110 protein-coding genes, 2 tRNA genes, 1 other RNA gene and 1 pseudogene (2 of these 114 only partly in view) are annotated in these 115343 nt (G+C 44.7%); 54 read left to right on the top strand and 60 right to left on the bottom strand.

All coding sequences use genetic code 11. The features are described 5' to 3' along the window. The 10 genes from VC82_RS15510 to VC82_RS03080 form a co-directional block, all read left to right on the top strand. Positions 1-90 carry the 3' portion of a hypothetical protein gene (locus tag VC82_RS15510; RefSeq protein ID WP_157517961.1) on the top strand. It extends 87 nt beyond the left edge of the window, so the window shows 90 of its 177 coding nt (coding positions 88-177); the start codon falls outside the window, past its left edge; its stop codon occupies positions 88-90. A 4-nt stretch (positions 91-94) separates the two neighbouring features. After that, positions 95-346 (top strand): hypothetical protein, encoded by a 252-nt coding sequence (locus VC82_RS03040; protein ID WP_045801065.1) that lies wholly within the window; start codon positions 95-97, stop codon positions 344-346. 136 nt (positions 347-482) lie between these two features. Then, positions 483-905 (top strand): hypothetical protein, encoded by a 423-nt coding sequence (locus VC82_RS15190; RefSeq protein WP_052698876.1) that lies wholly within the window; start codon positions 483-485, stop codon positions 903-905. A gap of 2 nt (positions 906-907) precedes the next feature. Then, entirely contained in the window at positions 908-1792 is an 885-nt protein-coding gene (locus tag VC82_RS03050) for a hypothetical protein (protein ID WP_045801066.1), read from the top strand. A gap of 1 nt (position 1793) precedes the next feature. Then, positions 1794-3347, top strand: a complete 1554-nt coding sequence (locus VC82_RS03055; protein WP_052698878.1) for a serine hydrolase domain-containing protein — start codon at positions 1794-1796, stop codon at positions 3345-3347. Between the two features lie 8 nt (positions 3348-3355). Continuing rightward, the gene (locus tag VC82_RS03060; RefSeq protein WP_084598148.1) at positions 3356-4480 is read left to right on the top strand and encodes a BamA/TamA family outer membrane protein; all 1125 of its coding nucleotides are present in this window, start codon (positions 3356-3358) and stop codon (positions 4478-4480) included. A gap of 18 nt (positions 4481-4498) precedes the next feature. Continuing rightward, positions 4499-5593, top strand: coding sequence for a DUF6544 family protein (locus VC82_RS03065; RefSeq protein ID WP_052698880.1), 1095 nt, complete (start codon positions 4499-4501; stop codon positions 5591-5593). A 125-nt stretch (positions 5594-5718) separates the two neighbouring features. Beyond that, positions 5719-6105 carry a tellurite resistance TerB family protein gene (locus VC82_RS03070; RefSeq protein ID WP_045801068.1) on the top strand — a complete coding sequence of 129 codons (387 nt, stop codon included), beginning with the start codon at positions 5719-5721 and terminating at the stop codon, positions 6103-6105. A gap of 182 nt (positions 6106-6287) precedes the next feature. Further along, positions 6288-7292: an AI-2E family transporter gene (locus VC82_RS03075; RefSeq protein WP_262491908.1), complete on the top strand. Its 1005-nt coding sequence runs from the start codon at positions 6288-6290 to the stop codon at positions 7290-7292. 83 nt (positions 7293-7375) lie between these two features. Further along, positions 7376-8419 (top strand): serine hydrolase domain-containing protein, encoded by a 1044-nt coding sequence (locus tag VC82_RS03080; protein ID WP_045801070.1) that lies wholly within the window; start codon positions 7376-7378, stop codon positions 8417-8419. Between the two features lie 44 nt (positions 8420-8463). Here the strand turns inward: VC82_RS03080 and VC82_RS03085 are convergent, their stop codons facing one another. The 4 genes from VC82_RS03085 to VC82_RS03100 are packed head-to-tail and all read right to left on the bottom strand — an operon-like array spanning position 8464 to position 11476. Then, positions 8464-8826, bottom strand: coding sequence for a SpoIIAA family protein (locus VC82_RS03085; RefSeq protein WP_045801071.1), 363 nt, complete (start codon positions 8824-8826; stop codon positions 8464-8466). A gap of 50 nt (positions 8827-8876) precedes the next feature. Next, the gene (locus VC82_RS03090) at positions 8877-9857 is read right to left on the bottom strand and encodes an MlaD family protein (protein ID WP_045801072.1); all 981 of its coding nucleotides are present in this window, start codon (positions 9855-9857) and stop codon (positions 8877-8879) included. Between the two features lie 4 nt (positions 9858-9861). Further along, positions 9862-10680: an ABC transporter ATP-binding protein gene (locus VC82_RS03095; protein WP_245615964.1), complete on the bottom strand. Its 819-nt coding sequence runs from the start codon at positions 10678-10680 to the stop codon at positions 9862-9864. Then, positions 10670-11476 (bottom strand): MlaE family ABC transporter permease, encoded by an 807-nt coding sequence (locus VC82_RS03100; RefSeq protein WP_045801073.1) that lies wholly within the window; start codon positions 11474-11476, stop codon positions 10670-10672. The genes VC82_RS03095 and VC82_RS03100 overlap by 11 nt, the downstream gene beginning before the upstream one ends. 118 nt (positions 11477-11594) lie before the next feature. Between VC82_RS03100 and VC82_RS03105 the strand changes: the two genes are divergently transcribed. Both VC82_RS03105 and VC82_RS03110 read left to right on the top strand, forming a co-directional pair. After that, positions 11595-12542, top strand: coding sequence for a L,D-transpeptidase (locus VC82_RS03105; protein ID WP_245615966.1), 948 nt, complete (start codon positions 11595-11597; stop codon positions 12540-12542). A 176-nt stretch (positions 12543-12718) separates the two neighbouring features. After that, a complete protein-coding gene (locus VC82_RS03110) occupies positions 12719-13333 on the top strand; it encodes a superoxide dismutase (protein WP_045803219.1) in 615 nt (204 codons plus the stop codon). A 113-nt stretch (positions 13334-13446) separates the two neighbouring features. On the opposite strand, the gene istB is transcribed toward VC82_RS03110, so the two are convergent. The 4 genes from istB to VC82_RS03130 form a co-directional block, all read right to left on the bottom strand. Beyond that, complete coding sequence (gene istB, locus VC82_RS03115; RefSeq protein ID WP_045803220.1) at positions 13447-14178, bottom strand: IS21-like element helper ATPase IstB; 732 nt, start codon at positions 14176-14178, stop codon at positions 13447-13449. A gap of 20 nt (positions 14179-14198) precedes the next feature. Continuing rightward, positions 14199-15743 (bottom strand): IS21 family transposase, encoded by a 1545-nt coding sequence (gene istA, locus VC82_RS03120; RefSeq protein WP_045801074.1) that lies wholly within the window; start codon positions 15741-15743, stop codon positions 14199-14201. Between the two features lie 278 nt (positions 15744-16021). Further along, positions 16022-16438 (bottom strand): nuclear transport factor 2 family protein, encoded by a 417-nt coding sequence (locus VC82_RS03125; protein ID WP_045801075.1) that lies wholly within the window; start codon positions 16436-16438, stop codon positions 16022-16024. Positions 16439-16602: 164 nt separating this feature from the next. Beyond that, entirely contained in the window at positions 16603-17163 is a 561-nt protein-coding gene (locus VC82_RS03130; RefSeq protein ID WP_045801076.1) for a TetR/AcrR family transcriptional regulator, read from the bottom strand. Positions 17164-17519: 356 nt separating this feature from the next. Between VC82_RS03130 and VC82_RS15195 the strand changes: the two genes are divergently transcribed. Together VC82_RS15195 and VC82_RS15945 are read left to right on the top strand one after the other, a co-directional pair. Next, positions 17520-17822 carry a hypothetical protein gene (locus VC82_RS15195; protein ID WP_052698882.1) on the top strand — a complete coding sequence of 101 codons (303 nt, stop codon included), beginning with the start codon at positions 17520-17522 and terminating at the stop codon, positions 17820-17822. A gap of 27 nt (positions 17823-17849) precedes the next feature. Then, positions 17850-18008: pseudogene (locus tag VC82_RS15945) on the top strand (ATP-binding protein); the annotation flags it as partial. A gap of 18 nt (positions 18009-18026) precedes the next feature. Here VC82_RS15945 and VC82_RS03140 read toward each other — a convergent pair. Next, positions 18027-18317 carry a hypothetical protein gene (locus tag VC82_RS03140; protein ID WP_157517963.1) on the bottom strand — a complete coding sequence of 97 codons (291 nt, stop codon included), beginning with the start codon at positions 18315-18317 and terminating at the stop codon, positions 18027-18029. Here VC82_RS03140 and VC82_RS03145 point away from each other — a divergent pair. Then, on the top strand, positions 18309-18782 hold the full coding sequence (locus VC82_RS03145; protein ID WP_045801078.1) for a hypothetical protein: 474 nt from the start codon (positions 18309-18311) through the stop codon (positions 18780-18782). The two genes, VC82_RS03140 and VC82_RS03145, sit on opposite strands and share 9 nt — an antisense overlap. 5 nt (positions 18783-18787) lie before the next feature. Here VC82_RS03145 and VC82_RS03150 read toward each other — a convergent pair whose 3' ends face one another. The 7 genes from VC82_RS03150 to VC82_RS03180 all read right to left on the bottom strand — a co-directional run bounded on the left by VC82_RS03150 (position 18788) and on the right by VC82_RS03180 (position 24489). Next, entirely contained in the window at positions 18788-19411 is a 624-nt protein-coding gene (locus tag VC82_RS03150; RefSeq protein WP_045801079.1) for a hypothetical protein, read from the bottom strand. 93 nt (positions 19412-19504) lie between these two features. After that, complete coding sequence (locus VC82_RS03155) at positions 19505-20281, bottom strand: glycoside hydrolase family 16 protein (protein WP_245615968.1); 777 nt, start codon at positions 20279-20281, stop codon at positions 19505-19507. A 1-nt stretch (position 20282) separates the two neighbouring features. Beyond that, positions 20283-20558 (bottom strand): ATP-dependent Clp protease adaptor ClpS, encoded by a 276-nt coding sequence (locus VC82_RS03160; protein WP_045801080.1) that lies wholly within the window; start codon positions 20556-20558, stop codon positions 20283-20285. 18 nt (positions 20559-20576) lie between these two features. Beyond that, positions 20577-21413, bottom strand: a complete 837-nt coding sequence (gene prmA / locus VC82_RS03165) for a 50S ribosomal protein L11 methyltransferase (protein WP_045801081.1) — start codon at positions 21411-21413, stop codon at positions 20577-20579. A gap of 108 nt (positions 21414-21521) precedes the next feature. Beyond that, positions 21522-22271 carry a triose-phosphate isomerase gene (gene tpiA, locus VC82_RS03170; protein WP_045801082.1) on the bottom strand — a complete coding sequence of 250 codons (750 nt, stop codon included), beginning with the start codon at positions 22269-22271 and terminating at the stop codon, positions 21522-21524. A gap of 17 nt (positions 22272-22288) precedes the next feature. After that, complete coding sequence (locus VC82_RS03175) at positions 22289-23947, bottom strand: BT_3928 family protein (protein ID WP_045801083.1); 1659 nt, start codon at positions 23945-23947, stop codon at positions 22289-22291. Further along, complete coding sequence (locus tag VC82_RS03180) at positions 23944-24489, bottom strand: DUF1599 domain-containing protein (RefSeq protein WP_045801084.1); 546 nt, start codon at positions 24487-24489, stop codon at positions 23944-23946. The genes VC82_RS03175 and VC82_RS03180 overlap by 4 nt, the downstream gene beginning before the upstream one ends. 91 nt (positions 24490-24580) lie before the next feature. On the opposite strand from VC82_RS03180, the gene folP reads away from it, so the two are divergent. The 3 genes from folP to VC82_RS03195 are packed head-to-tail and all read left to right on the top strand — an operon-like array spanning position 24581 to position 27026. After that, on the top strand, positions 24581-25417 hold the full coding sequence (gene folP, locus VC82_RS03185) for a dihydropteroate synthase (RefSeq protein ID WP_045801085.1): 837 nt from the start codon (positions 24581-24583) through the stop codon (positions 25415-25417). A gap of 41 nt (positions 25418-25458) precedes the next feature. Further along, positions 25459-26244 carry a diadenylate cyclase CdaA gene (gene cdaA / locus VC82_RS03190; RefSeq protein ID WP_045801086.1) on the top strand — a complete coding sequence of 262 codons (786 nt, stop codon included), beginning with the start codon at positions 25459-25461 and terminating at the stop codon, positions 26242-26244. Continuing rightward, positions 26244-27026 carry a DUF3667 domain-containing protein gene (locus VC82_RS03195; protein ID WP_045801087.1) on the top strand — a complete coding sequence of 261 codons (783 nt, stop codon included), beginning with the start codon at positions 26244-26246 and terminating at the stop codon, positions 27024-27026. Before cdaA ends, VC82_RS03195 begins: the two co-directional genes overlap by 1 nt. On the opposite strand, the gene VC82_RS03200 is transcribed toward VC82_RS03195, so the two are convergent. Both VC82_RS03200 and truA read right to left on the bottom strand, forming a co-directional pair. After that, entirely contained in the window at positions 27023-28795 is a 1773-nt protein-coding gene (locus VC82_RS03200; protein WP_045801088.1) for an ABC transporter ATP-binding protein, read from the bottom strand. The two genes, VC82_RS03195 and VC82_RS03200, sit on opposite strands and share 4 nt — an antisense overlap. After that, the gene (gene truA, locus VC82_RS03205; protein ID WP_045801089.1) at positions 28792-29535 is read right to left on the bottom strand and encodes a tRNA pseudouridine(38-40) synthase TruA; all 744 of its coding nucleotides are present in this window, start codon (positions 29533-29535) and stop codon (positions 28792-28794) included. Before truA ends, VC82_RS03200 begins: the two co-directional genes overlap by 4 nt. An 88-nt stretch (positions 29536-29623) precedes the next feature. Between truA and VC82_RS03210 the strand changes: the two genes are divergently transcribed. The 3 genes from VC82_RS03210 to VC82_RS03220 all read left to right on the top strand — a co-directional run bounded on the left by VC82_RS03210 (position 29624) and on the right by VC82_RS03220 (position 32026). Then, a complete protein-coding gene (locus VC82_RS03210; RefSeq protein ID WP_045801090.1) occupies positions 29624-30118 on the top strand; it encodes a metallophosphoesterase family protein in 495 nt (164 codons plus the stop codon). A 1-nt stretch (position 30119) separates the two neighbouring features. Next, positions 30120-31091 carry an MBL fold metallo-hydrolase gene (locus VC82_RS03215; RefSeq protein WP_045801091.1) on the top strand — a complete coding sequence of 324 codons (972 nt, stop codon included), beginning with the start codon at positions 30120-30122 and terminating at the stop codon, positions 31089-31091. Positions 31092-31165: 74 nt separating this feature from the next. Further along, a complete protein-coding gene (locus VC82_RS03220; RefSeq protein ID WP_157517965.1) occupies positions 31166-32026 on the top strand; it encodes a DUF6503 family protein in 861 nt (286 codons plus the stop codon). An 83-nt stretch (positions 32027-32109) separates the two neighbouring features. Here VC82_RS03220 and VC82_RS03225 read toward each other — a convergent pair whose 3' ends face one another. Next, positions 32110-32520 carry a DUF4293 domain-containing protein gene (locus VC82_RS03225; RefSeq protein ID WP_045801092.1) on the bottom strand — a complete coding sequence of 137 codons (411 nt, stop codon included), beginning with the start codon at positions 32518-32520 and terminating at the stop codon, positions 32110-32112. A 197-nt stretch (positions 32521-32717) separates the two neighbouring features. On the opposite strand from VC82_RS03225, the gene rho reads away from it, so the two are divergent. The 3 genes from rho (at position 32718) to VC82_RS03245 (ending at position 36472) form a co-directional block, all read left to right on the top strand. Then, positions 32718-34280 (top strand): transcription termination factor Rho, encoded by a 1563-nt coding sequence (rho, locus tag VC82_RS03230; RefSeq protein WP_045801093.1) that lies wholly within the window; start codon positions 32718-32720, stop codon positions 34278-34280. 126 nt (positions 34281-34406) lie between these two features. Continuing rightward, positions 34407-35096 carry a hypothetical protein gene (locus VC82_RS03235; RefSeq protein ID WP_157517967.1) on the top strand — a complete coding sequence of 230 codons (690 nt, stop codon included), beginning with the start codon at positions 34407-34409 and terminating at the stop codon, positions 35094-35096. Between the two features lie 698 nt (positions 35097-35794). Further along, the gene (locus tag VC82_RS03245) at positions 35795-36472 is read left to right on the top strand and encodes a hypothetical protein (RefSeq protein ID WP_045801096.1); all 678 of its coding nucleotides are present in this window, start codon (positions 35795-35797) and stop codon (positions 36470-36472) included. 53 nt (positions 36473-36525) lie between these two features. Here VC82_RS03245 and rpsT read toward each other — a convergent pair whose 3' ends face one another. The 4 genes from rpsT to proS all read right to left on the bottom strand — a co-directional run bounded on the left by rpsT (position 36526) and on the right by proS (position 38681). Then, positions 36526-36777 (bottom strand): 30S ribosomal protein S20, encoded by a 252-nt coding sequence (gene rpsT / locus VC82_RS03250; protein ID WP_045801097.1) that lies wholly within the window; start codon positions 36775-36777, stop codon positions 36526-36528. Positions 36778-36859: 82 nt separating this feature from the next. Continuing rightward, positions 36860-36931 (bottom strand) — tRNA-Glu (locus tag VC82_RS03255). Positions 36932-37025: 94 nt separating this feature from the next. Beyond that, positions 37026-37097: transfer RNA gene (locus VC82_RS03260), tRNA-Glu, on the bottom strand. A 108-nt stretch (positions 37098-37205) separates the two neighbouring features. After that, positions 37206-38681 carry a proline--tRNA ligase gene (gene proS, locus VC82_RS03265; RefSeq protein WP_045801098.1) on the bottom strand — a complete coding sequence of 492 codons (1476 nt, stop codon included), beginning with the start codon at positions 38679-38681 and terminating at the stop codon, positions 37206-37208. Between the two features lie 96 nt (positions 38682-38777). On the opposite strand from proS, the gene VC82_RS03270 reads away from it, so the two are divergent. Both VC82_RS03270 and VC82_RS03275 read left to right on the top strand, forming a co-directional pair. After that, complete coding sequence (locus VC82_RS03270) at positions 38778-40106, top strand: hypothetical protein (protein ID WP_052698888.1); 1329 nt, start codon at positions 38778-38780, stop codon at positions 40104-40106. A 38-nt stretch (positions 40107-40144) separates the two neighbouring features. Then, on the top strand, positions 40145-41650 hold the full coding sequence (locus VC82_RS03275; RefSeq protein WP_045801099.1) for an OmpP1/FadL family transporter: 1506 nt from the start codon (positions 40145-40147) through the stop codon (positions 41648-41650). 53 nt (positions 41651-41703) lie between these two features. On the opposite strand, the gene VC82_RS03280 is transcribed toward VC82_RS03275, so the two are convergent. Then, on the bottom strand, positions 41704-43131 hold the full coding sequence (locus VC82_RS03280; protein ID WP_045801100.1) for a T9SS type B sorting domain-containing protein: 1428 nt from the start codon (positions 43129-43131) through the stop codon (positions 41704-41706). Positions 43132-43238: 107 nt separating this feature from the next. Next, positions 43239-45041, bottom strand: a complete 1803-nt coding sequence (locus VC82_RS03285; RefSeq protein ID WP_045801101.1) for a T9SS type B sorting domain-containing protein — start codon at positions 45039-45041, stop codon at positions 43239-43241. A gap of 132 nt (positions 45042-45173) precedes the next feature. On the opposite strand from VC82_RS03285, the gene folE reads away from it, so the two are divergent. From folE to VC82_RS03315, 7 genes are all read left to right on the top strand, one after another. Further along, positions 45174-45854 (top strand): GTP cyclohydrolase I FolE, encoded by a 681-nt coding sequence (folE, locus tag VC82_RS03290; RefSeq protein WP_045801102.1) that lies wholly within the window; start codon positions 45174-45176, stop codon positions 45852-45854. Then, positions 45854-47341: a cysteine--tRNA ligase gene (gene cysS / locus VC82_RS03295; RefSeq protein ID WP_045801103.1), complete on the top strand. Its 1488-nt coding sequence runs from the start codon at positions 45854-45856 to the stop codon at positions 47339-47341. The genes folE and cysS overlap by 1 nt, the downstream gene beginning before the upstream one ends. 6 nt (positions 47342-47347) lie before the next feature. Beyond that, entirely contained in the window at positions 47348-47569 is a 222-nt protein-coding gene (yidD, locus tag VC82_RS15370; RefSeq protein ID WP_084598152.1) for a membrane protein insertion efficiency factor YidD, read from the top strand. Positions 47570-47766: 197 nt separating this feature from the next. After that, a complete protein-coding gene (gene lgt / locus VC82_RS03300; protein ID WP_045801104.1) occupies positions 47767-48738 on the top strand; it encodes a prolipoprotein diacylglyceryl transferase in 972 nt (323 codons plus the stop codon). Between the two features lie 11 nt (positions 48739-48749). Next, positions 48750-49229: a DUF192 domain-containing protein gene (locus tag VC82_RS03305; RefSeq protein ID WP_045801105.1), complete on the top strand. Its 480-nt coding sequence runs from the start codon at positions 48750-48752 to the stop codon at positions 49227-49229. Beyond that, on the top strand, positions 49229-49759 hold the full coding sequence (locus VC82_RS03310; protein WP_045801106.1) for a GNAT family N-acetyltransferase: 531 nt from the start codon (positions 49229-49231) through the stop codon (positions 49757-49759). Before VC82_RS03305 ends, VC82_RS03310 begins: the two co-directional genes overlap by 1 nt. A gap of 2 nt (positions 49760-49761) precedes the next feature. After that, the gene (locus tag VC82_RS03315; protein WP_245615970.1) at positions 49762-51036 is read left to right on the top strand and encodes an ATP-binding cassette domain-containing protein; all 1275 of its coding nucleotides are present in this window, start codon (positions 49762-49764) and stop codon (positions 51034-51036) included. A 153-nt stretch (positions 51037-51189) separates the two neighbouring features. Here VC82_RS03315 and secDF read toward each other — a convergent pair whose 3' ends face one another. Together secDF and mdh are read right to left on the bottom strand one after the other, a co-directional pair. Next, the gene (gene secDF, locus VC82_RS03320; RefSeq protein WP_045801107.1) at positions 51190-54153 is read right to left on the bottom strand and encodes a protein translocase subunit SecDF; all 2964 of its coding nucleotides are present in this window, start codon (positions 54151-54153) and stop codon (positions 51190-51192) included. Between the two features lie 223 nt (positions 54154-54376). Next, positions 54377-55303, bottom strand: a complete 927-nt coding sequence (gene mdh, locus VC82_RS03325; protein WP_045801108.1) for a malate dehydrogenase — start codon at positions 55301-55303, stop codon at positions 54377-54379. 249 nt (positions 55304-55552) lie between these two features. Here mdh and VC82_RS03330 point away from each other — a divergent pair, with 249 nt between their 5' ends. Beyond that, positions 55553-55927 (top strand): hypothetical protein, encoded by a 375-nt coding sequence (locus VC82_RS03330; RefSeq protein WP_045801109.1) that lies wholly within the window; start codon positions 55553-55555, stop codon positions 55925-55927. Positions 55928-56011: 84 nt separating this feature from the next. Here VC82_RS03330 and VC82_RS03335 read toward each other — a convergent pair whose 3' ends face one another. The 3 genes from VC82_RS03335 to asnB all read right to left on the bottom strand — a co-directional run bounded on the left by VC82_RS03335 (position 56012) and on the right by asnB (position 61036). Continuing rightward, a complete protein-coding gene (locus VC82_RS03335) occupies positions 56012-57025 on the bottom strand; it encodes a DUF6588 family protein (RefSeq protein ID WP_045801110.1) in 1014 nt (337 codons plus the stop codon). Positions 57026-57098: 73 nt separating this feature from the next. Next, positions 57099-59039 carry a DNA topoisomerase (ATP-hydrolyzing) subunit B gene (gyrB, locus tag VC82_RS03340; protein ID WP_045801111.1) on the bottom strand — a complete coding sequence of 647 codons (1941 nt, stop codon included), beginning with the start codon at positions 59037-59039 and terminating at the stop codon, positions 57099-57101. Between the two features lie 326 nt (positions 59040-59365). Next, positions 59366-61036: an asparagine synthase B gene (gene asnB, locus VC82_RS03345; RefSeq protein WP_045801112.1), complete on the bottom strand. Its 1671-nt coding sequence runs from the start codon at positions 61034-61036 to the stop codon at positions 59366-59368. A gap of 238 nt (positions 61037-61274) precedes the next feature. Here asnB and VC82_RS03350 point away from each other — a divergent pair, with 238 nt between their 5' ends. Further along, positions 61275-61805, top strand: coding sequence for a DUF2911 domain-containing protein (locus VC82_RS03350; protein ID WP_045801113.1), 531 nt, complete (start codon positions 61275-61277; stop codon positions 61803-61805). Between the two features lie 132 nt (positions 61806-61937). Here the strand turns inward: VC82_RS03350 and VC82_RS03355 are convergent, their stop codons facing one another. The 6 genes from VC82_RS03355 to VC82_RS03380 form a co-directional block, all read right to left on the bottom strand. Continuing rightward, a complete protein-coding gene (locus tag VC82_RS03355) occupies positions 61938-63563 on the bottom strand; it encodes an amidohydrolase (RefSeq protein ID WP_045801114.1) in 1626 nt (541 codons plus the stop codon). A gap of 56 nt (positions 63564-63619) precedes the next feature. Beyond that, positions 63620-64045, bottom strand: a complete 426-nt coding sequence (locus VC82_RS03360) for a response regulator (RefSeq protein WP_045803225.1) — start codon at positions 64043-64045, stop codon at positions 63620-63622. A gap of 71 nt (positions 64046-64116) precedes the next feature. Then, positions 64117-65211 carry an OmpA family protein gene (locus VC82_RS03365; protein ID WP_052698892.1) on the bottom strand — a complete coding sequence of 365 codons (1095 nt, stop codon included), beginning with the start codon at positions 65209-65211 and terminating at the stop codon, positions 64117-64119. 157 nt (positions 65212-65368) lie between these two features. Then, positions 65369-66454, bottom strand: a complete 1086-nt coding sequence (locus tag VC82_RS03370) for an OmpA family protein (protein ID WP_245615971.1) — start codon at positions 66452-66454, stop codon at positions 65369-65371. Between the two features lie 81 nt (positions 66455-66535). Beyond that, the gene (locus VC82_RS03375; RefSeq protein ID WP_313777711.1) at positions 66536-68371 is read right to left on the bottom strand and encodes a TonB-dependent receptor domain-containing protein; all 1836 of its coding nucleotides are present in this window, start codon (positions 68369-68371) and stop codon (positions 66536-66538) included. Between the two features lie 5 nt (positions 68372-68376). Beyond that, positions 68377-71400 carry a tetratricopeptide repeat protein gene (locus VC82_RS03380; RefSeq protein ID WP_045801117.1) on the bottom strand — a complete coding sequence of 1008 codons (3024 nt, stop codon included), beginning with the start codon at positions 71398-71400 and terminating at the stop codon, positions 68377-68379. 220 nt (positions 71401-71620) lie between these two features. Here VC82_RS03380 and VC82_RS03385 point away from each other — a divergent pair, with 220 nt between their 5' ends. Further along, positions 71621-72304: a cell division ATP-binding protein FtsE gene (locus tag VC82_RS03385; protein ID WP_045801118.1), complete on the top strand. Its 684-nt coding sequence runs from the start codon at positions 71621-71623 to the stop codon at positions 72302-72304. 507 nt (positions 72305-72811) lie between these two features. Here VC82_RS03385 and VC82_RS03390 read toward each other — a convergent pair. Further along, positions 72812-73189 carry a hypothetical protein gene (locus VC82_RS03390; protein ID WP_157517969.1) on the bottom strand — a complete coding sequence of 126 codons (378 nt, stop codon included), beginning with the start codon at positions 73187-73189 and terminating at the stop codon, positions 72812-72814. 186 nt (positions 73190-73375) lie between these two features. On the opposite strand from VC82_RS03390, the gene ppgK reads away from it, so the two are divergent. Beyond that, positions 73376-74131: a polyphosphate--glucose phosphotransferase gene (gene ppgK, locus VC82_RS03395; protein ID WP_045801120.1), complete on the top strand. Its 756-nt coding sequence runs from the start codon at positions 73376-73378 to the stop codon at positions 74129-74131. Here ppgK and typA read toward each other — a convergent pair. The 3 genes from typA to VC82_RS03410 are packed head-to-tail and all read right to left on the bottom strand — an operon-like array spanning position 74128 to position 77160. Then, entirely contained in the window at positions 74128-75927 is a 1800-nt protein-coding gene (typA, locus tag VC82_RS03400; RefSeq protein WP_045801121.1) for a translational GTPase TypA, read from the bottom strand. The genes ppgK and typA overlap by 4 nt on opposite strands. Positions 75928-75976: 49 nt before the next feature. Next, a complete protein-coding gene (locus VC82_RS03405; protein WP_045801122.1) occupies positions 75977-76519 on the bottom strand; it encodes a hypothetical protein in 543 nt (180 codons plus the stop codon). A gap of 53 nt (positions 76520-76572) precedes the next feature. Beyond that, complete coding sequence (locus tag VC82_RS03410) at positions 76573-77160, bottom strand: hypothetical protein (protein ID WP_045801123.1); 588 nt, start codon at positions 77158-77160, stop codon at positions 76573-76575. Positions 77161-77233: 73 nt separating this feature from the next. Between VC82_RS03410 and kdsA the strand changes: the two genes are divergently transcribed. Beyond that, on the top strand, positions 77234-78055 hold the full coding sequence (gene kdsA / locus VC82_RS03415) for a 3-deoxy-8-phosphooctulonate synthase (protein ID WP_045801124.1): 822 nt from the start codon (positions 77234-77236) through the stop codon (positions 78053-78055). Here the strand turns inward: kdsA and VC82_RS03420 are convergent. Next, complete coding sequence (locus VC82_RS03420; RefSeq protein ID WP_045801125.1) at positions 78052-78420, bottom strand: DUF1801 domain-containing protein; 369 nt, start codon at positions 78418-78420, stop codon at positions 78052-78054. The two genes, kdsA and VC82_RS03420, sit on opposite strands and share 4 nt — an antisense overlap. Positions 78421-78513: 93 nt before the next feature. Here VC82_RS03420 and VC82_RS03425 point away from each other — a divergent pair, with 93 nt between their 5' ends. The 4 genes from VC82_RS03425 (at position 78514) to VC82_RS03440 (ending at position 82049) form a co-directional block, all read left to right on the top strand. Continuing rightward, positions 78514-79149 carry a hypothetical protein gene (locus tag VC82_RS03425; protein WP_045801126.1) on the top strand — a complete coding sequence of 212 codons (636 nt, stop codon included), beginning with the start codon at positions 78514-78516 and terminating at the stop codon, positions 79147-79149. Position 79150: 1 nt separating this feature from the next. Further along, a complete protein-coding gene (locus VC82_RS03430) occupies positions 79151-79447 on the top strand; it encodes a winged helix-turn-helix domain-containing protein (protein ID WP_045801127.1) in 297 nt (98 codons plus the stop codon). Between the two features lie 50 nt (positions 79448-79497). Further along, a complete protein-coding gene (gene creD / locus VC82_RS03435) occupies positions 79498-80838 on the top strand; it encodes a cell envelope integrity protein CreD (protein WP_045801128.1) in 1341 nt (446 codons plus the stop codon). Positions 80839-80930: 92 nt separating this feature from the next. Further along, positions 80931-82049, top strand: coding sequence for an Sb-PDE family phosphodiesterase (locus VC82_RS03440; protein WP_045801129.1), 1119 nt, complete (start codon positions 80931-80933; stop codon positions 82047-82049). 178 nt (positions 82050-82227) lie between these two features. On the opposite strand, the gene VC82_RS03445 is transcribed toward VC82_RS03440, so the two are convergent. Then, complete coding sequence (locus tag VC82_RS03445) at positions 82228-83430, bottom strand: NAD(P)-dependent oxidoreductase (protein WP_045801130.1); 1203 nt, start codon at positions 83428-83430, stop codon at positions 82228-82230. Positions 83431-83782: 352 nt separating this feature from the next. Between VC82_RS03445 and ssrA the strand changes: the two genes are divergently transcribed. After that, positions 83783-84182, top strand: a transfer-messenger RNA (tmRNA) gene (gene ssrA / locus VC82_RS15375). A 135-nt stretch (positions 84183-84317) separates the two neighbouring features. Here ssrA and VC82_RS03450 read toward each other — a convergent pair. Both VC82_RS03450 and VC82_RS03455 read right to left on the bottom strand, forming a co-directional pair. Further along, positions 84318-85967 (bottom strand): RagB/SusD family nutrient uptake outer membrane protein, encoded by a 1650-nt coding sequence (locus VC82_RS03450; RefSeq protein WP_045801131.1) that lies wholly within the window; start codon positions 85965-85967, stop codon positions 84318-84320. A gap of 12 nt (positions 85968-85979) precedes the next feature. Next, positions 85980-89072: a SusC/RagA family TonB-linked outer membrane protein gene (locus VC82_RS03455; RefSeq protein ID WP_045803227.1), complete on the bottom strand. Its 3093-nt coding sequence runs from the start codon at positions 89070-89072 to the stop codon at positions 85980-85982. Between the two features lie 480 nt (positions 89073-89552). Between VC82_RS03455 and VC82_RS03465 the strand changes: the two genes are divergently transcribed. Beyond that, positions 89553-90932 (top strand): exonuclease domain-containing protein, encoded by a 1380-nt coding sequence (locus VC82_RS03465; RefSeq protein ID WP_045801133.1) that lies wholly within the window; start codon positions 89553-89555, stop codon positions 90930-90932. Between the two features lie 123 nt (positions 90933-91055). Here the strand turns inward: VC82_RS03465 and VC82_RS03470 are convergent, their stop codons facing one another. The 6 genes from VC82_RS03470 to VC82_RS03495 all read right to left on the bottom strand — a co-directional run bounded on the left by VC82_RS03470 (position 91056) and on the right by VC82_RS03495 (position 97306). Next, positions 91056-91238 carry a hypothetical protein gene (locus VC82_RS03470; protein ID WP_045801134.1) on the bottom strand — a complete coding sequence of 61 codons (183 nt, stop codon included), beginning with the start codon at positions 91236-91238 and terminating at the stop codon, positions 91056-91058. 96 nt (positions 91239-91334) lie between these two features. Further along, positions 91335-92117: an aldose 1-epimerase gene (locus VC82_RS03475; protein ID WP_045801135.1), complete on the bottom strand. Its 783-nt coding sequence runs from the start codon at positions 92115-92117 to the stop codon at positions 91335-91337. After that, positions 92110-93402: a M20/M25/M40 family metallo-hydrolase gene (locus VC82_RS03480; RefSeq protein ID WP_045801136.1), complete on the bottom strand. Its 1293-nt coding sequence runs from the start codon at positions 93400-93402 to the stop codon at positions 92110-92112. Before VC82_RS03480 ends, VC82_RS03475 begins: the two co-directional genes overlap by 8 nt. 15 nt (positions 93403-93417) lie before the next feature. Further along, the gene (locus VC82_RS03485) at positions 93418-94827 is read right to left on the bottom strand and encodes a CotH kinase family protein (protein ID WP_045801137.1); all 1410 of its coding nucleotides are present in this window, start codon (positions 94825-94827) and stop codon (positions 93418-93420) included. Between the two features lie 31 nt (positions 94828-94858). After that, entirely contained in the window at positions 94859-95839 is a 981-nt protein-coding gene (locus VC82_RS03490) for a PLP-dependent cysteine synthase family protein (protein WP_045801138.1), read from the bottom strand. 225 nt (positions 95840-96064) lie between these two features. Then, positions 96065-97306, bottom strand: a complete 1242-nt coding sequence (locus VC82_RS03495) for an ABC transporter permease (protein ID WP_045801139.1) — start codon at positions 97304-97306, stop codon at positions 96065-96067. Between the two features lie 3 nt (positions 97307-97309). Here VC82_RS03495 and VC82_RS03500 point away from each other — a divergent pair, with 3 nt between their 5' ends. Continuing rightward, positions 97310-98560 (top strand): exo-beta-N-acetylmuramidase NamZ family protein, encoded by a 1251-nt coding sequence (locus tag VC82_RS03500; RefSeq protein WP_045801140.1) that lies wholly within the window; start codon positions 97310-97312, stop codon positions 98558-98560. On the opposite strand, the gene VC82_RS03505 is transcribed toward VC82_RS03500, so the two are convergent. After that, on the bottom strand, positions 98551-99384 hold the full coding sequence (locus tag VC82_RS03505) for a sterol desaturase family protein (protein ID WP_045801141.1): 834 nt from the start codon (positions 99382-99384) through the stop codon (positions 98551-98553). The two genes, VC82_RS03500 and VC82_RS03505, sit on opposite strands and share 10 nt — an antisense overlap. A 76-nt stretch (positions 99385-99460) precedes the next feature. Continuing rightward, positions 99461-99955 carry a YkgJ family cysteine cluster protein gene (locus VC82_RS03510; protein ID WP_045801142.1) on the bottom strand — a complete coding sequence of 165 codons (495 nt, stop codon included), beginning with the start codon at positions 99953-99955 and terminating at the stop codon, positions 99461-99463. A gap of 80 nt (positions 99956-100035) precedes the next feature. Between VC82_RS03510 and VC82_RS03515 the strand changes: the two genes are divergently transcribed. Together VC82_RS03515 and VC82_RS03520 are read left to right on the top strand one after the other, a co-directional pair. Then, a complete protein-coding gene (locus VC82_RS03515) occupies positions 100036-100746 on the top strand; it encodes a class I SAM-dependent methyltransferase (RefSeq protein WP_045801143.1) in 711 nt (236 codons plus the stop codon). 46 nt (positions 100747-100792) lie between these two features. Next, positions 100793-101674, top strand: coding sequence for a hypothetical protein (locus tag VC82_RS03520; RefSeq protein WP_045801144.1), 882 nt, complete (start codon positions 100793-100795; stop codon positions 101672-101674). An 86-nt stretch (positions 101675-101760) separates the two neighbouring features. Here the strand turns inward: VC82_RS03520 and VC82_RS03525 are convergent, their stop codons facing one another. Together VC82_RS03525 and VC82_RS03530 are read right to left on the bottom strand one after the other, a co-directional pair. After that, positions 101761-102393, bottom strand: coding sequence for a 7-carboxy-7-deazaguanine synthase QueE (locus VC82_RS03525; RefSeq protein WP_045801145.1), 633 nt, complete (start codon positions 102391-102393; stop codon positions 101761-101763). An 89-nt stretch (positions 102394-102482) separates the two neighbouring features. Continuing rightward, positions 102483-102935, bottom strand: coding sequence for a RidA family protein (locus tag VC82_RS03530; RefSeq protein WP_045801146.1), 453 nt, complete (start codon positions 102933-102935; stop codon positions 102483-102485). A gap of 144 nt (positions 102936-103079) precedes the next feature. On the opposite strand from VC82_RS03530, the gene VC82_RS03535 reads away from it, so the two are divergent. Together VC82_RS03535 and VC82_RS03540 are read left to right on the top strand one after the other, a co-directional pair. After that, positions 103080-104594 (top strand): helicase HerA-like domain-containing protein, encoded by a 1515-nt coding sequence (locus tag VC82_RS03535; RefSeq protein WP_045801147.1) that lies wholly within the window; start codon positions 103080-103082, stop codon positions 104592-104594. Positions 104595-104626: 32 nt separating this feature from the next. Continuing rightward, positions 104627-105175, top strand: a complete 549-nt coding sequence (locus VC82_RS03540) for a hypothetical protein (RefSeq protein WP_045801148.1) — start codon at positions 104627-104629, stop codon at positions 105173-105175. Positions 105176-105242: 67 nt separating this feature from the next. Here the strand turns inward: VC82_RS03540 and VC82_RS03545 are convergent, their stop codons facing one another. Then, on the bottom strand, positions 105243-105665 hold the full coding sequence (locus VC82_RS03545; RefSeq protein ID WP_045801149.1) for a winged helix-turn-helix transcriptional regulator: 423 nt from the start codon (positions 105663-105665) through the stop codon (positions 105243-105245). Positions 105666-105763: 98 nt separating this feature from the next. On the opposite strand from VC82_RS03545, the gene VC82_RS03550 reads away from it, so the two are divergent. Together VC82_RS03550 and VC82_RS15695 are read left to right on the top strand one after the other, a co-directional pair. Next, positions 105764-106603, top strand: coding sequence for an alpha/beta fold hydrolase (locus VC82_RS03550; RefSeq protein ID WP_045801150.1), 840 nt, complete (start codon positions 105764-105766; stop codon positions 106601-106603). A gap of 60 nt (positions 106604-106663) precedes the next feature. After that, positions 106664-107089, top strand: a complete 426-nt coding sequence (locus VC82_RS15695) for a VOC family protein (RefSeq protein ID WP_045801151.1) — start codon at positions 106664-106666, stop codon at positions 107087-107089. Here the strand turns inward: VC82_RS15695 and ahr are convergent, their stop codons facing one another. From ahr to VC82_RS03580, 5 genes are all read right to left on the bottom strand, one after another. Then, entirely contained in the window at positions 107090-108097 is a 1008-nt protein-coding gene (gene ahr, locus VC82_RS03560) for an NADPH-dependent aldehyde reductase Ahr (RefSeq protein ID WP_045801152.1), read from the bottom strand. It abuts the gene before it with no gap. A 71-nt stretch (positions 108098-108168) separates the two neighbouring features. Next, a complete protein-coding gene (locus VC82_RS03565; protein ID WP_045801153.1) occupies positions 108169-108792 on the bottom strand; it encodes a DUF2306 domain-containing protein in 624 nt (207 codons plus the stop codon). Between the two features lie 247 nt (positions 108793-109039). Further along, the gene (gene folD / locus VC82_RS03570) at positions 109040-109927 is read right to left on the bottom strand and encodes a bifunctional methylenetetrahydrofolate dehydrogenase/methenyltetrahydrofolate cyclohydrolase FolD (RefSeq protein WP_045801154.1); all 888 of its coding nucleotides are present in this window, start codon (positions 109925-109927) and stop codon (positions 109040-109042) included. A gap of 91 nt (positions 109928-110018) precedes the next feature. After that, a complete protein-coding gene (gene ffh, locus VC82_RS03575) occupies positions 110019-111347 on the bottom strand; it encodes a signal recognition particle protein (RefSeq protein ID WP_045801155.1) in 1329 nt (442 codons plus the stop codon). A gap of 249 nt (positions 111348-111596) precedes the next feature. Beyond that, positions 111597-113357 (bottom strand): hypothetical protein, encoded by a 1761-nt coding sequence (locus VC82_RS03580; RefSeq protein ID WP_045801156.1) that lies wholly within the window; start codon positions 113355-113357, stop codon positions 111597-111599. Between the two features lie 121 nt (positions 113358-113478). Here VC82_RS03580 and VC82_RS03585 point away from each other — a divergent pair, with 121 nt between their 5' ends. From VC82_RS03585 to VC82_RS03595, 3 genes are all read left to right on the top strand, one after another. Continuing rightward, on the top strand, positions 113479-113979 hold the full coding sequence (locus VC82_RS03585) for an RNA polymerase sigma factor (protein ID WP_045801157.1): 501 nt from the start codon (positions 113479-113481) through the stop codon (positions 113977-113979). A 144-nt stretch (positions 113980-114123) separates the two neighbouring features. Next, positions 114124-115035 (top strand): FecR family protein, encoded by a 912-nt coding sequence (locus VC82_RS03590; protein ID WP_045801158.1) that lies wholly within the window; start codon positions 114124-114126, stop codon positions 115033-115035. Next, a protein-coding gene (locus VC82_RS03595) for a TonB-dependent receptor (protein WP_045801159.1) crosses the window boundary here: on the top strand, positions 115016-115343 show its 5' portion. The gene runs 2231 nt beyond the window's last position; 328 of the gene's 2559 nt are visible here — the first part of the coding sequence; the start codon lies at positions 115016-115018; the stop codon falls past the right edge of the window. Before VC82_RS03590 ends, VC82_RS03595 begins: the two co-directional genes overlap by 20 nt.

Genomic DNA, 115343 nt, shown 5'->3' on the forward strand with positions numbered 1-115343 from the left:
GGACAGTTTACCAAAGAAATCTCAAAACCTATGGGATTGCTTTGGTTGTTGACTGGCTTGCTTGCTTTTTATTTTATCCGCCCTTCTTAATTTGATGAAAGAGGATACTTGGTCGATACTTGCCTTTATTGCGGTAGTGGTATCGCAAATCTTGATTTTTATGAGTTGTAAGGATACCATTGGCACCATTGCCAATGTCATAATACCGGTAGGCATTATCGGTTTAGCATCCGACGGATTTGAAAACACCTATAAAAAGGATGTCTTATCGCTAATGGAGAAGTCTTATACCGATACAGAACTTTTATCCAAGAAAAACTTGAAACACTTAACGCAGCCTGTGTAAAGGTATTTGGGCTAAGTTGGGGTGGTAAGGGTGCATTGGGTAGCTTATCCCATAGTGATTTGGTTGATCGGTTTCGGCTGATACTTAATGGCAGGCATACAAAAATGACAACAATGCGAATATAAATTTTAAGTCCATGGATAAAATTCTACGAACGGTAGCATTGGTATTGTTATTCTTTTTAGGAATAACTGGACTTTGGGGAGGCTATGAACTCATGAACGACCCTAGTGGAGAATCCCTTAAAATGCCTATGGAACTCTTGGAGAATACACCCTTCGATGACTATTTAATACCTGGCATACTTTTGTTTTTTGGTAATGGGGCACTTAGTCTTTTAATAGCAGTACTAACGATTAAAAAAGTCAGGTACCATCCTTATTTAATTGTATTTCAAGGTACAATTCTATTGGTCTGGTTGACCACGGAACTAATCATCAATATAGATTTCTTTTTCCCACAGACCCATATTACATATTACTTGGTTTCCATCTTGTTGATCGTTGTTGGTCTCCGATTGCATAGGTCAGAAAACAAACCGGAACGGACAGATAATTAGATATGAACCCGAAAAAAACAATTATTTGGCTGGGAATACTGATTGTGGTACTCTCGTTGATTGCTACAATCGGTCCGCTTTTAATTATGGATAAAGGGGAGTTTTACGGCTTTATGACACTTCGGGGCGAGGAAGTACTGATTTTTGGCGAAGGCCTTTATAAATTTGATTCTGTTTTCGCCGCAAGCGGCTTTAAGGGACAGGATTTTGTAACCCTATTTTTGGGGATTCCTCTTTTATCGATTGCATTATTCTATTACAAGAAAGGATCTTTAAAAGCTGGTCTGTTGTTGTTGGGAGTCATTTCATTTTTTCTTTATGTATATGCTTCTATGAGCTTAGGAGCCGCGTATAACGGACTTTTTATGGTCTATGTGCTCCTTTTTTCGGCCAGTTTATTTTTTTTAATTGTGCTGTTTGTCAATACAGGTTTGGAAATCTTACCAGCCGAAATCCTAAAAGCCCTTCCCCGAACTTTTCCGGCCTATTATTTATTTCTATGTGGTGTGGTTACCCTTGTCGTTTGGTCGGTACCGCTTGTTTCATCGGCAATGCAGGGTGCTCCGCCAGACTTGTTGGACCACTATACGACCATGGTTACGGATGCTTTGGATTTGGCCATCATTACCCCTTCTACCTTTTTGGCGGGTTGGCTTATTCTGAAGCGTAATCCACTGGGGTATCAAATGGCATTTTCGTTGATCGGCATCATTGTTTTTCTGTTGCCCATAATCGCTTTGAGCACCTACATCCAATTTGTTAATGGTATTTCATATTCAACGGGCGAAGTGATAGGCCCTATTTCTGGATTTTTAGTATTGGGTCTTCTTGGAATCGGCGTTTTATGGTCCATTTTAAGGAAACTACCGAAAGAAATTTTTAGTTGATATGTGTAGCGAAAATGAAAAATCGTTCAATTTTCTGGTCAGACCAAGGCTCGGTATCTTGACCATACCGATACTATTTTTTGTATTTATCACAATTATTTCTTGCAGCTCTTCGTCCAAAGGGGTAAAGAAAAAAGGACCGCTAAAAGAGTTTATTAACTATTTGGATAAACGTATTCCCAATTTGATGGATATATACGATATCCCGGGGGCAAAAATTGCCCTTGTTCAAAAGGGAGAAACGGTCTGGACAAAAGCATACGGGTATGCGGACCTTAAAAATGGTCGAAAAATGACCACGGATACCTATTGCCGTGTGGAGTCCATCTCAAAATCGGTTACCGCTTGGGGTGTGATGAAGTTGGTTGAACAGGGAAAAATTGAACTGGATAGACCTGTAGGCCACTATTTCAAAAGCTGGGATTTCCCAGAATCCAGTTTTCCAACCGAAAACATAACTGTAAAGCAACTGCTGAGCCAAACTTCGGGTATGCCTTTGGGTACGATTGGTGTGCGATACAATCCTTTTGAGGCTAAGCCCACTTTAAAAGAGATTTTGTCCAAAGATGCCATTCTGCAAAAGGAACCGGGCAAGATGTTTTCGTATTCCAATACGGGTTTTAATTTGTTGGAATTGCTGATTGAAGAGGTTACAGGGCGCAATTTTGCCGACTATATGCAAGAAGAGGTCTTGACCCCGCTTGGTATGCACCGTTCCAGTTTTAATTGGAGCGAAACATTGGAACCCCCGGTCCCTTTTGGATATGATGTAAAGGGTGACCCGATTCCCGTGTACGTGTATCCCGATAAAGCGGCGGGCGGACTTTTTTCTACCGTAGGCGACATTGCCACTTTCGTTTGCGCTAGTATGACCGATTTTTCGATTACGGGACTTGAGGTACTCAACACACAAAATATTCAGAAACTCTATACTCCTGAAGTGGAGCTTTCCGGTTATTATGGACTTGTTTTCGATGCCTACGGATTGGGACATTTTATAGAACTGTTGCCCAACAGAAAAAAGGCGGTTGCTCATGGGGGTCAGGGCTCGGGTTGGATGACGCATTTTCATTCCGTTCCCGAAACGGGCGATGGTATCGTTATTTTGACCAATAGCCAGCGTAGTTGGCCCTTTTTTGCCCATATCTTAAACGATTGGGCGGAATGGAACAACTTTCCATCGGTTGGTATGGGAGTCATTGTTTTGGGTACAAAATTGTTATGGGTTTTCATCGGATTTCTTTTCCTCATAGCGCTTTGGAAAGGATATCGATTAGGAAGGGAAATCACTTATGGTCAGCGCAATTTTGAGTCCTTTTCCTCAAATAGCCGTGGTGTTCGATTGGTGCAAATGGGGTTGTCCCTTGTTTTGCTTTTGACATTGATCTGGAGCCTGAACCAAGACTATTTCTTTCTGAACTCGGTGTTTCCGATAGCTTCCCCATGGTTGGGAATTTCTATTTTCTTGATGGCATTGGTTTTGGTATTCTCGGCTTTGTTTCCTAAAACTAGAACGAAACCTGAACTTAAGAAAAGTAAAAGTATTTCGATGTGAAAATAAAAATGGACATCCTTATAAAAAGCTTCCCGATAGTTTGGGGGCTGTTCCTTTGTTTTTATATGAAGGCCCAAGATTCGATTCCCAAACCAAAAGCGGATACTACATCGTCATCTTATAAAACAAAATACACTCCGTTGCCATTCGTGGCCTATTCGCCAGATACCCGTTTGATGTTCGGCGGTTTTGTGCTCAAACAGTTTAAACCAATGGGTGCGGGAGAGGAAACCCGCCCCTCTAATATTCAATTGAACGCAACCTATACTTGGAACCAACAAATGGTTGTTTCCAGCTTGTATACTATTCTATTTCCGGAAGAACGTTGGATCTATAAAGGAGAACTGGTCTACAAAAAATTCCCAAAAAACTATTGGGGCATTGGGCCGAACACTTTGGAGACGGATGAACTGAAGGTCAACTTTCAGAATATAAAAGTAAAACAAAGCCTTCTTCGCAACTTCGGCGAAGATACCTACATAGGCCCTCAATTGCATTTCGGTTATATGTACGATGTAAATTTTGAAAATCAGGATGATGAACCGATTCCACCTCCAGAGGCAATCGGTTCAGAAGGAAGCACCAATGTGGGGTTGGGCCTTCTATTTAATTGGGACAAACGGGACAATGTTTTGACCCCCACCAAAAACCATTACGTGGAACTTTCGGCCCTTTTCTACCCGACTTTTTTAGGAAGTGAATTCGGTTTTCAAAGCTATAAGGTCGATGCCCGAAAATATGTTGGCCTCAGACCTTCTGGTAAGGAGGTTTTGGCCTTTCAATCGCTAATCGTGCTGACTACTGGTGATGTGCCTATCGAGGAGTTGGGATTCATCGGTGGGGAAATCATCAATCGTGGGTATTTCGAAGGTCGTTTTCGTGATAAGCACAGCGTTCAGGCACAGATGGAATATCGGCGGATCATAGCGGGCCGTTTCGGTGCTGCGGCCTTCGGTGCCTTGGGCAACGTGATGCCCAAATTGGGCGGTTTGACCCTCGACAACACCAAATGGACAGTAGGTGCGGGGCTGCGTTACAACGTAAACAAAAAAGACCCGACCTACATAAGAATAGATTACGGATTTGGAAAAGACACCTCTGGGCTTTATGTGACCTTTGGGGAGGCTTTTTAAAGAAAAAAAATCAAAACCATGAGAATTGTATTGCTGCTAATTTTATTGTTCCACGGCCTTATCCATTTTATGGGCTTTGCCAAAGCCTTCCATTTTGGGAATTTGGCACAATTTACTAAGGATATTCCAAAGCCCATGGGCTTACTTTGGCTGCTTACCGGTCTGCTTTTTATCGTATCGGGTATCCTGTATATGATGAAAAAAGACGCTTGGCCGATACTTGCCATTATTGCGGTGGTTTTATCACAGATTTTGATTTTTATGGTCTGGACTGATGCCAAATTCGGTACCATTGCCAATGTTATTGTCCTGATAATGGCAATCATGGGTTATGGAACGCAAACTTTTGAAAATAGCTATAAAAAGGATGTGGCCGCTGCGATGCAAAAGATGGTCGCTACCGATGAAGTCATTACCGAGAGTGACCTTGCAACAATTCCCGAACCAGTCCGAAATTACTTGAACTATGTAGGGGTGGTAGGCAAGCCAAAACTGCAAAATGTCAAAATAGTTTTTGAGGGCGAAATGCGCGATAGGGGCAAGGCCTGGTTCAAATTCACTTCCGAACAATACAATTTTTTTGACGACCCCACCCGTCTTTTCTTTATGAAGGCCAAAGTGTTGGGGCTACCCACAACGGGATACCATCGCTACACAAAAGATGGTGCCGGTATGATGATAAAGTTGCTGTCGTTGTTCCCTGTTGCCAAAGTCGATGGCCCGGCAATGTTCCCCACCGAAACGGTCACCTTTTTCAATGACCTGTGCCTATTCGCCCCTGTAGCGCTCATTGACGACCGCATACAATGGGAAACTATGGATAAACAAACTGTCAAGACCATGTTTACCGTAAACGGGACGACCATTTCGGCCATGCTATATTTTAATGAAAAGGGACAGTTGGTCAATTTTGTTTCCGATGACCGCATATCAGTAGATGAAATGAAAACCTATCCGTTTTCGACCCCCACCGGCAACTATCAAAATATAAACGGCTACAATCTTCCGACATACGGGGAGGCCGTTTGGCATTATCCGGATGGGGAGTTTGTATATGGGAAATTCAATTTGAAATCCATTGAGTATAACGTATCACAATTGCAGGAAAAATGACTCCCTGACCGGTGCCGTATTGCTTTCTTTGAAGTAAAGCCTTTTAGTGCGCTACTGATCGTGGTCATTGCTCGAACCGCTGAATTGGGGTATCTTGCCAATATTCAAAAACCAAAAACCCTATTATGTCCATTGCGGAACGATATGAATCTACCGAACACCAAAGCAATATCGCACACTTTGCCGCTATCGTAAAGTTGGCGAACGTGGACGGTTACATGAACGAAGAAGAAAAAACTGTTTTAAGGCGATTGGCCTTTAGGCTCGATGTTACTGAAGATGAGGTCAAGACAATACTTAAGGATCCTGACAAATATCCGTTGATTCCTCCCTACAGCTTGGAAGAGCGGATCGAAAGGTTCCGTGATTTTTGTGGCATGATCAACGCCGACCATGAAGTGGACGCTGAAGAGCGAAAATTGATCTACAAGTATGCCATAGGTCTCGGTTTTACCGATGAAAGGGCAAACAGGGAAGTTGAAAAATGTATCGGCGAATTTGGAAGAGCGTAAGCAGTTGATTCTATGGATCGAAGAAATGGCTTTGAAAGATAACCAGGTATTAAAAAAATGCAAAAATACACCCTTAATCTGGCCAACATTTTTTATCTCATTATCACTTTGACGGTATTGGTTTGGATTCTTATTGTCGGAAAGGTCATCATCGCCCCGTTGGTGTTCGCTTTTTTTTTGCCTTGATGTTAAAACCTATCGTTGCCTTTTTTGAAAAAAAGGTACGTAGTCGGATTTTGTCCATTTTTATTGCCTATGTAGTGGCCGTGATTCCCCTGTTCGGGGTGCTTTTTTTCTTTTTCAATCAATCGCGAATTCTTTTTAAAGACCTTCCTTCGGTACGTGGGCGGCTGAACGAGATCTTGGTCTCAATATTCGATTGGGCCGATAAAAAGTTCGATCTTGAGGCCGAATCGACCTCCCAATGGATTTCCGAAAACATCATTGCCGCCTCTGATGTGCCAATAAAGGTCATTCAGGAAAGCCTGCAATCCACAGGTTATGTTTTGGCGAATATCGGCTTGGTCATCGTCATCACCTATTTTATGTTGTTGTACCGCACGGCATTCAAGAATTTCTTTCTTGTTCAGTTAAAACCGAAGAATCGAAAAAGGGTCATACAGACGTTGGATGAAATTCAAAAGTTGGCCAAACGCTATTTGATCGGACAGGGCCTTGTAATCATTATTTTGGGACTTCTGATCGGCACGGGGTTGTGGTTGATCGGTGTTCCGTACCCTTACTTTTGGGGTTTTCTGGCCGGTTTTTTGGAAATTATTCCCTATGTGGGCACCTCCATCGGGGCAATTCTGCCCTTTTTCTATATGCTGATGGTGGCCGATAATCTATGGCAGCCCCTAGGGGTAGTGGTGCTCTACATTGCCGTTCAGCAGATCGAGGGAAACATCATTTCGCCCAACGTTATGGGCCCAAGCATCAAGATCAATCCGATGTTCATTATTCTTGGGCTGTTTGTCGGGGGAATAACATGGGGCATTGCAGGAATGATCTTGGCCCTGCCCGTTTTGGCCATTTCAAAGGAGATTTTCAGGAGCTTTGAACTCACTGAACCGCTGAGCTATCTATTGGAAGATGGCCTAACTCGAAAAAAGGACATTTTTCTTGACCGATTCGACGATGACAGGCACCGACTTTTCAGCATATTTTTTGAAGAGCGCAAAGACTGAACCTTTTTGATTCTGACCCATCTGAATATAGGGCGGATCAAATCAACAATGTACCGTTTATCAATAGAAAAAAATGATGGAGAGTGAAAGATAAGTTAACCCAGACCGAACTTAATCGAATAGTGCACAGAGCTGCCAGAAAAAGGAACATTTACGGAGCGGTATTCTATGTTTCGACCGAGAATAAAGGGATTGATATTATAAGTGCTTCGAGGAATTTTGAGACAACTGGCAATTACTATATCGCAAGCATCAACAAACTTTTTGTCAGCGCAATCATTTTGAGCTTGTATTTCAATAAAAAATTGGATTTAAAGGATAAGATTTTAAGGTATTTACCCGATAAGTTCATTCATCGACTTCACTATTTAAACGGCCATGATCATTCGAAAGAACTTACGGTATTACATCTGATATCGCATACTTCAGGACTGCCCTGTTATTTGGCGGATAAACAGCCGGATGGAATAAGGGCGATAAAAAATCTCGAAGCCGGAATAGATCAACGATGGGATACCAAAAAGGTTATTGAAGTGGTGAAAACCATGAAACCTCATTTCCCTCCCGGGAAAAAAGGAAAAGCAAAATATGCTGACACCAACCATCAAATTCTGGGTCAAATAATTGAAAATATTACCGGTGAACCAATAAGAAGTGTATTGACCCAACATTTTAAAAAACTTGATTTGACCAATACTTACGTTTGCGATAAATCGGTTGAGAGTGAATATGTGCCCATCAGATATGAATCAAGAATTTTGGATATTCCAGCTTTTCTAAGCTCAACAGGAACTGATATTATTTCGAATGCCGAAGATCAAATGATATTTTTAAAGGCTTTTTTTAATGGACATTTTTTTCCGAAGAACAGAATTGGGGAATTAAAAAAATGGAACAACATATTTTTTCCTTTTAAATATGGAATTGGGCTACAGAAGTTCTACATGCCAAGGATATTCAATCCTTTTCATCCATTGCCTGAAATAATAGGACATTGCGGTTCAACCGGATCAATAGCGTTTCATATACCTGAATTGAAAGCATACGTAACAGGAACCGTTAACCAACAGGCAGCGCCACAAGTGGCTTTTCGAACACTGATCAAAATCGTCAACAAATTGCGATAAGCACCGACTTTTCAGCTTGTTTTTGAAAAACGAAACGAACGTTCCTAAAATTTTTTCAGCCAATCGATCGCCTCTGAACGTTCATCGGTCTCAAAACCCTTGACTTTGAGCTTCGGTATTATGGCCCCGACACTTTCCGAAACATTTTCGATCCAATCCTTATCGCTGATAACGGCCATGGCCTTGATGGTGCCCAGATAGCGAAACCCCATTTTAAGGTCTTCCCACATGGCCTTTGCCGTGGGCCATTTGAATTCCTCGATATCGACGAGCAACTTTATTTTTCCATATTTTTCCTTGTGTTGCTCCATTAACGGATTTAGGCGGTCATAATCTGCTCCGGTCACTTTTCCTGATACTGCCACTCCCAAAATATCCTCAGGGAGTTCTCTCTTTATTGTAAACATGATTTGTGCTTTTTAAGGTTACTTTAAATATTTTCTCTAATCTCTAATCTCTAATCTCTATTCTCTTTTTCCTTTTCCTTTTCCAACTTCTTGAAATACCTCCGGGTCAAAAAATTGTGTTTTAGGGCTTCCATGTTCTGGTTGAAACGTTCAACGCCTTGATCGATATTTTTCATGGTATTTTCCAATTGATCGACCAGCACGGTGTCTTGGGTCAGGTAGCGCAGGGCTCCCTTTCCCTCATCAATATCGGCCACAAGGGCGTCGAGATTCTTTACTATCTTTTTGAGGTCTGTACTTGAAGTTTCCAGGTTGGTGATGATGTTCTGCACTTGTTGGGCCGAAAGGCTATCGGTCAGCAATACCCCTGCAACGCTTTCCTCAAAATCGATGCTTTTCATGATCTTGTTCAATTCAGAAAGAGCCGAATTGGCCTGACCGCTGGTATGCTTTAGGTTGTTGTTGGTATGTTGTAGGTCGTTGGCCATTGCAGTATCGTTCAACAGACGGCCCAAGGTGCCCTTGCCCTGTGTCAATGATTGTGAGACTTTCAACAGTTCGGCGGTCAAAAGGGCCGCATTTTCATTGGTGGTGTTCAGGGTGCTGAGCATGTCTTGTGTAGCAATTTTGCTGTATGATTGCAATTGGTCGCCCGGTTCCACCAAAAGGGTATCCCCGGTGTTGGGCACGATGTTCACCAGCATGCTGCCCACCAAGCCATCAGAACCTATCATGGCCACGGCATCTTTTTTAATGTGATCGCGCATTTTATCATCAATGACCATATGTACCTTGATGGTGGTATCGTTCAGCATTTCTATTCGGTTCACCGTACCCACGTTGATGCCGGAAAAACGCACGTTATTGCCGTTTTGCAGTCCGTTCGCGTTTTTAAAGACCGCGCTCAGTTGAAAGGTATCGCCAAACATATTCTGTCGATTGCCAATCAAATAGGCGGCAATCACCAACAATATGGTGCCGAGAATTACGAAAATGCCGAGTCTTATGTTTTGTGCCGTTGTTTTTCCCATAGTCTTACTTTTTAAAAAATGCTTCCACTTTCGGATCTGTGGATGCTGATAGTTCGGCAAAAGTGCCTTCGGCATAATTGATGCCATCGACCAGCAGTACCATCCGTTCCGATATCACCCGTGCACAATCCACATCGTGCGTAATGATAAGCGATGAGGTGTTGTATTTCTTTTGGATGCTTCGCATGAGTTCAATGATTTCCTTGGCAGTAATGGGATCTAACCCGCTGGTGGGCTCGTCGTATAGAATCACTTTGGGCTTTAGTATGAGCGTACGGGCCAGTGCCACCCGCCGTTTCATGCCGCCCGAAAGTTCTTCGGGCATAAGATTCATCGTATGGGCCAGACCCACATTTTCGAGAGCTTCCAAGACCAAAGGTTCGGTATCGGTGACATCGCCCAGTTTTTCTTTGTGCCGGCGCATGGGGAATTCCAAATTTTCGCGTACGGTCATGGAGTCGTACAGGGCACTGCCCTGAAATAGAAACCCGATGTCGGCCCTGAGGGCATCCAACTGTGTTTGGTCCAAAGTGTTCACCTCCTTTCCCATTACTTCTATGTAGCCGCTATCCGGTTGCATCAATCCCACCAGACATTTTATCATGACCGATTTACCGGAACCCGATTTTCCCATGACCACTAGATTCTCACCCTCTTGTAGTTTAAGGTTGAAACCGTTGAGTACGTGGTTATCGCCGAAACTTTTCTGAAGATTCTTGATGTGGATGACCACTTTTCTTGCCTCAAATGTTTCATTGGTTTCACTGAAAGGAACATTTTGGGTTTCCGCTATGTCACCGTTTTCGTTCATGCTATAGTTCATAAAAAATATCAGACACGAATACGGCGATGAAATCGACCACGAACAACAACAATGAGGCCGTCACCACCGCTGTGTTGGCGGCGATGCCCACCCCCGCGGTGCCCTTTTTGCTGTAATATCCTTTGTAGCAACCCACTAGGCCAATGACAAAACCAAAAAAGAACGATTTTACGGTAGCAGGTACCAGATCGCCGAAGCCCAAGGCATCGAAAACCGTGTTGAAATACAGCTGAAACGATACATCACCTTTCAGGTTTTCGACCAAGGCTGAACCGTAAAGTGCAATCACATCACCAAAGACCACCAAAAGGGGCAACATCAGTGTGGTGGCCATAATGCGTGTCACGACCAAATATTTAAAGGGGTTGGTGCCGGAAACCTCCATGGCATCGATTTGTTCCGTTACCCGCATAGAGCCCAGTTCCGCCCCAATGCCCGAAGCGATTCGCCCCGCACATATCAATGCGGTGATCACCGGGCCTATCTCTCGCACGATTGAGATGCCGACCATGTTGGGCATCCATGAAACAGCTCCAAACTCGATGAGCGTGGGCCGCGATTGCAGGGTGAGCACCAGCCCGATGATGAAACCCGTGACCCCTACCAATACCAATGAGCGGTTGCCCACATGATAGCATTGCCGAAGCAGTTCTTTGAACTCGAACGGGGGCTTAAAGGCCTCCTTAAAGAAACGGGCGGCAAAATAAGAGAGCTCCCCCGTCTCTACAAAAAAGTTTTTTATGCCTGTGAGTAGGGAACTGGCCCTGCTGTTGACCGTTTTTTGCCATGTAGCCATAACTTCAAAGATACTTGTTGCAATAGGGTTTGGAAATGACCGAAATCATGCTGACCGACTGATCCATCTCATTTCAAGACATTTTATGGGGGTCTAGTTTTGATTGAAAAAAATAGAGATGATGCGATTACAGAGGATGGTGCTTACAATGGCACTCTTTTCCATACTGGGATCTTGTAAAGTGAAGAATCAGGCGGTGATCGGGGAGACCATTTTTGCCCGCATTGAACCTGAACAAGGCCTTGATGTCGAGGCATCGGCAGATACTGTGAAAATTGGTCCAACATATATTGTTTTGGATAAGGATGTCACGATAGGCCATTATTTTGACCATCTAGATTCGTTGGTGACAAGATATGATTCATTGGTGCCCTATCCCTTGTCCGAACACTTACTGGTACATGCCAATCCATGGGTGATGGACACTCTGGCAAACACAGACTACTATCGTTTGATGGCCAAAGATAGCTTTGTGTACGACCAGCGAACATTACGTGTATTGCAAGAAGGTGATTCACTTTTGCTTCCCGACCCACTTGCGGGAGAACAGATTCATAGTGCCCTAAATCAATTGGTGATAGACATCAACATTCCTGAATATAAGCTGCGGCTTTTTCAGGATAGTGTGTTGTTATATACCTTTCCCATAAGGGTTGGGCAAAACAGAAAACGGTATCTGAAAATGGGTGATCGCATCACCGATTTGAGAACGATCACAGGTGAGGGCCATATCGTCAGACATGCAAAGAACCCTGATTTTTACAATCCCGTTACCTGCAAAAGATTCTACCTGACCAAGAGGGATGACGGCAAAACTACACTGATGCCACAGATACCTTGGATTGAGACCGAAATCAACGGGGTGCGCAACGGGCAGATGATACACCCAACGACAAACCCTGAAACCTTGGGCAAGGCCTATTCCAACGGCTGTATAGGTACTCGCGAAGCAGATGCTTGGATTATTTATTACCATGCCCCCATTGGAACATCTGTACGAATACGGTATGATTTGAAAGTAAAAGACTCACTAGGAAACGAAAAGATATTGAAAGATATCTATTGAAAGACATAAGAACTAAGATTGTAATGTAAACCCTGAAGAATGAACCTCATAAAAAATGTTGAATGATGAACAAACGTAATTTTTTAAAGCAAACAGTAGTAGTGTCGGCTGGGGCTTCAATAATACCTTCGATGCTATTATCGGCCTGTAAATCAGAACCAAAAAAAGAAAGAGACATGGATACAACAGAAATTTCAGCAACGACTTTTGAATTGCCTAAAATACCTTACGGGTATGATGCGTTTCCAGATACCATTGATGCCAGAACCATGGAAATACACCATACCAAACACCACCAAGGCTACACGGACAAATTGAATGCGGCTCTTAAAGAGGAAAATATTTCGGGAAAGATCATCGGGGAAATATTGGGGATGGACGAGCTACCGACATCCATAAGAAACAATGGCGGGGGATATTACAACCACTCCCTATTTTGGGATATTTTGACACCTGGGGGCTCGATGAGCAATGCTTTTAAAGCAAAGATTAATGAAGATTTTGGTTCAGAGGAAGCTTTTATGAACGAATTGTCCGATGCTGCCTTAAATCGTTTTGGCTCGGGCTGGGCATGGGTCATTCAAGACGAAAATAGAAAACTACATATTTTTTCAACACCCAATCAGGATAATCCATTGATGAAAGTCTCGGAAATGCAGGGTACCCCAATTTTGGGTATCGATGTTTGGGAGCATGCCTATTATCTTAAATATCAAAACAAAAGAGGGGAGTACATTAAGAATATTTTGAAAATTATCAATTGGGAAAAAGTGGAGGGGAAGATGATTTAGCTTTTTGTTTCCATTAATAACCTGGACAGGGCGGCCAAAGTATACCACCCACAGCGGATGAAAGTGAGCAGTGTAAACGAAGTGCTTAAAATCGATTCATTCGTGTGTTAAAATTAATGATTATTCCTTAGTTTTTTTCTCATCGATTCCCCTTTTATGTCGATCCTATGTGCAGTATGCACCAAGCGGTCGAGGATTGCATCGGCGATGGTCTTTTCCCCGATGATCTCGTGCCATGCCTCTACGGGTAGCTGGGACGCTATTATCGTCGAACGTTTTCCGTGCCTGTCCTCTATTATTTCCATAAAGGAGTGCCTGTTGATATTGTCCAAGGGCTTTAGGCCGAAGTCGTCGAGTATCAGCAGGTCCTGTTTTTCAAGTTTGTTGACCTGCTTTAGATACGAACCGTCGGCTTTCGAGGCCTTGAGCATGGTAAAGAGTTTTGCGGTGTTGAAGTACATGACCTTGCGCCCCGTCGAGCAGGCCTGGTGGCCTATGGCGGAGGCCATATAGCTTTTGCCCACTCCCGTGCTTCCCGTAATAAGGATGTTCTCCTTCTTATCGATAAATCCGCAGGACGCAAAACGTTGCACCTGGTTCTTGTCGATGTTCCTTTCGGGGGCGTAGTCGATGGCCTCCATAACGGCACTGTACCTGAACCTTGCGGCCCTGGTCAGGCGTTCTATCCTGCGGTTCTGCCTATCGTCCCATTCCGACTGCATAAGGTATGCCACCAGTTCATCGTTGGTGTAATCGATGCTCTGCGACGAGAGACTGGTGTTGAAGGCCCTTATCATTCCGTGGAGCCTTAATTGTTTCATCTGTTCCAATGTCTGTTCGTTCATATGATCTGTTTTTATGGTTATCATTTGTAATAGTTTCCTCCCCTGATGTTCTTGTGGTCCGGTACTTCGATGTTTTCCTGCGGATCCTCCTCCAGTGCGTCCCATCCCTTTTTCAGGATACGCTCCACCATGTTGTAGCTGTACGCCCCGTAGTCCGATGCACGCCTACAGGCGTTGTCCAGTCGCCGGTCCCCCACTTTCTTGGCCAGATGGAGTATGCCAAGGCACGATTTATAGGACTGTTCGGGATGTTGTTTCTTGTCGAGTATCCCTATGATGTACCCCTTGCAGGAATCCCCGATATGGCCCGCCCAGGCGATGAACTTCTCGCTGCTCCATTCGCTGACGAACCTGTGGTGCGAGGGCATATGCTCCGCCACGGTGGTGTACCCGTACTTCTGTCTTTTCCTTGTATGGGCGGCCAGCCGCTCGTGTTTATGGTATATCTCGACGAAGCTATCGGTATATATGATCTTGACCTGCTTGCCGATGTGCCGGTAGGGTACGCTGTAATAATGCTTGTCCTTGCCAAGGTAGGTGTGACTGTTCTTGTGGACGGTGCCCTTGGCATATGACCTTATCTCGTACCGCTTCAGCGGTAGGGGTCCCAGTTCCTGTCGTTCCACCTCTTCGAACATCGAACGTCGGGAGTATTCCCTTCCCCTGAACGACCTGTCGTTGTGCGTTTTCAGGAGCCCCGATATGGCCTTGTTGATATCTGCCTTGCTGTGGAAGGTGCTGTTGCGCAACGGTGCGAACACCCGGGTATAGATTATCCTGACGGCATTCTCGACGATGGCCTTGTCCCTCGGTCTGTACGCCCTTGTGGGCAGTACGGCCGTTTCATAATGTTCGGCAAAGTCGGCGAAGGTGTCGTTTACCTTGGGTTCGTAGCGGCTGCTCTTGGTAACGGCCGATTTTAGGTTGTCCGTTACAAGGGCACGGGGCACGCCCCCGTAGAACCAGAGGGCGTTCTCGGTACAGCGCATAAAATCTTCAAGTTTTTGGCTGGCACAGGCCTCGACATAGGTATACTGGCTGCTGCCCAGAACACATACGAAGACCTCCAGTTCTTGTAGCTCCCCGGTATGTTTATCCACAACGCTGAGTTTTTTGCCCGTAAAATCGATGAAGAGCTTATCGCCCGCTTTGTGGGTGAAGTGCATCACGGGCGAGACCTCCTTGGCCCATTCCCGGTACCAGTACCTGAACTGTGAGAGCTTGAACCCGTCAGGATGCCTTGCGTAGTATTCCTCCCATAACAGTTGCTTGGTAACGCCCGTCTTGCGTAGTTCTTTGTCAAAATAGGGGAAGTACTTCTCCAAGGTCTTGAGCTGATCGCTCTTGGGCTTTTGGTCCGATCTGAAGAGCCTGTGGATCTCCTCCAGGGTCATTGCCGATACCTCGTAAGGGGTCAGTCGGTAACGCTTGAAGAAGTCGATGTACTTGCTGACCGTGTTCCGGGAGAGGCCCAGTTGCTTGCTGATCTGACGTTTGCTTACGCCCTCGCCGTACAGTTTGAAAATCCTTTTTGCCTTGCGCATATCTATCTGTTTGTTTGCCATTGTCCTTTTTTACAAAAGAACCCATGGGAACTCACAAATAGAATCGATTTTTTAGTGGTTCACTTTCGTCCGCCCGAGGTGGCTCACTTTGCCCCGCCGCGCTATGCTCATTTTAGTCCGCCCAAGGTGGTATACTATGCCCGTTTTTTGCAGTAATGTTTTCATGTTATTCATTTTTTGTGATGTTTAAACTTTGATAAGACCCTCTTATCTGTAACGTCGTTTTGCGTTCCAATAGGAACTGTTTGATTCTTTTTGTGTTTTCATGTTTCTAGATATTATTGATTAATAAATTTGCGTTCTGATTCTTTGATTTTAATATCATTGGCGCTCATATCCCGAACCTTCATCAGGCCTTCCGAGTCAAATTCCCAGTGCTCATTGCCGTGGGTTCTGTACCATTGTCCGGTCTCAGCATGTTGCCATTCGTATTCGAACCGAACCGATATTCTGTTATCTGTAAAAGACCAAAGGTGCTTTCTAAGTTCGTAATGGAGTTCTTTGTTCCATTTATTCGATAGGAAGTCAACTATGGCTTTCCTACCAGTAAAGAATTTATCTCTATTCCTCCATTGAGAGCCAATTGAATAAGCCAAAGCCACTTGTTCAGGATTCTTACTATTCCAGGCATTCTCTGCCAATTGCACTTTTTCCGCGGCGGTTTCCTTTGTAAAAGGAGGGATTATTTTTTTCATTGCCTTTATTTAAATACTTGCCTGTATGACGTATGATTAATACTGTTGGATTTTGATTGATGTATCATACAGACAAGTCTGTTTATATTTTTCAAAATTATTGTCCTAGCAATTATTTCAACCTAATAACAAACTGACAACTCCGTTCTTGTCATTTAAAATATTTAAGCCAGTATCTTCTTGCAGGCTTTTCTCGCCGTTACAATTGGCCACGTATCCTTTTGAATTTGTGAAAGGATTATTGCTCCTTCAACTAAAACCATGACCTGATCCCCTAAATCTTTAGCTTGTTTGGCTGTGAGGTCGCCATCTTCCTTGAGTCGTTCTTTTATCCAACTTCTCAATTCATTTTTATGAAAAACTGCCTGACTCCTGATTTTATCGCAATCGGCAGGAAGGTCGGTGATAATATTTTGCCATCCACAGCCTCGGAAACTTACCTCTGTCAACCAGTCCGATAAGTAATCAAAAACTCCTATGACCTTGGCCTTGGGGCTCTTCGACTTAGAAACGTGTTCCTCCAATTTCCCCATCCACATCGCATGCCGTGCGACTAAATACGCTTCGGCGATATCTTCCTTAGACCTAAAATGCTGATACATGCTTGCTTTGGCAACGCCCGCCTCGTCTATAATCTGGTTAATACCCGTTTGGTTATACCCTTGATTATAGAACAAATCAGAGGCTGTTTCGATAATGCGTTCTTTTACGCCTAACTTTTTCATGGGACAAATATATTTATAAATTTGAACAAACAGACAAGTCTGTATATTTTTAACATAAATTTAACGATTAGTGCTATTTAGTTGTCTCGCTTCTACTCACTAAGTCAGACCAAGTTTTTTACCAAATAGGGTCATAAAAGGGATTATTTGGAAACGCCGGACATAGTATACCACCCTCGCCGAGTTAAAGTGACCCACCTTTATATTACAACTATCTGTAAAAAATCTAAGTGCTTTTTTGTTAATGAGCAACATGGCGAATAAGCAGATAGACATGCGAAAAACCAAACTGATTTACAAACTGTACACCTCTGGTACGAGCAAGCGTGGGATAAGTTAACAATTGGGCATATCCCATGTCACGGTCAGGCAGTACATCGAATTCTTCAAGCGGTACTGTTTCACGGCCTACGAAGTGGAGAAGAGGGCTCTTAGAGGAACTCCACAACCTTTTTAAGGACGGGCAAAAGCGCAAGAGCCAACGTCTGCTGACCTTAAGGCAGTACTTTCCCTATTTTGACAAAGAGCTTCGCAAGACATCAAAGGCCCGCGGTTCCTATCCAAAACAGATAAACAAACTTGAAAAACAGGACTTACCCATCTTGGATGACTTCGGCCTTAAACCATTGGACAACCTCAATAGGCATGCACTTATATAGATCGTCGAGGACTGGCACCGCAAAAAATCCACTATAATGGTATCACAATTGCCCGTATCAAAGTGGCACGACATTATCGGGTAGAAAACACTGGCCAATGCCATCCTCAACCGTTTGGTGCATACAGCTCACAGAATAGATATAAAAGGAGAATCAATGAGAAGAAAATTGAAAAATAAAAACTAATTTTAACCCAAGGATAGATTAAATCTGGGCAGTCCATTTGCCTTTTTCTCTAGTGGTTCCGAGATTGACCTTTTGTGGAACCAAGAAAGTATATTCAAGCCGTCCTTTTAGGCTTACTGCCAATACTTTTTCTATTTTTATAGAAATACCGATTGCACAATCCAAATTATTTGTAACAAGAAAAGTAAAAACTTGTTGCAAAAAATTTGACTTGGCAGAAAAGTAAAAAAAGGCCATTCTGATAACTGATGGGCTTTTTTGTTTTTGAAACTTTAAGCGTAAATTGGAAAAAAATTGGTTATGAAGCATATCTTATCAGTACTTGGAACCATGACTTTTGTTTTGCTTTTTTTGTCATGTTCTTCCGATGATCCGTCAGACGAAAAACAGGGTGTTGATGCCCGTTTTGTAGGTACCTGGGAACTGACCGAGGTAAATGTCAGCGAGCCCATTGACACTAACGATGACGGTACCACCACCTCAAATCTTATGACCGAAGTGGATTGTCTGCGCGATACCTTGGTGCTCACCGAAAATTCAGCCTGGAGCTCAACAGGTGTGTTTCCGCAACTGATAAGCCCTATAACTGGCAATCTGTACAATGTTGATTGTTCGGGGGTCATCGATCGGAGCGGCAATTGGGTATCTTCTGGCAATACGTTGAACTTGATCGGCAGCATTCAGGCCGTACTGGTGTTGAGTGGCGACCGCCTAACCCTGATTATTGGCGATGATCTGCCAGGCCTCCAGAGTCTCGTGTATGCGAAGCAATGAGAGCCTTACTCGGTGTTGCCAACCGCTATATTGTCAACCGATATTGAATCATCACCATTTTCTGCCTTCACTTCTTCTATCAAGATTTCCTTTTCATCATTGGATTGCAACGCTTGCAGACGCTCTTCGAGTTCTTGCCTTGTAATGTATTCTTCTTTAGAGAACGAGTCTTTAAGGATACTGAAAAGGGCAAACAAAAAACTAAAGGCAACGGCGAATATCAACAAGAAAAGTAGTCGCTTTTCTTTCTTGAGGGTAGCTTTTTTTGAATCGTCCAAAATGGCGATTTCTTCCTGGGTAAGCTTCCGATTGTTCGATAAATGCTCGAAAAAAGTGTCCCATTTTTCTTCTTCCCTGATATATAGGTCGGTAAAGCCTCCTTCTTCCAAAAAATCAACTGTTTCAGGTGTTGAGGCCACCATGAAAACCTTGGCTCCGTTCCCACTCATTACCTCCAATAACCTATGATCGTACTCCAAAATCTCGTCAATCAGCTTTTGGGCGTAGGCTAGGCTATAATGTGGACGTAAAAACTCATCGTACAACAACTGCACCTCAAAATAATCGTCGCGGTCAGCTGCATACTCCAAAAAGCGGTCTTTCAGCTCTGATTTAAAAAATTCACTCATTCAGGGGTGGCAATCATTTAAATAACAGGTCTATAAATTTAATGAAATTGCCCTTTCTTTTACAGAGCCGAGCCTAAATAAAGAGTCGAGAAACTAATGTTTATCGCCGACTTGGTACACTTTTATGTAATCTATTAAAAATTCTTGCGGAAAAATGGCATCATCGATTTCTGGGCCACCAAAATTACCGCCAATGGCCAAGTTTACAATCATATAGAAGGGTTGGTCAAATGGCCAGGTTTTCTGGGTCTTCACTTCGGGAGCATAGGTATAGAGTAAATTTCCATCCACCGAAAACTCGATTTTTTCGGGGGTCCAATTTGCCTCGTAGACATGAGAGCCCTCTTCTATGTCGTCAATTCTTGTCTTCTTGGTGTTGATGGTATTACCATGACTTGATTGGGTGTGCAGCGAGTTGAACACCATGTCGGGCTCTCGCCCCACATATTCTACCACATCGATTTCACCGCACAATGGCCAGCCTACTTCATCGATATTGGAGCCCAATAGCCAAAATGCAGGCCATACGCCCGCGCCCACCGGAAGTTTTGCACGCACCTCTACCCTACCGTACTGAAATTTAAATTTATCTTTTGTGGTTATTCGTGTTGATGTATAAAGGGAGTCCTCTTTCTTGGCGGTAATCGTAAGAAACCCATCTTTGATGGTATGGTTGTGGTCTGTGTATATCTGTAACTCGTTATTGCCCCATCCACAGAGGTTTGGGCATCCATTGCCCAGCTCAAAATTCCAGCGGTCTGCCCTGGGTTGTGCATCCTCAAAATCCTCGACCCATACCAATTGTTCTTGTTGGCCTGTACAGCCCAAAAAACATAAAAGGGCTACCCATATGCCGATCGGTTTTCCCAAGTTAGATGATTTCTGCACTAAGGCCTGCCTGCAAAAGCTTTGTGCAGCGTGGTTTCAAATCTTTGTATTCGCCCGTCTTCACGGTACACTTGCCGTTATAATGCACGATCAACGAGCATTGTTCGGCCTGCTGCGGGGTGTGGTCGCACACCTCTACTAGTGTATTGATGACATGGTCAAAGGTATTGACATCATCATTAAAAAGTACAATCTCGTTTTGCTTTACCGTTTCTTCATCCAATAATATATCTTCGGATGTTTTCTCTCTAGTGCCCATCAGATACGTATTGCTTTTCTAAAATACATATTTTACGGCAACCCAATTATTCGTTTGCAACTTTTTTTCAAGTCGAAGGCCCTGTTGCCCACATTTTTGTGCAACTAGGGGTATATCTTCCTCATAAAAACCACTCATTACCAATACTGCACCGCCATTAAGGCAAGCGGCATACACGGGAATATCCCTTAGCAGCACATTTCTGTTGATATTCGCCAAAATAACGTCATAGCTGCGCCCTTCCAGTAATGATGCATCCCCTTGAAATACCTGGATTCGCCCACAGCGGTTACGCTCAACGTTCTCAAGGGTATTCTTATAACTCCAGGCATCAATATCAATGGTATCTATCGAGTTGGCCCCCAGTTTTTCGGCCAATATGGCCAAGACCCCGGTACCGCAGCCCATGTCAAGCACCGATTTGCCTTTAAGGTCAGATTGCAGTAAAAACTCCAACATCATGTGGGTGGTTTCATGGTGGCCTGTGCCAAAACTCATTTTCGGCTCTATGATAAGCTCATAGTGCACATTTTTCGGTTCATGAAAAGGGGCGCGCACATAACACTGATTTCCTATGGCTATTGGGCGAAAGTTCTTTTCCCATTCAGCATTCCAATTTTGGTCGGCAATCTTCTTTTGGGAGTATGAAATCTCAAAACCATCGTTCGAAAAGAGGCCAATGGCCTCAAAGGAATCTTGGTCGAAATCACCGACCTTAATGTAAGCCGTCAACCCCCCTTCTGTTTCCACAAAACTCTCAAAACCAATTTCAGAAAGTTCGGCAATCAAGATTTCGGTTGCCGGTTGTGGCGGACTCACATTAAAAATGAACTCTAAATAGGTATGATTGGCCATCACAATAAAATATCAAAATCGAACAACATCTTACAGATTCCCGCATGGCGGAAACAGTGTTTAATCAACCCCCAATGCATGGTATCGGGGGAATTAATTCTTTTAGGATTAAATGGCTTTTATAATCTCGACAAAATCATCTGCCTTCAAGGATGCCCCTCCGATAAGTCCGCCATCCACATCAGGCTTCGAAAAGATTTCTTTTGCGTTGTTCGGTTTTACGCTGCCACCGTAAAGAATGGTAACATTTTGCGCCACGGAAGCCCCGTATTTTTCATTGATGGTCTTTCTTATGAACGCGTGCATTTCTTGTGCCTGTTCAGGGCTGGCCGTTTCGCCCGTACCGATGGCCCAGACCGGTTCGTAGGCAAGAACGATTCGTTGCCAAGCATCGGCGCCGAGATGAAAAAGGGCGTTCTTCAATTGGGCCTCTACCACCTTGAAATGATTGCCGGCTCGTCGGTCTTGCAATTCTTCTCCGAAACAAAAAATGGCACGCATGTTCTTGGCCATGGCGGTATCTACTTTCTTTGCAAGAAAATCATCGGTTTCCCCAAACAGGGCACGGCGTTCAGAATGCCCTAGAATTACGGTATCAACACCGATGTCTAGCAGCATATCTGCCGAGATTTCACCAGTATAGGCACCGTTCTCTGCATGATGCATGTTCTGGGCCGCCACCTGGATCACAGAAGACTCTAAATGGCGCGTCGCGGCATCGAGGTTCACAAAGGTCGGGGCCACAATGACCTCTGCATCGGTATCGGGACGTTTTGCAGAGAGTTCGGTCAACAAAGCCTCTGTTTCTTTCAAGGTCTTGTTCATTTTCCAGTTGCCAGCTACTATTTTGGTTCTCATGTTTCTATGTTTTAGGTTTAAAGTTTGGAAGTTGATTTTCTCAAATTATCGATTTCTTGAATCGTATAATATTTAAATTCAAAATCTTCACCGAATAACTGTTTTGAGTATTCTTCGACCGTATTTCCAAAAATATTCTTTCTAAGAATGTTTGCTGAATCTAGGTTTTTTATTGGCCATATAAAATTATGGCCATCAGCCAAGGTAGAGCCTTGGGTTCCGTAAATTTGAGGCTTATTCTGAGAAACTAAGTATCTGTCAAGCATCATGGCATACTTGCTAAAACCCAATTCTTTGTTTTCGGCGGCCTCTTTTATCACATTAATATACTGCCCAATTTTGTTGGAATGCTGAAGTACATACCACGCCACTTCCCCGGTTCTGTAGCCTACCAAACTTTTGCCCGGGTACCCATGTTCGGCTATCACAGCCTCTATATACTCAAGATTACTACTATCAATCGCCGCTTGTTTTTTCAAATTTTCAGGGGTAAGGTCGATGCGGTATTTTTGGTCCATGGCCATTATGCTGTCAAGTTCTTTTTTCAATTGAATGTGCAACGAAACGCGGCCTTGGCTCTCTTGTAAAACCAAATCATCCAAATCGTTATAGTGTACTTTTTGTATGATGGTACCTTTGTTCAAGAGCAGCACACCCGGATTGGACCTGACGATGGTCTTCAAAGCTGTCTCATCGGTAAAATAAAAATCAAAGTTTAGGTCATAGCGTTCAATTAACTGATTTTTTAGGTCATCGTTAGAAGCAGATGCACCTATGACCGTATACCCCTTCTGCAAGGCCTCGTCGCTTACCTTTTTGATTTCTTCAAAGGCTTCAAGATTACTTTTGGCCAGATCATAGGCGATAACCATCATCAGATTTTCGGCCGCCAACAAGTCTGCGGCCTGGTCAACACCCTCTTTTTCTAGGGTAAAATCATGTATGGGGGGCTCGTAGCCTTTCTGTATCTCTGTGGTCTCTACCCCGATGAATTCTCCCTCCACCGAAGGGTATTCCCCGTTGGTGACAATCACTTTTTCTTCACCGCCCACATTGAACTTCCATGCGTACTCATAAATGGGTTTGGGGGCATTGTGGGGTATGGTCATTCCCTCTTGAATATTGGCCCCAATCTTGTATGGCCGAAAATCGACCAATGGCAGATGGTTCAGCACATAATAGCAAAATAGGGTACAGCCCAACAATGAAAAAGCAATCAATAACGTATTGATGCGGTTGGGCAGAAATGGTTTTATGTGTTTTACCCCAATCACCAAAATGGTTATGAGCACCAACAAGAGCACGTCTTTTATAAACGACTCCCAAGGGGTCAGCTTTATGGCATCGCCAAAACATCCGCAATCGGTCACCTTGTTATAGTAGGCCGAATAAAAGGTCAAGAAGGTAAAGAACACTATCATGGCCAGTAGGCTCCAAACCGTCAACTTGGGCTTAAAGCCCACCAAGAGCATAACCCCCAGCAACACCTCAACGATTACCACAAATATGGATATCGCCAAAGCATAGGGCATCAGAAACGGGAGGTCTAAAACACCTTGGCTAAAGTATTCTTCAAGCTTGAACGAAAACCCCAATGGGTCGTTAAGCTTGATAAGACCGCTGATGATGAAAAGTACCCCTACAAATATTCTCGAGAACCCAACCAAAAATTTCATGATTCAACCTCCATTAAGTGAATTAATGCAAAAACCGCATAATTGACGATGTCTTGGTAATTGGCATCTATGCCCTCGCTCACCAAAGGCGCTGCTTTATTGTCTTCCATTTGTTTGATGCGCAACAATTTTTGAAGGATCAAATCGGTCAATGAACTAATGCGCATTTCACGCCATGCCTCGCCATAGTCGTGGTTTTTGGCCTCCATTAGATTTTTGGTGGTCTCTACCATTTTATTATACAGTTCCAAGGCCTCTTCAGCGGTCAGGTCGGGTTGATCTACTACTCCCTTTTCAAGCTGAATGAGCGCCATTAGCGCATAATTGACAATGCCCATAAATTCAGAGCGCTCATCTTCATCGACTTTTCTGACCTCGTTTTCCTGTAGGCTTCTGATGCGCTGGGCCTTGATGAATATTTGATCGGTCAAAGAGGGCAACCGTAATATGCGCCATGCTGCCCCATAATCGGATCCCTTTTTTTCAAACAATGAACGGCACTGCCGTATTACTTGGTCATATTGTTCAGTGGTCACTGACATCATATCGCTTTAATTTGCGTAATTTTCGTTCCGTCTGGGCTCTTAAAAGCCTTCGCCAAAGATAATCAAACCCATAAAAGAAGTAAGCCGAATGACCATAAACTGCAAAGGCCAACTGATCGATCTTGCCCGCCCCAGGGTAATGGGAATTCTAAATGTAACCCCCGACTCTTTTTATGATGGAGGAAAATACAAATCAGATAGCGCGGTTTTGGCACAAGTCGAAAAAATGCTGTCTGAAGGAGCCACTTTCATCGATGTTGGGGCCTATAGCTCACGCCCTGGGGCTTCACATATTTCTGAGGAGGAAGAATTAAAAAGGATTGTCAAGATGGTTGAAAGGATACTTGAAAAATTTCCGGAAGCCTTGTTGTCAATCGACACCTTTCGCAGTAAGGTGGCCACTGCATGCCTGCAGGCCGGCGCTGCCATTATCAACGATATTTCAGCTGGAAATCTTGATGGCAATATGCTCGATACGATAGCGAAATTCCAAGTTCCATACATCATGATGCATATGAGGGGCACTCCGCAGACCATGCTGGAAGAAACACACTACGACAATGTCACCAAAGAAGTATGTCTGTATTTTTCCAAAAAAATAGCCCTGGTCCGTGCAAAGAAACTGAACGATATCATTATTGACCCGGGGTTCGGTTTTTCAAAAACGCTGCCACAAAACTATTCGTTGCTCTCACACCTAGAGCTTCTACATAGTTTAAGAGCGCCCCTTTTGGTCGGTATCAGTAGAAAATCGATGGTCTACAAACTCTTGGGCACCGACCCTGAAAATGCCCTGAACGGCACCACCGCCCTGCACACGGTCGCCCTTTTGAAAGGAGCACAAATATTGAGGGCACATGATGTAAAAGAGGCAATGGAGTGCATCAAAATCATCGCAGAAATCAAGAATCAGAACGGTATATAGCCATAAAACCTTTTTTGTTAATTTTACAAAAACACCTGCGGTTGGACTTTCTAAATTTCCTCGAATTTAAAATTACCGATGTCATAGACATCTTTCTTGTCGCCGCTCTACTCTACTATGTCTACAAACTGGTAAAAGGCACCGTGGCCATCAATATTTTTATAGGCATCGTTATTGTCTGGGCACTATGGAAATTGACCGAACTACTACAGATGAAAATGATCAGCAGTATGGTCGGCGGCTTTATGAGCATTGGGTTGATTGCACTGGTCATCGTTTTTCAACAAGAGATAAGAAAGTTCCTTTTAATGATAGGGTCGACCAATTTTGCCACCAAACGTGGTTTTATCCGACACTTCAAGTTTCTTAGGCAAGAAGCATTACCTTCTGAAACCGATGTGGAGGCCATAATTGCTGCCTGTAAAAACATGGGCATGAGCAAGACTGGGGCGCTGATCGTTATCGAACGTACCAATAGCCTTGACTTTGTGAAAGCGACCGGTGATAAGATGAGCATTGAGGTCAACCAACCCATTCTAGAGAGCATTTTCTTTAAGAACAGTCCGTTGCACGATGGGGCCGCTATTATTCAAGACAACTATATTACGGCCACCCGCGTCATTTTGCCCGTATCAAACGAAAGGAACATACCTCTGCGCTTCGGATTGCGGCATAGGGCCGCCGTGGGCATAACCGAAAAAACAGATGCCATCTGTTTGGTGGTCAGCGAGGAAACAGGCTTGATATCGTATATCAAAAACGGGGAATTTGTGCTCTACAAAAGCCTAGAGGAACTCACCGAAAAAATCAAAAAAGACCTGGCTTGATGACATGTAAAAATTGTGAGAATAGCCTGAGGACCGATTACAGGTATTGTCCCTATTGTGGGGCAAAGGTCATCCGCAAAAGAATCACTTTCAGAAATTTGTGGCACGATATCTTTGAAAGGTATTTCAATGTTGACAATACCTTTTTAAAGACATTTATAGCGATGTTTACACGACCCGAAGAAGTGATATCGCTATATATTTCAGGAGTAAGAAGAAAGTACTTGAACCCAATTAGCTATTTGGCAATTGCGCTAACCTTATCAGGTATTTCATTGTTTGTTCTCAGAAAGATTGTTTGGAGCAAGATGGACTTTGACCTCTTCGGAACACCCAGTTTTAATTCCGATGCGTCCCAAAAAATCATGGAAGCGACCATGGATTTTAGTTCGTTCGTTTTTATGGCTTATATACCAGTAGTGGCCTTCGGTGGTTTTGTATTGTTCAACAGAAGAAATTATTTTCTTTCTGAACATCTGGTTGCCGGTATTTATACACTGGCCCATTTCAGTATAGCATCTTTTTTTGTTGCGCTTTCATGGATGGTTTTTAGTCCCGAAACTTATTTCAAGGTATCTTTCTTCACCATAGGCTTTATGATATTGTATTCATTGTATGTTTACCAACGCCTTTCGCCTTTTAATTGGTGGGAGTTCCTTTGGAGAGGTTTCTTTTTCATGCTCCTTTTTTTGATTGGACTTTTAGGTATTTCAATTATTACCAACATCATTCTTATTTTAACAGGAACACTTGAATTTAGTGATTTGACGCCGCAAGGTTAAGCCACCTCTTCGACCATAAACTGGGCTTCGTAGAGATTTCGGTAATACCCTCCTTTTTTCAGCAATTCTTTATGCGTGCCCATTTCAACAATTTTACCGGCATCCATTACCAATATTTTATCGGCTTTTTTGATGGTCGCCAACCTGTGGGCAATAATAATGCTCGTGCGGCCCTCCGTAACCTTGTCGGTGGCCTGCTGTATCAATTGTTCAGAATAGGTGTCGACCGAAGAGGTCGCCTCATCGAGCACCAAAATACTGGGGTTGCTCACATAGGCACGCAAAAATGCAATCAGTTGGCGCTGGCCGCTCGACAACATGGTTCCACGTTCTTTTACGTTGTAGTTATACCCCCCGGGAAGGCTAGAGATAAACTCGTGCACCCCGATCTGCTTTGCCGCTTCCTCAATCTGCGCAATGGTAATCGAGTCGTCACGCAAAGAAATATTGTTGGCAATGGTATCGGCAAACAAGAAGACATCTTGCAGCACCACGGCAATATGAGATCGCAAGGCTTTCAACGAATATTCACGTATATCTACCCCATCGACCAAAATGGCCCCTGAATTGATTTCATAAAAACGGTTCAGCAAATTGATGATGGTCGATTTACCGGCCCCTGTCGCTCCCACGATGGCAACCGTTTCTCCTGCTTTGGCCTCAAATGATATACCGTGAAGCACCTCTTCGCCTTCAACATAACCAAAGTGCACGTTCGAGAATGTAATGTCGCCTTTCACCTCTTCACTATCATAGGTGCCCTGATCATCAATATGGCTTTCGGTATCCAAAATCTTAAACACCCTATTGGCTGCCACCATGCCCATTTGTAGGGTATTGAACTTATCGGCAATCTGACGAAGCGGCCTAAAGAGCATGCTTGACAAAAGGATGAACGAGAATATGGTGCCATATTCATCTGCCGACACATTGGCCACATTCTGCAATCCTCCGAACCAAACAATGAGTCCGACCGTAATGGAAGAGACAATTTCGGCCACTGGAAAGAAAATGGAATTGTACCAGACCGTTTTCAGCCAAGCATTTTGGTGCTTCTCGTTGATGACCCTGAACTTTTCTTTCTCTATCTCTTCACGGTTAAAGAGTTGTACGATCTTCATGCCCGCCAATCGCTCTTGCACAAAAGAGTTCAGGTTTGATACTTGGGCCCTTACCTCGATAAAGGCCTCCTTCATGGCCTTTTGAAAAAGTCTTGTGGCATACAATATCACCGGTAATACCCCGAAAACGATCAAGGCCAATTTCCAGTTCATGATCAGCATGATGACCGCTACGACCAGCATCTTCAACAAATCTGCGACGATCACAAAGAAGCCTTGGCTAAAAATCTCTCCGATACGCTGCATGTCGGCAACCGCCCGTGTGACCAAAACCCCGATGGACGATTTATCGAAATAACTCATCTTGAATTTGGTCATGTGGCCAAAGAGCTTGATCCGTATGTCTCTTATAACCGATTCGCCCAACCAGTTCGCATAGTAGTTGAACAACAGTTGGCAGACCACCTCGCCGATCAAAACGCCCAACATGGCCATAATGAGCAGCTGTAACCGTTCTAAATCTTTGTTGGTAATGGCCGTATCGACAATATTACCGACAATAAGGGGCGTCAGCACGGCAAACGCAGACAAAAGTATGGCCGCCACGGCTACCCCCACAAAGGTCAGTTGGTAGGGTTTGGTATATTGAAAAACCCTTTTGAAAAGTCGAAAATCAAAGGCTCTGCCCAATTCAGCTTCCTTGCTCATACATAAATGGTTTCTGGGTATGTAACCTTGGTCAAATATAACCCTTTTGCGGGCACCGAAACCCCGGCCTTGCCGCGGTCTTTGCTTTCAATTATGCTTCTGACATCTTCAGGCTCGGTTTTGCCTAAGCCTACGTCCAACAATGTACCTACAACGGCCCGAACCATATTCCTCAAAAAACGATCGGCCGTAATAGAAAACACCAATTTATCTTTTTTTCTTTCCCAATGGGCCTTTTTAATATCACAAACAAACGTCTTTACATCGGTATTCGACTTTGAAAAACACTCAAAATCGGTATACTCCATTACAATGGAAGCAGCTTTGTTCATGTTCTCCAAGTTCAGGGGCGACCACACCAAATGGGCCGTATCTCTATAAAAGGGATTCTTTTCTTGTACCACCCAATATTCATAGGTCCTTTCAAGGGCATCAAACCGTGCATGGGCATCGTCTATGACGCGAAACAAACCATCAACGGCTATGTCATCGGGCAGAAAACTGTTCATTCGATGTGCAAGTTCAGAGGTCTCAACTATTTCATCCAAATCAAAATGTGCGTACATTTCTTTGGCATGAACACCCGCATCCGTACGCCCGGCCCCTGTAATCGACATCTTTTGCCTCAAAAGGGTAGAAAGTGTCCCTTCGAGCACCTGCTGTACCGTTACGGCATTGGGTTGGTTTTGCCAGCCATGATAAGCCTTTCCGAAGTAAGAGAAGCGAATAAAATATCTCAATCGAAACAGTTAAATTTAGCGGCATAAAGATACTTTATTCGCAGGCAAGAGGCCCAAAGCACCTTGTTTTTAGCATATTTTTAGCGTAATGACGAAGATTTTGCTGCTTTCAGATACCCATGGCCATATAGATAATGTCATCCTCAAATATGCCAAGCAGGCAGATGAGATTTGGCATGCCGGTGATATTGGCAGTTTGGCGGTGACCGATACCCTACAGCAAATGGGCCCGGTGCGCGCGGTACACGGTAACATCGATGACCATGTTATACAAAAAGAATTTCCTGAGCACAACCGTTTTATGTGTGAAGACGTCGATGTCTGGATAACCCACATAGGGGGGTACCCCGATAGGTACAGCCCCAAGGTGCGTGCAGAAATCAAAAAAAATCCACCTAAGCTTTTCATTTGCGGCCATTCACATATCTTGAAGGTGATGAACGACAAAAAGTTAGGGTTGCTGCACATGAACCCCGGAGCCTGTGGCAAACATGGCTTTCACAAGCTGCGCACCATGTTGCGCCTTGTAATAGATGGTGAGAAAATAACCGACCTAGAGGTCGTTGAACTTGGCAAACGATAATATGGGGCGACTGATTCTGTTGGCGATACTATTTGTTTTCTTCGGATGTGCAGATACCACTGAGAAAAAAGCTGAAACCAAGGTTGTACCCAAAACCCGAACGCAAAAAAAGGAGGTTTCCTTAGTGGTGTTGGGAACCGTGCAAGATGCCGGAAGCCCGCATATTGGCTGTCGCAAACAATGCTGTTCTGACCTTTTCGAGCGCCCGGACCCTACCAAAAAAGTAGTGTCTTTGGGGTTGGTTGACCACAAAACCGGCAAGACCTATCTCTTTGAGGCAACCCCAGATATAGCGGCCCAACTAAAACATCTACAGCGATATGCCGAATCGGAAGAAGAGACCCCTGACGGCATTTTTCTGACCCACGCGCACATGGGCCATTACAGCGGACTGATGTATCTAGGCCGCGAGGCGTTGAACAGCGAAAAACTACCGGTGTATGCCATGCCCAAGATGAAAACATTCTTGAAAGACAATGGGCCTTGGAGCCAATTGGTATCCTTATCGAACATCAGTTTGGTGGGTATTGAAGATCAAGGGCAAATCGTTCTTACGCCGAATATTGTGGTTACCCCTTTTTTGGTACCCCATCGCGATGAATTTTCAGAGACCGTTGGCTACAAAATTTCAGGTCCGGCCAAAACCGTACTCTTCATACCTGATATAGACAAATGGCCCCTATGGAAAAAAAGCATCGTCGAAGAGATTTCAAAAGTAGATTATGCATTTTTGGATGCCACATTTTATGATGCCGCGGAAATCGATAATCGGGATATTTCAGAAATTCCCCATCCCTTCGTTATCGAGAGTTTGGCCCTGTTCGGCAAACTTCCTGATACTGAAAAGAAAAAAATATATTTCATTCACTTCAATCATACCAATCCGCTTCTAGATTCAAGTAACCCAGAGAGGGAATATTTGAAGGAAAAAGGGTTTCAAATCGCTGAATATGGGCAATTGCTTAGTTTGTAGTGTACTTTTTTACCGAGGGTAAGGTTTAAGGGATTTTGCGTCTAAGCAAGCAAACAATTAATCAAAGAAACCTGATGAAAGCGCACAAAATCAATTTTTTATTGGTATTGACATTTCTATTGGCCGCTGCCTGTGGGCCCCAACAGAAAAAAGAAAGGACACAAAATGAAGAAATCGTTGAAGCCAAGGCCAACGAACCCGGTTACGACACCAATGACCCCAGTACCATTCTGGCGGCCATAAAACATGCCCACGGTGGGTGGAACGACCTTTGGGCCAAAAAAGATGTGGAGTTTACCTATAACTACCATTATACCGACGATGGTCGGGCAGACATATCAACAGAACGTTACATTTTTGCATCAGAGGCCTCTTATGGCCATTACACACGGCATGAAATCAACGTCATGCCCGGTGTTGAAGGTGTAGTGCAGCAATTTTTTGATGGAGAGCGTACCAAAATGTGGCTCGACGGAAAAGAGGTGACCGACCCAAAGGCCCTTGCCGCTGCCGATTTTTTACGCCAAGCCAACTATTTCTGGTTTGTAATACCCTATAAACTGAACGACCCTGGCACCATTGCTACCTACGATGGGCAAGAAACACACAATGGCAAGACCTATGACAAGGTAACCGTTACCTATGACCCTTCGGTTACCGGCAAAGAACAGAATGACATTTACGTACTATATGTCAACCCAGAGACCAAACTGATCGACCGTTTTTACTTCTCCCTACCTTTCATGGGGGTGAACGAGCCTGTCATCATCGCCGATTATGAGTATACCGACTTAGATGGGCAAAAGCTGGCCACCAAAAGAAGCTACTATATGCCGAGCGAACAAGGGTATTCAGAAGCGCCTAATTTGGTACAGACCATGGCCGATATAAAATTCAACAACGGGTTTACTTTGAAAAACCTTTCAGCAAGGTAAACTGAAACTGCCCATTTAACGTAAAACCCCGACGAAGCAAAGCTTGTCGGGGTTCACGCACTAATACTACTAAGATGTTAGGTTTAACGCAATCGATCCACAGATTTTACAAGATCTTCATCCTTTTTGATAGCCCTGTTGGCCAGGACCAGAAAAACGATAGAAAATACAGGAATCAGCATCCCAATACCCTTCTCAGAAATGGTGTTTTCTCCGGATAAGTTTAGTGATCGGTAAACGAAAAATCCTAGTAAAAAAAGGTTTAATATGATGTTCAATCTGTTCATTACAAATTGGTTCTGTCTTTTTTTGTACATAAGAATGGCCGCGATCGCCATAACGGCAGAGACATAAAAGGCAATGCTCAAAAATACTTCGTTCTTGGCATAAACGGCCGTACCGTCAACATCGACCCATAGATTCAGAAAAAAGGGGGCAATGCCGGTCAAAAGGCCCACCACCAATAGGTACAACGTCTGTATTCGCTGAATCATATGCCAACTTGATTTCTAGTCCACAAAAATAAATGTCTTTTCGTAAATAGACCGCATTGTTCAAAAATAATTCGTATTATTGTACCGTTATTGATTAGTATACTTACCCCGGGAAGTCTTTCCCAATGTAATATCCAAATAAATAGTTACTCCATAACTAAATCATACCAACAAAGTCTAATTTATTCTATTGATTAATGTTTGAGATTTCTGATCTAAAAGCTAAGAAGCTTCCTGAATTACAGGAGATTGCCAAAGAATTGAACGTACCCAAGTTCAAGACCATGAAGAAGCTTGATTTGGTCTATCAAATCTTGGATGTGCAAGCATCCAACCCAAAAGCCGTAAAAGAAACGGTCGCTGCGGAAGAAAAAAAGGAAAAAGAAGCGGGGCCAAAGGCCGCCAAGGCGACAGAACAAAGCAGGCGCACCGATGAAAAGGCCGACAACAAAGAGGCCGCCAGCGATACCACCAAAAAGCCGCCCCGACAGAAAAAAGAGCACCACAGGCAGAACGGCCACCAAAAAAATCAAGGTCAGGGCAGAAAGCAAAGCCAACAGCAACATCAGCGAAACGGCCACGAGAAAAAAAGCAGCAACTTCGATAAAGACCTCAAAAACCGCTATAAAGAGCCCGAATTTGAGTTTGATAGCATTATCGAAAGCGAGGGTGTGCTAGATATTATGCAAGATGGCTATGGCTTTCTAAGGTCGTCTGATTACAATTATCTCTCTTCACCCGACGACATCTATGTATCGCAATCACAGATTCGTCTTTTTGGCCTAAAAACTGGTGATACAGTATTGGGCAATGTACGCCCCCCGAAAGAGGGAGAAAAATATTTTCCGTTGATCAAGGTCAACAAAATCAACGGTCTTGACCCACAGGTGGTGCGAGACCGTGTGTCGTTTGAACACCTGACACCGCTTTTCCCAAGGGAAAAATTCAACATTGCCGATAGGCAGAGCACCATCTCTACCCGTATCATGGACCTTTTCTCGCCCATTGGAAAAGGCCAAAGAGGCATGATAGTATCGCAGCCCAAAACGGGTAAGACCATGTTGTTGAAAGATATTGCGAATGCGATTGCCGCCAACCACCCCGAAGTCTACCAGATCATTCTTCTGATTGATGAACGGCCCGAGGAGGTGACCGATATGCAACGCAATGTACGTGGTGAAGTGGTAGCCTCTACCTTTGACAAAGAGGCAACCGAACACGTTCGGGTGGCGAACATTGTAATTGAAAAGGCCAAAAGATTGGTGGAATGCGGCCATGATGTGGTTATTTTGTTAGATTCGATTACACGTCTGGCAAGGGCTTACAACACTGTACAACCAGCATCTGGTAAAGTATTGAGTGGTGGTGTTGACGCGAACGCACTGCATAAACCAAAACGTTTCTTCGGTGCTGCCAGAAACATTGAAAACGGTGGGTCATTATCGATCATTGCGACAGCGCTTACCGAGACCGGTTCAAAAATGGACGAGGTTATCTTTGAAGAGTTCAAGGGTACCGGTAACATGGAGCTGCAACTTGACCGTCGTATCAGTAACCGTAGAATTTTCCCTGCCATCGACTTGATCTCATCTTCTACAAGACGAGACGATCTACTGCTCGATGAGAACACCATTCAGCGTATGTGGATACTGCGTAAATACTTGGCAGACATGAATCCGGTTGAGGCGATGGAATTCATTGAACAGCGGATAAAGCAGACCAAGAACAACGAAGAGTTCTTGCTCACCATGAACGAATAATTATATACAATTTATACATATCTAAGCCCCAACTATACCATAGTTGGGGTTTTTTGTTAACGACATCGTCAGAAAAGCCATATCTTTAAGAGGTTATCTATAGTAAAAATCCTTAAACCCAAGACCATGGTACACTCCAAACAACTACTTACCGGCCTATTTTCATTATTGTTGCTTTCAATGACCTCCTGCCAAGACAGGGGCAAAAAAAAAGGTGATGAAAAACCGACCGAAAAAGAGCCCAAAACCGAAATGGTGAAGGCGCCCGAGGGCATTATTTCGTTGGTCAATTCAAAATTGATCTATGACAACTACACCGAAAACCGAGTCGGCATAATTGAAGAATATGAGCGCAGAACTCGGCAGAGTCCTGAGTTTAAAGTAGCCCGGTTTGTAGATTTTGATTACAAGACCATTAGGCAATATCTTGACTATGTCGATCAAGAAGCTAAAAAGGCAGGGGTTGAAAAAGTGACCAAACTTCGTATCTACTTTGCAAATTATCCTGATGAAGAGGTCTTTGGGGATAAAAAAGTTGTACATCCGAAGCAGAACACCGTCTTTTTGGTGCCAACTTTATATCAAGATGGGCAGAACTATGGTTTTTTCATTGGAGCTGATGGCAAGGCCGAATTGGTCAAGAATGTGGTTGGAGCCAAAGGTCAGGGCATGGGCAGTACACATTCTGACCAGACACAATCGTATGCAGGGTTCGCCCCAAACTTTTCAGCAGCACCCCCCAACCCTTATCAAGGCGGCGGAAGCTTGACTTTGAATGGTGGCAATAGTGGACCACCTCCTCCCGGAGATTACTAAACTATATGTATCAAGAGTTGATTGACCTTTTTAGGGAAAATTACTTTTTGGTGGCCTATGGGGTTGCATTGGTAATTTCTATGGCAACCTATCGGAAATATTTCGATACCGCACTTAGGTACTTCCCCATTATCATTGCCTACACTTTTTTCAATGAGTTGTTGGGATATTTTATCCGCTATAAAGAGACATTTGCTTTTTTTTCTGATTCCAATCTGCAATTTGCAAACGACATAATCTACAATATTTACTATGTTGTCTTTTTTTGCTTTTTCTATTTTCTATATTGGAAAATTGTCAACAAACCCAAACTCAAGAAATGGATTTCGTGGTCTGCCTATTTTGTGCTTTTGGCCTATATCGTCAATTCATTTATTTATAATCCATTGACATTCAACCTTTTTTATGCCCATTCAATTGGTTCATGGGTTTTAGTGTTTTGCATATTGTTATATTTCGGAAACTTACCGAATTGGAAGTGGGACCGAGACAAATATAACCTTATGATATGGGTATCAATCGGGTTATGTGTTTTCTATTCTTTCTATCCCCCGCTCTTGTTAATAGGGTTTTTGAAAACAGAAATATGGCAGCAATACCATTTGAGAACGGTTCTGAGAATCTTGATCGTAATCATGTACTTCCTATTCTGCATAGGTTTCGTAATCTCTAGAAGAAGGGCGTTTAAATAACAAAAGGTGAAAGAACTTTTTATCGACAATTTCTTCTTTCCGTTCTATTTGGCGACCTGGTTCGTATCGGTTGTCACTTATAGAAAGTATTTTGATACGCCATTGAAATTTTTTCCCATTTATATTTCCTACGTAATCTTTACAGAGTTGCTGGGCTACTTTATAATAAACTTTGAGGATTTCAGCTTTTTTTCACAGCAAGAATATTCATGGCACAATATAATCATCTACAATATCTACCAAATTGTAATGCTATGCTTTTTTTATTGGGTGTATTTAAAGTTACTGCGCAATAGCAAACACAAAAATCTTGTGGCGGGGGCCATCGTCGTTACGGCAATAGCATACCTTGTAAGTCTCTTTTTTCAGAATCCGCTGCATTCAAGTATGTATTATGCGGATTTTTTTGGTTCATACTCCTTGATTTTGTGCGTAATTCTGTATTTCAAAGAAAAAGCAAGGGAAGGGAGGACCTCTTCCCTAAAACATAATCTCATGTTCTGGGTTAGTCTGGGACTCTTGGTCTTCCATATTTTTGTTCCCTTTTTATTCTTTGTAGGATATCAAGATGTTGAGACATGGCACAAGTACCATTTCAGAAAGATTCTGTGGGTACTGGTATCCCTGATGTACACTTTGTTCTGTATAGGGCTTATTGTAGGTAAAAGAAAAGCCTTTCGGTAACAAAAAAAGCCCTAACGAAATCGTCAGGGCTTTTGAATTTCTTTATGGCCACTTTACATTGCTGCCACTTTCTTCATCAGCTTGCTCTTCAAGTTGGCCGCCTTGTTTTGGTGAATGATGTTCTTCTTGGCCAGCTTATCGATCATCCCCACAACCGTAGGAAGCATTTTCTGTGCTTCTTTCTTGTTCTCTTCGTTGCGCAGTTTCTTGATGGCATTTCGCACGGTCTTGTGCTGGTACCTGTTGCGTAGACGCACTGCCTCGTTTCTTCTGATTCTCTTTAATGCCGACTTATGGTTTGCCATTGCTTTTAATTACGAATTATGGATTCAGAATTACGATCCGCGACATTCAGCGTTCTTCATTCTGTATCCAACATTAGATTTGTAGCCCGTAGGGGAATCGAACCCCTGTTACCAGGATGAAAACCTGGCGTCCTAACCCCTAGACGAACGGGCCATTTTTTCAGGTACGGGTGGTAGAGGCACGAAGTATGGATTCAATATGTTGTTGCCAATATTTTGTACTTCGTACTTTTAACCTCGTACTTTCGTAGCCCGTAGGGGAATCGAACCCCTGTTACCAGGATGAAAACCTGGCGTCCTAACCCCTAGACGAACGGGCCATTGGTTCTTCAAAGAACAAACCCAAAAGAAAATGGTTACATTTAGCTTTCAGGCGGGTGCAAAAATACAACTATTTTTAAGTATTGCAAGAAGCTACCATTACTTTTTTAGTAGGCCTTGGCAAATAACACCCTGTAGGGCGATGGTTTACCTGTAACAACGCACTTGCCCTCCTCGTTTTTCACATGGAGAGGAATGCAGCGAATGGTTGCCTTGGTCTCTTCTTTTATCTTCTCTTCAGTGGCGGCGGTACCGTCCCAATGGGCCGAAATAAAGCCTCCTTTTTCTTCCAGCACGGCCTTGAACTCGTCATAACTGTCTACCTCTGTAATGTGCGTTTGCTGGTGCTGCTTGGCCCGCTCAAAAATGTTCTTCTGCATGTCTTCGAGAAGCTGCTCGATATGCGCGACAATATTTTCAGCCGGCACCGATTCTTTCTGCAGGGTATCCCTTCGTGCCACCTCATAGGTGCCGTTCTCCAAATCCCTTTGGCCGATGGCCAGGCGCACCGGCACCCCTTTCAACTCGTACTCGTTGAACTTGAAGCCCGGTTTATGGGTATCCCGGTCATCATATTTGACCGAAATGCCTTTTGCACGAAGATCATTCAACAACGGATGCACTTTTTCAGATATGGCCTCTAACTGCTCAATTCCCTTGTATATAGGGACGATGACAACTTGAATGGGTGCCAGTTTGGGTGGCAAAACAAGGCCGTTGTCATCACTGTGGGTCATGATCAAAGCTCCGACCAAACGTGTTGAAACGCCCCACGAGGTGGCCCATACGTATTCTTGCCCCCCTTCTTTTGAAGCAAATTTTACATCGAAGGCTTTTGCAAAATTCTGTCCAAGAAAATGGGAAGTCCCGGCCTGTAATGCCTTTCCATCTTGCATTAGTGCCTCGATACAATAGGTTTCCAACGCTCCGGCAAAACGTTCGCTTTCAGTTTTGGTTCCCTTGATCACGGGCACGGCCATGTATTTTTCGGCAAATTCGGCATAAACGTTCATCATCAGTTCAGCCTCTTCGACAGCCTCTTTCTCCGTGGCATGGGCCGTATGGCCTTCTTGCCATAGAAACTCGGCCGTACGAAGAAAAAGACGGGTGCGCATTTCCCATCGTACTACGTTGGCCCATTGATTAATTTTCAAAGGCAAATCGCGATATGATTGGATCCATCTTCTATAGGTATCCCAAATGATGGTCTCAGAGGTTGGTCTAACAATAAGTTCTTCTTCGAGCTTGGCATCCTCATCGACCACGATCCCTTTACCGTCATCGGCATTTTTAAGCCGATAATGCGTTACCACCGCACATTCTTTGGCAAAGCCCTCAACATGGCTGGCCTCTTTGCTCAGATATGATTTTGGTATGAACAATGGAAAGTAGGCATTCTCATGTCCCGTGTCTTTGAACATCCTATCGAGGGCCGCCTGCATCTTCTCCCAAATGGCAAAACCATAGGGTTTAATAACCATACAACCCCTTACTCCCGAATTTTCGGCCAAATCTGCCTTGATAACAAGTTCGTTGTACCATTTGGAATAATCCTCGGCACGACTAGTCAATTTTTTACCCATCTACTATACTTTGGCACAAAACTTGTGACATTATTAACGAAAATAGAAGGGTAAAACTAACTATTTTTAGTATGTTCAACAATAAAATTTAAAAGGATGCGCCTTACTTTACCCCGCCAAAAACTTTATCCCATAGCCACCGTTCTGCTAATTGCAGTGTTCTTGGTGTCATGCGGCTCATACCAACAAGCATCTTACTACGAAGATGATGGTATCTATGCAACCGGCAACCGTGTTGTACGCGTTGAGAAAAAATCAGCTGAGGCCGTTGCGGCCGAACAGCAAGAAAAGAATATGTACGGTGAATATTTTGGCCAAAGGGCACAACAATATGAAGAAATTTTGGATAGTGAGATCTTCACCGATGTTGACAGCTATTACAGTGGGGTTGAGAACGACAGCCTTCAGATAGGTGAACAAACCGATTATTTTGCAGACAACAACGATTACGTTGGCAATCCCGGTTGGGGAGATAACCCCACGAACCTCACCATAAATGTTTATGACAATTCATGGGGATGGAGCGATCCTTGGCTTTGGAATGCCGGCTGGGGCTGGGGCTGGAACCGACCTTGGGGTTGGGGCTGGAATAGGCCTTGGGGCTGGCGTGTCGGCTGGGGCTGGGGCTGGAACAACTGGGGCTGGGGTTGGAACGACCCTTGGCTTTGGAATGCCGGCTGGGGCTACGCAGGCTACTATGGCTGGGGCTGGAACAACTGGGGCTGGGGCTGGAACCGACCTTGGGGTTGGGGCGGCTATTATAACAATAATATTGCCTTTAACCGAAGTAGAAGGGGGTATCTGAACAACACCCTTGCCACCAATTCGTTTCGAGGACGCTCTAATTTGACCAGCAGGTCGGCAACGAATTCAAATCTACGCTCTAGGGGCCGTTCGAACAGAACAGTGGGCACGGCTGCAAGAAGTTCAAGAACCTATAATGGCAGAAGTACGGCCCGCCGCACCGTGGGTGCCGATGCCATAGCACGAAACAGAAACTACCGAACCAGTAGAAGCACCCGTTCGGTTCCAAGATATAATGGTATTACTCGAAACAACCAACGGTATGGAAGCCCTGCCCAAAGAAGCGGCACTTACCGTGGATCGGCCAGTAATAGAAGTGGCAGCACATACAGGTCATCAGGTAGAAGTACCAGAAGCTATTCTTCGGGCAGAAGTACTAGAAGCTACCAATCATCTGGTCGCTCTGCGCCCAGAAGCAGTGGATACCGCAGCTCTGGAAGAAGTTCACGGAGTTCAGGCAGCTACCGCAGTTCGTCTTCAGGAAGCAGAAGCAGTGGATACAGAAGCAGTTCAGGAAGAAGCTCAAGAAGCTCGGGCAGCTATCGAAGTTCGGGAAGTAGCCGCTCTTCTTCTGGAAGAAGCTCATCAAGTAGCCGCAGCAGCGGAAGGAGAAACCACTAACCTCCCCTGATAGAATCCTTTAAATAAAATTCAGAAAAATGAGAACAATCTTTGCTTTCATCATGGTATTGTCATGCAGTATGGCAACGGCACAGAACATTAATGACGTGGTACGCTACAGCACTGACAACACCCAGGGAACGGCCCGTTTCCAGGCTTTAGGAGGTGCTTTTGGCGCCCTTGGGGGCGACCTGTCATCGTTGAACGTTAACCCCGCTGGTTCGGCAGTGTTCAACTACAGCCAGTTCACCATTTCGGGTTCGAACTACAACCGTAACAACGAAGCTTTCTTCGGAAACCGTACCAGCGGTACCGAAATGAATTCATTGGAACTGAACCAAGTGGGTGGCGTATTTGTATTCAAATCATCCAACAGTCCATGGAAAAAGCTGTCATTGGCCTTCAACTACGACTTGGTTCAAAACTTCGACAACGAGTTCTTTGCCTCAGGAAGCACTGTACAAGGTATAGACAACTATTTTTTGAACTTTGCCCAAGGGCAGGCACTGGGGCCTTTGAGAGTGCAACAAGGTGAGCGAATCGATGATGCTTATCTCGATATCGGAAGTAGCCTTGGTTTTGGTGCCCAGCAGGCTTTTCTCGGTTTTCAATCAGGCATTATAGAACCCGATCAGGACGATGACGCCAACACGGCCTATTTTTCACTTGCCGACTACAATACCGTTGAACAGCGCTATTTTCAGAGTACTTCTGGTTACAACAGCAAGTTTACCGTAAACTTTGCCGGCCAGTACCAAGAAAACCTATACCTGGGCGCCTCTTTGAATTTTCACGCGGTCTTGTACGAGCGTTTGACCCAATTAGACGAGTCGGGCTACAATGCCCCTTCTGAGGTGCAATCGACCTTTTTTGATAATTTTTTAAGGACAGAGGGCGATGGGTTTTCATTTAGCCTAGGTGCGATTGCCCGATTAAACGAGAATATTCGTGTGGGCGGTAGTTACCAATCACCAACATGGTATCGGCTTACCGATGATGTGGCACAACGAATTGGCACAGACTCACCGGTGGCCAACCCAAACTTGTCGTTGATAGATTTCAACTTGGTCAATCTGTTTCCTGAATACCGTATCAAGACCCCTTCGAAGCTTACAGGAAGCGTTGCCATTATTTTTGGCAAAGAGGGGCTTTTGAGCTTCGATTATGGCTATCAAGATATGTCAGAGGCAGAACTACGCCCGACCAACGATCCAAACTTTGCCGATGAGAATGAATTTATCGCCAATCAATTGGGCGTGGTCAATACCTATAGAATCGGTGGAGAATATAGAATTGAACGGGTAAGCCTTAGAGGGGGTTATCGCTTTGAAAGCGGCCCTTATGAAAATAGCGACCTCATTGGTGACCTAGAAGGTTACTCAGGGGGTATCGGCTATGATTTTGGGGGCAGCCGATTGGATCTGGCCGTCAACAGAACCGAACGCGATACCAGCGAGCAATTTTTTGATAGCGGTTTGAACAATGCTGCCTTGGTAAACAGAACCAACACCAACGTGACGCTATCGTACACCATGAAATTTTAGAAAAAGTCCAAAGCTAAAAAATGAAGGGCGGCACTTTGTGCCGCCCTTTTTTATTACCTTACCAGTGAAAAATGCCTTCTTACCGAGCGTGCAACCACCACACCTTGCTGATCACGGTCATAATCAAGCCTGAACCAATAGTCGGAAGATGGCATGGGGCGGCCGTTAAAGGTACCGTCCCAACCAAGCGTGGTTCCGTCCAATTGTTTTAAAAGCTTACCAAATCGATCAAATATATAGACTCTGGGGTTGGTCAACTGTTCAATGCCCAAGACCTGCCAATTATCGTTTCGGCTATCACCGTTTGGGGTAAAGAATTTAGGGTATCCTACCACTAAAAACTCTATGGGTTCCGTTGTGCCACAGCCATTTTTGTCGTTGATCACCACCGTGTTGATGCCCGGGGGCACATCCCTAAAAACCGGGTCATCTTGAAAATCACCACCATTGAGCGAATATTCAAAATCACCATCTCCCAAGGGAACGATTTCAATGTTATAGGGATCGGTCTGGTCGCTATTGACCAAATCATCAATGACAATGACCTCATCCAATTGGGGCACCCCATAAAAAGTAATCAATATATCGTCTGAATAGATTTGGCCCAACGTATTCTCGATAGAGACGAAGTATCTTCCCGAATTGGGGCTGGCAACGGTATATTCAAATTCAGCAGGACCTGAAGCCAATACATTATCAATGGTTCCGTCATCGTCGGTATCGACGCTCCATGTAATGTTTGAGATATTTGGTCCCGCAGGTGAGTTTCGGGCGCTCAGCACGATATCAGGATCACCTTCACAGGCAATGATGTCCAATCCCAAGAACTCATCACGCAGGGTACAGTCCAATGCCGTATTCTGGTCGGCGTCTACAGAACTGCCGGTAAACGTCAATGAAAATGGTTCTGGGTCTCCGTCGAAATTGGTGTTGAAATTATTGATGAGCAGATAATACACCTCGCCCGCCCTTACATCCAACCATTCATCATAGGTGTTCTGGCTGCCTTTCACAAAGGGTGCGCCCACCTGGCCATTTTCTGGGTTTACGCCTACACCCGTGAACGATGTGGTGTTCACTTCATAGTTACAACGAATGGGCTGGGCGGTGCCATCGCCAATGAGCCCGCAGAAATTTTGTCCGGTGGTTTGGTCAAAAGGGCCATAGAGGGCAAAGTCCCACTCGGCGGTATCCGACAATGCCTCGATGTCAAAACCGATTTGACCATCGGTACCTGCCCTAAAAACGTACCATGAGGTATTGTGCTCAATATTGGCAGAGCTTATACTGCCTTTTTCCAAACAGCCCGACTGCCTAATGTTGTCCGGGTCAAAATCATCGATATCGCCACTGCCATCTGCCTGTGACAGAATGGGTGCATCGGCACAAACGGGAATCGCACTTCTACAATCGGGTGAATTTTGGGCAGCGGCCCAAATAGAAAAGAGCAGAAAACAACCAGCACTAAATAGTGTTCGCATAGAATCGGGGCTATGGTTACCTTACTAACTAGGTGTATAACTGCCCAATGTTCGCATTTAGTATGTTTTTACCGTAAAAAATGACCGTTAATCGATGAAATGCAGGTCTAGCGCCTTAAAGCAAAGTGGTTTTGGATATACTTGGCGTACGTTCTATTGCCTTGGCCATCGATATATGAAAGTTTAAACCAATAATCGGTTGCGGGCAACGGATTGCCGTTAAATTGGCCATCCCAACCCGCACTTGACGAATCAAGTTGTTTCAGCAACTTACCATAACGGTCGTAAATGCTTACCACGGGACTGTTCAAACTCGATAGCCCCATTACTTGCCATTTCTCGTTAAGATTATCGCCATTGGGCGAAAAATGCTTTAAGAAACCCACCACAACGATTTCTTCAACCAATTCGCCACACCCGAAACGATCACGAATGGTAAGGGTATGGGCGCCAGGCAATACATCGGTAAACAGTTGGCTGGTCTGAAAAGGGCCGTCATCCAATCGGAATTCAAAATCACCGGTGTTGGCCAATACGATTTCGACCGTGTTGTTGGCTCGTAGGTCAGCTACCTCAATACTTGCAATCTGTGGTGTTTCTGAAATATTGACGTTCACTGTTTTTGTGGAGGTGCATGCAACACCATTGGCCGAATTCGTCACCGTTACGGTATATGAACCTGCCCCGCCCACCTGTATGCTGGGTGTTGTCTCACCCGTGCTCCATTGGTAGGTATACTGCGGATTTGGCATGGTTTCGCCAATGGTGACCACGGGATTGTTCTCACAGATCGGCACCTCTTCATCGAAGGTCAATTCTGGTGTCTCCAAAGCGTTCAGTTCAAATGACTCGGAAACATCGAAACAATTGGGGTTTTCTATTGAATATGTTCGAACATAGATGGTTTCATTGCCCGGTAACATGGCATATTGCTTTGGCAACGGATTGACCCCACCCGTCGCATCTGCCAACGAAGTATGGTAACTAACCTTGATCAAATCTGGGTCTTGGGCCCCCAATGCTTCTTGGTCTTTGAGGGATAGGTCATACATCATGCTCCCTTCATGGCAAAAGGTTTCATCGGCCATAGCTTCTGTGTAGGGCATTGGCGAGAAGGCAACTTGCACATCACTGACGATGGTGTTGCCAGAGGTGGCCACCTGAACCCTGTAGAGCCCGTCATTGACTACATTCAACGTAGCATTGTTCTCACCCGAAATCAGTTGAAATCCAGAGCCCGTATCATTGTACCAAGCATAGTTGATGGCCCCACTGGTGGTGGCATCGAGAACCACTGTATCTCCTTGGCAGGCGGCAATAGGCGGACCCAAAAGATTGCTGACAATCGAACAATCCAAGGCGTCGTATGGGTTGGCAACGAAAATTTCACCGGAAAACTGGATGGAAAAACCAGAGTTCGAATTGCTGAAATTATTGATCAGCAGGTAGTAGTCTTCCCCGGGGCCAACATCTAGCCAGTCTTCATATAAGAGCGACGTAGTATCGCCAGAGGGGTCTTCACCCACCCCAGTATAGCTTTTTTGCTCACTGTTGTCAAAGAAATTGCAACGAATGGGCTCACCCAGATTATTACAGTCAGAAGCTCGGTATAGGGCGAAATCCCAATCTTCAGAGCTATCGTGACCAATATTGAATCCCAGTTGGCCCGAGGCCCCTGTTCTAAAGCGGTACCATGCAGAATTGGACTCGATGGCCCCTGATTGGGTCTTTTCAAGGCACCCGCTGGTATCCTGTCCGTTGAAATCATCGGCACCGTAACCACTAGTTCCACCGTTGACCGGGGTATTGTTACAAATGGGCACTGCATTGGAGCAATCTGGCGAGACCTGTGCATGACACATCGGCCCCACTAACATCATGAGAAGGAGAACAGAAGCAAACTTAGCCATAAGTAGCTCACAATTTGGAGGTTATAAAAATACGTCCTGAATATGCTTAACAATAATTTATGTTGTCAAACCATTGAAATGCGATGTCATTCGCCCATTAATGTCTATCTTTGCTTCCTTTGTATCGGCAATATGAAAGTACGCGAACCCTTGGAAGAACAATACGACAATTTGGGCGATGACCACTTGGGGTCATCCGAGGAAACCCCGTTGCGAAAAGATGCCTTTTTGCTTGATGATGATGAAAAGATTGAGCGAATAGAAAAGAACATTCGTGAAATAATGTTGACCCTTGGGCTCGACCTTGACGATGACAGTCTCAACGGTACCCCAAAAAGGGTCGCCAAAATGTATGTAAAGGAAATATTCGCCGGATTGCATCCGAAGAGAAGGCCCAAATCATCCACTTTCGACAACAAGTACAAGTATGGTGAAATGTTGGTTGAAAAAAACATCACTGTCTATTCCACCTGCGAGCACCATCTGTTGCCCATTGTGGGAAAGGCCCATATTGCCTATATCTCAAACGGTACTGTAGTTGGACTTTCAAAAATGAACCGCATTGTCGACTATTTTGCAAAGCGGCCCCAGGTTCAAGAACGTATGAACATACAAATTGTCAAAGAACTTCAAAAAGTACTGGGCACCGAAGATGTTGCCTGCGTTATCGATGCTAAGCACCTTTGTGTCAATTCAAGGGGCATACGAGATGTTGACAGCAGCACCGTAACGGCTGAATATGGCGGCAAGTTCAAAGAAGAGGGGGTCAGAAGAGAATTTTTGGACTATATCAATCTAGAAACCGAATTTTAATGCAGCTGTTTAAGAGTCAAGTCTTAAAAGTCACCAATTCACTTACAGGAAAAAAAGAGGTATTCAAGCCGTTGAAAGAGGGCTACGTGGGCATGTACGTCTGTGGTCCAACGGTATACAGCAACGTACATTTGGGCAACTGCCGCACCTTTATCTCTTTTGATATGATCTTTCGTTACCTGCGCTACCTTGGCTACAAGGTCAGGTATGTTCGGAATATTACCGATGCGGGCCATCTTGAGAACGATGCAGATGAAGGGGAGGACAAGATTGCCAAAAAAGCAAAATTGGAACAAATAGAACCCATGGAGGTGGTACAGCGCTATACGGTAGACTTTCATGAAACACTGCAAAAATTCAACTTGTTGCCCCCTAGTATTGAGCCCACGGCAACAGGCCACATCATCGAGCAGATCGAGATCATCAAAGACATACTCAAAAAAGGCTATGCCTACGAGGTGAACGGCTCTGTTTATTTTGATGTCATCAAATTCAACGAATCAAACGAATACGGAAAGCTCAGTGGCCGAAAGCTGGAGGACATGATAGCAAACACCCGCGAGCTGACAGCACAAGACGAAAAGAAAAACCCACAAGACTTTGCCCTTTGGAAAAAAGCAGAACCCCAGCACATCATGCGTTGGCCCTCACCCTGGGGCGATGGTTTTCCGGGTTGGCATTTAGAGTGTACCGCCATGAGCACCAAATATTTGGGCGAAACCTTTGATATTCACGGGGGCGGCATGGACCTTAAGTTTCCGCACCACGAATGTGAGATCGCCCAGGCCGAGGCCAGCTACGGGGTCTCGCCGGTAAACTATTGGCTGCATGCCAATATGCTGACCTTGAACGGTAAAAAAATGTCAAAGTCGACCGGCAACAACATCTATCCCAACGAGATTTTCAGTGGGCAGAACAATATTTTGAGCAAACCCTACTCGCCATCGGTAGTACGCTTTTTTATGATGCAGGCCCACTATAGTAGTATTTTGGACTTGAGCGACGAAGCTTTACAGGCATCTGAAAAGGGATACAAACGTCTGATCGAAGGCCTGGCGATGCTCGACCATCTTTCTACGGCAAACAGCTCTGGCTTTGATGTGGGCGCGTGGCGACAACAGTGCTTTGAGGCCATGAACGATGACTTTAACTCCCCTGTACTTATTGCTCATTTATTTGAAGCCGTCAAGCAAATAAATTTGGTGAAAGATGGAAAACAGACCTTGACCGCTGATGACAAGAAACTACTTAGGGAAACCCTGCACGGATTTGTCTTTGAGGTACTGGGACTCGAAAATGAGCAACAGGCAAAAGGAAATTCAGAAATATTGAACGGCGTGGTGCAATTGCTCATTGAAATGAGGAACAATGCACGCGCCAGTAAAGATTTTGCCACATCAGACCGCATTAGGGATGAGCTGGCTGCTTTGGGTGTTCAACTCAAAGATGGAAAAGAAGGCACGACCTATACCATCAACAATGGCTAAGAAAGGGTGAAAAAAGTACTTATAGCACCATTTGTTTTCTTGGTTCGCATATATCAAAACGGCATATCGCCGTATCTGCCGGCAACTTGCCGGTACCAGCCCACCTGTTCGGCCTATACCATCGAAGCCCTTCAAAAATATGGGCTTTTCAAAGGCGGATGGCTCACAATAAAACGAATTTTCAGCTGCCACCCTTGGGGAGGTAGCGGGCACGACCCTGTTCCCTAAAAAATGGCCCTGCTGGCCCAGATCATCCTATTCTAGCGCCAATCATTTGTGTTTCTCCATTAAGTGTGCGCACGCCCTACCCCAGACTTTTAAAACCTGAAAAAATTCTTAAACCTTCCGTCCATTGAACAAAGTCTACCATGTAAAAGCAATCGCCTAGCATCTATTTAGTTATCTTAGCCCGAAAATTTGACCGTATGTATTTTTTAGGTTTTAATTGGAATCCTGATGATATTCTCTTCAAAATAGGATTTATCCAAATCAAATACTACAACCTCTTATGGATATTGGCCTTTGTCGTAGGCTGGTTCATCATGAAACGTATTTTCAAGCATGAGAACAAGTCAATGCAAAAACTTGACTCGCTCTTCGTTTATGCCGTGGTCTCGATTATGCTCGGTGCCAGGCTGGGCCATGTCTTTTTTTACGATTGGGATTACTATAAAAACCATCTGCTCGAAATTTTACTGCCCATTCGGGAGAGTGCCGACAGTTCGTTGTTCGGGCTCATCAATGGATATGAATTTACAGGCTTCACGGGCCTTGCAAGCCATGGTGCCGCCATAGCGGGCATCATCGGGTTGTGGCTACTGTCGCGAAAATATAAAGATATGGGCGTGCTGTGGTTGCTCGATCGCGTCACCATTACCTGCGCCATTGGTGGGGCCTTTGTGCGCTTGGGCAACTTTTTCAATTCTGAGATCAACGGAAAACCGGTAGACGAGTCCTTTTTCTTGGCCACCCGTTTTATACGGGATTCTGATGATATGCCCGCCTACAAGGCAATGGGTCTAACCAACGAAAACACCCCCAGTGCCGCGTACAAGGCAATAGAGAACAATCCGCAATTCGCCAGCGTGTTGGAAAGCATACCGTTTCGCCATCCTGTACAGCTATATGAAGCCTTTGGGTATTTATTGGTATTTGTGTTGATGTACTATTGGCTGTACTGGCGCACCGACAAAAAAGACAAGCCCGGATTTTTGTTCGGCTTTTGGCTGGTGGGTGTCTGGGCCATTCGCTTTGTGCTCGAGTTCTACAAAAAGAGCCAAGGCGGCTTTGAAGACGCATTGGGCACGTTTACCACAGGCCAGTGGTTGAGCATACCCTTTGTTCTGCTCGGATTTTATCTAATGTTCAGACAGACCTCAACTGGTGGTAGAACATAAATAAGATGGCTATGAGAAATGTTTTCTGTATGATCCTGCTATTTGGATTGGTATTTTCCTGTAAGGAAAGAGCAAAGACCGAAATCAAGACCGAAACCGTCGCCTTTGCCAAAGAAGGTGAGCTACATATTTTCAGACCGGGTGACGACTCCCTTTTGGCCACTTTGGATATTGAATTTGCCGAAACAGAATATGAAACCCAGACAGGTCTCATGTACCGTCAATCAATGGAAGACAACCAAGGCATGCTCTTTATATTTCCCAATGTGGCCATGCACTCTTTCTACATGAAGAATACCGAATTTCCGCTGGATATTGTTTTTATTGATGAAAATCAAAAGATTGTCACCATCCAAAAAGATGCCCAGCCCTTGGATGAAAAAAGTATTTCATCGGTCGTTCCTGTCAAGTATGTGCTCGAAATCAACGCGGGCCTTTCAGAGAAATGGCAATTGCAAGTGGGCGACAGCATCGCCTATGTAAAAAGTTGATGGTAAACTATTTACTTGTAAATCAAGAAACCGAAAGGTTGCGGTTTAGAAAGTTCACGCCGAAAGATTTTGGCTTATGGCTTCCTTTTTACGATAATTCTCTATCGACCAAATACTGGGAAGGACTACCAAATGACCCAAAAACCGCTTGCCAAGAACAGTTTGACAGAATATTTGAGAGGTATCGCAAAAATCTTGGTGGTATGAATGCCCTCATCCATAAAGAAACCAAAGATTTGGTCGGAATGTGCGGATTGCTGGTACAGACAGTCGACGGAACGGAGGAACTGGAAATAGGGTATTCGATACTTCCGAAATATTGGAGAAACGGCTATGCTTTTGAAGCGGCCCGAAAATGTAAAGAACATGCCTTTTCAAATAACCTTGCCGACTCTTTGATATCCATCATCCATATCGATAACCTTCCCTCTCAAAAAGTGGCCTTGAAAAATGGCATGAAGCTGAGCAAAACAACGTTCTACAAAAACAATCCGGTCCACATTTTCAGGGTATTCCAAAAAGAGGGCTAAATGTGTACTTTTGGGCAAAGCTCCCACAAGTGCAGCACTATGCCATTCTTACCGACAACCGATCAAACCAGGGACAACTGGTACAAGACCTGATGGCCGGCAAGCCCATATCGGGCCTTGAGGCATTGGCGAAAAAAAAGGGAGCTCTTTTTTCACGTTCAGAAATCCAACGATATATGGGTGAGGAAGAACGCCACGATATAAAAGTACTGGGGCAACAAAGCGGCCAACCGCTGAAGACCATGAGCAGCGGTGAGCAAAAAAAGGCACTACTTAACCATCTTTTAAAACGGTTGCCCGATTATTTGGTATTGGTAAACCCATTTGACAATCTCGATAGCCGTGCCCAAGATGAACTTAAAGAAAGATTGGGCGCGGTTTCAAAAAAAGTGGCTCTTGTACAGGTGGTGAACCGCCTAGACGATATACTTCCTTTTACCATCCACTTCGCGCGTCTCAAGGGCAACGAACTTATCTTTTATGACAATGTGCAGCGTTTCAGGGCCGAAAACCAATGTGTTGCGGGGCATTTTCAAGCCACCATTCCCCCGCCCCTCCATCCTGTAAAAAATAAAAATGAGGTATTGGTGCAGTTCAGCAATGTTTCTGTTTCATTCGGTGAAAAACCAGTTTTGAAGAATATCGACTGGACCATCAAAAAAGGTGAATTCTGGCAACTCATAGGACCCAACGGAAGTGGCAAGACGACCCTCTTGACCATGATTACTGGCGATAGCCACAAGGGCTATGGCCAAAACCTGACCATTTTTGGGCACAAAAAAGGAAGCGGTGAGAGCGTATGGGACCTGAAGCAGCATATTGGTTATTTTACCCCTTCGATGACCGATCGTTTTCGGGGTTACCACACCTTGGAAAATATGCTGATATCGGGGCTCCACGATTCTGTAGGGCTCTATGTGATACCCAGCGATGCCGAAAAGCGCTTGGCAAACCAATGGCTGAATGTTTTGGGGCTGGACGACAAAAGCCAGACCTACTTCCATGAATTAAGCAGCGGCCAACAACGACTGGTTATGACGGCCAGGGCAATGATCAAACATCCGCTACTCTTGATCTTGGATGAACCCACGGCAGGGCTCGACGATCAAGGAGCCGACCTTTTTGTTTCGCTGGTCAACAAAATCGCAGCCGAAAGCAGCTCTGCCATTTTATACGTTTCTCATAGAAAAGAATCGGGCCTTAAGCCTCAAAAAGTATTTGAGCTGCAAATGACAACAAAAGGTTCTTTAGGAAAAAACATTGAGGTTTGTAAATAGGATAAATATGTTTTCGGAAATATAGAAATAAACACAATTGCCAAAATAAGCCTGGCATTTTAGCCTTTAGGGCAATTATAATATTTTTAGAAAATGTACATAAAAAAGGCCACTTACTTAAAAGCGGCCTTTTGTTTTTTAGGGTTGTCGTTATTATTGGTTACCAGAGGTTATTTTCTTCTTAAGGGAATCGAACATGACCGGTGTTGCAATGAACACCGATGAGTAGGTACCCACTATTACCCCAACAATCATCGCGAACATGAACCCACGCAAGGTCTCACCGCCAAAAACAAAAATGGCCAAGAGCACGACCAACGTGGTCAGCGAGGTATTCAAAGTTCGACTCAAAGTGCTGTTCAATGCTTGGTTGATATGTTCACCATTCTTCCAACCTTTCAAGCCCACAACCTCTCGAATACGGTCGAAAACGACCACGGTATCATTCAACGAGTAACCAATAACAGTCAGAATAGCAGCTATAAACGCCTGGTCGATTTCCATGTTGAAAGGCATTATGGCCGCCGTCATTGAAAAAATACCCAATACAATTAATACATCGTGGAAGACCGCTGTAACGGCACCCAATGAAAACTGCCACTTTCTGAATCGCAGTAAAATATATAGGAACACAACTGCCAATGAACCAATAATGGCCAAGAAGGCATTCTTTTTAATGTCATCTGCAATCGTAGGGCCCACCTTTCTATATTTCAATACACCTATGTTGTCGTTTGTGCCTCCTGGTTTAAAATCTTCAAACGTGGTTCCTTCTGGGAAATACTTCTGTAAAGTATTGTACAATATTTCTAATATTTCATCATCCACTTCATTTCCCTGAACATCTACTTTGTAATTTGTGGTTACCATAATCTGATTGGCCTCACCAAATGTCTTGGCACTTGCACTACCGAGGGTTTGCGAAAGTTCAGCACTTATTTCAGAGGCGCTGACCGGTCGCTCGAATCTTATTTGGTAATTTCTTCCCCCAACAAAGTCAACCCCTTCTTGTAAACCCTTGGTAATCAACGAAAATATACTTAAAGCTACCAGAACAATAGATATAACATATGCAATCTTTCTTTTGCTCAAAAAATTGATGCCCATATTCTTGAACAGGTTTTTGGTGATACCGGTTGCGAAATCAAGGTTTCTACCTTTCTTCGAAATATACCAGTCAACCAACAGCCGTGTAATAAAGATTGCGGTAAACAATGAGGTTACAATCCCTATCAAAAGTGTTGTGGCAAAACCTTTGATTGGTCCAGAACCAAATATAAAAAGAATGATTGCGGTAAGACCTGTGGTAATATTGGCATCCAATATAGAGGAGAGCGCATTGTTAAAACCATCTGCAACTGCCTGAGCCTTGCCTTTGCCTCGGGCCAGTTCTTCCCTTACACGTTCAAAAATAAGTACGTTCGCATCTACCGACATACCAATCGTTAAAACGATACCGGCAATACCCGGCAAGGTCAAAACGGCTCCTAGGCTGGTCAATACCCCAAAAATCAAAAGGATGTTAAATATCAGCGCCACATCGGCAAAGAAACCAGCCTTTCCATAGTAAAAAATCATCCACAGCAACACAAATACCATGGCAATCAAAAACGACATGAAGCCACTATCTATGGCTTCTTGACCAAGTGAAGGGCCAACCACAAAAGAATCGATGATTTCAGCAGAAGCTGGCAATTTACCCGCCCGCAACACGTTGGCTATATCTTTGGTTTCATTCACCGTAAACGTTCCAGTAATCTCAGACCTGCCCCCTGAAATGGGTCCGGATGAAACTCCGGGCGCCGTATACACCTTGTTGTCAAGCACTATGGCAATACCTGTTTGGTTGTTGTATGCATCGCCTGTAAGTCGCTCCCACTCTTTGGCGCCGCGGGTATTCATGGTCATGCTTACGGCGGGCTTGTTGAATTGGTCAAAGGTTGCCTGAGCATCGGAAACCACATCACCACTGATTCTTGGTACACCGTCACGGTTAGATTTCAATGCATAAAGTTCAACTACTTCGGCATCTTTTGGTGGGCGCTCCCAAGCAAACTTGGTAAACTGCACCTCTGCTGGTAACAACCTTCTAATCTCCGGCATTCGCAAATACGAACCAACCTCGGCTGTATCAGAAATGGCTACCCTGGCAATGGCGTGGCTTCCCGGACTAGCCGGAATCAATTTGCCCAACAATGGATTTGCCTCTGCGGTCAGATCCAATGAATCTTGGGCCACATCTGAAAGCAATGAATCGATTTCAGACTCTGGCTTTGACAGGGAATCCCGGGCTTGCTCTTCAGGCTCCAAAATCTCACGTAAACGCTCGTTGGCGTTCACAAAAAACTGACCTATATACGGATTGTTCTGTTCATAAGTTTCCCAGAACTCAAGTTGGGCGGTACTGGACAACAGGTCTCGAGCCCGCTCAATGTCTCTGGCTCCTGGAAGCTCAACAACGATACGGCCCGAAGTACCCTCACGTTGTATGTTGGGCTGGGTAACCCCAAAACCGTCAATACGCTCACGAAGTACCTCGAAAGCCGAAACAATGGACTCATCTATCTTTCTGCGGATAATGGGTTTTACCTCATCATCGGTCATTTGAAAATTAATCTCATCGCTTAATCCCTTATTGGCAAAAATGTCGGGTGAGGCCAATTTGGTGTCGCCTTTGATTTGGTCAAATGCTTCGAAAAATAGCTCCAAATATGTTTCGTCACTATTCTTTGAAGCTTCATCAGCCATCGCCAAAGCCCTGTTAAAAACAGGATTCTTGGTATTATTGGCCAGACCTTTGAGAATATCCTTGACCGAAATCTGCAAGGTTACGTTGATACCCCCTTTGAGGTCAAGACCTTTATTGAGTTCTTTCTTTTTGGCATCATCATACGTGGTGTAGCCCAAAATCGGCTTGCTTCCAATCGAATCAAGATACGACGCCTCAAGAGCTTCGCGCTTTGCCACATAATCTTCTTCAGTTTCTGAAATTCGGCTTGCGGCATAGGTCTCAGCATCTTTCTCAACCTTGCTCGTAATAAATGTGAACGATAGCTGGTAGATGCTCACCAAACCGAAAAGGAGCGCAAAAAGCTTAATGAGTCCTTTGTTTTGCATTGGATATTAAATTTTTAGAAGTATTCTTAAATAGCGTGCAAATATATCATTTCAAATAGGATTTGCCAATAGAAACCCCTTGAATTGTACCCGTGGCGGGGTATAAAAAAATTGTCATCCCAGACGAAAAAGCAAGGTGTTGCCCACTAGCAATCTTTTTGCTTTGACCCATATTATCTGGGTTCAGCGGCCTGAAATGACAATTTTCTGTTCGGCGGCAATACTACACCTCAAGAAGCCCGTTGGTCTTTCTTACCCCTTCGGTGCTTTCTTGCATTTTGGCCTTTTCAGCCTCTGACAGTTCAATTTCCACAATTTCTTCAATACCGTTTTTGCCCAAAATGACTGGTACACCGATACAGATATCATTTAACCCATACTCCCCTTCCAAGAAAGTTGAACAGGGGAACATCTTTTTTTGATCACACGCAATGGCATGTACCAGACTTGAGACGGCTGCACCCGGCGCGTACCATGCACTGGTACCCAACAATTTGGTCAATGTGGCGCCCCCGACCTTGGTTTCTTCAACAACATAATCCATTTGTTCTTGGGTAAGAAACTCTGAGACTTTTACACTGTTTCGGGTTGCATGCCCTATCAGCGGTACCATACCGGTATCGCTATGCCCTCCGATCACCATACCGTCAACATCAGAAATCGGTGCTTTCAACACCTCGGCCAATCGGTATTTGAAACGTGCGCTGTCAAGGGCACCACCCATACCTATGATCCTGTTTTTGGACAGACTGGTGGTCTTGTGTACCAAATACGTCATGGTATCCATTGGGTTACTTACCACGATCACAATGGCGTTGGGTGAATGCTGCAATAGGCTTGAAGAAACAGATTTAACAATACCGGCATTGATGCCGATCAATTCTTCACGGGTCATACCGGGTTTTCTTGGAATACCTGAGGTGATGACCACTATATCACTGTCGGCAGTCTTTGCGTAATCGTTGGTGCTTCCGGTAATCTTGGTGTCGAAGCCGTTCAAGGAGGCCGTCTGCATCAAATCCATGGCCTTGCCCTCGGCATAACCTTCCTTGATATCCAACAATACTACCTCAGATGCGAAATTTTTGATGGCGATATACTCGGCACAGCTTGCCCCTACTGCTCCGGCGCCTACTACAGTGATTTTCATGATTGTGTTTTTGGAGTTTATTTCGAAGCGCAAAAATAGCGAAATTTTAGGTCATTGTTTATGATAATTCTCAGTTAAATCAAAGGGGCTTGTACTGTTCTCGACAAATACATAAAAACAAGGTATTTGTTAAAAAAATGGGCTGTTCATCGAATGGACCCAATACTACAGTGCCGTTTGTCGGATCAATACAATAGGATGGCCCATTTTTTCGTTCTAAAATTCCCAAATTTAAACTTACCTACAACTATGAAAAGGCTCTTTTCATTTCTGGCCATTGTATTGGTCATTTTTATCAGTAACTGTTCTCGCATACCCGAAAACAACGACCCCATATTGGGTGTTTGGGCAAGAGCGGCAATAGCTGAAAACGACAAAGACCAAGGCACCCTTACGGAACGACAAGAGTGGATTTTCAACGATGCCTATTTGGGCCGCTATCATCATTACTCTGGTGATAAACTTGAATTCTATACAGACTTTGGCTGGAGTGTGGACAATGGCATTTATACCATCGAATACCATGGCACCGATATGCCCAGTGCCACTGTAATTCTCAAAAAAACGAATCAACCTGAAACGCTTGCCCATACCGACGGTACCACGTTTGCGGTTCGGGAATAACAATATAACACTCCATGGAAATGAAGAAGGCCCGGTTGGATGACCCGGGCCTTTTTATTATTGGTTGATTGAATGGTCTGTTCACTATCGAAAGCCAAAGTTAATACCGGCCGTCAACGTACTGAATTCTGAAATGTTGTAATCGACATTGATTCTAAAGAAACCTAGTTTTAGCTTGGTACCGATATTGGCCGTTACACCACTTACTTTTTCAGTGATTGAAAAGGGGTCTTCATAGGTGGTCTGAAATGGTCCCTGTCGAACAATATAGGTGCCCAGTACGTCGGTTTCCGATTTTCCGGTCACATAGCCCAAACCGCCATAAAAATTGATGACGGGCATCTTGGTGGATACCACTGCACTAAAATTCCACGTGTTGAATTGGGTGTCAATTCGTTGGTTTTCGCCCGCGATAACATCTGTGTCGGTAAAATCATACTCCCCGTTCAAACTGGTATAGCCTATAACTGCCGAAATGGCCACTGGCAACAACTTATCTGCGGGCAGGGCTTTTGTAAAATCGTATTGGAGGCCACCCCCCAATAGGCTAATGGAGACATCATCAGTATTGATCTTTGGCAGAAAGCGTGCCTTGACCTCAAGACCTTTTATCAACCCTACGCTAGCCTGTAAATAGCCTGAAGGAACAAAATTGATTCCTTCAGAGGAAAGACCAGAAGGTAGTTCAAACTCGGCCCGTTCGGTGACGCCGGGTGCAATCTCGGCCTCTACAAAAACTCGTACGCCTTCAATATCGCCCAAAGCGGTCGACACTGATTTCGACGTACTGCCATCTACAAATTGCAGGTTTTCGTAGTCTGCCGTATTCAATGTAAAGGCCTTTTTATCGTCTTTGTTCTTAAAACCGGTGATGTTTCCTATCAATGATATTTCAAATCCACCCAAAGGTTTGGCATCGCCAGAATTATACCATCCGTTCGACATATTGAAGATAGCGGCTTCTGAGACCGGGGCCAAGTAGGCCGTGGTGAACCGTTCTGCATCGCTCAACCCTGCTGCAAACAGGTCGTTTATGTTTGACTGCGCCATTGCCAATGATCCCCATGACAAAAGCATACAAAGAAAAATTTTCTTCATGTTGTAAAATTTTTCCTAAAACTAAAAAACCCTGACCGTTCCGTCAGGGTTTTTGTTGTGAAACTACCGTTACTTATGCATCAATGTTCGCATATACGGCATTTTTCTCAATAAATTCACGTCTTGGCGGCACCTCATCGCCCATCAACATGGAGAAAATACGATCAGATTCCGTTGCATTGTCTATGGTCACCTGACGCAAGGTCCTGTACTGGGGGTTCATGGTCGTATCCCAAAGCTGCTCGGCGTTCATCTCTCCAAGACCTTTATAGCGTTGCACACTGGCCCCACCGCCCATAGATTCAATAATCTCATCGCGCTCTTTGTCATTCCATGCATATCGCTTTTTAGAGCCTTTTTTGACAAGGTATAAAGGGGGTGTGGCAATGTACACATGGCCCGCCTCGATCAATTCGCGCATATAGCGGAAGAAAAATGTTAAAATAAGTGTTTCGATGTGGCTACCATCAACATCGGCATCACACATGATAATGACCTTATGATAACGAAGTTTTTCAAGGTTCAAGGCCTTACTGTCTTCTTCGGTTCCAATAGTGACCCCCAAGGCAGTATAGATATTCCGTATCTCTTCATTCTCAAAGACCTTATGCTGCATGGCCTTTTCAACGTTCAAGATTTTACCACGCAACGGTAGAATGGCCTGAAAATTTCGGTCGCGACCCTGTTTTGCGGTGCCACCGGCAGAATCACCCTCAACCAAGAACAATTCACAGTTTTCGGGGTTTTGGTCTGAGCAGTCTGAAAGCTTACCTGGCAAGCCGCCACCCGTCATCGGGTTCTTTCGCTGTACCATTTCCCGCGCCTTTTGGGCCGCATGACGTGCCTGTGCCGCCAAAATCACCTTCTGCACCACACTTTTGGCATCGTCTGGGTGTTCTTCAAGGTAATTGGTCAACATCTCTGAAACGGCTTGGCTCACGGCACTTGAGACCTCTCTATTGCCCAATTTGGTCTTGGTCTGGCCCTCGAACTGTGGCTCTGCCACTTTCACGGACACAATGGCCGTAAGACCTTCCCTAAAATCATCGCCCGATACCTCGAACTTCAATTTATCGAGCATACCGGAGTTGTCGGCATATTTCTTTAAAGTCGTTGTCAGGCCCCTTCTAAAGCCTGAAAGGTGGGTACCTCCCTCGTGGGTATTGATATTGTTTACGTACGAATGTAGGTTTTCAGTATAGCTATTGTTGTAGACCATTGCCACTTCAACAGGAATGCCGTTCTTTTCGCCCTCCATTGAGATGACATCTTGGATCAAGGGCTCACGATTGCCATCCAAAAACCTGATGAATTCTTTGAGGCCTTCTTCAGAATAAAATATTTCGCTGATGTATTCCCCTTTTTCGTCTTTATTGCGCTTGTCGGTAAGCGTAATGGTAACCCCTTTATTCAAATAGGAAAGTTCACGCATTCTATTGGCCAAGGTCTCATAGTTGAACTCGGTCGTCTGCGTAAAAATCTGATGGTCGGGTTTGAAGGTGACAATGGTTCCGGTCTCGCTGCTCTCGCCCACGCTCTTTACCGGATATAGGGTCTTGCCCCGCTCATACTCCTGCTCCCATATCTTTCCCTCGCGATGTACCGTAGCCTTTAGGCTCACCGAGAGCGCGTTTACCACCGAAACACCCACACCGTGCAAACCGCCCGAAACCTTGTAGGAATCTTTGTCAAATTTACCCCCTGCACCGATCTTGGTCATGACAACCTCAAGCGCAGAGACACCTTCTTTTTTATGCAGGCCCACGGGGATGCCCCTACCGTTATCTTTGACCGTAATGGAATTATCTTCGTTTATGATGACCGAGATAGTATCACAATGACCGGCCAAGGCTTCATCAATAGAGTTATCGACCACCTCATATACCAAATGGTGCAGCCCTCGGGTACCCACATCGCCGATGTACATCGAGGGCCTCATTCGAACATGTTCCATGCCCTCAAGGGCCTGAATACTATCTGCAGAATATTGCTTTGAATTGACTTCTTCGCTCATAAAATCTTGCTTGTTTGTTCTCAAATTTCAAAATCCTACAAATATAAGCAATACCCAATGAAATTAAGGGTTTGCGGCACTTTAATGCCGCTAAGTTATTAACAAGGTTTTGTGGAAAAATTAGCTTTCAAAAAGACAAAAAACAGTTAGGATCTTTAACCGAAAACCCCGACGCTTCGGTCGGGGTCACGGACTAATTAAAATAAATTGAAAAACAAGCCATTTTTCAGACCCTTTGGCTATGCCTATCTGCCGACAGGCAGGCTCAGGGTTAATTTGACCATCATTTAAAAAAAATATAGGTCGTCTTAAAATGAAAACAAGCTTTACTTTACGTAGGCATCGGCGTGCACTTTGGCCACCGCCCTGCCCGATGGGTCGTTCATGTTCTTGAAGGCCTCATCCCACTCCAATGCTATTTTGGTGCTACAAGCCACGGAGGGCTCTTGTGGCACGCTCAAAGCAGCGGCATCTGAAGGAAAATGGCTTTCAAATATGGAACGGTAATAGTATTCTTCTTTGGTGGTCGGGGTCTGTATCGGAAACTTGAAATGGGCGTTTTTCATCTGCTCATCTGAAACCTCCTTTTCGACCAATTCTTTTAAGGTATCAATCCAACTGTAGCCCACGCCATCAGAAAACTGTTCTTTTTGTCTCCAGGCAACGCTTTCGGGCAAGTACGACTCAAACGCCTTTCGAATTACCCATTTTTCCATACGCTCACCGTTGATCATCTTGTCTTTGGGGTTGATGCGCATGGCAACATCGATAAATTCCTTGTCTAAAAAAGGCACACGCCCCTCAATGCCCCAAGCGGCCAACGACTTGTTGGCCCGTAGACAGTCGTACATATGAAGTTTGCCCAGTTTTCTGACTGTTTCTTCATGGAAATCTTTTGGGCTCGGTGCCTTATGAAAATACAGATACCCACCGAACAACTCATCGGCACCCTCGCCCGAGAGCACCATTTTTATGCCCATCGACTTAATGACCCTGGCCATCAAATACATCGGGGTTGAAGCCCGAATGGTAGTGATATCGTACGTTTCAATGTTGTAGATGACATCCTTGATGGCATCAAGGCCCTCTTGAATGGTGAACTTGATCTCGTGATGGACCGTGCCGATATAATCGGCTACCAATCGCGCGGCAGCCAGGTCAGGTGAACCTTCTAAACCTACCGAAAAAGAGTGCAACTGAGGCCACCACGCATCTTTGGTATCATCTGACTCTATTCTTTTTTGGGAATATTTCTTTGCTATTGCAGAAGTGACCGACGAATCTAAACCGCCCGAAAGCAAGACTCCATATGGCACATCAGACATCAACTGCCTGTGAACGGCCGCTTCAAGGGCCTCACGCACCTCTCGTATGCTGGTTTCGTTTTCTTTGACGGCCTCGTACTCCATCCAATCCCTTTGGTACCATTGCTTGAGCTCTCCATCGGAACTGTGCAAATAATGCCCAGGGGGAAAGAGCTCTATCTTTGAGCAAACCCCTTCCAACGCCTTTAACTCTGAGGCCACGTAAAATGTTCCGTTGCGGTCCCACCCCATATAAAGTGGAATGATGCCCATATGATCACGGGCAACAAAGTATTCATCTTTTTCCGTATCGTAGATGGCAAATCCGAAGATACCGTTCAACTCATCTATAAAATCTGGGCCCTTTTTTTGGTACAAGGCCAAGATGACCTCACAGTCAGACTGGGTCTTGAAATCATACGTGCCCTCAAATTGCTTTCTGAGCTCTCTATGGTTGTACATTTCACCATTGGCCGCCAATATCAACTTCCCATCAGGGCTCACCAATGGCTGTTTGCCCGAGGCGGGATCCACGATGGCCAAACGTTCATGGGCCAAAATGGCCTTATCATCCGCATATATTCCACTCCAATCAGGCCCCCTGTGCCTCACTTTTTTGGACATTTCCAACAATTGGGGCCGTAACGTCTCGGTGCTTTCCTTTAAATCAAACGCACATACAATTCCACACATAAATCATTTGGTTTAATAATCTTTGACAAAGATGTGTCGATAATTACTATTTAAAAACAATAATTGGTAAAATGGTTTCATTATGAAATAAATATTCATCCTTATTGTTATATTTATAATAATAATTTGCTTTTTGCACACACAGTCATTTCAAACCGAAAGTGAAAAATTTAACTACTTTTTATAAAACAGGAACAAGAATAGGTTCTAGCTTTGGCTTTTAACCAAAATATAAATCATGAAAAAAATCTATTTGCTTTTAACACTGGTTCTGGCATTGGTTTTCAACAACGAGACCAACGCCCAAGAATTCAGTGGCCTTGACAAGAGTCCGGCCGATATCGCCGCCTATCCTTCAAGTTACAGGGTTTCAGACAAGGCCGTTCGAGTCATCTACAGCAGACCGCAGCTAAAAGGCCGTAGCCTTTCTGAGCTGGCCCCGGAGGGCAAGGTCTGGAGAACTGGCGCCAACGAAGCGCCTGAAATTACTTTTTACAAGGACGCCAAAGTAGGCGGACAGGACATTAAAGCGGGAACCTACTCCCTTTTTACCATACCCGGCGAAAATGAGTGGACCATTATCTTGAACAAGAACCTCAACCAATGGGGGGCCTATTCGTATGATAGTGATGCCGATGTAGCCCGCATAAAAGCCAAGGCCAGCAGTAGCTCTGAAAGCCTAGAGGCATTTTCAATTACTTTTGATAATAATGGAAACATGCACATGGGCTGGGGCACCACCCGTGTTGAAGTACCGATCAGTTACTAAGAAACACTTCTTTAAGAGTTAGAAAACCGCGGCGATTGCCGCGGTTTTTTTTTGTATGTAAGTCAGCTACCTATCCAAAATTGTCTTCAGGAACCAACTTCCCTGATCAATGAAGCCGCTATAACTTTTGTTTCACTTCACTTGCTCCCCACCCAAAAAAACCTGCTCGGCTTTTAGATTTGGAATATTCGCTTCGGGAATGGACATGATATCATCGCTCAACACCACAAAATCGGCAAACTTGCCCGCTTCAATGCTTCCTTTTTCATTTTCTTCAAAGTTTGAATACGCAGCCCATATGGTCATGCCTTTCAAGGCTTCCTCACGGGTCAGGGCATCTTTCATCTGAAAGCCTCCCTCGGGATAGTTATCCAGGTCTTTTCGCGCCACAGCTGCATAAAAGGTCAAAAACGGATTTACGCGTTCCACTGGAAAATCCGTGCCAAGCGCCACCAGTCCCGCTTTGTCGAGCAAGGTTTTAAAGGCATAGGCCCCTCTGACCCTTTCAGGCCCCAACCGGTCTTCGGCCCAATACATATCACTGGTCGCATGGGTGGGCTGCACCGAGGGTATTATGCCATCTTGAAAGTAATCAAAGTCTTCGGGCGATACCACTTGTGCATGCTCAATCTTCCAACGGCGATCATTTTTACCCTGCAATGCTTTTTTGTAGGCTTTCAAAATTACGACATTGGCCGAATCGCCAATGGCATGGGTATTCATCTGGTAGTCTGAGGCCGCAATTCGCATGGCCAGTTCGTTAATCTTGTCAACAGGGGTGACCATGGCCCCAAAATGACCAGGTTTATCAGTGTAGGGTTCTTTTAGGGCCGCACCACGAGATCCCAAGGCCCCATCGCCATATACTTTTACCGACCGTACGTTCAACCTATCGGTCTTTACGATTCCCTTGTTTAAAAAATGGTCAAGATTTTCCTCTGAATTGCTGACCATGGCATAGACCCGGATTTTGAGCTCCCCTGCCCGTTGCAGGCTATCGATAAGCTCGATGGTTGTACGGTCGAGTCCCGCATCGTTAACAGTCGTCAGACCATAATCAAAACAGATGCGCTCGGCATCTTTCAGTGCTTTTATACTGGTATTGGTATCTGGTTTGGGCATTACGGCATCTACCATTGCCATGGGTGCATCGATTAGAACGCCCGTGGCATGACCACTGGTTTCACGAACGATTTCACCTCCTTCAACTTTCGTATCCCTTGTTATGCCCGCCAGTTCGAGCGCCCGTTGGTTCACGAGATAGGCATGGCCATCGACCCGTTCTAAAACAACGGGAGTGTTGGCAAACAGTTTGTCAAGTTGCACACTGGTGGGAAACTCTTTTACCTGCCAATCGTTTTGGTCCCAACCGCGGCCCCGAATAACCTCGGCACCGGGATTCTTTTCATGAAAATCGAGTACCCGCTTCAACGCCTCATCAAAACTTTTGGTGCCGACCAAATCGACAACCTGTTGGTTGAGGCCCAGGCCATAAAAATGGCAATGGGCATCTATCAGGCCCGGAATGATGGTCTTACCATTCGCATCAACAACCTGCTCTGAAGTGTACGTATCCAATATACTTTCTGAAGTTGAAACCGTTACGAATTTTCCATCCCGAACGGCAAAGGCCGAAGCTTTTGAAAAGGTGCTGTCCACGGTATGGATTGTGGCATTATGGACTATTAGGTCTACTTGTTCTTTGGTACTGCAAGACCATAGCAGCGCTAGAAAAATGGCAAAAATTGAGACTCGCATGTATTAAAGTGATTTGCCATTAAAGGTACACAATTGTGTCATTAAACCTAACGGCATCAGCTCTGGTGGCTCTCTTTGTTCAATAGATATTCTTCGACCAATCCGTGCACAGTTTCTTCGGAAAGCGGCTTGTTCTTAAAGCCCTTGACCAAATCGTACTCCACTAATTTAAGTTGGTCGTCAGGGTTAAGCGACATGCTCAGCATGATTACCATGGTGTGTTGTAAATAGTGCCTGTCCAGTTGGCCATATTCTTCCATGAACTCCCAGCCCGACATTTTGGGCATGTTGACATCCAACAATAAAATTTCGGGGAGTTGTTTTCGCTTTTCAATCAGTTCAGACAAGAAATTCAACGCTGCCCGGCCATCTCTATACGCATGTATTTCTTGAAAACAACCAGCTTTTTTGAGAATGATGGTGTTGATGTAATTGGTTACTTCATCATCGTCGATTAAAAGAACAGATTTGAGTTTTTTCACTTTGGGCAAACAGTTTTAAACAATACAATTGGTTAGAAAACAGAGCAAAATATACAACAATTGGCAAAAATCTAATGGTCATCTTCGAATGAGGTCATCACAAACTCGACCCTTCTATTTTTCTTTCTTCCCTTTTCAGAAAAATCATTTACAACAGGCAAGTCTTCACCATGACCTTCCCAAGAAATCCTGTTTTTATCCAAACCCAGTTCTTGCAGGTACTTGGCCACGGTCCACGCCCGTCGTGACGACAGGTATTTGTTATAAGGGTCAGAGCCCAATTCATCGGTATGCCCATTGATGGTGAGCAAAAGCTTGGGATGTTTTTTAAGGTGCGTATAAATTTTTCTGATGTCTTTCTTCCCTTCCTCTGTCAAATCAAAATTATCGAACTCGAACAATAACTGGTTTAAGACGAAAGGTTTGTTCAATTCGTAGCGCTCATCTCTGAGGTAGGTAACATTGACTTCGTCAAGATAGTAATAAGATGTTTCAACGGGCTTGTTCTCATCAGTCTCCAACCGTATTTTCTTAGATGCCTTGTTGTTCTTGAAGTTGCCGACAACAATATATTTTTCGTAGCCCTTGGCCACAAAATCAACCGAGGCCTCGGTCCACTTTCCACTATCGTACAAAACACCATCGATTTCTAGATTTACATATGAGTAACGTTCGATGTTGAACCGCTCTAATCTGGGTGGTGACAAATTCTGATTGATGTCTGCCTGTATTTGTTCTTTGGTAAACAATACCGTTAGCTCTTGCATGGCCAGCACAGAGCTTTCTGCAAGACTTGATTGTAGCGATATTCGGTAGAGCTTGCCTTTTTGCAAGGGTTCGCTCAATTCAAATTGGATATACTCTCGATAATCGTTCGGGGCATATAGGTGTAACCCTGCATACCCTTTGCCCTTGAAAGGCTTCTGTTCTCCTTTGAAGTTTTTGGGAATACCCATATCGCCCACACCACACTCATTGAAATAATCTGTGGTGCCCTTGGTCGGGGTCGTCAGAGACTTAATGTCTATGGCAAGGTTGCTCATCTCTTGCGGACATGAGACATACTCTTCAAATCCACCATTGACGACCAAGTTTTGGGCATTGGCCAAAACAGGCAACAAGAAAATAAAAGCTAGTGAAATATTGCGAATCTCCCGAACCATCATGTTTAGATACGACACTAAACACCCGTGTTCTAAAAAGTGCAATGTAGTCAGTTATTACTCTGAACAACTGTTATTTACACTTTTTATTGCATTCGAAACCAATTTTTTGGAACGCCGATTTTTATAGGCTGTCTTGAACAAATGGCTTTGGGCGCCATTATTCTGCACCCCTCTTTATCAAAAACTCGGCCCTTCGATTTTGTTGGCGCCCATCATCCGTGGCATTATCTGCAATAGGCTTGGCACTACCATAACCCTTTAGCGCCACCCGCTCTTTTGAAAGGCCCAACCCAATCAGATAAGAGACAATGGCGTTTGCCCGCCTTTGGGAAAGTGCCATGTTGTATTGGTGGCTTCCCCTATTGTCGGTGTGGGCATGGATCTCGATGTTGAAAGCAGGTTTCTTTTGCAAATAATTAAAAATTTCTTCCAGTTCTGCCTCGGCATCGGGGCTCAAACGGTGGCTATCAAAATCAAAATGTACGTTTTTAAAGGCATAGGTCGAATCAATGGCAAAAGATTCATCTTCAGGCGGCCCAGCTTCTTCAGCCGAGACAGTGACCATATCAATATAGTAGTACGCACCCTTCTTCGTTTCGCGCCGTTTGGTCTTTATCTTTCGCGTGCCCGCATTATCGCGAAAATTGCCAATGGTCAGATAGCGCTCAAAGCCCTTGGCCCTGAACTCGGCCTGAACTTCCAACCAATCGGTCTTATCTTGGTGGAACTCCGGATGGTTAATTTCAAAAAAGTGCATTTTATTGCCCTTGGTGCTATATAGCCTGCCTTTTGATAAATGTTTCTTTGTCTCAAGGTCAATGGGATGGTAGGAGAACAATACCCCAAAATCTTTCACGGCAAAATCAGAGCCTTCGGCCAGGCTTATATAGAACTTTAGCCGATACGTTTTGTTTTTTTGAAGCATTTTTGACAGCTCGACTTGTACATATTCCCTATAGTCGGCCGGTGCAAAGAAATAAAGCCCGGCATATGCATTGCCATATTTGGGGTGCTGAATGCCGTTAAAGTTCTCTGGCGCGCCCATTACTGTACTGCAACTGTTGAAGTAATCAGTGGTGCCTTTCGTGGGCGTGCTCCAATCCACAACATGTACGTTGAATGTACCCAACGAATTGGGGCATTCAACAAACTCTTCAAAACTGGGGTTTTTGACCAGGTTTTGGGAAAATGTGAAAACTGAAAAAGAAAACAAAAAAACCAATATCCAAATCTTCATCGCCATCAAGACCTTGGTTGTCAATTCCTAAGTTAAGGAATACGTCCGAAAGAAGTGATTTACCTAAGGAAACGGATGAAATATTCGTTAAAAGTCAAATTTGTACGACGCACCTGCCAACACTTGAAAGCCCTGTACCCTAAAATTGGCCCAACGTTGATAGTTATTGTTGGCAATGTTCGAGGCCTTGGCAAAGATCGAGAGCTGCTCATTGAAACGATAGCCGACATGGGCGTTGGCATCAAAAAAACCATCCAAGGTTATGATGGCGGATGGAAATTCTGAGGGTGCCGCATTCGGTACAGCTGTGGCAACCAAATCGTCACGCTCGCCCACATAAAACAAATTGGCACCCATAAACCATTGGTCGGTAATCTGATAATCCATGAAAAGGGAACCTTTCAGACTGGGTAGGTTCCAGGCAGGGTTGTCGGTCTCCGTATCGTAATCGTATACCTCAGCGTTGATGCCGAGGGTAAAGTTTCGGTTTACATCGATGTTCAGTTCCCCAAAAATTCCCAAGGTCTTGACATCATCATAGAATACCTGGAAAGAATTGCCGTAGTAATAGCCTTTTTCATCGTTTCTAAACAGGTTTTCAGGGTTCAAGAGGAATAGGGGCTTCCTATTTTCAGCGGTGTAAGACCCCTTTATGTTGTATCCTACATTTGAAAACAATTGCCCTTTTAAGCCAACATACCCTTCGTATTGGCGGTCTGTGGGCTGAATGGCCAAAGTGGGCGACACATACGGATTTTCATCCACCAACCCATGATAGGAGTTCTGGTGCAGTTCACCCTTGATGCCACCATAGGCAATAACCATCTCGTCGACCAACCGATAGGAGGCCGTGACCGATGGATAAATATAGAAACTGCCATTGCTGTTTTCCAAATCGTTACCGTACACAAAATTGGCCCCCAGATTCAGGGTCAGGTCATCGCGCAATACCAAAAGACTTGGATTCAGGCCTACCTGAAAATGCCCATAGTCGATGCCTGTCGTGTTCACGGTGTTGTTCAGATCGGCATTTGCAAAGCTTCCGCCCACATAATCGAGTTTTGCCTTGATGGTTACCAACTCTTCAGTGATGGGCAGTTCAATGGTAGGTTGGACCATTACACGGTTTTCACCTGACTCCACGCCATCCCAAAAACGCCTGAGCAAAATATGTCCACTCTTGAAAAAAGAATCCTCAAGATTTAAGTGGGCCTTGGCCTGGGCGTTGAAATAGTTCTGGCCTTCGTCGATAGCCGCAACAGTGGCCTCGTCAAATTCGTCGTTTTCTATTCCATACCAGTTATAAAACTGGTGGTGCAGACCAATACTTGCCCCCCAATCAAGATCCCGTTCTTTCTTGGCATACGAAACATCCAACTTGGTATTATAAAAGTCTGTATCCAATGGGGTATTCTCAATATCGCCGCGAGAAGAATGGTGGCTCAGACCAAAATCAAGCAAATCTTCACCACGGTTGAAATCCCTGCTTGTATAAAAATCGACAAGTGCGTTGTTGTAATTGCCGAGGCCTATGGAGGCATAAGAATTGTAGAGCGTTGGCGGGGGGGTCTTTTCCACTTTTGAAGCCTTTGCCTTGGCCGGTGTAAAGGTCGAAGCCACGGGTACCGAAAAAATACTGTAGGCGACGGGCTTCTTTTGCAATACGATGGAATCGCCAAAACTCGGACTCGACCTGATCTTAAAGGCATCTGAAACGGTGGGGGAATACGGTTTAACAACAGTAACCGTTTCAGTACCTATATCATTGTCAGTTTCTTGGGCACTGACCCCTACCCAAAGGCTCAAAAAGGACAACAACATCCATATTCTTCTGTCAGTTCGGGCGTAGTCGAGAACTTTTTTATCAGATTGATAGGCGAGACATCTCGACTGCGCTCGATGTGACATCTTTATTTTTTTCATAAACATTAGTTTTCGTTGGGATCGATTGATGAATTTCTTTCGGTCTCTTTGGATTTTATCACAGAAAGTTCGCCTTGGGCTTCGGCCACGATCTCGTCATATTCTGAAAAGTTTTCGATAACACTCTCCAAAATGTAGGTCGCTTGAAAGGCATCGCCCAACTGATAGTAGTTTTTGGCCATGATGATAAGTCCCTTGCCGCCCCATTCTTTGTATCCCGAATAGTCTTTGGCCAATTTTTGAACCGATGCGTTCGATGCCTCAAAATCTTGGTTCTTGTTCTTGAAATAGGCATCGTAGTACCATGCTTCGGCAGCCGTTTCGCCCGAAGCTATTTTCTTGACGGTAGAGAACGCGGTCTCGGCCAATTCTTCGTTACCTGTTTCAATGGCCGATCGGGCAATCATGATCTGCGCATCGCTCTTGATACGGTTATCGATATTGGGGGCCGACAGTACCTTTTCGGCATAGGCTATGGTCTTATCATAGTCTTTTTGTCCGTAGTATCCTTTCATAAGGTTTGACTGGGCAAAGGTTCGGTTCTGGTCTATTTCGGCCGTTCTCTCCAATTGTTCGAGATATGGTAGGGCACTCTGGTAGTCTTTTCGGCCCACATAGATTTCGCAGACCCTTGTAAGGGCTTGCTCTGTGTATTCGCCCCCACCGCTGTCGGCCACAATTTTAAACCTTTCAAGCGCTTTGTCTTTTTGGCCTTTTGAAAAATAGAGCTGTGCCAAGTTGAAATTTGCCCTCAGTGAATGGATCCCGTTTGGAAATTGACCCAAGTACTGTTCATATCCCTTGATAGCGGCATCTTTGTTGCCCTCTAGATATTTTCTGTCAGCCGATTCAAAACTGGCGTTGTCCAACTCTGCATCGGTAACCTCAACAAAGTCTAGGTCACGCACCCAAGCGGCATATTCATTTACCCTGCCCAAGTCTACATATACCAATTTTGCAGTGCCCACGGCTTGCTTGGCCTCTTGGGTCTCAGGGTATTGCTTGACCACTTGGCGTAATTTTTTGAGGGCCTCTTCTCCCCTGTTCGCATTGTAATGCACCAATCCTTGGCGCAACATCGCCCTCGGCGCAAACCGGCTTCCACCGAATTGCGCGATCAATCGGTCATAGGTTTGAAGGCCCATGGCCTCGTTATCGATCTTTATATAGGTATTTGCAAGTTCAAAAAGGGCATCATCCTGTAGGGAAGATTTTGGATAGCGCTGCAAAAACTGCTTGAACCCATCTATTTTAGCAGCATTCTTACCAAGAAAACCAAGGCTCAAGGCCTTTTGAAAAGCAGCGTAATCACGTTCGGGTCCGTTCATTTTGGCCGCCTCATCATAAGCGGCAATGGCCTGCGAATAGTTGCTCGAAACAAAGTGGCTATCGCCCAAACGCACATAACTGTCGGCCATTTTCTCTTGCTCGACGGTAGCCGAGTTGGTCACGTTTCTAAAATATGGCAGTGCCTTTTGGTAGTTCTTTAATTTGAAGTGGCAATATCCCAGATTGTAATCCAGGTCGTTGTACTCTTCGGTATTCTTAGCGGCTTGGTTTCGGGCAAACCGCTCAAAACCATCAAGGGCCTCTTCAAACCTGTCGAGGCGATAGGCCGATTCGGCTTTCCAATACTGGGCACGTGCCTCAAAAACAGGATCTGCTGCCTTTTTTAACGACTTTGAAAACCTTTCGAGGGCCTGTTCATAATCGCCATCGATAAATAACTCTACGCCCCGGTAAAACGCCACTTTTTGATAGGTTTCCTTGCTGGCATATGATTCATTCTCTTCCAGCAATTGCATGGCACCCTCAAAATTTTTGGAAGTGATGTACGAATCGACCAACAAATCTTGTATCTCGGCTTGGTGTTCGTCCTTCGGATATTTTTCCAAATAGGCCATCATCACCTGTGGTACAGGCTCGTAGGCATTGCCAATTTCATAGCTCAAACGGGCATAGTTCAGCAGGGCATCTTTCTCGATTTCAGCATTAAAATCCATTTGTGAGGCATTCCTAAAAGCGTTCAGTGCCTCCGGCTTTTTATCGAGTTTCATATAACATTCCGCCAAATGGTAGTAGGCGTTCTGCGCAACGGCATTCGAGCCATTGATGATCTTATTGAACTGTCCTATGGCGCTCTTATAATCGCCTTGCTTATAGTAGCTGTATCCCAACAGGTAAAAATCGGTGTTGTTCCATTTGCCCCGTTTACCGCGATATTGCTTTAGATGGGGAATTGCCTTGTCGTACTGCCCGAGGTTAAAATAGCTTTCCCCTATGATCTTGTGCAACTCAGACACCTCTCTGCGATCAGATTTGGGCAGTTGCTTTTCGGCCATGGCAATGGCCTCTTTAAAATTGCCCAGTTTAAAATTGAGGTCTGCCTGGTAATAGCTCAGTTTTTCGTTCAGAACCTCTTGATCGGTAATCTGGTCAAAACGGGCACTGGCCTCATCGTAATCATCTTGTTCGTAGGCGATATAGCCCAGATAATATTTTGCTTGCGAGCCATATTTGGGCGAATTGCTGACCTTGCTGAGATAACGTTCGGCCTCTTTGGGTTTGTTAGCAGCGTAGTAGGCATAACCGTTGTTAAAATTGAAGCGCTCCTCGTCTTTGCGGGACATGGCGCTTTTATCAACCTTTTTGTACCATTTTAGCGCATATGGGTATTTGCCCGTTTCAAAATAGTAATCGGCCACATCCATAAAGGCCGAATTTCTCTTGGTGGAGGTGGGGTAGTTTTCTACGAACTCTTCCATCAACCGGTCTGCACCACGCTGGTTCAGGCGTATGGCCGCATTGGCGGCATAGTATGCACTGTTGGCCTCGGTCTCGCCGTCGTCCGTAGTGGCCCTTACCTTTTCAAAGAGTGCCTGGGCTGCCTGGTACTGTTGATTGTTGTACAGTGCCAGGGCATCTTGGTATGTTTTATTTGGATTCGAATAAACCTGCGTCTCTTGTGACCGGCATAAAAAAATAACGCCGAGAAATAGCGTCAATAAAGTGATGGATGTTCGATTCATAGTGTTCTACGCTGTTCTGATTCGATTGAAGAAATTGACCGCAAACGCCAATCAATTCAAAACCATAACGTCAAAATCCGCGCCAAAGTATGTTGTGCTGTTTCTTAGTTCATGGTTGATGCTTCAAAGTTGTTCACAAACTTAGCAAAACTGTTATGATGAATCTTAGTACTTTTGATGTCCATCAGATTTTTTTCAACCTGGAACCCAAAACAAAAAAATGCCCGAAACCATTTTAAAACTGCAGGATGTTGCCATTTTTCAGAACCAGAACCTTATTTTGAACAATGTTACCCTTGAAGTAAAAAAAGGTGAGTTTGTCTATGTCATCGGTAAGACAGGAAGCGGTAAAAGTAGCTTCATGAAAACCCTATATGGAGACCTGCCCCTGAAACAGGGCGAAGGGACGATCGTCGGCTACAACTTAAAGACTCTAAAGGAGAAAGACATACCCTATCTACGAAGAAAACTGGGCATCGTATTCCAAGATTTTAAACTGCTGTCTGACCGAAACGTTCACAACAACCTTCGTTTTGTGCTCAAGGCCACTGGCTGGAAAGACCCCTCTAAAATGGAAACCAAAATCGAAGAGGTGCTCGATAAGGTCGGCATGAAGACCAAAGGGTTCAAATTTCCGCACGAGCTATCGGGGGGCGAACAGCAACGTATTGCCATTGCCAGATCTCTATTGAATGATCCAGAGCTGATTTTGGCCGATGAACCCACCGGCAACCTTGACCCCCAGACCAGTGTGGAGGTCATGAAGGTACTGCAAGAAATCAACGAAAGTGGGCGCACGATCATCATGGCCACCCACGACTACGCACTCATCTTAAAATATCCGCACAAGACCATCAAATGTGATGGCGGCAAAATGTTCGAAGTGATACAGAAGGCGGTTTAAAATGAAACATCAAAATAATTACAAAAAGGACTCTAAAACAAGTTTATTTGGTGCATAAATCATAACTTGTGAAGCAGCCTCTCAAATCTCTAATAAATCGTTCAAGAGCAAAATCTTTTATTTCACCATATATTGCAATAGAGCCATAAATATGCGATTCAGCATCCATTGAACAATCCTCAAAATCCCAGTAGCAATCGCTTTGAAAAGTGGAAAACAGACTAGTAGAGTAAAAAATGGAAAGTAGTAAAAAACATTTTTTTAACATAGGTCTATCATTTAAAGTTAGCACAGTCCACTAATTCCCCGAAACAATCTCGCATATCACTCATATATTTGGCTTCTGCGTTGGGCGAACCCCATGCCAAATTCTGCACGAAAAAATAATCAGCCAAATTTGAGCACCATTTATATTCCGTATAGCAATCTGCATAAGAATTAAATGAACATAGCATTGAACAAATACCAACTATTAAAAAATTTTTAATCATAATGAATAAATAGTTATTATTTGAATTCTTGCTGCAAGTCTTCTAGTATTTCCGAAACATCCATAGTTTTCTTTAGTTGCGGAAATTTGTCAAATAATTGTTGATTTCTTTTGGCCACTTCTTTCATCCTATTTGCGCATTCGACCAGATACGCTTCTCTTTTCTCCACAAATTCTTCAATAGAGATTTTATTCGTTCTACCTTCCTCTATTATCTCTTTGGCTTTGCCCATCTTAAAATTGAAATAGTCCTCATATGCATTTCTGAGCATTTTATATTCATTACTTGCAAGGGCTTCAACCCTAATAGCTTCGCTTTCTTGAACGGTTAAACTCTCGCTACATGAGACCAAAGAGAAAAATACAATAAACAAAGTATATGATAATTTTCTCATAATATTTGTAGTTAATTTTTGACTAATATATATATATATATATTGAAAAAGCAAAATTTTCTAATTAGTAGTAGACTTACGAAGAGATTGTTATGTTTAATGTTAAGTTTCTAGCCTTACAAACCAAAACTCTATATTTGCTTGAACTTTTTGTTTTTTGGCGCGAATAATTACGACCACACCCAAATGGAAATTTTAGGAATCGACATAGGCGGATCGGGCATTAAAGGTGCCATCGTAGATTGTGAAACGGGCAAATTGCTTACGGAAAGACACAGAATACCCACCCCTAAATCACGAAAGCCCAAGGCCATGGCCGAGGTGGTAAACCAAATTGTCGAGCATTTTGATTATAAAGGGCCCGTAGGTTGTGGTTTTCCGACCATTGTTAAAAATGGTGTCTGCACTTCAAAAGGCAACCTGCACAAAAGCTGGGTAGGGGTCAACATTGATGAACTGTTCACCAAGACCACCGGGCAGCCCTTCACAGTTCTAAACGATGCCGATGCAGCAGGGTATGCCTCAATGAACTATGGTGTCGGAAAAGGAAAAAAAGGCTTTGTGGTGATGATCACCGTAGGTACCGGACTCGGAAGCGGTGCCTTTTTAGACGGAAAACTGATTCCTAATTTTGAGCTTGGACAAATTCCCTACAAAAAATACAAAAAAATTGAGGATTGGGCCGCCAGCTCTGCCATGGAGCGTGAAGGACTTTCCTATGAAAAATGGGGAAAGCGCTTCAACAAATTTCTTGGGTACCTCGAACTGCTTGTGGCCCCTGATCTGATCATCATCGGAGGGGGCATTTCAAAAAAATGGGATGCCTTCAGTCATCTCATCGACGTAGAGACCCATGTGGTAAAGGCCGAACTGATGAACCATGCCGGAATCATCGGTGCTGCCGTCTCTTGCCTACGTGAACACCACCATCAAGAAGCCTAGGACTGTTTCGCCCGCTTTCGGTCCACTTCCTTCAAATGTATCTTGCGAAGCCTCAGATGATTGGGGGTTACCTCTACCAACTCATCTTTTTGAATGTACTCAAGGGCCTCTTCCAAAGAAAACTTGATGGCCGGCACAATTCGTGCCTTGTCATCTGAGCCCGCTGCGCGTACATTGGTCAGCTTTTTGGTCTTGGTCACGTTTACCACCATATCATCTTGGCGCGAATTCTCGCCAATTACCTGCCCCTCGTAAATTTCTTCGCCCGGGTCAATGAAAAAGCGGCCCCGTTCTTGCAATTTGTCGATTGAATAAGGAATGGCGGTGCCATTTTCCATAGAAACCAACGATCCGTTGATGCGTTGGGCAATCTCGCCTTTCATAGGCTGGTACTCCAAGAAGCGGTGGGCCATAATGGCCTCGCCCGCCGTTGCGGTCAACAATTGGTTTCGAAGACCGATGATACCACGTGACGGAATGATGAACTCGCAGAGCATACGGCTTCCCTTCGATTCCATACTGATCATTTCACCCTTACGGACGGACACCATCTCAACCGCCTTGCCCGAAACCTCTTCGGGTAGGTCGATGGTCAAGTGTTCAACCGGCTCACATTTGACACCATCGATCTCTTTGATGATGACCTGTGGCTGCCCGATCTGCAGTTCGTACCCTTCGCGGCGCATGGTTTCTATCAAAACCGAAAGGTGGAGCACGCCCCTGCCATACACAATAAACTTATCGGCGCTGTCGGTCTCTTCGACCCGGAGGGCCAAATTCTTTTCCAATTCTTTCTCTAAGCGCTCTTTCAGGTGCCTAGAGGTAACAAACTTGCCATCTTTACCAAAGAACGGGCTATCATTTATGGTAAACAGCATGCTCATGGTAGGCTCATCAATGGCTATGGTCTGTAACTTTTCTGGGTTTTCGAAATCGGCGACCGTATCGCCTATTTCAAAGTTCTCGACACCCACTATGGCACAGATGTCCCCCACCTCGACCTCTTGCACTTTTTTTCGGCCCAAACCTTCAAAGACAAACACTTCTTTTACCTTAGACCTGACCACAGCACCATCTCGCTTCACCAAAGAAACCTGCTGCCCCTCTTTGAGTGTGCCACGTTGCAATCTGCCAATCGCTATTCTACCTGTATATGACGAAAAGTCCAACGAAGTGATCAACATCTGCGTGGTACCCTCTTCAGGCTTGAATTCAGGCACATGGTCAATGACCATATCCAATAGCGGTTCAATTGAGCCCGTAGGTGTTTTCCAATCCGCGCCCATCCAATTGTTCTTGGCAGATCCGTATACGACAGGGAAATCAAGCTGCCATTCTTCGGCACCCAGTTCAAACATGAGGTCAAAAACCTTTTCATGCACTTCTTCTGGGGTACAATTTTCTTTATCTACCTTATTGATGACCACGCATGGTTTTAGCCCTAAGTCAATGGCCTTCTGCAACACAAAACGAGTCTGCGGCATGGGGCCCTCGAAGGCATCGACCAACAGCAAAACCCCATCGGCCATGTTGAGAACCCGCTCTACCTCACCACCGAAATCGGCGTGCCCAGGAGTGTCGATTATATTGATCTTGGTGTCTTTGTACACCACCGAAACATTTTTGGAAACGATGGTAATGCCACGTTCGCGTTCAAGATCGTTGTTGTCCAATATAAGGTCGCCTTTCTGTTCATTATCACGGAACAGGCGGCAGTGGTACATAATCTTGTCTACCAAGGTGGTTTTGCCGTGGTCTACGTGCGCTATAATGGCAATATTCTTGATTTTGGCCATGGGCTAAATTTTAAGGGCGCAAAGATAGTGCTATTTAAATTGATGGAGGTTATTTTCTATTCCCTCTGATGACCCAACCAATGCTGAAACCTAAAACAGGACCAAATTCACCCTCATAAAAATCATCATAATAGTATCCGAAGCCAATCTTAAAGCCGATATTGAATCCTTTGGGGTATGTGCGCTGTAACCCATAAACAGGGCCCACATAACCGAAATAGCCACCTGATAACACTGTGTTTCCAATAATACTCTCATTGATGAAGGTAGTGTTTGCCAAGGCAATATAGTTGGCCGAATTTCCCGAAATGGTTTTGCCCTTGCCAATTCTTCGCTTCATATTGTAATAATGGCGATACTGAGCGTTAAAGGCCGGCACGAACACCCAATCGAAATATCCCTCGCCACCTCGTGCCCCAAACTGGAGGCCTGCGCCAAAATCAAGTGTTTGATTGGTGGCCAATCTGACCTCATATTCCACACCCGGATTGAGCATATTGATTTTGAATTGGTGCTTTTCCACATCGTTGGCAGCTTGTGAAAAAACTGATGCCGTGATAAGAAAGAGCAAAAAGGTAGAAAATAGTTTCATGAATGGTGGTTTTTGAATTAGCTGCAACCAATGCGTCAAATTTCAGGCCACTTTCAATTTCGTTTCCAGTACACAGACTTTGATTTACGTTTGGTAGGCACCCAACCAATATTCAAATGAAACATAGGGCCAAAACCAGAAGGCACCCCATCGCCCTTGTAATAGCCGGCACCCAATTCTGCATTGAACTTGAAGCCTTTTTCGGTGGTACGCTGCAATCCGTAAACAAATCCGTAGAAACCGATATTGAAATCTTTAGGTCCATCAATATTGGAGTCTAAGCGCAATTGCGAGAAATAGATTGCCTGGGCCGCTGCGATGTAATTGCCCGAATTTCCGGCAATCTCTTTGTCCATCGCCACACGTCTATCAAAATTGTGATAATAGCGGTACCTTGCGTTTACGGCCCCGCCAAAAAGATACCCTTCTTGGTAAGTGGCCCACCCAAGACCCAAGCCGCCTGAAATGGTTTGGTTCTTAAAAATGCCCAGTTCAAAATCGATACCGGGGCTTAAAATATTGAACGTAAACTGGGTTCTTTCAACTTGAAGGGGTTTTCGTTTTTCAAGGTTTCCCAGTTGTTGTGCCGATGCAAATCGGAAAGCTGTAAAAATAAGGACGAGTGTAAAAATTCGAGTCATTGGCTTAGCGGTTTAAAACAAATCTATGCGATAGCGTTCAGAGCTATCATCTATCTTTGCAAAAATTTAGCATATGAATTTGGCAGCCATTCCCCAACTCAAACATACCGATACCAACAATTTTTTTCTTCTATCAGGGCCCTGCGCCATTGAGGGCGAAGATATGGCCATGCGAATTGCAGAGCATATTGTTGAAGTGACCGATAAATTAAAGATTCCCTACGTATTCAAAGGGAGTTTTAAAAAAGCCAATCGCAGCCGTGTGGATTCCTTTACGGGAATAGGTGATGAAAAGGCATTGAAAATTTTGAGAAAAGTTTCAGAGACCTTTAAGGTGCCCACGGTTACCGATATTCACGTACCAGACGATGCTGCCATGGCCGCCGAATATGTAGATGTGCTACAAATTCCTGCTTTTTTGGTTCGCCAGACCGATTTGGTCGTGGCCGCTGCCGAAACAGGTAAAGTGGTCAACTTGAAAAAAGGACAGTTCATGAGTCCGGAAAGCATGAAACATGCTGTAACCAAAGTAACCGACAGCGACAACGAGCAGGTTATGATCACCGAGCGCGGCACCATGTTCGGTTATCAAGATATGGTGGTCGATTTTAGGGGCATCCCCACTATGAAGCAATATGCGCCTGTTGTGCTTGACGTGACCCATTCGCTACAACAGCCCAACCAAGCCTCGGGTGTAACGGGCGGTAGGCCTGCTTTGATTGGCACCATGGCCAAAGCGGGGATTGCCGCAGGTGTCGACGGACTTTTTATGGAAACACATTTTGACCCTGCCAATGCAAAAAGTGATGGGGCCAATATGCTCGATTTGAGCCTTTTGGAAAAGCTGTTGACCGATTTGGTGGCCTTGCGGGAGGTGGTCAACAATATAGGTTAGTTTTTCCAAAACCCCTTTTCCTTCACCGAATAGGCATCTTCAAGCACCTCCACCAAAATTTTCTCGTCAATTTCTTCCAGGGAATGGTACCTGAGCGAACGCATCACCTTTCGTTTTTCGGCAACCATGTGCTCTAAATGCCTGGTCAGATGTGCCGATGCCCAAAAACCAACATCAACGTACTTTTTTCCTTTGGGCACATTGAGATAACAGAAAGGAGTCTTTCCAAAATAATAGAACGGAATACGGTACTTGTACTTTAGTTCAATCTCTGAAAATTGCCCTTCAATGACCACTTGCAAATGGAGCAAAATACTCTTAAAAGGTTCATCTTGCGATAGAATGTAGTCTTCTGCCGGGTTCATACACCAAAAATAAAGGGAACTTCATGGAAATTTTGAAAATGGTGATTGAAAATTCGAAAAATAAATTAACTTTGAATTTCAAAGTACTTTAAAATGGATTCAAAAAAGTATCTCAAAGACATCTCAGAGATTAAGGATATGATGAAGCGTTCATCGCGGTTTATTTCTCTGAGCGGACTTTCAGGAATTCTTGCCGGCACTTATGCCTTAATAGGAGCATTTTTGGCACACAACCGACTTGCCGAATTCAAATCGATGAATGTCGGGGAATATGCCGCCAGAAATGCTGCGGTACCGGAATTATCATTGACCATTGACCTGGCTCTTATCGCATCACTGGTTGCATTGGCTGCAATACTTACGAGTATCGCAATGTCGTATCGCAAGGCCAAAAAGAGTGGAGAGGATATTTGGAATATCGCCAGTCGCAGATTGGTCTTGAATTTTTTGATTCCCCTCATAAGCGGCGGTGTTTTTTGCCTTGTATTGATACAGTATGGATTCACGGGTCTAGTGGCGCCCGCGATGCTGCTATTTTATGGCCTTGCCTGTATTAATGCAAGCAAATACACTTTCCCAGATCTGCGTTATTTGGGAATGGCGTTTGTACTGACCGGGTTGATCAGCACCCAATTTATTGGCTACGGACTTTATTTTTGGGCCCTAGGGTTCGGTATTTACCATATCATTTACGGCAGTTTGATTTATTTTAAAGAAGAAAAAGCCTGAAATGGGTCTTATAGACGACATCAATAAACTTTTTGACCATCGAATACGCCTTGGCATTATGTCTATTCTAATGGTCAATGACAGTGTTGACTTCAACACCTTCAAAGAACTTTTGAAGGTAACCGATGGCAATTTGGCCAGCCATACAAAGACCCTTGAGAAAGAAGGCTATATACGTGTTGAGAAATCGTTTATTGGCCGAAAACCCAATACACGGTATTCGGCCACCAAAGTAGGCAAGGCTGCCTTTAAAAAACATGTCGAGGCTCTTGAAAAATTACTGAAAAACAAAGAATAATTTTTTTATCAATACACTTTGAAATACAAAGTACTTTTAAATATATTAATATGGAATCAAAAAAACAGAAAATCGGAAACTGGTTCAGAACATCCATCTCGGCAAGAATGCTGGTGGTCGGGTTCATCTTTTTGGTGTTGCTGGTGCCGCTCGGTATTGTAGAGGACCTAATTCGTGAGCGGGGTCATCGCCAAACAGAGGTCATACAAGAAATCAACGAAAAGTGGGGCAACGAAGTGGTGCTTTTTGGCCCGATAATCAAGATTCCCTACAAAACCTACAAAGAAGAAAAAACATTTGATGCGGCCAATAAAACCTACATCAAATCATATGAAGAGGTTTACCATCATGCCTATTTCTTACCCAAAGACCTAGACATTCAGGCCACCGTCGACACAAAACAGTTGAAACGTGGTATCTATGAATCAGTGGTGTTCACGACCGACATCAACATCGCTGGCAGTTTTGGTGAATTTGATTTTGGCACACAGGAAATTCCTGAAGAGGACATTCTTTGGAAAAAGGCATCCGTACTGTTCAAGACCACCAACCTCAAGGGCATTCAAAATGAGATGACCATCGATATGTTGAACGCCACCTTTGCACTAAAGCCCCAATTCGACAACGCCCACATGGGCACCTTAGAAACAACCTATCTTTCCATTCCCACAAAAGAAAAGGCCCCACTGAACTTTACCATGGCCTTTCAGGTCAACGGAAGTGAACGCCTGCAATTTGTTCCCATTGGCAAGGCAACCACCGCGCAGATGAAATCGGACTGGCATTCGCCGAGTTTCAACGGTAACTTCTTGCCCAACGATTCTACCAAACAAATCAGTGAAAAAGGCTTCGAGGCCCATTGGAAAGTGCTTGAGGCCAATCGCCAATTCGGCCAGCAGTTTTTTGATAAACTGCCCAACCTTGGTACGTATGCCTTTGGTGCCAGTTTGATCATTCCGGTTGACGATTACCAAAAAACCGAACGTACCAGCAAATATGGTTTGATGATCATCGGGCTTACGTTGTTGGTATTTTTGCTCATTCAAATTATCAGCAAGATTCAGATACATCCGTTTCAGTACTTGATGATCGGGTTGGCGCTGGTCATGTTCTATACGCTGCTCATTGCCATCTCAGAACATCAAAACTATCTGACGGCCTATCTACTGGCCAGCATTGCGGTAGTTGGCCTAATTACACTTTATTCAAGAACCATTCTAAAGGGGTTCAAATTTCCATTGTTTATTTTCACTTCGATGGCCATGCTCTACGCCTTTATTTTTATCATCATCCAATTGGAAGATTATGCCCTGCTGGTAGGCAGTGTGGGGCTGTTCATCATTCTGGCAACCATTATGTTCGCCTCTCGAAAAATTGACTGGAACCAGTAGAATTGATGGTTTGATGATTGATTTTTTAATGTAATGATGGGGCAAGACTGAAATAATCCGATATTTTTTTTTGAAGGTAACAATCCACCGCCATGAAAAAACTTGCAATTATTCCAGTCTTGCTCTTTTGCGCCATACTGCAGGCACAAGAACATTCACATGTCGGGGCACAGCCCATTTTTTATCCTGATATCCCAGGCTATGTTACCTTAAAGGCAGACCTGCACCAGCACACGGTTTTTTCTGATGGAAATGTGTGGCCCACCATTCGTGTAATGGAGGCCCTTCAAGACAGTTTGGATGTAATTTCACTGACCGAGCATTTAGAATACCAGCCCCATAAAGAGGATATTCCGCATCCTGACAGAAACCGTTCTTTCGAATTGGTCTCAGCCATGAGAGAGGCCAAAGAACATAACCTTCTTATAGTACACGGTTCTGAAATTACCCGTTCGAAACCGGTTGGCCACAGTAACGCCATTTTTATTTCTGATGCGAACAAACTCTTACAAGACAAGCCTGAAGAAGCCTTTGCCGCTGCAAAAGAACAAGGTGCCTTTGTGTTTTGGAACCATCCGGCATGGCACCCACAATCAGAGACCGGAAACCCTGTTCTAAGTGATTTTCAGAAAGAACGGATGAAAAACGGCGAACTTCACGGTATCGAGGTCATCAATTTTGTGGATTATTCAGAGGAAGCCCTCGCCCTAGCCTTGGAACATAATTTGACCATAATGGGCACCAGCGATGTTCATGACCTAATTGATTGGGACTACCATGAAAAAGGCCATGCACGCCCTGTTACCTTGGTGTTTGCCAAAGAAAGAAGCATTGAAAGCCTGAAAGAGGCGTTGTTCGCAGGCAGAACCGTGGCGGCCTACAATGATCTTTTGGTAGGCAAGGAAGCGTTTCTCAAGCCTCTGATAAAAGCGAGCATTGAAGTTTTAAAAGTGGGGTACATCGACAAAACATCCATTCTCGAGGTGAAACTCAAAAATGTGTCAAGCAACAAGTTCATTTTTGAAAATGCGATGGACTTCACCTTCTATAACCACTCACCCCTATTTGAAATCAGCAGAGGGGAAACCGTGACCCTACAGATCAAAACCTTGGAAAAACTGGACGAAATCGATTTGAAGTTAAAGGCCTTAAAGGCCTATTCAGCTCCCAAAATGCAGCATGTTATCACGTGGCAAATAAATGTTGATTAAACCCAGGGTATATTTTGACGGCTTCATGCTCAAAAAACCGTCAGTTCGAGTTTTTCCCAATGGAAAAGTATCGAGAACAAGGTTTTCTGTACTTAAAATTCTATTCTCGATGCAATCCGCCTTGGACGAATCACTCGAAATGACAAATTTTCATCAAAATGCACCAAGAATTTATAAGTTATTGACCATCCACGTAATCCTTTAGATAGGCGAAGTTCTTGGTCAAACTTCCATTTTTGGTCATGCGGGCCCTCTCTAATATTCCATCTTTATCGCCATTGAAAAAAGCAGGAATCACGTGTTTTGAAAAAGATTCCCCAAAACCGATACTGGCATCCCTGGGCAACTCGGTGGGCAAGTTGTCCACCGCCATTACCGCAATCGCCTCTGGGTGCTTGAAATCAATTTCTTTCTCGGTCTGTGGATGGTACCCATAAATGGGATCTGCAATGGTCGAAGGTCTAATGGTCGTGGCCACGGGGCCATCGATATCACAGCTGATATCGGCCACCACTTTTATCTTAAAATCAGGATGTTTTACATCTTCACGGGTATAGAGAAAAGGTGCACCATCGCCATAAAAATGCCCGGCAATGAAGAAGTCGGTCACCTTGGCGAACCTGAAAAAATCAGAACGGTATTCTGATGGATTTGCAAAAAAATCGGCTTTGCTGCCCCGAACCCCATCTTTGCGCTTGTTGTACTCAGAGGCATCGATCTGGCAATATACCGGCTCATCAAAGGTCTGGTTCAAATATGCATCGACATTTACTTTTTTAAGGTTCATGGCATCGAGCATTTCCTTGGCCCCACCCCCAACCCGGCCCTTGCCGGTCAACAGTATCTTGATGTTCGGTAATTTGACCTTTTGAAGTTCAGCGATCAAGGCTTGTTGGTCTTTCAGGGTCTCGGCCTTGGGCAGATGAAAAAGGTCGAATTTGAGTCCGTAGGCACGTATGCCATTATAGGCCCCCACGATGCCCGCATAGCGCCCAAAGGCCACCAATCGTTTACCGTTGGCATCTGTAATGACCTCATGGTCATACAGTTCAATGTTCTTTTCAAGAATGGCCCGCAACAAATCGCGATTGTAGGGCTGTTTTTTTATGGTATGTGAGAAGAAGAAATATTTTTTATTGGGGATGAGGGCTTTTATCGGCACTTCCTTGACACCCAACAACACATCGCATTCATGCATTTTGTCGGCCACCTCAAAACCAAGGTCCCGGTATTCTTGGTCAGCAAACACGCGAAGGGGCGAGGGTTCTATTATGATTTGGGCCTTAGGATATTTTTCTGTGACAATCTGGCAGATCTTTGGCGGCAGAACCACCCGTCTGTCAGGAGGGTTCTTGCGCTCTCGAATGATTCCGAATCTCATATGTAGGTTTGGTATAATTCTTGCCTAATTTACATGGATCGGCAGGGATGCACAAACTTTTTATTGCTAGACGGATAAATAGTATCTTTGCCGCCCGCCCGTAGCAGTAGGGAGGCGGACCACCGCGTTAGGGATAGAGGCGGGTACCCTGCCTGCGGCAGGCAGGCTTGTACAGCCGATAGCCCGGTCACTGACAATGGCAAGGCCATTTCAGGGAAACGCCCAAGTAACAGTTCTTTGATAATAAAATGAGAATATGTTTTAGGCCCTTCGACGATGTTTATAATGAACATGGCCGAAGTACTCAGGGCATAATTCGACTACGTAAATCACAGATTTACTGTCTCATTATGGGGCCGACTGGTTTTGACAGCAAGACCAATGGTTATGTAAGCATGCCGAGCTATGGGAATGATGCTCGTAAATTCAATATCCCAACCTTTTAAATGGCGAGTCTAACTACGCTTTAGCTGCCTAATTGACTGAATTACAGTAAGTCATGGCCTAGTCCCGCAAGGCGGGAAAGCTAAATGCCCCCTAGTAGCCCTTGTTGACGGCGACTAATATCGGGGCACCATAAAAGTCAACACCGGACTTTCGTAGCTTCGGCGGAAGTCTCAAATCAAAGAAGCTAAGTGCACAATGGGCGGTCTCTGGTCAGTTGTGCATCGAAAACCGAACAGGGACTAAGCATGTAGAAAGCATGGCGATTGCTTGTTTGGACGAGGGTTCGAATCCCTCCGGCTCCACTTTTTAGATATCATTCTAAACCAGAAACCCTGTAATATCATGATATACAGGGTTTTTATGAAAAGTAAAAGCTCCCCATCATTTCTGCACGGGGAGCTTTATTATAACTCAACCTATTTAAAAAAATTACCTGCTTATCAATTCTGGTCTGCTTGTGTCAGCTTCGGATTGGCATCAATCTCAGCCTGCGGAATCTTGAAGATCCAATCATCGTTCAGCGAGGGCCTCTCCACTTGGTACGCCTCTTGATATAGCACTTCTGATGCTCCTGAACCACCATCGGCGGCATGATCGATTCCTTCGTCCCACCGAATCTTATCGGTATATCCGAAGCCTTCGCCCCATAGTTCAACACGCCTTTGGAACTTGATTTGATCCATCATGGATTGTTGCGTGTTAAAGACGGTAACATCAAATGCGCTATCACGTGCTTCGCCCAACGGTCTTAAAGCTTCCTGTGCCCCGGCTATGTCACCCATCATGGCCTTTGCTTCGGCCTCTATCAAATACATTTCAGATGAACGCATATAGATGACATCATCTGGATCGATGGATCCAGGGTTTTTCTGCTTCAGCTTAAAGTGCATATAGGGGTGCGTATTGTGCCCAGAGACCAATCCGTACACACTTTTGATACTGTCTATGGCGGCGTTGAACTCTTCCTCGGTTGTATACAAAGGATTGGTGTTGTTTTCCCAGCCACCTTCCCCATTGGCAGCAGAACTGTTGGAATTGGGCGCATCGGGCAAAAACACTTGTTTTCTGTAGTCGGTATCTGGAATGGCATCTACCAGTCTTCGGTCGGCAATCTTTGGGTTGTTGCGTATCTGGCTTCCGTTGAAGGTGTTGCTTGCCAAATAAAAGTACGAACGGAAAAACGTGGTTTCGGCATCTATCACGTTGCTGCCCCAAATGACCTCTGAAAGACTGTTGGTATTGAACCCAGCAAGCCAATCTTCTTCACCCATCAACGGAAAACCTTGGCGTGCCTCTACTGCAGCATCAGCAGCTGTCTGCCAATCACCTTTTGATAGGGCCATTCTTGCCAAGAGACCATATGCCGTATTGATATTCAACTGCGATTTGGTCTCAGGGCCGCCACTTGGCCTGCCCGATCCATTTTCAAACGCAGCGATAGCAGCATTAAGATCGGTCTCTATCTGATCATAAATTTCTTGCACCGTCGACCGTGGCTCACTGGTAAAGGGCGACTCTGAGGAAAACAACAAAGGTACCCCAGGGTCTGATGATGGGTTGCCGATCAAATAGCCCCTGGCATAATGCTGCACCAATGAAAGGTAGGCATACGCCCTATAGGTATAGGCCTGCCCCAAAATCTCGAACAGCCCAGGTGATTCCGTCAAACTACCATCAGTGGCCTTATTAATGAGCAGGTTGGCATGCAGTATAATATTATAGCGGTGGTACCATAAAAGCTCACAGGTCAATGAGGTCTGATCGGTATGTGAGTTCCATTGCATCTCGGTACGCCATCCCAAATTGTTGGCATTCGCCGAATGGATCAGCTCCCCCGCCAAGTTATCGCCCAAAGGCACCCAATAATGGTTGTTGGCCCTTTGGGTATTGCCACCAGGAAAAATGGTCTGAGATTGTGAGTACAGGCCACGATGCACCCCGTTCAACACTAGTTGCATGTTCTCTTCATTGGCCAGTGCATCGGCAGCAGAAATGGCATCTGTTGGCCTCGTTTCAAGAAAATCTTCTTCGCACGACGTTATTGCAATCCCCAGGATCACGAACAACATAAATTTTATCTTTCTTATCATAATCTTAGTTTTTTAAAATGCTACATTCAATCCAACAGAAATAATCTTGGGCGGACCAAAGTCGTTGCCATTTGGCGTTCCCTCCAACTCGAACTGCGGGTTCAGACCGTTTCGCTTACTATTGGTGTAAAGGTTTTCAGCGGTCACTGAAATCCTCAGGTTATCAAGGCCAAGCTTTTCGGCTATGGTACTCTCAAAGGTATACCCTAAATTAACGTTTCTGAGTGCCCAGAACGAGGCATCGGTCAAGAAACGGTCAGATGCCGTTCTCACCAAATTCGGGTTTCCGTTCTCCAACCTAGGCACATTGGTAACATCACCGGGTTGTCTCCAAGCGTTCAATATATCAGGATGGAACGAGCTTCCGTAGTTTCCACTGTGCATCATGGCCGCATATCCAAAATCCAAAATCTTGCCCCCAATGCCATAATTGATCAAAAAGTCCAAGGTAAACCCTTTGTAGCTTAAACTATTGGCAACCGAGCCAAGTAAATCTGGTATAGAGCTATCTCCCGTATAGGCCCGTTCAGTATCCTGCCAATCATTGGTGGTCGCTATCTCGCCACTGGCATCACGCACGGGAACACTGTTTCCGTCTTCATCCAACTCATATTGCAGAAATAATTGGTCGCCCGTAGCGGGATCTACACCAGCGGTTCTAAGTATGAAGAAATCAAATCGCGACCGGCCTTCTGCCCAACGCTGTTCATCATCGATGAAGGGAGCCGGGAGACTGGTAATCTCGTTCTTAAAGGTAGAGCCCTGCAAAGTGAGGTCCCACCTAAAGTCGCCCGTGTTGATCAAGTGGGTCGTCAAAGAGACTTCCCAGCCCGAGTTGAACATATCGCCAACATTTACCGGTACCTCGTTCAGGCCATTGCTCGGTGCAATGGGCAAGAGGTACAACAGGTCAGAGGAGTTACGTTTGTAGTACTCCACAGACCCTTCTAAAAAGTTATTGAACAATGCAAACTCAAGTGCCACATCAAAATTTTCGATGGTTTCCCATTGCAGTTCTGAATTGCCTATATCGGTAAATATGATAGCGGGATCGCCAGCATTGGAAGTAATGGAAAACCTAGGTTGTGACAGGAAGAAATCTCCTAGATCATCATTTCCGACCTCACCGTACGAAGCCCGTAGTTTCAGCCGGTTGATGACCGAAGAGTTTCGCAAGAAATCTTCTTGGTCGATACGCCAAGAGCCCCCCACTGAGTAAAAGGTGCCCCATCTTGTCTCCCTGTCGAAAACCGATGATCCATCTCGCCTGATCGAACCGCTGATATAATACTTGTTGTCAAAGTTGTAATTGAGCCTTGAAAAATACCCCTCAATACTTTTTCTGGTCGATGACCCGCCTAGAGAAACGATATTGGAAAAGTTGTCCAATTCAAAAATTCCGTTGGCCGCCTGGATGGTCTTTAGACCATCGATGTCAGAAAAGGTTCTGTCAAAGCTTTCATGGCCCAATGTAAGGTCTAGGTTGTGGTTGCCAAAACTTTTTCGGTACGTCAGAATCTGGTTGAAGTTCTCCACCTGTCTTCTAAAACGTTCATCGCTGAAACGACCATCTGGCTGGGCATCGCCGATTACAGCATTCTCATACTCTTTTTCAACCCCATCGTTGATATCCCTACCATAGTTCAACCTAAAGTTGAGGCCATCCAATATCTCCCAATCGGCAAAAAAACGGAAACCATAGGTGTTGTTATTATCCCGTTCATCGTTCAACAACAACTCTTGTAGCGCATGGCGCCCTTGGCTTATGGGTCTAGATCCTATGTTGTACTCGGGAAATCCTTCCCCGTTGTCAAAGACAGGGTCCCCGAAGACGTCCCGCACAATGTTCCCTTCAAGATCGTTCACAAAAACTGGGTAGATCGAACCTATGTTCTTGGCAAAACCAAAAGGGTTCACAATACTGCCCGTCCCGGCCGAACTTGGAGCGGTAAATTCTTCAATGGTAACATTGGCACTACCACCAATGGTAATTCTATCACTGACATCGAACTCTGCATTCAGTCTTGTGGTCAGACGCTCATACCCAGAAGTGATCACAAAACTCTCCTCATCCAAATAGGATGCCGAGAAAAACACCTTGTTGTTTTCACCACCCCCTGAAACGTTCACATTATAGTTTTTTCGTACACCCGTTCTCGACAAAAAGTCGTACCAGTCAAGACTTTGGTAGATAACCTGCGCATTAGGGTTCAACTGACCATTGACCCCCACAATCTGGTCGTTGGGCACATTAAATGGATTGTAGCCCAAATTGTCGTAGATGTTCGCAGAGGCAAAGGCAGGATCCCCTCCCCCGGCAGATGAGTTTTTCAATGCTTCCCACATGGTCTCATAATACTGACCCGGGGTTACCTCATCATAAAATTGCCATTGCGATGCCGACACCAAACCATATTGCATAGAGGCATTAACTTGGATACCGCCCCCTTTGGTGCCACTCTTTGTGGTTATGATCACCACACCGTTGGCGGCCCTTGAGCCGTATAATGATGTTGAAGCCGCATCTTTGAGGATTGTAAACGATTCTATGTCCTCTTGGTTAATAGTGTTCAGCGAGCCCTCGTACTGAACGCCGTCAACAATGAACAAAGGGTCTGTATCCCCGTTCAATGTGCCTACACCCCGAATAACGATACCCGGTGATGAGCCCGGCCCCTGGGCTGATGTAAATTGTACGCCCGTCGCCCGGCCCTCGATGGCCGCAATGGGCGAGGTCACGGTTCGTATCTCAAGGTCTTTGGCGCCCACCACACTTGCGGACCCTGTGAAAGCCTCTTTTGTCGAGGTACCGTATGCCGTTACTATTACCTCCTCCAACGCTTGGGCGTCTTCTTCAAGTGTCACATTAATGGTAGATTGTGCGCCAACGGTGACTTCTTTGGTTGTATAGCCCAAATACGAAAAAGAGAGCACTTGGCCTTCTGCAACGGAGATGGTGTAATTACCATCAAAATCCGTTTGAACCCCCGTGGTGGTCCCCTTTACAACCACGTTGGCCCCTGGCAGGGCAAGACCATTCTGATCTGTCACATTTCCAGTGACCGTTTTCTCTTGGGACTGGACTGTTGCAATGCATAAAAACATTGCGGCCAACACCCCAAACAGTTTTCCTACTTTCATAAAATCAAAGTTTAGTTAATGAATAATTAAGAATTAGTCAGGCAACTGAAGAAAGGAGGGCGGGAATTTGATCTAATGATAGCTAATTCAAATAATCAAAAACGAGAACAAAACCGAATGGGTAATATATATTGGCAAGGCCTCTCACCGCCCTACCTTAACAATTGCATAGCAAAGCAATTTAAAGAAGGGTTAAAAAGAGTACTTTTAAAACGGGAAGTAATGTCTGGTTGTAAGAATACAACGGGGATGACTCTTTTTAACACTTTAAAAAGCCAGTAAATAAAATGCCAAGCATAATTTATTGCGGCCATGCCGTGGTAGAAAAAGTTTCTTGCCTCGGGAAACAAAACTTCTAACTTTCAACAAAATGGCTCTTGGTGTCATCCAACTTCACAAATAAATAATCCCTAATTTTAGTACCCTTTTTAAAATCAGGGATTTTTGTACACTATCATCGACATAGAAACCACTGGAAATGGCATTAAGGGTAATAAAATCACCGAAATAGCCATTTTTAAGTTCGATGGCACAAAAGTGGTCGATGAGTTTACCTCTCTCGTGAACCCCGAATGCGAAATTCCTTATTTCATTACAGGTTTGACGGGCATAGACGACAATATGGTGCGCAACGCGCCCCTTTTTAAAGATATTGCCCATAAAATACTTGAAATGACCAAAGACTGTGTCTTTGTGGCCCATTCCGTGAATTTTGATTATGGGGTCATTAAAGAGGAATTTCGTCAAATAGGGGTCGATTTTATAAGAAAAAAGCTCTGTACCGTTCGTCTTGCAAGAAAATTGGTTCCTGGATTGAATTCTTATAGCTTGGGCAAACTGTGCTCTTCACTTCGCATACCCATTACCGACCGGCACCGGGCCCGGGGCGACGCCAAAGCAACGGTTGTTCTATTTAGATTATTGCTGCAGAAACCGATGGCACAACAGCTTGTTGGATCTTTTTTGAATGCTAGAAGTCAAGAAGCCACCTTGCCCCCCTTGGTCTCTAAAGAAATGGTCGACCACCTGCCCCAAAAACCTGGGATATATTATTTCAAGAACAATGCTGGGAACATCATCTATGTGGGCAAGGCCATCAATATCAAAAAACGGGTATTGGGCCATTTCTACGATAAAAGCAATAAAGAATCCCGTATGTGCAGGGAAATTGCATCCATCGATTATGAACTGTCTGGCAACGAGCTATTGGCATTGCTTATGGAGTCGGCGGCCATTAAAAGGCATTTTCCGCCGTACAACCGGGCCCAAAAACGATTTGCCAAGGCCTATGCCATATTCAGCTATGAAGACAGAAATGGATTGCAACATTTGGCATACAACACCCTTAAGAATGTTCATGAACCCATTCAGGTATTTTATAATCCTACCGATTGCCGTACATTTTTAAAGCAATTGTGCGATACCTTTTCACTATGCCCAAAATATTGTCATCTTCAGAATGGAAATGGTCTTTGCACGCATTGTGCCGACTCATGTGAAAAAACAGCATCAATTGACACCTATAACCAAAAGGTTGATAAAGCCATTTTGTCGAGCCGTCAGGGAAAGATTTCCTATCTAATCAAAGAAAAGGGACGTACCCCACAAGAAGATGCGCTCATAGCCGTGAAAGACGGCATTTATCAAGGGTATGCCTTTATTGATAGGGAAATGCCCATTAATTCGCTAGAAGACCTTGAGGCCCATATTATCAAGCAAAAGAACACTTTGGAAACCGAAAGTATCATTGGTGGCTATTTGATCCGGAAAGGACCGTCAAAAGTTCAACCGGTGCCAAAAATGCCTTTGGCCAACCCATCTTGACAACCAATAGCAGATTGTGCAGGTATACTTATTCGTTTAGCTTTCGGTACATTCTAATAACAAAGAACAACCAGACCATAAAAATTATCGCCACCACAATGGAGTATATCAGTATAAAATCCATTACTTACGGTACTTGAGGTAATTCATAAAACCCAATATGGTCGGTGCCCAAAATGCCACAAAAATGGCATCCATCTTTTTTCCCTGTAGGAAAAGAATTTCTGAGGTGATGATAATCGAAATAACGACCAATAGCATAATGCAGTTCATCAAACCTACTCTTTCAATAAATCTTCTAAGCATCAAGTATTACTTGTATTATTATCCCCCTAATGTAGAAATAATAGCGTTAAAAATTAAGAAAATATTGTGATTTCATTAACATTTCTCATGAATACATCAAGGTAAGAGTTTTACCTTGAACTTTCTTGGCTCTGATTGAACATAATCGAAGCCTTGGTGGAGTTTCTGTTGGGGTACGGCATAGGGGTAAAAAGTTATCGGCTCGATACATACCATATTGCGCACCTCGGTCCACAGCATAAAATGGCCGAAACCTTCGGTCTGAATTGTCAATTGCCTTTCATCTTCAAGAATGATTTTCTCACAATCATCAATCTGTAGGGCCCGGCTGCCCACTTCCAGTACTTCATCCAAAGAAATATATTTTTCAGCTGCCGATATGATAGGTTGGTCTGTATGGACCTTGAACGCCGGATGGTAGCCCAACATGAACGGCATGTCTTTTTCACCACCGATGGTAAAGGTGATTTCAAGACCTTGCTTACCAAGAAAAAAAGTCTTCACAAACTCAAAACTGTAGGGCCACATAAGCCACTGACGCCTTGATTTTTCGGGGAATTTTGAATTTTTAACAGGCGTGCCCGCAGTGTATTCCTTCTTGTAGGATACCGTTGTTTCAGATTGTGAAACTCGTGTATATTCCATTTCCCTCAAATGTCCGTGCTGGTCCAATATGGCATTGCCCCGTGGCACTTGAACGGCAAAGTTTGCTTCGTTCGTAGGCCCGATGATGGGAAACATCTCGGTATCGGCATTTCGCCAACCAGGACTCCCCTTTTGATGTATAAACTCATGTCCGCCGACTTGGTAGCTGATCAGTTCACCTTTATCGATGACCACCGACTGTTGGCCCAAGCGTAACGTTACCTTCTCACTCATTGATAAGCCTATAAATGAGGATGGCCGTTCTTTTTGTCAAATCTTCGATGGTTTTGAGATTGACTGTCTCTTCTGGGGTATGGGCCCCCGAGCCCATGGTGCCCAAACCGTCAAGGCAATCAACGTACGCTGCCACGAACGAAACATCGGCCGCACCCCTTCTGCCGGGGTCGTAGGGCAGTACTTGGCCCTGCCCCAGATCAAGACTCACTTGGTTCAGGCGCTCCAACAATTTTTTGTTGCCCGCTGTAGGTTCCATTGCAGGGTAGCTGTCGGTAAACGAAATCGAAGCTGAGGTCTTGGGAAGGTTTTGGGCCACGATTTCACGCATCTTTTCCCTTGCGCGTTCTTTCTGTTCTTCAGAAATAAAGCGGAGTCCGCCCCTTGCAATTGCCTTTTGCGCCACAACATTGCTCTTGCCAAATACTTCTCCCTTACTGGTCTTTTCATCAAAATCTACAAAAGTACCGCCCATTAATATTCCGGGGTTGAAGGTAAGCAGGTCGTCACCCTTTACATCGGTATAAAATTGGTGAAGGATCCTCGACATTTCAAAAATGGCCCCTGCTCCTACCCTATCACTGAACACCCCGGAGGAATGGGCGCGCTTGCCCCCTACTTCGAGTGCCCAGCCAGAGGCACCCCGTCTGGCAACCGTGGCATAATTGAAGCCTGTGGAAGTTTCAAAACCCAAGGCCACATCACTGCGCTTGGCAACTTCTACCAAGTCTTTTCTGCTAATTTCCAAGGGTTTTCCGGTGCTTTCCTCATCACCGGTAAAGGCCACAATAATTTGGGCGTCATCAAGCAATCCGTTTTCATGTAAGGCCTTAAGTGCATACAGTACAATAACATTGCCACCTTTCATATCGTTACCACCCGGGGCCTTTGCAATACTGTCGTTGATCCGCTCAAATTTTTGAAAAGGGCTATCTTCTTCGAATACCGTATCTAAATGGCCGATGAGCAACAACTTTTTTCCTTTGTTTCCCGTGGTCTCTGCAAACAAGTGGCCTGCTCGGTTCATTTCAAGCGGCATTTCTATCCATCGGGTCTCAAAATCGATACTTTCGAATGCCTCCCCGAATACCGAGCCCACTTTCTTGACCCCCTCTAGGTTGAGCGTGCCACTATTGATATTGACCACTTTTTCCAAAAATGCAATGGCCTCTTGGTTGTATTTTTCAACCGAAGCGATGATTTTCTTTTCCGTTCTTGAAAGTTTTTGTGCCGACAATGGCAGGATCAGGGCCACCGAACAGAACGTCAATAGAATTCGTCTCATAAAGTTATAGCCGTTTTATAAATTATTGATTTGTGTATCGAGCCATGTGAGCCTTTGGGCTAGCCAATCGCGAAGATAATTTACCTCTTCATCATACGAGTTGCCCACAAAATTATTGGGCCAAACATAAGAACCCAACACCGGCCAAGCAGTAAAATTGGCCTCTATTGCACCCGCTTTTTCGAGTTCGGCCAGATAGCCATCGATTCTTGCCTGAATGGCCGTATCGGCGAAGGCCCCCGACCGCAACATTAGCCAACGTTCTTTTAACTGGGCTACAAAAGTTGGATCCTTCATAAAACGATCCCACCAGAAAGGAACCAACCAAAAATCGTCGGGGCACCGCTCATTGAACTTATAGGCCCAAACATTGGTGTCGCCTCCATTGCAGTAGTTGGCATTGCCAAAGGCCAAATTGAAGTCCCAAATAGGGCCCATCTTCAATTTACCGTTCTTGTTTTTGTGCATGAAGGTACTCAACCGGTAGGCATCGACGTTGTTCGACAGTTCGTTCAATAGAAAGAAGTCTATAAAACTTGCAACGTCTATATAGGCCGTATACCCTGTATCGGGATCGGTAAAATCATCTGAGGCCAAAGCAGACTCAAAGTCTGCCACATATTGGGAAATATATGCTTTTTGGGCAACGGTGATATCTTCTGCATCTGGATATTCGTACAAAAAGTAAACTTCTTGACCCGCTGCAGCATTCTGCGGAGGATAGGCAGATACGAACGAATTGAGTTCATTGTACCCCTCGCCCAAATTATTGCCGGCCGTTTTATCAATCTTTAATATGTAGCCGCCTGTAAGGTCTTCGCCAGTATTTTCGTCATCATCCAGTTTGCTGATATCGATACGGGCGCCATCCCGCTTCAACTTTTCCATAAACACATACACGCCCTGGTAAACCCCATTGAGGGTCATATCAACAAAAAGACAACGACTGGCATAACGGTCTATATCACGGGAAAGGTCATATATCAATATATTGCGAAGCAACGATTTGTCACTGTAGGGACCATATAAAATCCAGTCTTCCTCTTCTGGAAAACCCAATAACGAGACATCGATGTCTTCGCCATTTTCATCCCATGTTTCAAGTCCGTATGATTTTTTGGGGAAGAGTGCCTGTGAAGAGGCGCCCCTAAACTCGATGCCTATATTTCCTTCATAAACTACATCGCCGGCCACTGTAATGGTGGTCTGGGAGCTTATCTTGGGCTCATCGACAATTGTTCCCCCCTGGGTGTCCACCATGAACTGTGGCAATTTATCCTGCAAAGCAATCGGATCGTCGGGCTCTTGCCCCACATCATCGTCTGTAAGCACTGGGTCATCACTATCGCATGCAAAAATCAGGATAAATACCGTCAAGAAAAGGAAACGAAACAGGAGGTTTTTTCGAAAAATGGGAGTTGCCATGTCGATATTTTAACCGACAAGATACCAAAATCTACTCGATGTAGCCCATCTCTCGCATCCAGTCATCATTGTACATTTTGGCCACGTAGCGACTGCCATGATCGTGAAAGAGCACTACCACCACATCGTCTTTGGTGAAGTGTTCTTTTAGCTGCAACACTCCCTTAATGGCAGCCCCGGCCGAGTTGCCCAAGAACATACCCTCTTCTTTTGCCAACCGTTGGGTATAGATGGCCGCATCTTTGTCGGTAACCTTTGTAAAACCGTCTATTATATCAAAGTTCACGTTCTTCGGAAGAATATCCTCCCCAATGCCTTCGGTAACATAAGGGTATATCTCATTCTCATCGAAAATGCCCGTCTCATGGTATTTTTTGAATACCGAACCATAGGTGTCAACACCCCAGACCTTGATTTCGGGATTTTGTTCCTTTAAATATTTTCCCACACCAGATATGGTGCCCCCGGTACCGACACCCACCACAAAATGGGTCACTTTGCCATCGGTCTGTCGCCATATTTCAGGGCCAGTGGTCAAGTAATGTGCCTTGGCATTGCTGGGGTTGTCATACTGGTTCACGTACCACGAATTCGGTATCTCTTCTGACAATCGTTTGGCGGTAGAATAATAGCTTCTCGGGTCGTCGGGTGCCACATCGGTCGGGCATACGTGTACCTCGCTGCCCACAGCTTTCAAAATGTCTATTTTTTCTTTGGACTGTTTATCACTGATCACACAGATAAGGCGATACCCCTTTACAATGGCGGCCAAGGCCAGCCCCATGCCCGTGTTGCCCGAAGTACCCTCGATAATGGTGCCGCCGGGCCTTAGCCTTCCATCGGCTTCCGCATCTTCGATCATTTGAAGGGCCATACGGTCTTTTACCGAATTGCCGGGGTTAAAGGTCTCGTATTTGGCCAAGACCATGCAGGGCAGTTCGGCCGTTAACTTGTTGAGTTTTACCAAGGGCGTATTGCCAATGGTCTCCAGAATGTTTTCAGCATATTCCATAATGGGTGCAAAAATAGAATTTCTGGTTTCGGGTTTAAAGGTTTTGGGTTTAAAGTTTCTTTGGTTTCTGGTTGCAGATCACAAACTTTTTTGTGACACGAAGTTCGCGAATTGCAACGAATAAATCATTTTAGAGGTAGTGTGCGATTTTATATTTGAACTGGCCGCTTGAACTTGATACTTTTAGCGTATATCAATTATTCCCCCCTTTGGGGGATACGGGGCCTATTCAAACTTAATGGCCTTTACAGGCGTGATCTTGGTGATGGCATAAGAGGGCAGCAGCAGCATCAATAGGCACAACAGCATTACCCCCAAGTTGAGCAACAATATGGCCATTGGGTTAATATAGACCGGTATATAGTCAATATAATATTCTTCGGGATTGGGAAACGTTAAAAACCGGTACTTCTGCTGGAGAAGTAGAATCCCCAATCCGATGACATTCCCCCAAAAAAGTCCGATTCCTATCAAATAGGCGGCATTGTACAGAAAAACTTTGCGGATACTCCAATTTTGTGCCCCCAAGGCCTTGAGAATTCCTATCATCTGGGTGCGCTCTAAGATCAATACTAAAAGGGCCGTGACCATATTGATGCCGCCCACAATAATCATGATGCCGATTATCAAGGCCACGTTGAAATCGAAAAGACCGATCCATTCAAAAATCTGAAAGTATTTGCTCTTGATATCACGGGTATCGAGGTTAGAAAGTGTTTTATTATAGATTTCCGCACTTTTTTGGTCGATTTGATCAAAATCTTCCAAGAAAACCTCAAAATTGCCCACTTGATCGGCTTCCCACCGGTTCATCCGTTGAATGTGGCGGATATCCACAAAAACATATTGTGCATCAAACTCATCAAAACCACTATCGTAGATGCCCACTACCTTAAACCGCCGATTGTTGGGCATCTTTGAAGGGTCTCCCTCGCGTAAGAAAATGGCCGAAAAGGTATCACCGACCTTCAGTTGCAATCGATTGGCCATCAATCGTGATATCAAAACCTCATCATTCAGGTCACCGTAATAATCGGGAAGCCTGCCATCGACAAGATATTCCTCAAAATACGACCAATTATAATCGCGGCCCACCCCTTTGGCAATCATGCCCTCAAAGGTGTCTTCCATTCGAATAATGCCCGGTTTGGTGGCCACGGCCTGCACATGGGCAATGCCCTCAACGTCTTTGAACTCTGGGTAAAAATCCTGCTGGGTCGAAACCGGTACCGTTGAAACCTCTGAGTTGTTGTTGTCGTAGTTTGAAATCTGGATGTGTCCATTGAAGGCGGCCACTTTTTCCCTGATTTTTCGTTGCAGGCCAGCACTGGTGGCAATGGCGATCAGCATCATTACAATACCGATGGCAATCGCGGCGATGGCGATTTTAATTATCGGGGCCGAAATGCTAATTTTATGCGATGCCCCTTTAATGAGGCGCTTGGTAATAAAAAGTTCTAAATTCAACGAATGACCGTTTTATCCTTCTTCAAAAGTACAGTTTTCTTGTTTGTTTTTGTGCTTGCTGCCTGCGGACAGAAGCACACTTCAAATTCAAGCCATCCCCTTGCAAATTCCAAAAAAGAGACAGGAAAGGTAATGGTGGCCGCCAATAGAACGGACGCTTATCTTTCTTTGCTAAAGGATAAAAATGTGGGGGTGGTCGCCAACCAAACATCAGTAATATTTCGAATACCAAATGCCAAATTCCAAGATTCTACAACCTACACCCATTTGGTGGATTCGTTGCTTTCTTTGGATGTGTCCATAGAAAAAGTGTTTGCCCCCGAACATGGTTTTCGTGGCCAAGCGGACGCGGGTGAAAAAGTGAAAGATGGAATGGATACCCGAACGGGATTGCCCATTATTTCACTCTACGGAAAAAATCGGAAGCCATCGCAAGAACAACTGAAAGATCTCGATGTAGTGCTGTTCGACATTCAAGATGTCGGTGTTCGCTTCTACACCTACATTGCCACATTGCAATTGGTGATGGAAGCCTGTGCCGAAAAAGGCATTCCGGTAGTGGTGCTCGACAGGCCCAACCCGAACGGGCATTATGTCGATGGGCCCACCATGGAAGAAGAGCATACCGGCTTTTTGGGCATGAACTGCATTCCCCTGGTATACGGAATGACCATCGGCGAATACGCAACCATGGTAAATGGCGAAGGGTGGCTTGAAAACGGTTTAAAGGCCGATTTAACGGTGATTTCCCTTGAAAATTGGACACATGAGACCGAATATAGTTTGCCCATACGGCCCTCGCCAAACCTGCCCAACGATACTGCCATTAACCTGTACCCCAGCCTCGGGTTGTTTGAGGGAACCAACATCAACGCGGGCCGTGGTACCGAATTTCAGTTTCAGCGGTACGGAGCTTCTTTCTTAGATAGTACAAAATATGACTTCAGCTATGTGCCCCGACCCAATTTTGGTTCAAAATTCCCAAAAGAAGAGGGCAAGGTCTGCCACGGAAAAGATTTATCACAACATCCAAGAATGAATGAAGTCTCTGTGCGCTGGGTCATCGATGCCCATCAAAATGCATTGGACAAATCAAAAGTCTTCAATACCGACAATTTCACCAGACATGCCGGTACTGCAAAATTACAGCAGCAAATCGAAGCAGGGCTTTCAGAAGCGGAGATTAAGGCCTCTTGGCAAAAAGATTTGGAAAGGTTTAAGAAAATAAGGGAGAAGTATTTGATTTATGATTGACCCGTTGTCGGCTTGCGGTACTTATGAAAGGGTTGTTTCAACAACCCCCAGACACTGCTGTTCTCTCTTTCATCGGGAAAGGTGTCGACCCCATATACGATTTTCTCGGGGTCAAGTTTCATGTAGGTTCCGAAAAGCCTGTCCCAAATCGAAAAAATATTGCCGTAGTTCGAATCGGTATAGGGCAATACATAGTGGTGGTGCACCTTGTGCATATCGGGCGAGACAATGACCCAACTCAGGGCATTGTCAACCTTTTTGGGCAAGCGAATGTTTGCATGGTTAAACTGTGACAGCACCACCGAAAGGCTTTGGTACAGCATGATGATCCCTATGGGCGCACCCACGATAAAAACCCCAAAAAGCGTAAAGACATAACGAATAAGACTCTCCAATGGATGGTGGCGATTGGCCGTGGTCGTATCAACATTGTGGTCGGTGTGGTGCACGAGATGGATCATCCAAAACGGTTTCACCTTGTGCTCGACCCAATGGGCCGTGTAGGCACCGATAAGATCTAACAGCATAACCCCCAAAACCACATACAGCCAAAGTGGCATTTCGGGCAGCCAATTAATGATGCCAAAATCATTTTGAACGGCCCAATCAGACGTTTGCAACAACAAAAAGGCCAATGGAAAATTCACCAAAATGGTCGTCAGGGTAAAAAAGAAATTGGGCATGGCATGGCGCCATTTTTTGTACTTGACGCTGAAAAGCGGTACAATACCTTCCAGAATCCAGAAAAAGGTGATGCCCCCGACCAAAATAAGCGTTCGGTGCAATGGGGGAATGTTCTCAAAGTAGGTGATGATCTGTTCCATTTCAATAAAATTACAAATTCCAAGGCCCAAATTCCAAATTTAAACCATCGGGCCGCCAGCCACATACTACCGACTACTATAGATCAATTCTTTTCTTCATCTTCTCCACTATATCATAGGCCGCCGGACAAATAGCCACATTCTTGAGGGTAAGATCTGTTATTTGGTGAAACTTTTTTCGGTCGGTATGCGGATACTCGCGACAGGCCTTTGGCCGTATATCGTAAATAGAACAGTAGTTGTCAGCACCCAAAAAAGCACAGGGCACTTGTTGCAATACATAATCTTGGTCTTCATCAACCCTCAAATAGGCATCGATGAATTTTGAAGGTTTCATTCTAAAATGTTTGGCAATACGCCCAATATCCGCTTGGGTGAACAAGGGGCCGGTTGTCTTGCAACAATTGGCACAGGTCAGGCAATCCGTTTGCGAAAACGCTTCTTCATGTAGCTCCTGCATTACATAATCCAAATCTTTGGGCGGTCGCCTCTTGAGCTTGGAGAAGAATTTTTTATTTTCGGCCTTCTTCTTTTTCGCCTTGTTGGGTAAATCTGCCAGCAGTTTCTGCATATGGCAAAATTAACGATTGGATCGGCTTTAAACCTTTGCTAACAAAATAAGTCCCACTTTTGTGGTGCAAATGCCCTAAAATGGAAGATATTTTTGGAAAAGCCCTGTTGGATTATCTCGAGGGAAACGACTGGAAAAACATCAAAACCCACTCATCTGTGGCCGGGAAAGATGTAATGCCGCTTTCCTATCTCTTTCGTGCTTTTGAAGAAATGCCGTTGTTGGAGCAGAAGGCGTTGGAGTTGTGCAAGGGCAGCGTCTTGGATATCGGTTGCGGAGCAGGACCGCACAGCCTTTGGCTTCAAAACCATGGATTTAAGGTAACGGCCCTTGACTCTTCAAAAGGTGCCATCGACACCTGTAGGTCACTTGGCATTGAAAAGACCGTTCATTGCGGGGTACTGGACTATTCTGGAACAACTTTTGATACGTTGTTGTTGTTGATGAACGGAATCGGAATCGTGGGCCGCTTGGCACTGTTGGTTACCTATCTCGAGCATTTTAAAAAATTGCTCAACCCTGGCGGCCAAGTGCTGATGGATTCTAGCAACATCATCTATATGTATGAAGAGGATGACGATGGAGGGGTATGGATTCCCGGTGACAGGGATTATTATGGCGAAGTGGAGTTCACCATGGAATACAAGGGCCAAAAAAGCCCTTCCTTTTACTGGCTCTATCTTGATTTCAACACCTTGGAAAATGCCGCGATGGCACATGGTTTTACCTGTGATCTTGTAAGCCAGGGCGAACATTACGACTATTTGGCAAGATTGACACTGAAAAAATGATACTAGATTCGATGAATCCTCGTTTGTAAACTAGAAAACAATTGATATGAAAAAGTTCTTTTTTCCGCTTTTGGGCCTATTGTTCACCTTCGCCTTGGCTTGTTCCAACGATAATGGAGGAGGTGCCGGAAACGATGATGACGGCAACGGCACGGTTGACAAATCGGCCAACTTGTTGGCCACGGGGGCATCGGCCAATGACATTCTTTCAAACGAAAAGTTTGACAAGCTTTTGATAGAGGCCGCCTATGTTACCGGTTTTAGGCCTACCCAAGAGGCCATGGACAATTTTCAAGACTATTTGCGCCAATACACGTTCAAAGATGATATTGAGGTCATCTACAAAGAGCTGCCATCACCAAATGAAGAGAGCCTGACCTTACAGGAAATTGCCGATTTAGAGGAGGAAAACCGCACGGCCTATAATGATGGTTCAACCTTGGCCATCTATATCTATTTTGCCGATGCGCCTTCTGAAGATGATGACGAAGACGAGGGGCTTGTAACCTTAGGGGCGGTATACAGAAACACTTCAATGGTCATCCATGAGAAAACCATTCGTACCATTGCGGGTCGAAGTTTGACCATTACCGATGCCGATGTTGAAACGGCCACCCTCAACCATGAATTTGGGCATTTGTTCGGACTGGTCAATTTGGGAACCGTGCCGGTCAACGCCCACGAAGACGGTGAGTCAGAAAACCATTGCAATGTCGATGGTTGCCTGATGCAGGCCGAACTGCGGTTCAGTGTGGCCGGCAAATCAAGTTCCACGATTAAATCAAAAAACGGGATTGCATCTGCTTGCTCGCTGCAAGGCCAAACCGTGCTGAAAATGCTTGAACAACAAACTGCCCGTGGATTGTCAGCGGTACCAGGGCTGGATTCTGAATGTGTACTGGATCTTCAGAACAACGGAGGGCAATAGGTTTTTGGTTTTCTGATTTTTCAACACAATCCTTTTTGGGACTTAACTTTTGTGTCTTTATCAGCACCATCAAACATTTAGCGAACCTAAGGAATGTTCAAATACTTGTGCGTCTGCAGCGACACCTTCCATTTCGGATGTTGCATCACGTAGTCGACGATAAGGGGCGTTACCTTTTCCCGTACGCTCCATTCAGGCTGTAGGTAAAGAATACAGTTCTTGCCCACCTTTGCCGCTTGCTCTTCAGCAAATTTGAAGTCGTGTTTGTTGTACACGATCACTTTCAGTTCATGTGCTTTTTGATGGATGTTTCCTACGGGTAACTTGTTCTTTTTTGGGGAAAGACAAATCCAGTCCCAAACCCCGGTCAAGGGGTAAGCGCCCGAGGTCTCGATATGTGTCTTGAGTCCTTTGTTCTTCAAAGATGCGGTCAAGGGGCCCATATCCCAGGTAAGTGGCTCACCGCCTGTAACCACTATGGTATCTGAGTATTTGGCGGCATTAGCCACAATGCTGCCGATGTTGGTCGGCGGATGGGTCTCTGCATCCCAACTTTCTTTCACGTCGCACCAATGGCAACCCACATCACACCCCCCAATACGAATAAAATAAGCAGCAGTTCCCTTATGATAGCCCTCACCTTGTATGGTGTAGAATTCTTCCATAAGGGGAAGCATCAGGCCCTTTTCTACCAAATCCATTACATCGTTTGCAATCATACTGCAAAGATAGTTTTAAAGTTGCAGTAAGCGGTTTTTCAGTGGTCCATTTAGAGCCATAAAAACGGCCAGCGTTTGCTATCAACTGTCTACTCCTTGACTGCAATCACGTCAATCTCAATTTTGGCGCCCACGGCCAACCCTGCAGCCGCATAGGTGGTACGCGCCGGTTTTTTGGTGAAGTACTTGGCATATACCTCGTTAAAAGCCCTGAAATCGTTGATGTCGCTCAATATTACCGTGCATTTCACCACATTGTCCAACGTCAGACCATGTCGGGCCAAGACTGTTTGAATGTTTTTGATGGCCTGTTCGGTCTCGCCCTGCACGCCTCCTTCGGCCAATTTGCCTACAGACCTATCCATACCGATCTGCCCTGCCAAAAAGAATAGGTTGCCTGCTTGAACAGCTTCGCTGAACGGGGCTTTTTGTCGTTCAGGGTCAGGGGATTTGTGAAAAATGATTTCCGTTTTTTCTTGGGAATGACCAGCAACCACATTGATCAAGGCCATAAGTAACGTCAGGAATATGATTTTTTTCATTTTGTATAATTTGATTGGATACTAATTTCACGAATTACCACGAATACACCTAATTATGCAGTGACTCCTATTAATTCACAATTCATAATTTGTAATTCGTAATTCATAATTCGTTTCCCTATTTTTATCGCAAACGAACCAACAATGGGCAACAAAGAAAAATTCTTCGCACATATTGAGAAAGGCTATGCCATGAAAGGCGATTACATCACCATGGGTGCGGGTATGGTCGATGGCGAAACGGTGAACAAGGCCTTTGTCAAGGTGCCCTTGAAAACCCTGAACCGCCACGGGCTCATCGCAGGGGCCACAGGTACCGGCAAGACGAAAACCTTGCAGGTAATTTCTGAAAACCTTTCTGAAAAGGGTATTCCTGTGTTACTCATGGACTTAAAAGGAGATTTGAGCGGCATCGCACGACCCAGTCCGGGGCACCCAAAAATCGATGAGCGCCATGAGGCCATTGGGCTTCCTTTTGAACCCAAGGGGTTTCCGGTCGAAATTCTCTCACTTTCTGAGCAAGATGGCGTTCGACTTCGTGCAACGGTTTCTGAGTTCGGCCCAGTACTGCTATCCAGAATTTTAGACCTGACCGTTACCCAAGAAGGCATAGTGGCAGTGGTCTTCAAATATTGTGACGACAACAAATTGCCTTTATTGGATCTGAAAGATTTCAAAAAAGTGCTTCAGTATGCCACGGGCGAGGGAAAAAAGGAATTTCAAAAAGATTATGGCCGCATATCGACCAGTTCAACGGGCACCATCCTCAGAAAGATCATTGAATTGGAGCAGCAGGGTGCCGACCTCTTTTTTGGCGAAAAATCATTTGAGGTCGATGATCTGGTTCGTATCGATGAAAACGGCCGGGGCTACATCAACATTATTCGCCTAACCGATATTCAAGACAAGCCAAAGCTGTTCTCTACCTTTATGCTGAGCCTTTTGGCCGAAATCTATGCGACCTTTCCCGAACAGGGAGACAGCGACCGTCCTGAACTTGTTCTGTTTATAGACGAAGCACACTTGATCTTTGACAACGCGTCAAAGGCCCTGCTCGATCAAATCGAGAGCATTGTAAAATTGATACGTTCAAAGGGCATCGGACTGTTCTTCGTGACCCAAAACCCCACCGATGTGCCCGATGATGTATTGGCACAATTGGGTTTAAAAGTACAGCATGCACTGCGCGCGTTTACGGCCAAAGACCGAAAGGCCATTAAACTGACGGCACAGAATTATCCTGATTCTGAATTTTACAAAACCGAGGAGATTTTGACCTCGTTGGGTATTGGCGAGGCGCTGATTTCCGCTTTGGATGAAAAAGGCCGACCTACTCCCCTTGCGGCAACCATGCTACGTGCCCCTATGAGCCGTATGGATGTGCTCACCGACAAAGAGCTCAAAGAGGTTATCGGCCAATCAAAACTCATTAAAAAATACAATGAGGAAATAGACCGCGAGAGCGCCTATGAGATGCTCAATGAGAAAATCGAAAAGGCCCAAAAAGAAGCGGAAAAAGAAGAGACCAGAAAAACCACTTCGCGAAGAAGCACTTCTACCCGTCGCCGTAGTACACGAATGAACCCTGTGGTGAAGGTGCTGACCAGTGCCACATTTATTCGTGGAGTGCTGGGGGTTTTGAAAAAAGTTATTCGGTAAGTGTTGGATGTTAGTTGTTAGTTTTTAGACGAATGAAAAGATATTATTTGCTATTTGGAACCCTGATTTTAACACTTTCAAGTGCCTGCGAGCGAAAAGACCCTGTTTTCTTGATCACCGATGAAAAAGTGGGCAAACTGGAAAAAGCAAGTTTGGCAAAGGATTTGGAATTGATCTATGCAGACGACTCTATCGTAAGGGACACGTTCAGCACCAAGCTCGGCTCAGGGAGCAATAAGATAAAGGTTTATGAGAAGGGAGGCAAGCATCTTCTCACGCTTACACCCAAAAATGATAGCTTGGCGACCATTGAAAATATTCAAGTGATGGATTCCCGCTTTGTTTCTGAAGAGGGCATTGGTCTCAACAGTACCTTTAAAGACATCAAAGACCGATACACCATCAAAAAAGTGGTTACGGCACTCAACAACGTGGTCATTTTTGTTAAAGAGACCAATATGTACTTTACCATTGACAAAAGTGAGCTGCCCGCTAATCTTCGCTATGCCTCCTCAAACATAGAAGCGGTACAGATTCCCGATGGGGCCAAAATCAAATACTTGATGATCGGGTGGGACTAAAAGGTTTCGGGTTCAAGGTTTCAGGCTCTACTAAAGTCTTAAGTCTGGTTTCTAGACCCAGAATCACTTACACCAACCCATATTTCTCACGGTTTGCCAACACCTTTGGACTGTTCTCTTGCATCCATTCCGCTAAGCTCAGTAAACGCTTTACATAGTTTTTCCCGAAGTCGGTCAAACTATACTCCACACGTATGGGCACCTCTGCATAAGCTTTGCGGCTGATGTAGCCGTCGGCTTCCAATACTTTCAGACGCTGGCTCAGCACCTTGTTTGAGATGCCGTACACGTATTTTTTCAACTTGTTGAAACGCAATACCGGAAAGTAGCCCAGCCAAAGTAATATCAGAATGCTCCACTGGTCAGAAGCCACCGACATCACGTCTCGTACGGGGCACAGTTCGGGCGGATTCTTATAATCTAAATGACCGAACATTTTTTCCAACTTTTTTGTCATTGTAACCTCTTGATTTTCAGTAACAGTTTCCATAATACTACCTAGTTTGTGCCGGGTGACTTCTTTTTTCTTAACGTGGGAATACCTATTTTTAGTTTCCTTAAAAGAGTAAGTTACTAAAAGTAACCTGAATGAAAAAACTACAGACCCTAATAATTCCCCTACTCTACGGCCAATGGCTAAACCTAATTGCCCTTTTCAGCAAAAGAAAAGCGGCCCAAACCGCCTTTGATATTTTCACCACCGTTAGAAAAGGGCGGGTCAAATCCATTCAAAAAGAGTATCTGGAAGCCGCGAAGTTTACCGTTGAAGAAGTTTTGGGGCAACAAATACAGTCATACCGTTGGCCTGGCAAAAAAGAGACGGTGCTGTTGCTCCATGGGTGGGAGAGCAATACCTATCGTTGGCGAAACCTTATCAAAAAACTTAGGGAGCACGATTTTGACATTTTGGCCTTTGATGCCCCGGGGCATGGTTATTCCGCCGGAAAAAAGCTACATGTGCCCCTGTATGCCAATACCACACGGCATTTTTTGAACAAGTACCGTCCCACCCATGTGGTCGCCCACTCGGTCGGTGGCATGACCATTCTCTATGACCATTACCGAAATCCCACTTCTTCAGTAGAGAAAATCGTTACCATTGGATCCCCCTGCGATTTTTCGGAGATTATGGACCATTTTCAAAAGATACTAAAGTTCAACAACAGGGTGATGAAGGCCATGGACGAATACCTAAAAGAGTGGTTCGGCCTGCACATAGACGAATTCTCAAGCGCCCGTTTTGTTGCCAACAATACCAAAAAAGGGCTGCTCTTTCATGACAAGAAAGACCTTCAAGTGCCTTTTTCCGCATCTGAAAAAGTACATCGCCATTGGCCTGGCAGTCAATTGGTAGCCACCGAGGGACTAGGCCATTCGATGCACCAGGAAGAAGTAAATGAGAAAATTGTTGCATTTTTGGAATCCTAAATTGTTAAGGACACCGTAATCTGTTATTTTTATCCAACAGAATACTTCACTTCGTTTGTAATGACAGAAAAAATTACCCCTTTTCATATAGCCATACCAGTGCATAATTTAGATGAATGCCGCACATTTTACCGAGAGATTTTGGGTTGTGAAGAGGGCCGTAGCAGCGACCATTGGGTCGATTTCAACCTCTTTGGCCACCAATTGGTCATCCATTACAAACCGAAATCACAGGAAGAATTGTATACCAATCCCGTAGATGGTAAAAACGTGCCCGTTCCGCATTATGGAGTAGTGTTGCCTTGGCAGGTTTTCGAATCCTTTGAAAAGGATTTAAAGGAGAAAGGGGTAGATTTCATCATTGAACCGTATGTTCGCTTTAAGGGCGAAGTGGGCGAACAGGCAACCATGTTCTTTTTAGATCCTGCCGGAAATGCGTTGGAATTCAAGGCTTTCAAAGATATGGGACAACTGTTTGCCAAATAATCACGTAACCTTCAATACCACTCTAAACCGGGCTTTGCCCGCCTCAAGATGTTCGATTGCATCGTTTACTTTCTCAATCGGAAATTCTTCGACCACAGGATAAATATCGTGCCGTACACAGAAATCCAACATGGTTCGGGTCAGTGAAGGACTTCCCAGTGGGCTTCCCCCAACCGATTTCTCCCCACCGATCAAACTGAAGGCCGGTATTCCCATGGGCTCCAAAACCGCCCCAACGGTATGTAGTTTCCCCTTTGGGGCCAAGGTGGTCAGATAGGCATTCCAGTCCAAACTCACATTGGTAGTGTTCAAAATAAAGTTAAGGCTGCCGGCAATACTTTCCAGTTCTTTGGGATCCCTTGAATTGATGACCCTATCGGCCCCCATTTTCAAAATCTGTTCTTTCTTATCTGGATTTGAAGAAAAGGCAATGACCTCGCAGCCCCAATGGTGCAAAAACTTTAATGCGATGTGACCTAGACCCCCAATGCCTATTACACCCACTCGGTCAGTTGGTTTTACCCCTGACAGCACAATGGGGTTGAAAACTGTGATTCCACCACAAAACAGCGGTCCTGATTTTGACAAATCGATTTCGTCTGGCAAAGGTGTTGCCCAAGACCAGTGGCACCTCACATGGTCGGCGAAACCTCCATGCCGTCCTACGATGGTTTGTTCTACGGTTGGGCATAGGTTATGGGCACCATCCATACATTGATTGCAGTGCATGCACGACTCTGAAAACCAGCCAAGGCCAACCTTGTCGCCCACCTCGAGGTTTTTCACCTCATCGCCCACGGCGACCACCTCACCGACCACTTCGTGTCCGGGCACGAAGGGATATTGGGTGAGACCCCAATCATTGTTCAACATACTCAAGTCAGAGTGGCACAAACCGCAATAATGAACTTTTATATCGACATGTTCGCTGCCCAAATTACCTAACTCATATTCAAAAGGTTCCAATTTTCCACCGGCTTTATGGGCGGCATACGCATTGATTTTCATGTATATCCATTTTAGCTATAAGATACGTAATAATCCAAGAACTGTAAGACAGGAAGGTGATTCGACGTAGGCTATCCGAGTACAATCCCTTTTCGTTTAACCAAATAGTAGGCGAAAAAGAGATTGGGAACCCAACAAAGCCATGCCACGATTCTGTACGCGACCAAAAACTCACCGAACACAAAAACCAAAAAAGGTAACCATAACCTAAGCGTGACCGCCGCAAAACAGGCAGCATAACTATAGATCATCATGCCTTGGTGCAGTTGTGTATCTTTTCTTTTTATGGCACGATAGGCGGCAAGTGTGGTATAAAGCCATATGATGCCCAATAGAATAAAGCCCACTGAGGCGATCCAACCACCGGTGGCGTAAAACCCGATATATATTGCACAAATACCACTTATCAGGGCTGCTGAAATATAGACCTTTCCTAAATTCCGATGAAGATTTAGGCGCCTAGCACGTAGTTTTTGACTGAATTGTGACCATCCTGTGAGCAAGGCGATACCTCCAAAGATGATATGTCCATAGAAACCAACATTCCAAAGATTATTCGACAAGAGCGTTTCCGATTTACTCAACAACAGCCCCATTTCCCTTCCTCCAAAAACGTAGAACAAAGGATATAGACCAACCCCTATCGCCAAAAAAGCGAAGACAAACCACGCCACCTGATTACCTCGACCAGCCATGTCTTTTACATTGATATGGCAATTTATCGAATAAATGGCTTCAATAACAAGAATTTAGCCTCCAATCCGTTTAAAAAGAAGCAACCAAATCTGAAAAAACATGAAGACTATTTTTCTGCTGATCGCTGTTTTTTTAGGCTCACTTGCCGTTATGGGATGTACCAATGATGAAGGGGACAACGATATTGATGTTATTACTCCCGTAGAGGACGAATAGACCACTTCGATGGCATAAAGAAGCTAAAAATCAAGTGCTTGCAACCTTATGGCGTTCTCTGGCCAAAAGGGTGTTTTTCAACAACATGGCAATGGTCATGGGCCCTACACCACCGGGTACGGGTGTAATATAGGACGCTTTTTTGCCCACATTTTCGAAATCGACATCACCGGTAATGTAGTATCCCCTTTCCCTTGAATCGTCGGGTACACGGGTGATGCCCACATCAATAACGACCACACCCTCTTTGACCATATCGGCCTTCAGAAAATTAGGCACCCCAAGTGCCGAAACAATGATATCAGCCTGTAGTGTCAACTCTTTTAAGTTTTTGGTTCGGCTATGGGTCAAGGTAACAGTCGCATTCGCTGCCTTCCCTTTTTGGCTCATCAAAATACTGATGGGACGCCCGACGATATGGCTACGCCCGATTACCACGGCGTGCTTGCCCTCGGTTTCTATGTTGTAGCGATGCAATAGTTCCATAATCCCGAACGGGGTGGCGGGAATGAACGACTCCATATCCAACGCCATCTTTCCGAAGTTAGTGGGGTGAAATCCGTCCACATCTTTATCGGGATCCACTGCCATCAACACCTTTTGCTCATCAATATGCTTTGGAAGGGGCAACTGAACAATATAGCCATCAATATTTGGATTGGCATTTAATTTTTCAACCTGTTGCAATAGTTCTTCCTCTGTGGTTTCTTCAGGAAGGTGTATCAATGTGGATTCAAATCCAATTTTCTTGCAAGAGCGTACTTTGCTGCCAACATACGTAAGACTTGCACCGTCATTGCCCACTAAAACAGCGGCTAAATGGGGAACCTTTTCGCCCCTTTCCTTCATTTTGACCACCTCTTCGGTGATTTCTTCTTTGATTTGGTTTGATATTTTTCTTCCGTCCAAGATGTTCATGGTTGTTTCAAGTTTCTGGTTTTAAGTTTTTGGTTTGGCATGGGTTTAACCTGCAACCATAAACATTAAAACAATTAACAGTCAAAACGTGCTATCGCATGTTTTGCATCATCTGCATCATTTTTTTGCCACCGCCGCCCTGCATCATCTTCATCATCTTGCTCATTTGGTTGAACTGTTTCAAGAGTTGGTTCACTTCTTGGATGGAACGGCCACTGCCGGCAGCGATTCGTTTTTTACGGCTTGAATTCAATTTTGAGGGATTGGCGCGCTCATCGGGTGTCATCGAATGTATCATGGCCTCAATATGCTTAAAGGCATCATCGTCGATATCTATGCCCTTAAGGGCTTTGCCCATACCGGGAATCATGCCCATAAGGTCTTTCATGTTGCCCATTTTCTTGATCTGCTGTATCTGACTTAGAAAGTCATCAAAGCCGAAACGGTTCTTGGCAATCTTCTTCTGTATCTTACGGGCCTGCTCTTCATCGAATTGCTCTTGGGCACGCTCAACAAGCGATACCACATCGCCCATGCCCAAAATACGGTCGGCCATACGGGACGGGTGAAAAACATCGATGGCCTCCATCTTTTCGCCGGTACCGATGAACTTAATGGGCTTGTCAACCACCGATTTGATCGAAATGGCCGCACCACCACGGGTATCACCATCCAGTTTGGTCAAAATGACCCCATCGAAGTTCAGCACGTCGTTGAACGCCTTGGCCGTGTTCACCGCATCTTGGCCCGTCATGGCGTCGACCACGAACAGGGTTTCTTGCGGCTCAACGGCTTTGTGGATGTTGGCGATCTCGGTCATCATCTGCTCATCGACCGCCAAGCGACCAGCGGTATCGATGATAACCACATTCTGACCGTTTTCTTTGGCATGTTTGATACCTGCCTTGGCTATGGCCACAGGGTCGTTGTTGCCCCTATCTGAATACACCTCGACGCCTACTTGCTCGCCGACTATGTGCAATTGGTCAATGGCCGCCGGGCGGTACACGTCACAGGCCACCAATAATGGTTTCTTATTTTTTTTCTTCTTCAGGTAATTGGCCAGTTTGCCCGAGAAGGTGGTCTTACCCGAACCTTGTAGACCTGACATCAAAACAACCGTTGGGTTGCCCGAAAGATCGATTTCTTCCGCCTCGCCCCCCATTAACTGGGTCAGTTCATCCTTAACGATTTTGACCATCAATTGGCCCGGCTGCAAGGTGGTCAGCACATTCTGCCCAAGGGCCTTTTCTTTGACCTTATTGGTGAACTCTTTGGCTATTTTGAAGTTAACGTCGGCATCCAACAGCGCACGGCGTATCTCTTTCATGGTCTCGGCCACATTGATTTCTGTAATCTGACCGCGACCCTTTAGTACGTGTAAGGCTTTATCGAGTTTTTCGCTTAAGTTATCAAACATATGCTCGCATCATTTTTAAGGAGCACAAATTTAAGAATAACTAATGGAATGGCTTCGTTGAAACCAGGTAAGTGTTTGGAAGATAGATTTATTCTTCAAAGAAAATAGAGATTCACGCATACGCGATGAACATCCTGTCCACATGGAAGAGATTCCCACCCGATAGCTATCGGGATGCGCGAGAGTAAAAAGAAAAGGACAGCTTTGGGGCAAGCTGTCCTTTTCAGAAAGATCGGGGGCAAAAACTGCTTATAATCTTTCAAATACAAGTGTTTCAAGGGTACCGTCTCCACTTTCACTTTGGAGTTCAATTCTGGTATCGGTAACTGACTCGAAGTACCAGTCGTCTGTAAGTTCGCTCAAGGGGTCATGGTCGCCACCGAAATTCAAATAGCACTTCAACATGTTGTCATGATTTCTTAAGACTCTCCATAATCCCGGTGTGGCCGTTCCCATATCTCCTAAAGTTGCCACCACTAAATGGTTCATTGTGAAATTGAAAGTAAACCCAGCAAAATCAGTGGTAGTGTCGACCTCACCCTCTTTATAAAGGGCCACGGTCCAATCTCCTTCTTTAAATATATTTCTTATCTCAACCACATCGCCGTCGTTGGCATTATCATCACAGACACGTTGTAGTACCAACTCATAACCGATTTCATCCACTTCAAACTTCAAACGATCGTTAGCCAAATCTCTCAATGGCCATTCGAAGTTAACGGCAGGCTCATCACCAAAGGTTATCAACAGTGATATTACTTCTTCTGAGTTATAACCAATTTCCCAAGAACCTTCTGAGGTGTTCTCTCCATTGCTCAAGGTTACCACACCCTCGGCCATAAACTTGAATTCGTAACCGAGCAACCTGTCTATTTCCTCACCTTGGTTCTTGACCTTTTTGATGACCCACTCACACTCCTTCAAGATTTCCCTAAGTGAGTTGGGGTCGGTTTCATCATCATCGCAAAGCTGCTTCATGATTATTTTGTTGCCACCTTCAGCATGTAGCTTGATGGTATGCTCGCCCACTTCATAGACCAACCACTCTAGGTTGAAGTCAACAAGTATGTCAAACTCAAGGGTCAAAAGGGGTCCTCGGTCGGTAAAGCGTACGCTCCATACACCATTCAAGACATTACCGGCCCTATCGATCACGGTAACCTTTCCGTCTTCGGTAAAGTTCATAAGATACTCAAGGTACTGGTCTGTCAAGGCTACCTCATCACGTACCACTTCGCGTACTTGCCATGGGCACTGGGTCAAACAGAAATCAAAACGCTCTTCGTCGAAATCATCATCATTGTAATCATCATCATCATCTTCATCACATTCGTCTTTGGCAGCTTCTAAGGCCATTGCCAACTCGGCATTGCTGTCGACCACGATCTCGGTGCCGTCATATTTCTTTAAGGTCACAGGAAAATCAATACCGATAAGGTCGTTCTCACCAAGCCCTTCAAAGAACCTTCTCATGTCTTTGTCACTTTCAATGACCACCGTGCCGGTCTGCTGTTCGTTTATATCAAAAGTGAACAGGGTAATCGGGTAGACAAAGTCGATACACTCAATATCATCATCTTCGCCACCTTCTCGGCATTCTTCGGCCAATTCACGAAGCTGTGCCTTGTTCTCGATGACTACTTCGGTAAAATCACCATGGGTTATGGTGATGGGGAAAAGAAATTCCAAAATATCTTCATCATCATCGAACTCATCAAAAATCTCTTCGATCAAATGTAGGTCTTCCCTAGAATCGATGGTAATCTGAATACCACCTACTTCAACGGTATAGGGGAATTTCACCGCAATACAACTGGCACCATCGACAATATTGTCAAAAGAACCGTCGTTCGTGGAAGTCTTTACAATCAAATCAGCGGTGTTCGAGCCCGCCATCAGCGTCTCTTGTTGGTCACCACCAACTTCTTCAAATTCTTCTTGGCACGAGGTAAAGCTCAGTGCCACCATAAATAGGCTTGCATACAGTAAGCTATTGATCAACTTTTTCATAACGATTTGGACTTTTTCATTGTTAGTACAACCCTAAAACAACCATCTTGTGAAATACCCTACCCCAATTTTTAATTTTTTTTAAAATATCTTTGGGAAACTGTTAACCTAACCACCGTAGATGGACAATGTTTGTGAAGAGCAGGTATTCAGCTCTGTGTTCAAGGCCAATTCAAAAACGGTATTCAACTACATATATTATAAATTCGGTAATGAGGAGAAGGCCCACGATGCGGTACAAGAGGCTTTCGTAAAATTGTGGGAAAACTGTGCCAAGGTATCCCCAGATAAGGCAAAATCGTACTTATATACGGTAGCCAATAATCTGTATCTGAATGTTATCAAGGCTGAAAAGGTGCGGTTGAAGTATGCTGACCAGCATTCGAAGTCAATTTCGCACGAGTCTCCAGAATATGTACTGGAGGAAAAGCAGTTCCAGAAAAAATTGGACGATGCCCTGAACAGCCTTCCCGAGAACCAGCGCACCACTTTTTTGTTGAACAGGATAGATGGAAAGAAATATGCCGAGATAGCCGAAATGGAAGGTGTCAGTGTCAAGGCCATTGAAAAAAGGATGCATTTGGCGTTGAAAGCGCTGCGGGAAAAGATTGATGGAATCTAGAAAACACCAAATATCAAGCACCAAATTCCAATAGTGGGTTTGGGATTTGGGATTTGTTCCCGATAGCTATCGGGATTGGAATTTTCGAAAAAAAGTAGGGTTTTTTAAAAGTAAGTTGTTTCAACTGTGTAAAGCATAGAAATCATGCAAGAGAATTATTTGGCAAAATGGCTCAACAACGAACTCTCTGAAGAAGAGTTGGCAGCTTTTAAAAAGTCGCCAGAGTACGCTTCGTACCAGAGAATTGTGGAGGCTTCAAACAAATTGGAGGCCCCTGAATTCGATGTTGAGCAAGCTTGGAACACCTTAAGGGAAAAGACTTCGCAAGAAGCCCCCAAGGTAATTACCATGCGTCCGTTCAAACAATTCTTGCGCGTAGCGGCCGTTATCGCCGTGCTGTTGGCAGGTTCGTATTTCTATCTGGATTCTTTGGATGAAACCTTTAGAACCGACCTGGCAGAACGTACTGAAGTAGTGCTTCCCGATAACTCAGAAATCATATTGAATGCCGATTCAAGGGTTTCGTTCAGTGAAAAGAAGTGGAACGAGAAGCGAAATGTAACACTTGAGGGGGAAGCCTTTTTTAAAGTCGCCAAAGGAAAAAAATTCACCGTTTCAACAGACAATGGAGAGGTAACCGTACTGGGTACCCAATTCAACGTAGAAAACCGAAATGGTTTCTTTGAAGTAACATGTTACGAAGGCCTGGTCAGTGTCACCTATCAAGAAACAGAGCAAAAATTGCCTGCGGGCACCTCGTTCGTGGCCATCAATGGAAAAATACAGAATGCCACTGGCATCACTATGGCGCAACCTTCTTGGGTGAACAATGAAAGTAGCTTCAGAAGTATTCCCTTAAAGTATGTACTGGCCGAGTTTGAAAGGCAGTTCGATATGGAGGTCGAAACTGAAAACATCAATACCGAACAGCTATTTACGGGCACCTTTAGCAACACAGACATCAAATTGGCGTTAGAAAGTATAAGTGTTCCTTCCCAAATTCGTTATAAATTAGGGAAAGATAACGTGCTCTTCTATGCTGAGAACACTCCGTAATCACTTTTTTGCAGCTTGGGCGGGACTGCTTCTGGTCTCTTTTCCAATGGCCTTGCATGCCCAAGAAGCCTCTAGAACATCACTGAAAACATTCCTTATCGAGCTTGAAGGTCGATATGACATCAAGTTTTCGTACGTGGATGAAGATTTAGTAGGGGTCGAAATAACCCCTCCCGCATCCACCGACCTGAATGCGGTTCTGCAATATCTAGAAAGCCAGACCCAGATCAAGGTCAAGAAATTGAACGAAAGGTACTATACCTTGGTCAAAAACACCTTGGTAAAGGTATGTGGCAGGGTTCTCGATA

Source organism: Flagellimonas lutaonensis (genome assembly GCF_000963865.1).
Lineage (GTDB): Bacteria > Bacteroidota > Bacteroidia > Flavobacteriales > Flavobacteriaceae > Flagellimonas_A > Flagellimonas_A lutaonensis.

What these genes read in the sequence shown, in the direction of transcription:
- VC82_RS03105 (WP_245615966.1), top strand. Translation starts at nt 11,595, where the DNA reads ATGATGCGATTACAGAGGATGGTGCTTACAATGGCACTCTTTTCCATA.
- VC82_RS03235 (WP_157517967.1), top strand. Translation starts at nt 34,407, where the DNA reads ATGGTACACTCCAAACAACTACTTACCGGCCTATTTTCATTATTGTTG.
- lgt (WP_045801104.1), top strand. Translation starts at nt 47,767, where the DNA reads ATGTATTTTTTAGGTTTTAATTGGAATCCTGATGATATTCTCTTCAAA.
- folD (WP_045801154.1), bottom strand. Translation starts at nt 109,927, where the DNA reads ATGAACATCTTGGACGGAAGAAAAATATCAAACCAAATCAAAGAAGAA.
- gyrB (WP_045801111.1), bottom strand. Translation starts at nt 59,039, where the DNA reads ATGAGCGAAGAAGTCAATTCAAAGCAATATTCTGCAGATAGTATTCAG.
- VC82_RS03500 (WP_045801140.1), top strand. Translation starts at nt 97,310, where the DNA reads ATGACCGTTTTATCCTTCTTCAAAAGTACAGTTTTCTTGTTTGTTTTT.
- VC82_RS03350 (WP_045801113.1), top strand. Translation starts at nt 61,275, where the DNA reads ATGAAAAAAATCTATTTGCTTTTAACACTGGTTCTGGCATTGGTTTTC.
- VC82_RS03060 (WP_084598148.1), top strand. Translation starts at nt 3,356, where the DNA reads ATGGACATCCTTATAAAAAGCTTCCCGATAGTTTGGGGGCTGTTCCTT.
- VC82_RS03375 (WP_313777711.1), bottom strand. Translation starts at nt 68,371, where the DNA reads ATGAAAAAAATAAAGATGTCACATCGAGCGCAGTCGAGATGTCTCGCC.
- folP (WP_045801085.1), top strand. Translation starts at nt 24,581, where the DNA reads ATGACCATAAACTGCAAAGGCCAACTGATCGATCTTGCCCGCCCCAGG.
- VC82_RS03450 (WP_045801131.1), bottom strand. Translation starts at nt 85,967, where the DNA reads ATGATAAGAAAGATAAAATTTATGTTGTTCGTGATCCTGGGGATTGCA.
- tpiA (WP_045801082.1), bottom strand. Translation starts at nt 22,271, where the DNA reads ATGAGAACCAAAATAGTAGCTGGCAACTGGAAAATGAACAAGACCTTG.
- prmA (WP_045801081.1), bottom strand. Translation starts at nt 21,413, where the DNA reads ATGGCCAATCATACCTATTTAGAGTTCATTTTTAATGTGAGTCCGCCA.
- VC82_RS03305 (WP_045801105.1), top strand. Translation starts at nt 48,750, where the DNA reads ATGAGAAATGTTTTCTGTATGATCCTGCTATTTGGATTGGTATTTTCC.
- folE (WP_045801102.1), top strand. Translation starts at nt 45,174, where the DNA reads ATGAAAGTACGCGAACCCTTGGAAGAACAATACGACAATTTGGGCGAT.
- ahr (WP_045801152.1), bottom strand. Translation starts at nt 108,097, where the DNA reads ATGAAAATCAATGCGTATGCCGCCCATAAAGCCGGTGGAAAATTGGAA.
- VC82_RS03520 (WP_045801144.1), top strand. Translation starts at nt 100,793, where the DNA reads ATGAAAAAGTTCTTTTTTCCGCTTTTGGGCCTATTGTTCACCTTCGCC.
- VC82_RS03070 (WP_045801068.1), top strand. Translation starts at nt 5,719, where the DNA reads ATGTCCATTGCGGAACGATATGAATCTACCGAACACCAAAGCAATATC.
- VC82_RS03405 (WP_045801122.1), bottom strand. Translation starts at nt 76,519, where the DNA reads ATGAAACTATTTTCTACCTTTTTGCTCTTTCTTATCACGGCATCAGTT.
- mdh (WP_045801108.1), bottom strand. Translation starts at nt 55,303, where the DNA reads ATGAAAATCACTGTAGTAGGCGCCGGAGCAGTAGGGGCAAGCTGTGCC.
- VC82_RS03440 (WP_045801129.1), top strand. Translation starts at nt 80,931, where the DNA reads ATGAAAAAACTTGCAATTATTCCAGTCTTGCTCTTTTGCGCCATACTG.
- VC82_RS03330 (WP_045801109.1), top strand. Translation starts at nt 55,553, where the DNA reads ATGAAAAGGCTCTTTTCATTTCTGGCCATTGTATTGGTCATTTTTATC.
- VC82_RS03225 (WP_045801092.1), bottom strand. Translation starts at nt 32,520, where the DNA reads ATGATTCAGCGAATACAGACGTTGTACCTATTGGTGGTGGGCCTTTTG.
- VC82_RS03220 (WP_157517965.1), top strand. Translation starts at nt 31,166, where the DNA reads ATGAAAGCGCACAAAATCAATTTTTTATTGGTATTGACATTTCTATTG.
- VC82_RS03480 (WP_045801136.1), bottom strand. Translation starts at nt 93,402, where the DNA reads ATGAGACGAATTCTATTGACGTTCTGTTCGGTGGCCCTGATCCTGCCA.
- typA (WP_045801121.1), bottom strand. Translation starts at nt 75,927, where the DNA reads ATGGCCAAAATCAAGAATATTGCCATTATAGCGCACGTAGACCACGGC.
- VC82_RS03380 (WP_045801117.1), bottom strand. Translation starts at nt 71,400, where the DNA reads ATGAATCGAACATCCATCACTTTATTGACGCTATTTCTCGGCGTTATT.
- VC82_RS03430 (WP_045801127.1), top strand. Translation starts at nt 79,151, where the DNA reads ATGGGTCTTATAGACGACATCAATAAACTTTTTGACCATCGAATACGC.
- VC82_RS03580 (WP_045801156.1), bottom strand. Translation starts at nt 113,357, where the DNA reads ATGAAAAAGTTGATCAATAGCTTACTGTATGCAAGCCTATTTATGGTG.
- VC82_RS03125 (WP_045801075.1), bottom strand. Translation starts at nt 16,438, where the DNA reads ATGAAAAAAATAATCCCTCCTTTTACAAAGGAAACCGCCGCGGAAAAA.
- VC82_RS03540 (WP_045801148.1), top strand. Translation starts at nt 104,627, where the DNA reads ATGAAAAGATATTATTTGCTATTTGGAACCCTGATTTTAACACTTTCA.
- VC82_RS03095 (WP_245615964.1), bottom strand. Translation starts at nt 10,680, where the DNA reads ATGAACTATAGCATGAACGAAAACGGTGACATAGCGGAAACCCAAAAT.
- VC82_RS03100 (WP_045801073.1), bottom strand. Translation starts at nt 11,476, where the DNA reads ATGGCTACATGGCAAAAAACGGTCAACAGCAGGGCCAGTTCCCTACTC.
- VC82_RS03200 (WP_045801088.1), bottom strand. Translation starts at nt 28,795, where the DNA reads ATGAGCAAGGAAGCTGAATTGGGCAGAGCCTTTGATTTTCGACTTTTC.
- VC82_RS03055 (WP_052698878.1), top strand. Translation starts at nt 1,794, where the DNA reads ATGTGTAGCGAAAATGAAAAATCGTTCAATTTTCTGGTCAGACCAAGG.
- VC82_RS03550 (WP_045801150.1), top strand. Translation starts at nt 105,764, where the DNA reads ATGAAAAAACTACAGACCCTAATAATTCCCCTACTCTACGGCCAATGG.
- VC82_RS03140 (WP_157517963.1), bottom strand. Translation starts at nt 18,317, where the DNA reads ATGCTTCATAACCAATTTTTTTCCAATTTACGCTTAAAGTTTCAAAAA.
- VC82_RS03150 (WP_045801079.1), bottom strand. Translation starts at nt 19,411, where the DNA reads ATGAGTGAATTTTTTAAATCAGAGCTGAAAGACCGCTTTTTGGAGTAT.
- VC82_RS15190 (WP_052698876.1), top strand. Translation starts at nt 483, where the DNA reads ATGGATAAAATTCTACGAACGGTAGCATTGGTATTGTTATTCTTTTTA.
- VC82_RS03365 (WP_052698892.1), bottom strand. Translation starts at nt 65,211, where the DNA reads ATGATGGTTCGGGAGATTCGCAATATTTCACTAGCTTTTATTTTCTTG.
- VC82_RS03515 (WP_045801143.1), top strand. Translation starts at nt 100,036, where the DNA reads ATGGAAGATATTTTTGGAAAAGCCCTGTTGGATTATCTCGAGGGAAAC.
- VC82_RS03420 (WP_045801125.1), bottom strand. Translation starts at nt 78,420, where the DNA reads ATGAACCCGGCAGAAGACTACATTCTATCGCAAGATGAACCTTTTAAG.
- VC82_RS03510 (WP_045801142.1), bottom strand. Translation starts at nt 99,955, where the DNA reads ATGCAGAAACTGCTGGCAGATTTACCCAACAAGGCGAAAAAGAAGAAG.
- VC82_RS03210 (WP_045801090.1), top strand. Translation starts at nt 29,624, where the DNA reads ATGACGAAGATTTTGCTGCTTTCAGATACCCATGGCCATATAGATAAT.
- VC82_RS03445 (WP_045801130.1), bottom strand. Translation starts at nt 83,430, where the DNA reads ATGAGATTCGGAATCATTCGAGAGCGCAAGAACCCTCCTGACAGACGG.
- VC82_RS03545 (WP_045801149.1), bottom strand. Translation starts at nt 105,665, where the DNA reads ATGGAAACTGTTACTGAAAATCAAGAGGTTACAATGACAAAAAAGTTG.
- VC82_RS03390 (WP_157517969.1), bottom strand. Translation starts at nt 73,189, where the DNA reads ATGAGAAAATTATCATATACTTTGTTTATTGTATTTTTCTCTTTGGTC.
- kdsA (WP_045801124.1), top strand. Translation starts at nt 77,234, where the DNA reads ATGAATTTGGCAGCCATTCCCCAACTCAAACATACCGATACCAACAAT.
- VC82_RS03090 (WP_045801072.1), bottom strand. Translation starts at nt 9,857, where the DNA reads ATGGGAAAAACAACGGCACAAAACATAAGACTCGGCATTTTCGTAATT.
- secDF (WP_045801107.1), bottom strand. Translation starts at nt 54,153, where the DNA reads ATGCAAAACAAAGGACTCATTAAGCTTTTTGCGCTCCTTTTCGGTTTG.
- VC82_RS03410 (WP_045801123.1), bottom strand. Translation starts at nt 77,160, where the DNA reads ATGACTCGAATTTTTACACTCGTCCTTATTTTTACAGCTTTCCGATTT.
- VC82_RS03050 (WP_045801066.1), top strand. Translation starts at nt 908, where the DNA reads ATGAACCCGAAAAAAACAATTATTTGGCTGGGAATACTGATTGTGGTA.
- VC82_RS03425 (WP_045801126.1), top strand. Translation starts at nt 78,514, where the DNA reads ATGGATTCAAAAAAGTATCTCAAAGACATCTCAGAGATTAAGGATATG.
- VC82_RS03535 (WP_045801147.1), top strand. Translation starts at nt 103,080, where the DNA reads ATGGGCAACAAAGAAAAATTCTTCGCACATATTGAGAAAGGCTATGCC.
- VC82_RS03110 (WP_045803219.1), top strand. Translation starts at nt 12,719, where the DNA reads ATGGATACAACAGAAATTTCAGCAACGACTTTTGAATTGCCTAAAATA.
- ppgK (WP_045801120.1), top strand. Translation starts at nt 73,376, where the DNA reads ATGGAAATTTTAGGAATCGACATAGGCGGATCGGGCATTAAAGGTGCC.
- VC82_RS03530 (WP_045801146.1), bottom strand. Translation starts at nt 102,935, where the DNA reads ATGAAAAAAATCATATTCCTGACGTTACTTATGGCCTTGATCAATGTG.
- VC82_RS03195 (WP_045801087.1), top strand. Translation starts at nt 26,244, where the DNA reads ATGACATGTAAAAATTGTGAGAATAGCCTGAGGACCGATTACAGGTAT.
- VC82_RS03275 (WP_045801099.1), top strand. Translation starts at nt 40,145, where the DNA reads ATGAGAACAATCTTTGCTTTCATCATGGTATTGTCATGCAGTATGGCA.
- VC82_RS03590 (WP_045801158.1), top strand. Translation starts at nt 114,124, where the DNA reads ATGCAAGAGAATTATTTGGCAAAATGGCTCAACAACGAACTCTCTGAA.
- VC82_RS03160 (WP_045801080.1), bottom strand. Translation starts at nt 20,558, where the DNA reads ATGGGCACTAGAGAGAAAACATCCGAAGATATATTATTGGATGAAGAA.
- asnB (WP_045801112.1), bottom strand. Translation starts at nt 61,036, where the DNA reads ATGTGTGGAATTGTATGTGCGTTTGATTTAAAGGAAAGCACCGAGACG.
- VC82_RS03455 (WP_045803227.1), bottom strand. Translation starts at nt 89,072, where the DNA reads ATGTTTTTATGCATTGCAACAGTCCAGTCCCAAGAGAAAACGGTCACT.
- VC82_RS03505 (WP_045801141.1), bottom strand. Translation starts at nt 99,384, where the DNA reads ATGGAACAGATCATCACCTACTTTGAGAACATTCCCCCATTGCACCGA.
- rho (WP_045801093.1), top strand. Translation starts at nt 32,718, where the DNA reads ATGTTTGAGATTTCTGATCTAAAAGCTAAGAAGCTTCCTGAATTACAG.
- VC82_RS03175 (WP_045801083.1), bottom strand. Translation starts at nt 23,947, where the DNA reads ATGAAATTTTTGGTTGGGTTCTCGAGAATATTTGTAGGGGTACTTTTC.
- VC82_RS03470 (WP_045801134.1), bottom strand. Translation starts at nt 91,238, where the DNA reads ATGCTTAGAAGATTTATTGAAAGAGTAGGTTTGATGAACTGCATTATG.
- VC82_RS03335 (WP_045801110.1), bottom strand. Translation starts at nt 57,025, where the DNA reads ATGAAGAAAATTTTTCTTTGTATGCTTTTGTCATGGGGATCATTGGCA.
- VC82_RS15695 (WP_045801151.1), top strand. Translation starts at nt 106,664, where the DNA reads ATGACAGAAAAAATTACCCCTTTTCATATAGCCATACCAGTGCATAAT.
- VC82_RS03490 (WP_045801138.1), bottom strand. Translation starts at nt 95,839, where the DNA reads ATGGAATATGCTGAAAACATTCTGGAGACCATTGGCAATACGCCCTTG.
- cysS (WP_045801103.1), top strand. Translation starts at nt 45,854, where the DNA reads ATGCAGCTGTTTAAGAGTCAAGTCTTAAAAGTCACCAATTCACTTACA.
- proS (WP_045801098.1), bottom strand. Translation starts at nt 38,681, where the DNA reads ATGGGTAAAAAATTGACTAGTCGTGCCGAGGATTATTCCAAATGGTAC.
- VC82_RS03385 (WP_045801118.1), top strand. Translation starts at nt 71,621, where the DNA reads ATGCCCGAAACCATTTTAAAACTGCAGGATGTTGCCATTTTTCAGAAC.
- creD (WP_045801128.1), top strand. Translation starts at nt 79,498, where the DNA reads ATGGAATCAAAAAAACAGAAAATCGGAAACTGGTTCAGAACATCCATC.
- VC82_RS03355 (WP_045801114.1), bottom strand. Translation starts at nt 63,563, where the DNA reads ATGCGAGTCTCAATTTTTGCCATTTTTCTAGCGCTGCTATGGTCTTGC.
- VC82_RS03475 (WP_045801135.1), bottom strand. Translation starts at nt 92,117, where the DNA reads ATGAGTGAGAAGGTAACGTTACGCTTGGGCCAACAGTCGGTGGTCATC.
- VC82_RS03065 (WP_052698880.1), top strand. Translation starts at nt 4,499, where the DNA reads ATGAGAATTGTATTGCTGCTAATTTTATTGTTCCACGGCCTTATCCAT.
- VC82_RS03270 (WP_052698888.1), top strand. Translation starts at nt 38,778, where the DNA reads ATGCGCCTTACTTTACCCCGCCAAAAACTTTATCCCATAGCCACCGTT.
- VC82_RS03215 (WP_045801091.1), top strand. Translation starts at nt 30,120, where the DNA reads ATGGGGCGACTGATTCTGTTGGCGATACTATTTGTTTTCTTCGGATGT.
- VC82_RS03130 (WP_045801076.1), bottom strand. Translation starts at nt 17,163, where the DNA reads ATGAAAAAGTTAGGCGTAAAAGAACGCATTATCGAAACAGCCTCTGAT.
- VC82_RS03180 (WP_045801084.1), bottom strand. Translation starts at nt 24,489, where the DNA reads ATGTCAGTGACCACTGAACAATATGACCAAGTAATACGGCAGTGCCGT.
- VC82_RS03565 (WP_045801153.1), bottom strand. Translation starts at nt 108,792, where the DNA reads ATGGCTGGTCGAGGTAATCAGGTGGCGTGGTTTGTCTTCGCTTTTTTG.
- VC82_RS03370 (WP_245615971.1), bottom strand. Translation starts at nt 66,454, where the DNA reads ATGGCGATGAAGATTTGGATATTGGTTTTTTTGTTTTCTTTTTCAGTT.
- VC82_RS15195 (WP_052698882.1), top strand. Translation starts at nt 17,520, where the DNA reads ATGTCACGGTCAGGCAGTACATCGAATTCTTCAAGCGGTACTGTTTCA.
- VC82_RS03145 (WP_045801078.1), top strand. Translation starts at nt 18,309, where the DNA reads ATGAAGCATATCTTATCAGTACTTGGAACCATGACTTTTGTTTTGCTT.
- VC82_RS03525 (WP_045801145.1), bottom strand. Translation starts at nt 102,393, where the DNA reads ATGATTGCAAACGATGTAATGGATTTGGTAGAAAAGGGCCTGATGCTT.
- VC82_RS03285 (WP_045801101.1), bottom strand. Translation starts at nt 45,041, where the DNA reads ATGGCTAAGTTTGCTTCTGTTCTCCTTCTCATGATGTTAGTGGGGCCG.
- VC82_RS03485 (WP_045801137.1), bottom strand. Translation starts at nt 94,827, where the DNA reads ATGGCAACTCCCATTTTTCGAAAAAACCTCCTGTTTCGTTTCCTTTTC.
- VC82_RS03280 (WP_045801100.1), bottom strand. Translation starts at nt 43,131, where the DNA reads ATGCGAACACTATTTAGTGCTGGTTGTTTTCTGCTCTTTTCTATTTGG.
- VC82_RS03585 (WP_045801157.1), top strand. Translation starts at nt 113,479, where the DNA reads ATGGACAATGTTTGTGAAGAGCAGGTATTCAGCTCTGTGTTCAAGGCC.
- istA (WP_045801074.1), bottom strand. Translation starts at nt 15,743, where the DNA reads ATGGCAAACAAACAGATAGATATGCGCAAGGCAAAAAGGATTTTCAAA.
- ffh (WP_045801155.1), bottom strand. Translation starts at nt 111,347, where the DNA reads ATGTTTGATAACTTAAGCGAAAAACTCGATAAAGCCTTACACGTACTA.
- rpsT (WP_045801097.1), bottom strand. Translation starts at nt 36,777, where the DNA reads ATGGCAAACCATAAGTCGGCATTAAAGAGAATCAGAAGAAACGAGGCA.
- VC82_RS03085 (WP_045801071.1), bottom strand. Translation starts at nt 8,826, where the DNA reads ATGTTTACAATAAAGAGAGAACTCCCTGAGGATATTTTGGGAGTGGCA.
- VC82_RS03310 (WP_045801106.1), top strand. Translation starts at nt 49,229, where the DNA reads ATGGTAAACTATTTACTTGTAAATCAAGAAACCGAAAGGTTGCGGTTT.
- istB (WP_045803220.1), bottom strand. Translation starts at nt 14,178, where the DNA reads ATGAACGAACAGACATTGGAACAGATGAAACAATTAAGGCTCCACGGA.
- VC82_RS03040 (WP_045801065.1), top strand. Translation starts at nt 95, where the DNA reads ATGAAAGAGGATACTTGGTCGATACTTGCCTTTATTGCGGTAGTGGTA.